This window comes from Aeribacillus sp. FSL K6-8394, assembly GCF_038008865.1.
Lineage (GTDB): Bacteria > Bacillota > Bacilli > Bacillales > Aeribacillaceae > Aeribacillus > Aeribacillus composti.
The window spans coordinates 1-115,343 of sequence record NZ_JBBPAA010000001.1 but is presented as its reverse complement, the minus strand read 5'-3'; the positions used below and the strand labels follow the sequence as shown (position 1 = coordinate 115,343).

Sequence of the window (115,343 nt, the reverse complement as noted above, 5' to 3'; positions counted from 1 at the left end):
CCTTTTTATTTTTTTTACGTTGGTTAGTTCTATTTCAGGGGCGTAATGAACCTCGCCATTTTTCAGCTGTTCGTAAAGAGCTTCCTGATTATGAACAATTTTATACTTGATTGATTTGATTCGAGGCTTCCCTAAAAAATAATGTTCATTTGCGGCCAGCTCTACGAATCCATTCTTTTCCCATTTTACGAACCGAAAAGGCCCAGTGCCCACAGGCTGTGATCTATTAAACTTATGCTCCTTTAATTTTGCAACCTGTACATTTCTCAACAAATGCTTCGGCAATATGCCGTATGATAATGTGACTGGAAGAAAGGAGGCGTCTTTTTCTTTTAAACGGAATTTCACTGTATACTTATCAAGCTTTTCAATGCTTTCAATCATTTCAAAGTCTGAACTTCTTTCGCCATTATAATCAGGGCTTAAAGGAATGCTGTAAGTAAAAACAACATCATCCGCCGTTAATTCTTTTCCGTCATGAAATTTGACCCCGCGCCGAATAGTGACCGTATATTCAAGTCCATTCTCTGATTGCTGAATCTTTTCAGCCAGATGCGGTTTCGGCCGCAGCTGCTCATCAACTGTCACCAGTCCATCAAAAAGCATCCCTTCTAACTGCGAGCTTGATTCATCTAGAGAATACAAAGGATTAAAAAGCTGCGGCGATTCAGTTGAACCGATTATAAATGTTTCCGGAACAATCAGCGGATCGAGCTCTTCCTCCTTTATCTCCTTAACCGTTGGTTGCGGCTTTCTATTATAATCCAGACTTGAGCAGCCATGTAGAAGCAATAAAAACAAGAGAATCGATATATACAGCCATGGTCGTTTTAATCGTGCCAAATCCATTCCCCCATCATTGGAAGTTTCGTTCTATTTTTTATTCATATTCACAGTCTGTCCAAATTATTAATAAATCGAGTAGGAGGGAGCGATTAACTCCCGTCCTCTCACACCACCGTACGTACGGTTCCGTATACGGCGGTTCAATTAAGATAATTGACGCAAGTCTTTATAACTTCCGTGAATAGCTGTTCTCTTTATGCCAGTGGTCACTCCACCCTCCAAGAGATCTCCCACGGGATTCACCGCTTCCTCCCTCAAGTGAGGTACTACGTTTTCTGTGTTCATCATGACTCACTGAATGCCAAGGGCTATTCTCTCTTAATTGTTCGGTCCTTCTTAGTTGTTCTAGACCAACTAATACTATGACCTCTGCTGACTTCTGACGGTTCAGCTACTTATCACTAAGTAGGTTATGAAGAGTACTTCACATATCCGCCAGACCTCCCCGGGTAAGTACATGCACTTTCACACCATCTATCCGCCTCATTTACTCGATATGACCTTCGACAGAAAGAGCTTTGTTTTGTTATGCAAACTCACTCAATCATACCTAGCCTTATATGAGGTTCGTGTTCCTCGGACCGGTGTTTTGCCTCCAGCTTCCTTCAGATTCCGCGTCACCACGGACACCCTTGCTCTTGGCTAACCTCTACTTCTGTCTTCGGGGTTCGGGACTTACACCCTATAGTTCATGTACATGCCGGGCGCACATATAGAAACAAAGGAATCTATTCCTTTGTTTCATAGCTTTCCACGAATTGTTCGGCAGGCAAATAAAAGCTTTCTTTTGTTGAAAACGGTTTTTGTTTATAAAACGTTTGTACGATATCATATCCAATTGCGTATCCAAGCATGGTCGGATAAAAGCCTTTTCCGAACAAAAGCTGATCGAATAACGGATGATCCCATTTTATGTCTTGATTCGGAACAATTAAATTTTTCCACCAGCTGTATAGTTGTCTCTTCGAATATTTTTTCACCCAATTTGTTACATGCTGCTCACCTATCGTTCTGTAAACCGTATGCTCCGCCAAACCTTCCAAAATAATCGCATCAAGAAGCGTATAGTCTTTTTCGTGCTTCGGATTTTTCCTAAGCCTGCAAATATGATGATATTCGTGAATCAATAGCGCAATGAGCTCATCATTTTTTACATCCGGCGATAAAAATAAAAACATTTTATCCTGAAAAGACAACCCCGAACGACCTTTAAAATCTCTCCCAAAAAAACTTTTTCGCTCTTCAACAGGAAAAATAAAAATAGGGACATCTGGACCGTTCCATCTTTTCTTTAACTTCAAAAAAATGTTATTTGCTTTTGTCCAAATATTCGAATCATCAGCCTTAACAAGCCAATGTTCATAGCCAGTTCGAAGCATGCCGTATTGTGACAGGTAGTGATGGATTTCCTCCGCTTGTAAATGGTGAAAATATTTCTCTAGCTTTTCACAAAGCTCGATTGGATTCCGGCTTTCCTTCAACCAGTTTTTTGTGTCAATAACTCCCAAATCTTCGCACCTCCTTTTCTACACTATTCATTAGAAAAGAAAGATGTTTGAATTTTTTTTAAAAAGAAAAACCGCTACTGCCTGTTTAGGCAATAACGGTTTCACATAATCCTTAATTTCCTATATGTTGACATCAGGCTTCTTCAAATTTCTTGAAAACGAGCGTGGCGTTATGTCCTCCGAAACCAAGGGAATTGCTGAGCGCCGCCCGAACTGTTTTTTGTTTAGCCTGATTAACAGCATAATCCAAGTCACAGTCAGGATCAGGTGTTTCATAATTAATTGTCGGAGGAATTATATTTTCTTTCACTGCTAAAATGGTGAAAATGGCTTCAACTCCTCCTGCTGCTCCAAGGAGATGACCTGTCATCGATTTTGTCGAGCTGACGGTTAATTGATAAGCATGGCTGCCAAAAACTTCTTTAATCGCCGATGTTTCAAATTTATCATTATATTCGGTGCTTGTTCCATGGGCATTAATATAATCGATATCTTCCGGTTTTAAGCCTGCATCTTGAATTGCCATTTTCATTGCACGTGCTCCGCCTTCTCCGCCAGGAGCCGGTTGTGTAATGTGATAGGCATCGCCTGTTGATCCATAGCCGACGATTTCTGCATAAATGTTTGCTCCTCGTTTTAAAGCATGTTCCAGCTCTTCAAGAACAAGTATTCCTGCACCTTCTCCCATGACAAAGCCATCGCGGTTTTTGTCAAAAGGACGGCTAGCAGTTTTCGGATCAGGATTTGTCGACAACGCTTTTGCTGCACTGAAACCTGCAAAAGCCATCTTGGTCAGCGGCGCTTCTGTTCCGCCCGTAATCATCACATCGGCATCGCCACGTTGAATTACTTTAAAGGCATCGCCGATTGAATTTGATCCTGTTGCACAGGCAGTGACTGTACATGAATTTGGACCTTTCGCGCCGATCGCTATGGACACCTGTCCGGCTGCCATATCAGGAATCATCATCGGAACAAAGAAAGGACTTACACGTCTCGGACCTTTTTCCAGAAAAGTTTCGAATTGCTGTTCATACGTCTCCATTCCGCCTATGCCTGAACCGATCCAAACGCCTACCCGTTCACGGTTTTCATTATTTATTTTTAAACCTGAATCTTCAAGCGCCATCAACGAGGCGGCTAATGCAAATTGTGTGAAGCGGTCCATTTTCCTCGCTTCTTTCCGATCCATAAAATCTTCAGGTTTAAAATCGTTTATTTCAGCGGAAACTTTGACAGGGAATATGTCTTTATCGACTCTCGTCAATTCTCCAATGCCTGATACACCTTTCAAAGCATTTTCCCAGCTTGTTTTCGCATCCAATCCAATCGGTGTCACAGCACCGATGCCTGTTACAACTACTCTACGTTTTTCCATATCATTACACCTCGCCTTTTTCGGTTTGTATGACGGAAAAAAAGCATTTTTATTTTTGATTGAATGATTTTACTGTCCCCATCTTAATGCAATGGCTCCCCATGTTAAACCTCCGCCGAAGCCGACCATCACAATAAGATCACCATCTTTTATTTTACCAGCTTTTACTTCTTCGTATAAAGAAATTGGTATTGATGCTGCGGAAGTATTCCCGTACTTGTGAATCGTCTTGGACATTTTCTCCTCCGGCAATTCAAGCCGTTGTCTGGCGGCTTCCATAATGCGGATATTTGCTTGATGCGGAATGAGAAAGTCAACATCTTCTTTCGTTAATCCCGCTTTTTCCAGTACATTAATGCTTGATTCTCCCATCTGCCGCACAGCAAATTTAAATACTTCACGCCCGTTCATCACAATATGGCCTTTTTCATATAAATGCTTGCCGCCGCTTCCGTCCGCTCCTAGCTCAAATGAGAGAATCCCTCTGTCATCACTTACCTCGCCTAAAACAACCGCCCCGGCACCATCCCCAAATAAAACACCTGTTGAACGGTCATTCCAATCCGTAATTTTCGAAAGCTTTTCGGCTCCAACGACAAGAATTTTTTTATAAGCTCCTGTTTGTATAAACTGCTCTGCCGTTGCCATCGCATAAATAAAACCTGAACATGCGGCGCTTATGTCCAAAGCAGCAGCCCGTTTTGCACCAAGTCTTTCCTGCAGAACACAGGCAACTGACGGAAAGGATTGATCAGGTGTTGCGGTCGCAACTATTATCATATCGATTTCTTCCGGGGAAATTTTTGCATCTTCAATGGCCTCTAATGCCGCTCTTGCGCCCAAATCCGATGTTTTCATATCATCTGAAGCAATTCTCCGCTCTTCAATGCCGGTTCTTGTTCGAATCCATTCATCAGACGTATCCATGATTTTTTCTAAATCATAGTTAGTCACAACTTTTTCCGGTATATAACGGCCTATCCCGATGATCCCAGCTCTCATCAAGAACATCTCCTTCACAAAAAATTATTATCAAATGTTATGACTTGGTACTAATTTTATATTATTTTTCTACTTATAGCAATATGCTTCATAACAGTTAACTACAGGTTTTCTTGTTTTTGACTGATAGATTGAGTTAATCGTCTATTCCTTACTCAGTTTTGTTTCATAAAATAGGATGAAAAGGAAAAAAGAACGGAAGGTGAAACGGGAATGAGTGATGAAAACGTAAACGAGCGGCAGGAAGATGAAAAAGAGAAAGCAGAAGCACCAGAACCCGATTTTTTTACCCAATTTATGTTCGGCCGGCAGCTTCCGGTTCATTCTGAAAAAACTTCCGAAAAAAACGAGCAAAACGAGCAATCAGACTATCAAAAAATTTTTGAGCAAGTCGATGATATTGTGACAAAATTATCTGAGCTGAAGCCAATCATTAAAGAAATAAAGCCGTTCGTCAATCAAATTAAAAATCTATTTAAAAATTAAGGGGATGAATTCAACCATCCCCCAAAATTTTTATTTTATTTATCTCACCATAGCATTATTCGTTAGGCAATTTCCCTGTTTTCTTATATTCTTCCACATATTTTAAAACTTTATTTTTAAATTCTTTATCTACTAGAGGGCTGAACTTCCCTAAATCAATCACACCATCTTGAAAATCAAAATATAAATTCCCGCTTTCCAGTTCGCCTTTTATAAATTTTTTTGCGACTAATAAATACAACTCATCCACATGCTGTACTGTGCTTGTTAAAACCATTTGTTCGCCCAAATCACTTTGATCTGAAACAAAGCCAATTGAATATATTCCTTTTTCCTTCACTTTTTCGATCACTGGCACGTTGTATCTGTCGCCTGCCGGATAAACAACATCTACATTTTCTGCGACAAGCTTATCGAGCTTCTCAAGCGCCAAGTCAACATGATCAAACCCTTGGACATATTCAATGTGAATGGTTACGTTTGGATTTTCAAATTGCGCCCCTTGATAAAACCCCTCCACTTCAGGCTGCCACTCAAAAGCGGCAATAATTCCGATTTCGTTTGTTTTTGTCATATGTGCTGCCACCATTCCTGCGAAAAAGCCCATGGCATGCGCCTCAAAATTTAAACTTGTGGCATTCGGGCCTTTTGCATCACCATTAAAAAAAACGAAATGAATATCTGGATATTGATCCAGCAAATCTCTAAAAAAACCCTCATATTCGTGACCGTGCCCGATAATTAAATTAACTCCCTTTCCGTGAAATTCTTCGACCGCCTCCCTCACCGCCGCTTCGGAATTCATTCCTTCTTTATAAAAAACATCTACATTCAGCTCAGACTGAATTTTTAACAGCCCTTTATACCCTTTTGTCCCCCAAACTTGATCATTAATCGTTTCAGGAACGAGCAAACCCACCTTTTTCAGTTTTCCTTTTTCTGATGCTTGTCCGCAGCCAACGAGAAATAATAAAATAAAAATGATCACAAACATTTTTTTATACATACCAAGCAACTCCTTTAAACCAGTGAACTGCATCATCATTGAAATGGTGAGGTTTCTCAATAATCGAAATGATTACATATCGATCTCAGCTAAGTTCAAAACGATCTTTTGAATTTACGGTCAATTTGATTGTCACGAAATATAGCTTATGAGGCGTTTCTCTAGGAAGCTTCCTCTTTAACACGATGTATATTTAGTACTAAAATTTTCACGTTTCACTTCATTCCTCTTTTATTTTGCTATACGCCGTCAATGAAGTAAAGAAATTTTATATTTAGGTATAAAGTCTGCGTGTATTGTGCAGGAAAAAATCTTTTAATTCTTGCAAACTCTTTTCAATGTTTTCGACCGTCTTTGGAACAACTAAATGATGTTCGCTTTTCGATATAGGCTTGTAAATGTAATGAAAAATGTCAAAAAAGCTCATCACCTTCTTGATGCGCTCTTTGTCGTCGGAAATCAAGTAAATTGTTTTTTTCGCAAACAAATCTTCGTCAAATTCTGTTAACACCGGAACTATTTCATCAATATGAAGAATGTCGCGAATGACAATTTTTTCATTCGCATTCGTCTTAGAACGGCTGATGCCTGTACATTCCAACAAACTGTTCGAAATCCAATGGCCTAGCGGCTGCCAAGGTCCGAAAACGGTTGGAAGATAAACAAATAAATAAGGGAAAGTCCATTTTTGTCCTATTTGCTGCATCCAGCTGTCAATTTCTTCATCCCTATATTCCAGCGGATTCTCTCCTTCAAGAGAAAATATAAAAATAATCGGAGTCTGCTTGAGGGATGCGATTTCGACCGTTTTTTCCAATCGGTGTTTTTCAGCTTCATCGTCTATCGGTTGATGATCTGTTTGACAATAATAAATCAAATCATATTGCTTTTTGGAAGCATCCTCTATCCAGCTGTCTTCTTCCAATAAATGAAAATGTGCGTTCCGCCCGAGCCACATCATTTCTTCTTCGCATATTTTTTTTTGCAACGGATTTTTAGGAACGATTACCACTCCATCGACTAGTAATCCTTCCTCTACCAGTTTTGAACATATATGAAAGCCTTCAAATTGATGAACCCCAACAATTAAAATATGTTTACACTGCTTTAAGGCAGTTGACATTTTGAAACCTCCTTTATGAAAAAACTATTATTGTATCGTATGCGAAAAAAGAAGAGATTAGTCCAATGCCCTTTTCAAACAAAAAGGGGGCAGCCTGCTCACTTATTGAGCATTTTCGCCCAGTCCTCAATTCCATTTCTATAAGATTCTTTCATGCTCTTTGTAAAAACTTCTTATCATATCATGGATCCGATTTATATTTTCCTGGAAATAAAATGTGAATTGAATTGGAGCTTTCAGCTGCTTTCTCCATTCCTCATATTTTTTTCCATGAATTTTATAGGAATAGCTTCCTCCGTTCATTTTCTGCCAGATGCCTACAGGTATTTTTGATACAAAGTCTTGTATACGGACAAAGGGATAATGGGTGACAGCTTTTTCATCTAATTGGTAAGCTTTTGATAGTTCTTTTATCATTTGTTTGTAAAAAAATTTATTCTTTTTCTCTTCCGCTATTTGGGCTTTTATGTCCAAACAAGGATTGATCATCACCGATGAACGGATGGAATTTGGCATCTCTTCCATCAACTGCAGCGCAACGAGTGCTCCTATACCTTCAGACAGTATATGGATTTTTTTATTTAAAATTTCTTGTTTCATGACAAGATGATAAAGCTGTTTTGCCAACAAAACGGCGTGAGGGCTCCCCCAATGGCGTCCGTAAAGATTGGAATGAAACAATGTATATCCGCAGCTTTTTAACGTATTGATCAGCTGACGCCGCCCGTAATGCTCCAGCCAGTAGCTTGAACCATTTTCAACAAAATGGGTTCGATCGCCAATGATCAAGATGCCGAATCCGTTCGGCTTTTCCGGAAGATGAATGACATTCCACTCGTTTTCAATTTGAAAAAATCTTTCCGAAACACCTTCCATTTGCCCACCACCTTTCCATCGATGACCTTTTATAATGTATGTACGAAATGTCAAAAAGGCTCGCAAAAAAATCGCGAAACAACCGTTTTCATGAAAAATGTTGTATGATAATATAAGTAAAGACAGGAATAAACGAGGTGAAGATAATGAGATATTTCGCAACATTTTTTTGGACGTTTTTGCTTGTCAACATGGCCAGCTATGTTGTTTCTTCCATGACAGGCTCTGCATTCCATTTTTCAACAGCAATTATAATCTCTGTTGTTTTTACCGTACTTCTCTTTATAATTGGGGAGTTAATTCCGGCTGAACCTTCAGAAGAGCATTAAGAATTTGTCGAAATTGGCGAATTGCCAATTTCTTTTTTTTAAAACGAAAATCAGCGATTAGATGCCTGCTGCTATCGGCGAAGCCTCACTTGTTACGTCATAATATAGACAAATTCAAAAAAAAAAGGGGATAGTCTAATAAGTCATTTTTGGTCTTAAGACATCCCCTGTGATTTTTTGTTTTCAATGGAGATTTGTCTTTGGACAGACCCTTACCAGTTAACATATACGTCAGTATAATTAAGATTTCAGCCTAGCAAATTTACATGAAGCTGTTACGTATACGTCAGCACAACTAAGATTGGCGGAAAAACTTATAAATCACTACACTTTTCCAATTATAGTTTTCTAGTCTTTTAGGCAGAATCTGGCTTGCTTAGCTGTGCAATCTCCCCATGAAACTAGCCTGATAGGAATCTCGCCCTGTTTTTAGTCTCCGAATCAGATTCCCCGCCACCAGGACACAGTTTCCTATGTCTACATGGTCCGCACAAAAAAAAGAACCCTCCTCGATTGAGAAGGGTTTTAATATCCATTTATAGCTATTCTAATTTTGCTGCTCCGCTCTTCTCATGAGCATGCAAATCCGTTTTTATAACAATTTCTTCATTTTCTACCCCTAACAGAACTTGGTCACGATCATGAACGGTTCCAGCAATAACCGCTTTCGCAAGTTTTGTCTCTACATGCTTTTGAATAAACCGTTTCAGCGGCCGTGCGCCAAATACAGGATCAAATCCTCTTTTTGCAATGAATTCCTTCGCTTCATCTGTAATCTTTAGTGTAAGTTGTTTATGGGATAGGCGCGCTTGAAGCTCTTTTAAAAGTTTTTCTACTATTCCTTTTACTTCGTTCATTGTTAAAGGCTTGAACAGGATCGTGTCATCAATCCGGTTTAAAAATTCTGGCCGGAAATGCATGGAAAGCTCATCAAGAACTTTCTTTTTCGCTTCGTCTGTTATTTCCCCCTGATCATTTAAACCGGAGAGCAAATGCTGAGAACCGATGTTGGATGTCATAATGATCACTGTATTTTTAAAATCAACTGTTCTTCCTTTCGAATCGGTCACCCTGCCGTCATCAAGCATTTGCAGCAATATGTTAAACACTTCTGGGTGAGCCTTTTCGATTTCGTCCAGTAATATAACCGAATACGGATGTCTCCGAACTTTTTCCGTCAGCTGTCCTCCTTCTTCATATCCGACATAACCCGGAGGTGCGCCGATCAGCCTTGAGACAGAATGTTTTTCCATATACTCCGACATATCAATGCGGACTATTTCGTCCTCGCTGTCAAAAAGCGCTTCTGCCAATGCTTTCGCCAGCTCCGTTTTCCCGACCCCTGTCGGACCTAAAAAGAGGAAGGAGCCGATCGGCCTGTTCGGATCTTTTATGCCTGCCCGCGCACGCAAAACTGCATCCGATACTAATTCAACCGCTTCGTCTTGCCCGATGACCCTTTCTTTTAATATTTGTTCAAGTTTCAGCAGCTTTTCTCTTTCTCCTTGTACAAGCTTTGCTACCGGAATGCCAGTCCATCTTGACACAATACCGGCAATTTCCTCTTCTGTTACTTCCTCGCGAAGCATCTTGTTTTCCTCTTTCTGCTTCATTTCTTCTTCCAACTGCTTGATTTGCTTTTCCAGCGCCGGAATTTTTCCATGGCGCAGCTCAGCCGCTTTGTTTAAATCGTATTCATTTTCAGCATCAGCTAAATCTCTGCGTGCTTTTTCCAGCTCTTCCCTCAAGCTTCTGAGCTGTTGAATTCCTTCCACTTCAAGCTGCCATTTCGCCTTCATTTCATTTGCTTTCTCTTTTAAATTTGCAAGTTCCTTTTGCAACTCTTCCAATCTGATTCGGCTGATGTCATCCGTTTCTTTTTTCAATGCAGCCTCTTCAATTTCAAGCTGCATAATCCTTCTCGTCACTTCATCAAGTTCTGTCGGCATTGAATCTATTTCCGTGCGGATCATCGCGCATGCTTCATCGATTAAATCAATCGCTTTATCAGGCAGGAAGCGTTCTGTAATATAGCGGTGCGAGAGCTCACTCGCAGCTACAATCGCCGAATCATGAATTTTGACTCCATGATGGATTTCAAACCGTTCTTTTAGTCCTCGTAAAATAGAAATCGTGTCTTCCACAGACGGTTCGCTCACAAGCACCTGTTGAAAACGCCGCTCAAGCGCCGGATCTTTTTCAATATACTTGCGATGTTCATCAAGTGTCGTTGCTCCTATGCAGTGCAGCTCACCTCTCGCAAGCATCGGCTTTAACATGTTGCCGGCATCCATCGCTCCTTCTGTTTTGCCGGCCCCGACTATTGTGTGCAATTCATCAATAAATAAAATAATCCGTCCATCGCTCTTTTTAATTTCTTGCAAAACAGCTTTTAATCTTTCTTCAAATTCTCCGCGAAACTTGGCTCCCGCAATGAGCGAGCTCATATCTAAAGCAAATATTGTTTTATCTTTTAATCCCTCCGGTACATCTTTTCGTACAATCCGATGGGCTAATCCTTCCACGATCGCTGTTTTTCCAACCCCTGGTTCACCGATTAACACCGGGTTGTTTTTCGTTTTTCTTGATAAAATTCGGATCACGCGCCGAATTTCTTGATCACGGCCAATGACAGGGTCAATTTTTCCTTCTTTCACCTCTTTAACTAAATCACGGCCGTATTTCTCCAATACTTCATAAGTGCTTTCTGGATTAGGTGATGTCACCCGAGCATTCCCCCTTATTTCCTTTAACACTTTCAATATGGCAGCTTTTGTTAATTGATATTGCTGAAAAAGCTCTCTCACTTCTTTTGAGCTCGATTCGGAAAATGCCAATATAATATGTTCAACTGATAAATAATCATCTTGAAAATCTTTCCTTATTTCGTCCGCTTTTGCAAAAGCTTCTGAAAGAGTACGGGAAATATAAATATTTACCTCACCGTTTCCGTGAACAGATACTTTCGGCTTTTTTTGTAAATACTCGTTGATCGCTGCCTCAATTTGTTGTACAGGACATTTAAGTTTTTCTAAAATTCTTGGAAAAATCCCGTCAGACTGCCGCAGAAAAGCAAGTAAAATATGAAATTCATCCACTTCTTGATGTTCATGTTCTTTTGCGATTTTTTGAGCTTCTACCAGACCTTTTTGCAGCTTCTCCGTGAATTGATTTACATCCATACCGAAACGCCCCTATTTTGACTTTTTTTGACCTTTAATTTTATTATAACTTCTTTATAAATCAAGTAAAGCCATTCGTTTTCAGAATGGCTTAGCGTTGTTCGAAATATTACGGCTTGCGCTTATAGGTCCAAACCCGATTATGGTTGGATGTTTCGGGGAATCGATCTCCTGCTTTGAGTTCAACCTTTTTGGGATCGACCACCATCGATCCGGTCTCGCCGACTTCGATGTAAATTCCGTTGTTAGGTGCTTTTTGACCAGGTCTGAATTGACGATTTTGACCCATGAATCATCCCTCCTTGGACATTATTGTTGGCTATCAGAAGATTTTTCATGTATAGACAGAAACACCTTTGATAATTTTCATTATGTGATGTACTTCGAAACTTTACTCAACGCCCAAAATCGAACTCACTGCATATGGCATCCTTTTGAAAAAATCGTTTAAGCGTGCAAGCACCGAATGCTGGGTCAAAAGCTCTTTTTACTGTTTCTGTGAGAATCATCATTTATAATTATTTCCAAAATCGTCTCACTGTCGTTCTTTTTTGTCTGGATATACATGCAGTAGAGTAAAACCTTTCGCCCCGGTTTCAAATCGAGTAGGAGGGAGCGATTAACTCCCGTCCTCTCACACCACCGTACGTACGGTTCCGTATACGGCGGTTCAATTAAGATAATTGACGCAAGTCTTTATAACTTCCGTGAATAGCTGTTCTCTTTATGCCAGTGGTCACTCCACCCTCCAAGAGATCTCCCACGGGATTCACCGCTTCCTCCCTCAAGTGAGGTACTACGTTTTCTGTGTTCATCATGACTCACTGAATGCCAAGGGCTATTCTCTCTTAATTGTTCGGTCCTTCTTAGTTGTTCTAGACCAACTAATACTATGACCTCTGCTGACTTCTGACGGTTCAGCTACTTATCACTAAGTAGGTTATGAAGCGTACTTCACATATCCGCCAGACCTCCCCGGGTAAGAGTGTAATCTTTCCTTCCATCCATCTGCTTCATTTACTCTGTATCACCTTCGGCAGAAAGGGCTTTGTTTTGTCTTGCAAACTCACCCAGTGATACCTAGCCTCATATGAAGTTCGTGTTCCGAGAGACCTTAAAGTTTGCCGCTCGCTTCCTTCAGATTCCGCGTCACCACGGACACCCTTGCGTTAAGCTAACTGCTACTTCTGCCTTCGCAGCTCGGGACTTTCACCCTATAGATTACACCCATGCCGTGCCGGGCGCACAAGAAAAAAAGCAGGAGATCATCCTGCTTTATCAACGAAAGATCTTGTTAAGCCATAATTTCTTTTAAAATTGCTTTTTGCGCATGAAGGCGGTTTTCGGCCTGCAAAAATACCGCTGATTGGCTTCCGTCCATCACTTCATCTGTCACTTCCAAACCGCGCGCAGCCGGCAGGCAGTGAAGGAAGCTTACATCTCGTTTTGCTTTTGCCAGCAAGGATTGATTTACTTGAAACGGTTTAAATGCTTTCATTCTTGCTTCTGTTTCTTCTTCCTGTCCCATGCTGACCCAAACGTCCGTATAAATAATATCAGCATCCTGAACCGCTTCGTCTGGATTATGAATTAATTCGACTTTTACGCCCGTTTCGCCAGCAATTTCTTTCGCCTGTTTCAAAATGCTTTCATTTGGCTCATAGCCTTCTGGGGCTGCGATCGTAAAATGAGCGCCAACTTTTGCGCAGCCAACCATAAGGGAGTGGGCGACATTGTTACCGTCGCCAACATAAACGACTTTTACGCCTGAAAATTTGCCTTTCAGCTCATAAATTGTCAATAAATCAGCTAACGCTTGGCAAGGATGGTACAAGTCGCACAAACCATTGATGACAGGGACAGTTGCATATTCGGCAAGCTCTTTGACCCGATTATGGTCAGTTGTGCGGAGAAGAATGGCATCCACATATCGCGACAATACTCTCGCTGTATCAGCGATTGTCTCACCGCGCCCGAGCTGAAGCTCTTTTGAAGAAAGAGCAAGCGCATGTCCCCCTAATTGCAGCATTCCTACTTCAAAGGAGACACGAGTTCGAGTGGATGATTTTTCGAAAATCATCGCCAGCGTTTTCCCATGAAGGACGTTTGATAGCGGATTTTGCTTTAATTTCAATGCTTCCTCGAGCAAATATTGAATTTCTTCTGATGTAAAATCAAGCAGCTTTAAAACGTTACGACCTTTAAGTGTGCTCATAAACTCATTTCGACTCCTTTATCTGACAGTTCATGTAAAGAAATAGGCGTGTATTTGCTAACTGTTAGTGCACTTAAAAATGCCTGAAATGATGCTTCTTCCGTCAATACCATAATTCCCCGCTCAAGTGCTTTTTGTCGTCTTACCTTTGCCTGATCGTTTTCTTCCGGATTATAATAAAGCACCGCTTCTTTTTTCTCAAGCCAACTTTCAAAATTATCCGTTACCGGTTTTATATAATCGAGTACATCATCTTTCTTATCTCCATCCACAAAAATACCATCCGAATGAATTGGAAATAAATGATCGAATACCTTCCGCATCGCTTCCTCCACAGATTTGCCGACACACATTCCTTCGCCCGTCGATTTCATTTCCGGACCTAGTTTCATATCGACATCTGAATGGGCGTGCGTTGAAAATACCGGATATTTAATAGCCACATATTCATGGGCTGCTATTTGAGGATGTAAGTCAGTTAACATTTTTCCGGTTAAAATGGTTGTCGCAAGATCTACTAACGGCACTCCGGCAACTTTGCTGACGATCGGTACAGTCCGGCTCGCACGTGGATTCACTTCCAGCACACAAACGTCCTGACCATCAATTAAAAATTGAATGTTCATAATGCCTTTATATTGCAAATGTTGAACCATTCTTTCCGCATAGTCGGTCATTTTTTCTTTTATTTCTTTTGACAACGACACAGCTGGAAAAATCGCATAACTATCGCCAGAATGAACACCAGCGGGCTCGATATGCTCCATAAATCCCGGAATAAACACATTTTTCCCGTCAGCTATTAAATCAACCTCCGCTTCCTGACCAAAAAGGAATTCATCTAAAAGAAGAGGAAAATGATTTTCGTCCGTCTGCTCCACTAACGAAAGCAGCTCTTCTTGATTTTTTACCTTCACCATGCCTTTTCCGCCAATAACATATGAAGGTCTTAACAGGATCGGATACCGCAGCTTTTTCGCTTCCGATATCGCCTCCTCTTTTGTATGTGCCATTGCTCCTTGAATGTGCGGGATATTCGTTTCGTCTAATAGCTGATAAAATCTTTCTCGATCCTCCAATATGTCCAGAAGCTCAGAAGTTGTACCAAGCAGCTTCACGCCTGCTTTTTCAAGCTTCTCTGCTAAGTTGATCGCCGTCTGGCCGCCAAATTGGACGAGCGTTACGTCAATGTTTTCATTTTCAACAACATTTAATATATGTTCGACTGTTAACGGCTCAAAATATAATCGATCCGCTGTTTCATAATCAGTGCTGACCGTCTCAGGATTATTGTTGATCATGATCGCGTCATATCCAAGCTTTTGCAATGTTTGAATGCAGTGAACAGCACTGTAGTCAAACTCAACTCCCTGTCCGATGCGAATCGGGCCGGAACCAATGACAAGCGCCTTCTTCTTTCCGCTTGTGGAGACAGCTTCGTTTTCACCGAAAACGTACGTAGAATAGAAATAATTTGTTCTCGCTTCAAATTCTGCGGCACATGTATCAACCATTTTGAATATGGCTTTAATCCCCCACTTTTTGCGGAGCTTTCGTATTTCTTTTTCTTCTGTCTTTTGCCAATATGAAATCGAACGGTCGGAAAAACCGAAAAATTTCAGTTCTTTTAAAAGGCTTGGAGACAGCTTTTCTTTTTTCGCTTTTCCTTCAAGTTCAATTAGATGGTTGAAAACATGCAAGAAATAATAGTCAATTTTTGTCTGGCTGTGAAGCTCATCTATAGAAACTCCTCTTCTTAACAGCTCCATTAAGATGAAAAAGCGTTCATCATCTGCATGCTGGAGGCGGTTAATAAGAGCTGACGTATCTTCTTTCACAAGCTTAGGCAAATAAATGCCGATATTATTTAATTCCAACGATTCCACAGCTTTTTGCAGAGCGGCTTCCATCGTCCGTTCGATCGCCATCACTTCGCCGGTTGCTTTCATCTTTGTTCCAAGCTTCCGATCTGCTTTTGTAAATTTATCAAACGGCCAGCGCGGAAATTTGACAACTACATAGTCAAGTGCAGGTTCAAAGCTGGCATATGTCGACATCGTTAACGGGTTCTTCAGCTCCGCTAATGAGTAGCCAACAGCTAGCTTTGCAGCCATTCTGGCAATTGGGTAACCGGTCGCTTTCGAAGCAAGTGCGGAAGAGCGACTTACCCTAGGGTTGACCTCAATCACGTAATATTGCTTGCTTTCAGGGTCAAGTGCAAACTGAATGTTGCAACCCCCGACTACCTTTAATGCATCGATAATTTTCAAAGCCGCCTGCCGGAGCATTTGATATTCTTCATCTGTTAATGTTTGAGATGGAGCAACAACGATCGAATCCCCAGTATGAATTCCGACTGGATCAATGTTTTCCATATTGCAGACGGTAATACAAGTACCTTTTGCATCGCGCATCACTTCATATTCGATTTCCTTAAATCCGGCAATGCTTCTTTCCACAAGCACTTGATTGATTGGGCTCATTTTAAGTCCATTTGTGACAATGGAAATAAACTCTTCTCGGTTGTAGGCGATGCCTCCGCCTTTGCCGCCAAGCGTATAAGCCGGACGAATGATAATCGGAAAACCAATTTCATCAGCAAATTGAAGGGCGGACGGAACATCCTCCACAATTTTGCTTTCCGGGATCGGCTCGTTCAAATCAATCATCAGCTTTCGAAATAGCTCCCGGTCCTCCCCTTTTTGAATCGATTCGATCGAGGTTCCGAGCAGTTTCAAGCCGTATTTTTGCAAAATCCCTGCCTGATCAAGCTCCACAGCTAGATTTAAAGCCGTCTGGCCCCCCAATGTTGCCAAAAGGCCGTCTGGACGTTCTTTTGCAATTATTTTTTCAATGCTTTCCACCGTAAGCGGCTCTGAATAGACCGCATCGGCAATTTTCGTATCAGTCATAATCGTTGCAGGATTGTTATTAACAAGTACAACTTCAAATCCTTCTTCTTTTAACGCCAAGCATCCCTGTGTCCCAGAATAGTCAAATTCCGCCGCTTGGCCGATAATGATCGGACCTGAACCGATCACTAGTATTTTGTTTAATGATGTATCTTTAGGCATAGACTTTTTCTCTCCCTGCTGCTACATATGTGTCTAAAAATTCATCAAAAATAAAACTAGCATCTTCCGGTCCTGGATGGGCTTCCGGATGAAATTGAACAGACATGACTTTCAATTTTTCATGCTCAAGCCCTTCAACTGAGCCGTCATTGACATTTGTATATCGCAATTTAAGAGGTGTTTTTTCCAAGCTTTTTTTATCCACCACATAGTTGTGGTTTTGTGATGTAATAAATACGTTTCCTGTTTTTTGATCAATTACCGGATGGTTTGCTCCGCGGTGCCCGAATCTGAGCTTTGTTGTATTCCCGCCAAACGACAGGGCAATCAGCTGATTCCCTAAACAAATCCCGAGCGTCGGATATTGCTTCATCAATTGGTTTAATGTTGAAAAATAATTTTTCATTTGCTTTGGATCGCCCGGTCCGTTCGACAGCACGATGCCATGCGGCTTGATTTCAAACACTTTTTCCATTTGATGAAACGGAACGACTGAAACTTTACAGCCTCTTTTCAGCAAAGAATTCAAAATCGATTTTTTAAATCCAAAATCAATTAGCGCAATGTGTGTCGCACCATTGCCAAACGTTTCGATTTCGCTTGCAGAAACGTCGCGAATCGGAAAATCGGAGAGCTTATCCTGAGAGTCGTATTGTTTGTCTTTTGAAATGACCGCATGCAATGTCCCTTTTGATCGGATTTGTTTGACAACAGCTCTCGTGTCAACATTTGTTAAATAAGGAATATTCCATTTTTGTAAATAGTCTTTTAATGAACGGTTCGCTTTATAATGGGAATAGTGTTCAGTCAGCTGAAAAAGGATGACCCCTTTCACCTGCGGCTTTTTGCTTTCAAAATCTTGATCATTGATGCCGTAATTGCCAATAAGCGGATACGTAAAAACGACGATTTGATCTTTGTAGGAAGGATCTGTCAACACCTCTTGATATCCTGTCATTCCTGTATAAAAAACGAGTTCCCCTTTAACAGGAGACACGATTTCATCCATCTTGCCTTCAAAAACTGTTCCATCTTCTAATACAAGATAACCTTGCATATTGAACACCTCTTTGATGTATATTTATACAACGATTTGCAAGAAAATTCTCCTCTTTTAGGAAGAGAAGATTTTTTCTTTTTTCAAAACAGAAGCAATAATGCCCAGTCCTAAATCAATTTCTTCATTCGAAACAGTGAGCGGAGGAAGAAGCCGTAACACATTGGATCCAGCTGAAAGTGCTAGAAGCCCTTCTTCTCTTAAAGAAGCAAGCACTTTATTGACCTCAATATCCAGCTCAATTCCAAGCAGCAATCCTTTACCCCGCACTTTTTTTACAGTAGGCACATCTCTCAAGTGTTCTGATAGACCTTCGAACAGCCGCTGACCTTTTTCCTGAACGCTTTGCAAAAAGCTTGGCTGAAAAACAGTTTCCAAAGTTGCTTTCGCAGCTGCCATAGCCAAATAATTCCCGCCGAACGTTGAACCGTGTGTTCCCGGTGAAAAACTTTCGATCAATTCTTGTTTTCCGATCATGGCTCCGACAGGAAATCCGCTTCCCAATCCTTTGGCGACAGTGATAATATCCGGAGAAATGCCGTAATGCTGGTAGCCGAATGCTTTTCCGGTGCGTCCGATTCCAGTTTGCACCTCATCGACGATGAATAATGCGCCGATCTCCCTGCACTTTTCTTCTACTGCCTGTAAAAATTCCTTCGTTGCAGGAATAACTCCTCCCTCGCCCTGAACCACTTCCAGCATAAAAGCAGCTATATCCTCATCATGAATGTTTTTCACCACAGCTGCATCATTGTAAGGAAGATATTCGAACGTAGGAATGAGAGGACCGAACCCTTTATGTACTTTTTCTTGAGCAGTAGCCGTCATAGTCGCAAATGTTCTGCCGTGAAAAGACTGGTAAAATGTAATGATTTTATGTTTGCCGGTATGTTTTCTAGCCAGTTTAATGGCGGCTTCATTCGCTTCGGCGCCGCTGTTCGCAAAAAATACGGCATCTCCGCTTGAATGCTCCACCAATTGCTTGGCAACCTCTTCTTGAAGGGGGATATGAAAAAGATTAGAAGTATGCCATACCTTTTGCAGCTGTTCAGTGATGGCATCCGCCACTTGCTTCGGACAATGACCCAGGTTGCATACAGCAATTCCGGAAATAAAATCTAAATATTTTTTTCCGTTTGCATCATATGCATAGCTTCCTTCTGCTTTTTCAATCGCCACATCCCACTTCGCATAGGTTGGAAATAAATAACTCATTTGACCACGACCTCTCGTTTTTTCGTAATTTTCGTCCCGATCATTTTCCCTTCCTTAAAAATACGGTCGTTGCCGCTCACAATCATCACATGCTCAAGCTGATCAGAAAGCGCATCTAAAGCCGCCTGTACTTTCGGAATCATCCCGCCGTAAATAACCTTCTGTTCAATGAGTTTTTCGATCATCGTTTCCGTCGCTTCTTCAATAAGCTTGCCGTCATGTAAAATTCCCGGAACATTCGTCACAAACAGCAGCTGTTCCGCATTTATTTTTTCAGCAATTGCACTAGCAGCCAGATCTGCGTTGATATTTAATTTTTGCCCATCCGCCGTTATGCCGATCGGGGCAATGACTGGAACATAGTCAAGAATTAGCAGCGAACGCAATAGTTCATCATTAATCTGCTCGACTTTGCCGACAAAGCCAAGATTTTCTTCATCTAAAAATGACGAGACAATTAGCTGACCATCAGTGCCTGAAAGACCGATCGCTTTCACACTTTTTTGTGTCAACAGAGCCGTAAGCTGTTTGTTAATTTTTCCTGAAAGAACCATTTCTGCAATTTCAAGCACTTCTTTTGTCGTTTTACGCATGCCGTTGTAAAACTCGCTTTTTACATTTAATTTTGTCAACATATTGTTAATGTCCGGTCCTCCACCGTGGACGATAATGACCCGTTTCGTAGTTAACAGTTCTTTTATGCTGTCTAAAAAGCTTTCTGACAGCTGTTCCAGCATGCTGCCGCCAAGCTTAATGACAACAATCGGTTTATCATGTCCGGTAACTTGCATTGATTTTGACATACTCATATGTTAAATCACATCCCCATGCTTTTCCTTGTACTTCACCATTATTTAACATTACCTTGATTTCTACGATTTCCTGATCCAAATATTGGATCGCTTCTTGTTCCGAAAATGAAACTGGCAATCCGTTTTTAAATAATAAGATATGGCCGAGATACACTTCCATTTGATTCGGATCGAATTCCGCTCCGCTGTAGCCGGCGGCGCACAAGATTCTTCCCCAGTTCGCATCTTTTCCATATATTGCAGTTTTGACGAGGGAGGATCCGACAATCGTCTTGGCCATGATGTTCGCTTCCTGCTTTGATTTAGCCCCATTAACAGAAACTTCAATCAATTTTGTCGCACCTTCACCGTCTCTGGCAATTTGCTTTGCTAAATCTTCGCTTACTTTTCTCAACGCCTCTTTAAAAACAGGCCAATCTGGATGCTCTTCCGTCAGCATTGAGTGTTCAGCTTTTCCGTTTGCTAAAACAAGCACCATATCATTTGTTGATGTATCGCCGTCAACGGTTATTTGATTAAACGTTTCATCGATAACTTCTCGAAAAGCTTGCTGCAGCGATTTTTCATCGATATTCGCATCTGTCGTCAAAAACCCAAGCATTGTCGCCATGTTGGGATGAATCATCCCCGATCCTTTAGCTGCTCCGCCGATGGTCACCTGTTTTCCCTCGATTTCAAATTGATAGCAGGCAGTCTTTTCAAACGTATCTGTTGTCAAAATAGCCTCGGCAAAGCTTTTGGCTCCTGCTGATGAACGTTCATATTCAATATTGTTGATCCCCTCTTGGACTTTTTCCATGTTTAAATATTCGCCAATTACTCCTGTTGAAGCGACAGCCACAAGATGATCTGCAATTCCAAGCTTTTCAGCCGTCCATTTCCGCATTGCGTATGCATCGCTTAAACCTTTTTCGCCTGTACAGGCATTGGCGTTGCCGCTGTTGACAATCACCGCTTGAATTTTGTTTTCCTTTGCAATGCTCTCTTTTGTCACAAAAATTGGGGCAGCTTGCACAACGTTTTGTGTGTAAACAGCTGCAGCTGTTGCTGAAACGTCACTATAAATGATGCCGATGTCTTTTTTATGAGTGTAGCGGATGTGCGCTTCATAGCCACCTGCATAAAAGCCTTTCGGTGTTGTAATTGAACCGTTGTCTATTTTTCTTATTTTGGTTGTCACTAGAAGTCCTCCTTGATGTTATGGATATACTGGCAAAAAGTTTAGTCCTTCATTTTCTTGGAATCCTGACATAATGTTGAAATTTTGCACTGCCTGCCCTGCAGCGCCTTTCATCAAATTGTCAATGACAGATACGACTGTCAACCGACTTGTTCTTTGATCAAATGCAAGACCGATATCGCAATAATTCGAGCCGTACACTTCCTTTGTGCTTGGGAACGTTCCGTTTGTACGCACTCTCACAAATGGTGAATGTTTATAAAATGATTCATATAAATCTACTAATTTTGAAGTATTCCATTCTTCTAATAATTCAATATACATTGTCGCCATAATCCCTCTTGTCATCGGCACTAAGTGGGTGCTGAACGAAATGAAGCCGACTTTCTCGTCCCACTTATGAAGCTCCTGTTCAATTTCCGGTATATGCTGATGCTGATGTACTTTATAAATTTTGAAATTATCTTGTATTTCAACAAAGCTTGTAGCAAGCGAAGCGTTTCGACCTGCACCTGAAACACCCGATTTTGCATCAACAATGATCGAGTTCTCTTTGACGATTTTTTCCCGCACAAGCGGTGCTAGGCCAAGCAAGGTTGCAGTTGGATAGCATCCAGGATTCGCCAAAATTTTAGCGTTCTTAATATCCTCACGATACAGCTCTGTCAAGCCGTATACCGCTTCCTGCAAAAGCATTTCAGGCGCTGGTGCTTTTTTATACCATTTTTCATAATCATCACTATTTTTTAACCTTAAATCGCCTGATAAGTCGATGATTTTCAATTGATCGTCAAGCAATTCCGTCGTCAGTGAAGCCGATATCCCCGACGGCGTCGCAAGAAAAACAACATCATTTTCTTCTTTTATTTGATCCGGCTCTAGCGGTTTTAGTTCATTTTCTTTTATATGGGATAAATGCGGATATTCGTCAATATAGCTCTTTTTTTCTGCTGAAGATGTATATAAATGAATGTTTTCGACATACCGATGATTGGCTAAAATTCGATAAAGTTCCACACCGCCATATCCTGTTGCCCCGATAATTCCTATATTCAACCTCAATCACCTTCAATTCATTCCGTTAAATTAGTTACCATTATAATACTGTATAAAAATAAAATCAATTGTATATTTATAATTTTTCTGTTCAAAAACAAGGATTCTTAATGTAGTAGAGAGCAGGGAATCCCTTGCAAATTATCCGGATATGCCATGCTGAAGAAAAAATGCAAATTATGTTTCGGGATAAAAACTCCATTATGGTGATGAGATAAACAAAAGAAGCGATAAAGACGAAAATAAAAACATAATGACACTTGCAGTCAAATTGATAAAACATTTGCATAAAAAAGACTGGCCTTTTCCGCCAGTCTGCATAAGTTTTTATTGAATACCCAAGGCAATTTTTGCGTATCTGGACATTCGGTCCTTCGTCCAAGGTGGATTCCAAACGATGTTGACATCGACATCTTTGATTTCTGGAATTCCGTCAAGCGCAGCTTTTACTTGTTGAACAATTGTTCCAGCAAGGGGGCATCCCATTGCCGTCAATGTCATAGTTACTTTGAGGACTCCTTCATCGTTCAGTTCCAAATCATATATTAATCCTAAATTGACAATGTCAATGCCGAGTTCTGGGTCAATAACTTGTTCAAGAGCACCCATTATATTTTCCTTCAGCGCTTCATCCATTTCGATCCACTCCTCTTATATTCGTTAATATCATTATATCGAAGTTTATGTCACATTAAAAATTTTCTACCTCAAATGCCGTACAAACCATTCAACCGTTTCTAGCACCCCTTTTCGAGACACCTTATGCCCTGCATCCTTTTCCGCAATAAATGCCAAATGTTCCGGATTGTCAGCATACAACGGCTTTATCTCTTCATAAAATTGATAAGTAGGAGCGAATGGTACAACTTGATCCTTCATCCCGTGCCAAAACAAAAGGGGGCGGTTGCATAACGCTTCTTTATGTACGGATAAATCATACTCATACAACGCATCAAATTGCTGCTGAATTTCTTCTTCAGACAACGGAAAGGTATAGCCTGCTTTTTGATAGGAGTCCACAAGATATTTGAAAAATTTTTGATAATGTGGGCTGCCCATTAAACTGACAGCAGCTTTGATCCACGGATATTGGGTGAGCGCTCCAAGTGTAGCAACACCGCCCATGGAAGTTCCCGCTACCCCTATATTTTTCCCGTCAATCAATTTTTTTTCAAAAAAATAATTTTTTATTTTTTCGAGCTCTTTAACAGAACTGATAACAATATTCCAAAAATTTAAATTTAAGTCAGCCTCTGAAAGATTCTCATCCCTCTCTCCGTGAAATTTCGCATCAGGCAATACTACTCGTAAACCTTTTTCCGCCAAAAGATAGGCAATGTGCAAATTATGCTCTTTTGCGCTCGTAAATCCATGGATAAACACAACAAGCGGCAGCTCATCTTTTATAAAATCTTCTTTGCATACATGCAGTACAGGGATATTGTCCGCCATCGTATGTTCAACAATGACCTTCAATTAGGATGCTCCTTTCATTATTTTTTTGCTAAAATTAGTTTAACATGTGGACAAAAAAGATGGAAAAAAGATACACTAAATAAAAACAAAAAATGAGGAGAGATTATGGCCAAAAAACATTTAATCGCATTGGATTTAGACGGCACATTGCTGAAAGATGACAAAACGATTTCTCCTTTTACAAAAAATGTTTTGCAAAAAGCACAAGAAGAAGGGCATATCATATGCATTTCAACAGGAAGGCCGTTCCGCTCGAGCAAAATGTATTACGAAGAATTAAATTTAAAAACCCCGATTGTCAATTTTAACGGAGCCTTTGTCCATCATCCGCTGGATGAATCCTGGGGATTTCATCATACAACCCTTGATGTATCTGTTGTAAAAGAGATTGTAGAAATCGCCGAACAGCATCAAGTCCATAACATTTTAGCAGAAGTGCTTGATCATGTTTATTTTCATTACCATAATGAACAATGGTTGGATATTTTCAGTATAGGAAATCCGAAAATTGAAATCGGCAACTTAAAAGCTGTTTTAAATCGCAATGTCACAAGCATGTTAATCCATTCAGACGAAGAAAATGTCAAGCGGATTCGCCATTATTTAAATGAAGTTCATGCGGAAGTTGTAGACCACAGAAGCTGGGCTCACCCGTGGCATGTTATTGAAATTATCCGAGCAGGCATTAATAAAGCAGTCGGATTGCAAAAAATCGCCGAATTTTACAATATCCCTCGAGAGCAAATTATCGCTTTTGGCGACGAAGACAATGATTTGGAAATGATCGAATATGCGGGATTAGGCGTTGCAATGGGAAACGGAATTGAGCCGCTCAAAGAGATTGCTGATGAAATTACGCTGACAAATGAAGAAGACGGAGTTGCAAAATTTTTAAAGGAATTGCTGTCCCTTTAATCTTTGCAAAAGTCCAAAAGTTCGATTATCTTTTTACACCTCACAACAATTGACAAGGATTTAGATGTTTAAAAAGGGATACCCTATCATTGACGAACTCATTTCGTCAATGATCAAAAGGGGGATTCAAACTTGGGCAAACGGAATAAATCGAAACGATTCATTGAGCAAGGGAAAGGTGCCGTCAAAAAACATGATGAAAAGTTTCCATACCGTATGACGTTTGCCGAATCAGAAGCAAGAGCCAATAACGAAGCAAGCTTCGAAGGATAATGCCCTTCCGTTCATTTTCGAATCCTTTTAAGGGCAGTTTTTATAATGAACAGATCGAATTTGAACAGACCAATCTTTGTACAGCATCTGCATCGAGAAAAAATCGAGCAGGCATAACACCATCCAGAATGCCGATTGTACGGCACATTTTGAACAAGGAATAAATATGAAATGGACGAAACGAGCTCCTCTTGTTTCGTCCATTTTTTCTTTTTTTGTCCTTCTTTTTTAAATTTTCAGTTTGCACAAATTGTATTGTTTTCTATTTGTGATCAAGATAGACTATATGTAAATGAAAAAAAGTAGGTGTGATTAATGAATATTCACATTATCGCTGATAGTGCTTGTGATCTGCCTGTCTCTTTTTTAAACGATCAAGGCGTTTCTTTCATCCCTCTTCGTGTCCACCTTGGCGAGAAGGACTATGAGGATCAATTGACAATCAAACCAAAAGAAGTTTACGACTATATGAGAGCTGGAAACGTTGCTAAAACATCACAAGCATCACCGGAAACAATCACCAATCAATTTGAAAAGCTGGCGAAAGACAATCAGCCGGCGCTGTATATTGCCTTTTCTTCCGAATTGTCCGGTACATATCAAACTGCCGTTATGGTTCAGCAGCAATTGCTTGAAAAATATCCGAATTGGAAACTGCAAATTATCGATTCGAAATGTGCTTCACTTGGGTATGGACTTGCTGTCCGCTACACCATTCAATTAGCAAAACAAGGACTTGATTTAGAACAAATGGCAAATGCAGTAAAAGAGTATTGCAGTCATATGGAGCACATTTTTACAGTTGATCGCCTGGAATATTTGGCTCGCGGCGGGAGAATCAGCAAAACATCTGCGTTTGTTGGCGGACTGCTTAATATCAAGCCGCTTTTGCATGTCGAAGAAGGAAAGCTGATCCCGCTGGAAAAAATCCGCGGGAAAAAGAAGCTTTACCGGAGAATTCTTGAGCTGATGGAAGAGCGTGGAGACGGATTGAGTGAACAGACAATCGCCATCAGCCATGGTGATGATGAAGAAGCAGCTCTCGAATTAAAACAATTAATTGAAGAAACGTTTCATCCAAAAGAAATTATCATCCATACGATCGGTGCTGTCATTGGTGCACACTCTGGCCCCGGCACCCTTGCTGTATTTTTTCTAAATAAACATATTCAAGAAGCTTCATGGAAATCATAAGTATATAACAGTATGGAAAGGAGCTTCCTGAATGTCCAAAACAAGCGATAATGATAAAAAAGCTGTAGACAACAATGCAAAACGACACGAAAAAAATCTATTGAAGGAAAAAAATCGAGAGCTTGGAAAACGGCAATACTCAAAGAAAACGGATCATTTATAATGCCCGCCTGTCGGGCTTTTTCTTTTTTTGAAATATCTCTAAAGGCGAGTCTTCCACCTATTCTATCCGGACGTTCTGAAAGAAAAAGACGCTTTCTTATCTTACAGTATGCATCTTTTCTCTAGCTTTTGTTTTCATTTTTGTCTAATAAAACATGGGCGGGGCAATAACTTTCAATTTGATTAGACCATTCATTTCATTAAAAAACAGAGAAATCCAGAACGTTTCCATATTCGAAAGCGGAGGTCATTTTTTATATGTAAGAGGAAATGACAAACATGTGGGAATCTATCCTTTATTAATGTAAGATATTGTAAAATAAGTATACAAGAGGTGGCACAATGAAGAAACATGAAATTTCCGTGTATCTTACAAAAGAGATGGAGCCGGAATATGTCATTTCCCTTGTCCATGAAGCGATTAAATTTAACAGCTACATTTTATTCCAAACAAAAAAGCTCCAATTAAATGCGAAAAGCGTTTTAAGCATGCTCGGTTTTTCCGCCTTTTTAGAAGGTCATGTAGTCATCAGCGCTGAAGGAGAAGATTCGCTCGAAGCAGTAAAAAACTTACAAGACTTTCTTTCCCCTAAATGTTCTAAAGCGACATCTTTAGCTTAATTGCATTTAAGCAGATATTAATTTCCTTGCCGTTGCTTTACGTAACGGTTTTTTCATTTAATTTGCGAGGAACCCCTAAAAGAGTTGTTCAACTGAACGACATTCACTATAATGAATGTAAATAACGTTATTGGAGGTAAAAAGTTGGCTAAGGAGAATTCATTTGACATCGTCTCAAAAGTGGATATTGCCGAAGTGAACAATTCCATTCAAATGGCGAAAAAAGAAATTGTAAACAGATATGATTTCAAAGGATCTAAAAGCGATATATCCCTAGAAAAAGATGAGCTTGTGCTAATCTCTGACGATGAATATAAGCTGAATCAACTAAAAGATGTATTAGTAAGCAAAATGATTAAACGCGGTGTCGCAACCAAGAATATTCAGTACGGGAAAATCGAAAAGGCTTCAGGAGGCACTGTCAGACAAAGAGCCAAACTTGTCAACGGAATTGACAAAGAAAACGGGAAAAAGATCAATGCGCTGATCAAAAATACCGGGCTAAAAGTAAAAAGCCAAATTCAAGACGACCAAGTCCGGGTAAGCGGCAAAAGCAAGGACGATTTGCAAAAAGTGATTGCAGCTGTGAAAAGCGCCGACTTGCCAATCGACGTACAATTTATTAATTTTCGCTAGCTTTGCCCTGTTCACAAAATTGAAATTTTATATTGATTATTTCGATAAAATTCGTTAAATTAGGATTAATCCGTTGTTTTAAAATTTCATACGGTAAAGCGTTCTTATCAAGAGAAGCGGAGGGACTGGCCCGATGAACCTTCAGCAACCGGATTACCCAGTAGAAAACATTGGGTACCAAGGTGCTAAATCCAGCGATGCGCAAAGTGCGCTCGAAAGATAAGAAGAAGGGGAAATTGCTCAAAAAGTCTTCTTCTTAGAAGGCTTTTCTTTTTTATATAGGTGTTCGCCTCCTTGCAGGCGCCTATTTCATTTGATTGGAGGACTTTTTATGGGGCTTTTACAAGATTTACAGAATCATATATTAATTGCCGACGGAGCAATGGGGACTCTACTATACTCATTCGGAATAGACAAATGCTTTGATGAGCTAAACGTTTCAAAACCGGAAGAAATAGAACGGATTCATTCAGCCTATTTAGACGCAGGCGCAACTGTTATTCAAACAAATACATACGGCGCCAATCGCATAAAGCTTGCCAGATATGGGCTGGAAGATGATATAAAGATCATCAACCAAAAAGGGGTTGAACTTGCAAAGAGGGCGTTACAAAAAGCGGAAAACAAAGGGTATGTCATCGGAACAATCGGCGGCATCCGTTCGTTTCAAAAAAGCGCCTTCACGCTATCTGACATTGCCGAAAATTTTCGTGAGCAGCTTCATGTCCTTTTATCCGAAAACGTAGATGGCATTATTTTAGAAACCTATTACGACTTGGAAGAACTGAAAACCGTTTTGCAAATAGCTAGAAAAGAAACGGATTTGCCCATTATCACAAATGTTTCTTTGCACGAACAAGGCGTCTTTCAAAATGGAACAAGATTGGCAGACGGTTTGAAAATGCTTGAAGAACTTGGTGCAGATATTGTCGGCCTCAATTGCCGTTTAGGCCCTTATCATATGCTGCAATCTCTGGAAGAAGTGCCGCTGTTTGAACATGCCTTTTTATCCGCTTTTCCAAACGGCAGCCTGCCAAGGTATGAAAACGGAAGATTAGTTTATGAATCAGATGAACACTATTTTTATGAAGCGGCTCTTCAATTCCGAAAACAAGGTGTCCGGCTTCTCGGCGGATGCTGCGGAACCGCGCCGAAACATATTCGGGCAATGGCTGAAGCTGTATCAAACCTCCCTCCTGTCACAGAGAAAGAAGTAAAAGAACGAAATGTTCCAATTCATGTTTTACCTATGAAAGAAAGTCAAGAAACTCCTCTCCCAGATATTGCAAAAAACAGACGCTCAGTGATTGTAGAATTGGACCCGCCGAAAACGCTCGGCTTGGAAAAATTTTTAACAGGAGCAAAAGCGTTGAAAAAAGCGAGGATTGATGCAATTACGCTTGCGGATAATTCCCTTGCTACACCAAGAATCAGCAATGTTGCTTGCGCAAATATTGTGAAAAGCCGTTTCCAGCTTCGCCCGCTCGTTCATTTAACATGTCGTGACAGAAATTTAATCGGCATTCAATCCCATTTAATGGGGCTGCATACGCTTGGCCTGCACGATATTTTAGCGGTCACCGGCGACCCGTCCAAAATCGGTGATTTTCCGGGTGCAACCTCTGTCTATGATTTATCATCGTTTGATTTAATCAGCTTAATTAAGCAATTTAATGAAGGTTTGTCATACTCCGGAAAATCACTTGGTCAAAAAACAAACTTTACTGTAGCCGCCGCCTTCAATCCGAACGTAAGACATCTTGATCGCGCAGTTCAGAGACTTGAGAAAAAAATCAGCTGTGGAGCCGATTATTTTATTACGCAGCCGCTCTACTCGGAGAAGCTGATCGAAGAAGTATATGAAGCAACAAAACATCTGAATGTTCCGATATATCTCGGGATTATGCCGTTAATAAGCAGCCGCAATGCTGAATTTATTCATAACGAAGTGCCAGGCATTAAATTGTCTGATTCGATTCGCGAACAGATGCAAAAAGCAGGCAATGATAAAGAAAAGGGAAAACGAGAAGGACTTGCCATTGCAAAATCGCTTATTGACGCAGCATTTGACCTGTTTAACGGCATTTACTTAATCACTCCGTTTTTGCATTATGAGATGACAGTCGAGCTGACGGAATACATTCATGAAAAAGAAAAGGCAAAACGAGAAAGGAAGATTTCCCATGTATAACATAAAGGAACAGCTGGAGAAAAAAATTTTAATACTAGACGGAGCCATGGGAACAATGATTCAAGCTGCAGAATTATCTGCGAAAGATTTTGGCGGTGAAGAATATGAAGGATGCAACGAATATTTAAACATCACTTCCCCTGAAACGATTGTCCGTATTCATGAAGCGTACCTTGAAGCAGGCGCTGATATTATCGAAACAAATACGTTTGGCGGTACAAGCATCGTCCTCGAGGAATATAACTTGGGGCACCTTGCTTTTGAAATAAATAAAAAAGCAGCTGAGATTGCAAAGCGCGCTGCAGAAAAATATTCAACATCGGATTGGCCTCGTTTTGTGGCAGGATCAATGGGGCCAACGACTAAAACGCTCTCCGTTACAGGCGGCGTCACATTCCAACAATTGGCAGAAGCTTATCAAGTTCAAGCGGAAGGACTGTTAGTGGGGGGCGTTGATGTACTTCTCCTTGAGACAAGCCAAGATATGCTCAATGTAAAAGCAGGTTACTTAGGAATTCAACGAGCTTTTCAAAAGCTCAAGAAAGAAGTGCCGATCATTCTGTCCGGAACGATAGAACCGATGGGAACAACTCTCGCCGGTCAAGATATTGAAGCGTTTTACATTTCAGCTGAACATATGAATCCAATTGCCGTCGGCTTAAACTGTGCGACAGGTCCTGAATTCATGACCGATCACATCCGCACTTTGTCTGAAATCGCCAATACCGCTGTCAGCTGTTATCCGAATGCCGGACTGCCTGATGAAGAAGGTCGCTACCATGAATCACCGGAATCTTTAGCAAAAAAAATCAGAGGGTTTGCAGAAAGAGGCTGGCTTAATATGGTCGGCGGCTGCTGCGGAACAACTCCCGAACATATTCGCGCAATAAGGGAGGCAATGGAAGGCTTAAAACCGCGAAAAATCGTCAAAAAGCAAAATCAACATACGGTATCAGGCATCGAGCCCCTTCGCTATGATGAATCAATGCGCCCGCTGTTTGTCGGTGAACGCACAAACGTCATCGGTTCGCGTAAATTCAAGCGTCTCATTGCTGAAGGAAAATTTGAAGAAGCAGCGGAAATCGCCCGCGCTCAAGTGAAAAACGGCGCCCACGTCATCGATGTCTGTCTCGCAGATCCGGACCGAAACGAGCTTGAAGATATGGAAAACTTCATCCGCGAGGTTGTAAAAAAAGTAAAAGCGCCGCTTGTCATTGACTCAACCGACGCCAATGTCATCAGAAAAGCGCTCGAATACTCACAAGGGAAAGCGATCATCAACTCGATCAATTTAGAGGACGGCTTAGAACGGTTTGAAGAAGTTCTCCCGCTTGTGAAACAATTCGGTGCAGCTGTTGTCGTCGGAACAATCGATGAAGACGGAATGGCTCTGACTGCGGAGCGAAAGCTGGAGATTGCCAAGCGGTCTTATGACATTTTAGTCAATCAACACGGTATAAGTCCAAGCGACATTATTTTTGACCCGCTCGTCTTCCCTGTCGGCACAGGTGATGAGCAATATATCGGATCTGCCCAAGAAACGATCGAAGGGATCCGTTTAATTAAAGAACATCTTCCCGGCTGTTTAACTATTCTCGGGATCAGCAATGTTTCTTTCGGGCTTCCGCCGGTCGGCAGAGAAATATTAAACGCCGTTTTTTTATACCATTGCACACAGGCAGGGCTCGATTATGCGATCGTCAATACGGAAAAATTAGAGCGGTACGCTTCGATCCCTGAGGAAGAGCGGAAGTTGGCAGAAAACTTATTATTTGAAACAAATGATCAGACGCTCGCACAATTTACGAACTTTTACCGCGACAAAAAGAAAGAGGAAAAAAAGCCGAAAACGGAATTAACCTTGGAGGAACGGCTCGCACAATACGTTGTGGAAGGAACAAAGCAAGGATTAATCGAAGACTTGCAGCTGGCACTAGAAAAATATGATGATCCTCTCGATATCATCAACGGGCCGTTAATGAAAGGAATGGAAATTGTCGGCGAACTGTTTAACGACAACCAGCTGATTGTTGCTGAAGTGCTTCAAAGTGCGGAAGTGATGAAAGCATCTGTCGCCTTTTTAGAACCGTATATGGAAAAAAAAGATGACAGCGGCAAAGGAAAAGTCATTTTAGCTACAGTCAAGGGCGACGTCCATGACATCGGCAAAAATTTAGTTGACATTATTCTTTCCAACAACGGCTACCGCGTCGTTGATTTAGGCATTAAAGTTGCGCCGCAGCAGCTGATTGAAGCGGTCAATAATGAAAAGCCTGATATTATCGGCCTTTCCGGACTGCTCGTCAAATCAGCCCAGCAAATGGTGTTAACAGCACAAGACTTAAAAACAGCCAACATTTCGATTCCGATTTTAGTCGGCGGTGCTGCATTATCACGCAAATTTACCGATCAAAAAATATCACCGGAATATGACGGTCCTGTGTTATATGCGAAAGATGCAATGGACGGGCTGTCGCTTGCCAATAAGCTGAGAGAAAACCCGGATGCTTTCCTTGAGAAAAGAGCGGTCGCAGTTGAGGAAAAACAGAATAGACAGAAAAGCGGCAAACCTGTTTTGATCATTGAAAAAAAATCATCTGTGTCCAAACCGACCGTATATCATCCAGCTGACTGCAATCCACACATTATTCAAAACATTGATATTGCCCAAGTCGTCCCGTATGTGAACATGCAAATGCTTTTAGGACACCATCTCGGATTAAAAGGCAATGTCAAACAGATGCTTCTGGAAAAACAGGAAAAAGCGGTAGAACTAAAAAATGAAATAGATGAATTGCTGCGTTTAGGGAAAGAAAATGGCTGGTTCCGTCCATCTGCTATTTATCAATTTTTCCCGGCCTATCGCGAAGGAAACTCCATTCACATTTTAGATCCGGCTGCAAAAGATAAAATCATTGAGACGTTTACATTCCCTCGGCAGGAAAAGCCGCCGTTTTTATGCATTGCCGACTATGTAAGCGAACGGTCAGATGAAACACCGCATGATTATATCGCCCTGTTTGCCGTAACTGCTGGAAAAGACATTCGCAGCATCGCCATGCAGTTTAAAGAAAGCGGTGAATTTTTCCGGAGCCATGCGATTCAAGCATTGGCGCTGGAGCTGGCAGAAGGTCTTGCAGAGCGGACGCACCAGCTGATCCGCGACCGATGGGGCTTCCCGGATCCGCTTGACTTCACCATGCAGGAACGGTTTGCGGCAAAATACCAAGGTCAGCGCTATTCGTTTGGCTATCCGGCTTGTCCAGACTTAGAAGATCAAGCGAAGCTGTTTAAGCTGTTAAAGCCTGAAAAAATCGGCATCCAGCTGACGGAAGGCTTTATGATGGAGCCGGAAGCATCCGTCTCTGCCTTCGTCGTCTCACATCCTGAAGCACGGTATTTCAATGTTCTGTAATTGATCTCACCTCTTTGAGGTGGGATTTTTTATAGACTTTTTTAGGAACTTAACTGAATTTAAAATAGAATAGAAGCTAAGTTATAAAAAGAGCTGACCCTATGTTTTGGAGTCAGCTCCGTTCGCCTTTCTTAATTAGTCATCCTTTTTTGAATGGAGACAAGTACTCCTCCTAAAATTAGAAGGATTGCCCCTAATGCAATGAGATTAAATGAAGAAGTAGCTGTGTTTGGTAATTTATTGATTTGAGATGAGCCTTCTGCACTTGTTTGATTGACGGTGTTGTCCTGATTTGTTCCAAAACTTGGATCTGTCTCGAAAACAGTGAATTTGCTAAAATGGTCTGTTTCAGCTGATACTTTGCCATCTTTATATTTCCCTTTTTGGACAAATTCCCATTGATGTTTATTTTCATTAAAGTAGTAGACATTTAAGTTGTCAACGTTTTTCACTTTATTCGCGTCTACTTTGAAAAGAAGTGTTACCGGGTGATCAAATTGATGAATGATATTTTCGTATTGATCAAAGATTGTAAAATCATATACAGCACTGACTGCATTTTCAATATCTTTCAGGCGATTCAATTCAATGAATGCTCCACCGTTTGGGAGAATGGCTGATGGGATTTGCATTTCAACATCCTCATTCAAAATAAAAAGTTTTTGGCCATTTTTCTTTAACATTGCCACTTGTTTTGCCGTTAATTGGACGACTACTGATTTTTCTTTTCCTAAATCGATCCGGATAGGTTTTTTTGGATTAGCTTTTACAAATTCATTGTCATCGACTGTAGCTTTTCCATCATTCAAATGGACTTTTATGAAATTACTTTTTTGATTTTCATCGGAGCCATCATTTCCATTCTTGCTGCCATTGTTGTCCTCTTGTCCACCATCGTTATGGTTATCCTTGTCATTGCCGTCATTGTAGCCATTGCGACCGTCTTCATTATTGCCATTGTCATCTTGGCCGCCATTGTCGCCGGCATTGTCATATCGATCGTCGTCAATTGGTGATGGTGCAGCGATGATGCGGTTTTCTACCTTTGGCTCAATGGTTCCTCGTTTTCTAATATATTCGATAACTGCTTCATCAAGCGCTTGGTACTCTCCTGTAACTGGATAGTTGGAAAGAACGGTGTATTCGTCGCCTCCGGCAGCAAGGAAGTCATTCGTCGCTAACGTATAAGTTTTCTTCATGTCGATTGGCTTGCCGTTTATTTTTACGGAGTGGATGCGTTCTCCCGCAGGTTTACTAGCATCAATGGCGAATGTTATGCCCGCTACATGCGGAAATGCTCCGCTAACAGCAGGGAATGATTTCACACCGTTTTCCAATGCTTTTTTCAAGTCATCCCCAGTAATTTCTATTGTCTGAATGTAGTTTCCAAATGGCAGCACTGTAATGACATCACCTTTTGTAATAACGCCCTTTTCAATGGAGGCACGGATGCCGCCGCCATTCATTAATGCTGCATCTGCGCCAGTGATTTCCAACATGGCATCTGTAATTAAGTTCCCAAGATTCGTTTCGCCTGCACGGACTTGTTCGCGTTCACCATCTAATTTTACATTTGTATAACCTATTTCTTCCGCTAAAATAGCTTCCTGTGAATTCTCAATTTCGCTGATGACTTTTTCAATCGCCGGGTCTGGTTGAATATTGGCAGCTTCTTCTTTTGTTATACGGGATGCCTCTCTTTTGATTAACTGATTGTTTTCATCAAAGGTCAGTTCCACTACTCCAAGATTTTTTAAATATTCACCAGCGCTCACAATCAATGTGCCGCTATTTTCAATGTCATCAACTGTATGGCTATGTCCATCGACAATTAAATCAATGCCGGGTGCGCCCTGTGCAACTTTTAAGCTTGTGTCTGTACTTGATTCATCTGTTCCTAAGTGCGTCAAGGCAATAATGACATCTGCGTCTTGCTGTTTTAGTTCTTTCACCATTTTATTCGCTGCCGCAACAGGGTCAGTGAATTTCAGTCCTTTTATATTTTTCGGATGTGTTTTGTAATGTGTTTCAGGTGTTGAAAGGCCAAAAATCCCGAATTTCACTCCGTCAATTTCTCGAATTGTATAAGGATCGAGCACTAATTCACCCGTGTCTTCATAAATGACGTTAGCGCTTAAAATGGGGAAATCAGCCATTTTTGCAAGTTCTAACAATCGGTTATATCCGTAATTAAAATCGTGGTTTCCGGCAGCCATGTTATCATAGCCAATGGCATTCATTATTTTTACGATACTGCTTCCTTTTTCCAAAGTGGCAAATGTTGTTCCGTGGAAAGTATCGCCGGCATCCAACAAAATTGTATGCTCATTTTCTCTCTCAAATTGTTTAACTAACGTTGAAAGTTTTGCAAATCCCATGCCATCAAATGCCCCTTCAAAAACACGGGCATGAGAGTCGTTTGTGTGTAATATGTTAATCGTTTTCAATGGCGTTAAATCAATTTGTGCCACGATCGGATCATGGTCGCTTGCACGCCCATCTTCTTCCATAAACGGTGAATTTATATGAACGATATCAATTTCTGCCGATTTTGCTAAACGGTTTGAAACTAAAATATGGTCAAGTGCTTGGGAGTTTCCGCGATAGTTGTACGTCCATCGTTCTTCTTCAGGAAGTTTGTCCATTAAGTTTGTAAGCTCTGAACCTTTTAATGCTTCCAGCGGTTTGGAAAATTCAAAGTCATTCATATCACCGAGAACGATAACATTTGCTTGTTGATTTTTCGCCAAAATTTCTTTGACAAACCCGTTTACTTCCGTCATGAAACGAATTCGTTCCGTTTCACTTTTTAACACGGGCGGCTGAGTTTTTCCAAATAATGGTGAATCACCGCTTTTGGAATTAAAATGTGCTGCAATAACAATGACGTCCTCACCTTGAAACTCAAATTGTGCTGCAAGCGGTTTGCGAGTATCGACAAATTGATCTGGTGCAATACGTCCAGGATTTAAAGTTAACTGTCCATTTTCATAAGCGACAGCTTCTCTAGCTGTTCCCTTTTTCCCTTCCGTTAATTTTACCCGCTCTGGATTGAATAAAAATCCGACACGAATATTTCCTCCAGGTTGTCCACCATCTTGATTATTTTCCGGAGCGATATCTGTAAACTCATAAGTTGGACCGCCGAGTTCTTGAATTTTGCTAATTAGACGCTTATACGTTTCATCAGCGTTGGTCACACCGCTGTCAATCGGACCATCATTGTCCTGCACTTCAACTAACCCGATAATGTCTGGAGTTTTTAAATGATGAACAATCGAATCTGCAATTCTATGAACTTTCTTTTCATCTGTCAGCGCAGAAAAATTTTCAACATTATAGGTTGCAACCGTTAATTTATCTTCTGCTTTTTCAATTGTCGTTGTTTCTTGTTGTGAACGGCCATCTATTAATGGCGGAAGCGGTTCATTTATATCACGGTAAATTTTATATGTGCCGTAATCATAGCTTAAAACACCAGTAATTTTGCCGGAAAATGAATCGCCAACTTTTGCGGCAAAATTACGGCCAGCCTGTACATATAATATTTCTGGATTTTGATCATCTTTTGTTAATTTATAACCGCCAAAATTTGTTTTGACTTGTTCTGTCCCATTCTCCACAACAACAGCGACATCTCCATATTCCTGCGGACCGACAACGGTTGGGTTTTCGAGTTGAACGCGCATTCCTTCCAAGCTTTCATAAAAGTCAATCGCATCTTCTTCAGGATCAAATTGCTTAAATGAATCATTATCAATGATTTTATCCGGAATAATGCGTCCATTCACACCTAAAACAATTGGCTCCGGAAGTTTGTTCCCCTTTGATAATGTTTCAATATTTGTTGCCGCTATTTCTGTAAACGTTAAATCTGTCTCGTGTTTATCGGCATAACCGTTTAAGACAAATTCTTTCACTTCGCCATCTACAGAAATATGATCGCCGATGGACAGACCGTGATTTCTTTTGTAAATGAGAAGTCCTTCAGATGTTTTCGGATTACCATCATCGTTTTCTTCTTGAATATATACATTATGGCCATCAATGTAGGTGACAATTCCATCGACACCTTTGACATTTTTGCCGATATAGGGGGATGTATGACTTTCGCCTTGTATATCATGAATGTCTAATTGGTTTAAATCTTTACCAATTTGATAAGTAAACGTTGCGACATCGCTATTTTGCAATCCTGCTTTTATCGCAATTGCTTTAATGGTGATGTCCTCGGTAATTTCAATTGGTTTCGTGTATTCTAGAGATTTGGTGGAAGGTTCAGATCCGTCTATCGTATAATAAATTTTTGCCTCTTTCGTCGCCGTTGACAGTTCCACTTTTGTCCCTTTAGCTACTAACCCTGGCTTAGGTGCAGCTATGAGAGAAGATACTTTCCTGCTGTTTTCAATGATATCTGCTTCATTTCTCGGAATGAGTTTGTATTCTCCAAAACTATACTCGACGACGCCGATTATTTTTTCATAGTTTTTGTTAACTTCAACAAGGGGGGATTTAATAAAAAATGTACCATCTTTATCACGGGCAACCCGTTCTTCATATTGATTGACCGAATCGATCGTTACGTTATGAAGTTGAACCAATTCACCCTCAACTTCTTCCGTTAATTGCGAAGAGGAAATCGTTTGCGGCTGTGGTGCGCCAATGTTTGGCTTGATAATTTCCACTTGATCTGTTGTTGTATCAAGTTGTGCCATATCATAGTATTGATACGTTTTCCCAGTGGCTTTGATATGATCGCCAATTTGTACTTTATTGTCTAGATTAGCAGCTCTGACAATCATTCCGGCTGTATCATCTTGAATGTACACATTCGTTTTACCGCCGGCGACAAAAACAGCGGTGGCAATTCCTTCAATTGTTACCGTTTTTCCGTTTGTTTGACGAATATCACTGATTTTCTTTACTTCATCCGTTGGTGGTTCTTCTTGTGAACCGTCTAGACGGTGTTTGCCGATATGATTAAAACTATCTTTCGGAAGCTTTTCCCATTCTGCTAGATTAAATGTTGCCGATCCTTTTGTAATAGATGGAAGCCTAACAAGTGTTACATCTGCAGCAATCTCATCACTATTTCCTACTGTATGGAATACATCAACAATTTCGCCGTTTTTCTTTAAAACGAGAGCATCATTTCCATTAAAATTTGCGACTGCATCTTTTACATCAGCTTGTCCAAGTAATGCTTCGCTCGCATTAGGGTTAGCAATGACGAAAACATCGTTATCGTCTAGCGTTCCTTGCAAAGATAGCTGTCTTTCAACATTTGTTTTGCCATTACTGTAAAGTTCAATCACATAGCCGTTTAAATCTACTGATTGGCCTGTTCCATTAAAGATTTCAATCGCCTTGTTGCTTCCTGACCCTTCAACATACTCAGAAATAAACAATGATTCTGCCAAGCGAGTTTCAGCTCTTGCATGAAAGCTTACGTTTGTTAACACTGTTGTAAACGATAACAAAAAGACAGTGAAAACAATAAAAGCTCTTTTCAAACTGCTTAAAGGTTTCATCCTTTTTCCTCCAATTATTTTATTTTTTCCAAATCATGTTCTATTATAGGAAAGATATATTTAGAAATTTTTAATTTTTTGTAAAAAATGATAAAGAATGAATCTAATGTAGTAGATTTGGCAAAACGCAAAAAGGGAAGGAACAGAAAGAGGATCAATAGCGGTAATAGAAAAATCCGTCTTTTAGAGAGTATCGAACATCTATAAAATTTCATACAAATGGGAAAATTAGCCCGCAGAGGACGATGGAGTATAACAGCTGTTATAAAATGCCTATATTTTATTGCAACATAATCTTGAAGATACGCTATCATTTTGCTAATTAGCTTAACTAAGTCAAAAGTCTCCTCTTTTTCATCTTAAAAACGGACCAGTAAACATTTTTTGAAATATAGAACATTACAAATTTTAATTATTTTATCATTCAACCTATTTTTCATTTTTTAAATTTTGCCCAAATCCTTTAGAAATGGGAAAATGAATGGTTATAAAAAAATTTTTTATCGGTTATTATTTCCAGAACATTTCGTTTGTTACTGAAAGAACGTTTATTATTCCCCCGACTCCTCATACTAATTATATACTTTTATTTTTAGGAGGAGTTTCTATGGTTCAACCGCAAAATTTGATACACTCTTTGCCGCCTCAACAGCAAAATGTGCAGCCGGGGATTGAATCGTTTATGAATCCAAGACCAATCTTTGATGATCCTTCTTATCAAGGCAGCGGAAAGCTTGCAGGAAAAACAGCGGTCATTACCGGCGGCGACAGCGGCATCGGGAGGGCGGTTGCGGTGCTGTTTGCCAAAGAAGGTGCCGATGTGGCCATCATTTACTTAAATGAGCATGAAGATGCAAAGGAAACAAAAGGGTATGTTGAACAGCTCGGACGCAAATGTCATTTAATAGCCGGCGATCTCGGCGATGAAGCATTTTGTCAGCAAGCGGTGAAGGGAGCAAAAGATCAATTTGGAAAAGTGGATATTTTAGTAAACAACGCAGCCGAGCAGCATCCGCAGCAAGGAATTGAATTCATTACAGCAGAACAGCTGGAACGAACGTTTCGGACCAATATTTTTTCGTTCTTTTTCATGACAAAGGCTGTTCTTCCCCATATGAAGACAGGCAGCACGATCATAAATACGACATCTGTTACGGCCTATCATGGAAATGAACAGCTCATTGATTATTCGGCAACAAAAGGCGCCATTGTGTCATTTACCCGTTCTCTTGCTTTATCATTGGCCCCTAAAGGCATTCGAGTCAACGGTGTAGCGCCAGGACCCATTTGGACACCGCTCATCCCTTCTACTTTTGATCGTACAAAAGTAGCTTCTTTTGGCTCCAACACAGCGATGAAGCGGCCCGGACAGCCGATGGAAGTTGCGCCTGCTTATGTATATTTAGCAAGTGACGATTCTACTTATATGACAGGACAAATTCTCCACGTAAACGGCGGCACGATCGTTAATGGTTAATCTGCAAAAAGGCCCCAAAATCCAATACTTTGGGGCTTTTCTATTTGTAAATAGCTCTGGCATAACTGCAGCAATATCCACATGGCCAGATCAATATGCTAAACAAAAGTTATCGATACATGTTCGCTCCTCAGATGCTGATAAATGAATTCCACTGGATTGTTAATTTATGGAAAATTCTACAGACTGCATCAATCGCTTTCAAATCCAAAGTAAAGAAGAAAATTTCGTGGCATTCAATATTTTGCTTGACGGTATGTCGTGAAAAATAAGCAAAATTTTTGGCAAGTCCCTCTCTTCAGCGGCTCCTTCAATGAATTAACGGGATCTGTTTCTTGTAAAGAAATGAACCAAGTAATAAAAAGCCGTGCCTGCTACAAGTGAAAGAATTAAGCCTAACCAGGTCGCTTCCGCTACAAATTTACTTCCCTCTATTTTGATGACATATAAGGGAAGGTTCAGAATCTTCGGACTTGATTCAATGTGGGTGATGCCGGATAACCGAATAATAAAAGGAGTTATTAGAACTATTAAAGCGTACAGAAAAACTAAACTGATTCCGCCCATAAGCGCTCTAAAGAAAGTTGTCATAACATCTTCCTCATTTCTTCTATTGATTTTATAATTTTTTTCATCAGGCCATTTGAGGACAAAAAGAGCAAATTACATAACGATGTTAAAAATAACATCTTCACAAAAAAGCTGTCAGTCATATTTATTCACACTATCGACACTGCCATTGGAGCAAATGCACAAATTTATTTCAGAATTGAAATATTTTGTATAAAGATACTTGTGCTAAAACCACTGCTTATCCCGATGAATAATGGAAAAATCTATTTTCTTTGTAAACTCTAAACTTCACTTTTATTTTTTTGAATATTATATATAATTTTCCAATTCATTGGTAATTTTACCAATACTTTTTTCTTTTTGTCAATTTTAATTTCCGATCATTTACAAACTTTATAGAAATTGTTTTTTCATAATAGACCCCCATGCCGCAAAAGCGGCACCAGCAGATGATGAAAATAGTTCGTCCATGTATACTTAATCTTAGGCTGGCCAGCGAGGTCGTCTTACCTTGGTGCCATGAGCCCGTTAATTAGACAGACCCCGACGACCTGGTGCACCACAGACTGTTGCTCCCTGGGGAAGCACGCGGGATAGAATGACGTGTATGGTCGTTGCACCGCCAGCCTGTGTTTATTACATGTTAGGCATGGGGGAACGAACATGGACATTATCCATACTCATGTTTGTGGATTAGACGTTCATAAGAAGAACGTCGTCGCTTGTATTATTACTCCGGATCATCAAGAGATCCGCACGTTTTCTACCATGACTGAAGACTTGCTTATGCTTGTAGACTGGATCAAGGCGCATGGCGTCACTCACGTGGCCATGGAAAGTACAGGTTCCTACTGGAAGCCAATTTATAACCTGTTGGAGATGGAAGACATCAAGATTTTAGTGGTCAATGCCAAACATATCAAAAATGTGCCTGGTCGCAAAACAGATGTAAAGGATGCCGAGTGGATCGCTGGACTCTTACGCCATGGATTGCTACAAGGTAGTTACATCCCTGACCGCCAGCAACGGGAGTTGAGGGAACTCATCCGTTATCGTCGCAGCCTGATTGAAGAGCGGGCTCGCGAAATCAACCGCATCCAGAAGGTACTGGAAGGGGCTAACATCAAACTCTCCTCGGTGGCGACCAATGTGCTGGGCAAATCGGGTCGAGCCATGATCGAGGCTTTAATTAATGGTGAAACTGACCCCGATGTGCTATCCGAACTGGCTCAGCGCCGTCTCAAACGGAAGAAAGAGGAGTTGAAAAAGGCCCTGAAGGGCCTCATCGGCCCTCATCAACGCCTGATGCTTAAAACCCAGCTTGAGCATATTGATCACTTAGATGCCTTGATTGAAGAACTGGATGCTGAAATCAAGGAGCGGATGCGCCCTTTTGAAGATGACCTGGAGCGGTTAGATACGATCCCCGGCGTTGGTCGGCGCACAGCGGAGCATATTTTGGCTGAGATTGGCCCTGACATGACACAGTTTCCTTCGGCAGCTCACTTGTGTTCATGGGCAGGAGTCGCCCCAGGGAATAACGAAAGTGCCGGAAAACGAAAGTCAGGGAAAACCCGCAAGGGAAACCAGAAGCTTCGTAGCACCCTGGTGGAAGCCGCCCGTGCCGCTGCTAGGTCCAAACACACCTATCTATCCAGCCAGTACCACCGTATTGCTGCACGCCGGGGGGCCAATCGTGCAGCGGTTGCGGTCGCTCATAGCATCCTGACTATTGTCTACCATCTCCTCAAAAAGAAGCAGACTTACATCGAACTTGGTCCACATTACTACGAAGAACGCAAGCGCCATCAAGTCGCCAGACAAGCGATTCGGAAGTTGGAAACACTAGGGTTTAAGGTCATGGTAGAGCCGTCAAATCAAACAGCGTAGTTAACCGAAACAGTAACCATCAGGTGCATAAACATGACTTATTCCAGCAAATACCAATCTGCTGGTGTTAACACCCCCTGGATTTTTTGTGCTTTTTTCATGGACTTAAATTTTCGGGATAGAATAGAAGAAGTTTTCAAATGGTCATTTTTTAATGGAAAAAATCATAGGACGGCTGACTATTCAGGCAAGAGACCCAAAGTTTGCCGCCCGCTTCCATCAGAATCCGTATCACCACGGACACCCTTGCGTTAAGCTAAATGCTGCTTCTGTCTTCAGAGCTCGGGACTTTCATCCTAGAGATTACACCCATGTCGGGCGCACCAAGAAACGGGCTGTCCAGAAAGTCAAAATCCATTGAAAACGAAACATCATAAACATTGATATATCAGCGTTACTAAAACATTAAAGGGGCGTCTATAAGCCGGAAAATCGACTTATTAGACAGCCCCGTTTGTCTATTTTATTTGTAAATAGCTTGGCGCTGACGAATCTTCAGCATCATTCCCATTGCTATCAGCAGCATGCCTATCAGCAGCCAGCGATACACGTACGTTGCTGTATCCGGAAGTGATGCCGAAGCTTGATTCTCACTCACCTGTTCAAATTTCGTTCCATCCGTAGTTCCATCCGTACCAGAAGGATTATTTGTGCCGCCTGATCCGCTACCGTTGTTTCCATTATGATTTTCGTTTTCAGGATGATCTTCGTTACCCGAATGATCTTGATCTTTTTCTTGGCCGCCGCTTTCGGAAGGTGTTTTATTGTCTTTGCTGCCACCTTCGGAAGGTGTTTTATCGCCTTGACCACCTTTATCCTTGTTGTCTTTTTCCGGATCATTTCCGCCTTCTCCCGGATCAGCCGGATTTGGAACAATTTCACCTTCTTTCGTTTGGAAAGACCAAATCGATGAGCGCGTTTTACCGCCAAATTGATCTTCCGCTTCCGTGTACCAATAATACACTTGGTTTGGCTCTAAATCATGCCACATGACAGAGGCCACTTCGCCACTCGGAACGTTTTCGACTTTGCCGATCAAGCTGTCGGTATAGACGTTGACAACAAAAGAATCTGTTGCTACTTTTTTCTCTTGCGGTTGTAAATCGGTTTCAATGATAAATTCATCTTTTCCTGGATACTGTTCCGGATCGTAAAAGTTGTAGTCGTCTAAATAAGGCGAATATGTTTTTACATAAATTTGATTCGTATCTGTATTGAAATGCAGCAAACGGATATAGCCCTGGCCGCCCTCTGGACCGCCTTGATAATCCGCAAGTATTTGATAAACTTTTCGATCAGGCGCTCCATCCCCGTCATCGTCAATCTCATCGACTAATGTCTCGCTGTCATGATAATGTCCGCATAATACCGCCATCACATTTTTGTTCGGTTTCACCACTTTTTCAAAAATTTGATTCCCAATCGGGCTGCGGTTTCCGCTGACAAGCAAATATTCATGGAATGCTAAAATTGCTTTCCGATCCGGATACTTTTCAAGAACCGAATTCATCCAGTCCAAATCTTCATCTGTAATGCCCCAGCCCATATACACCATGATGTAATCATTTCCGTTCGCCGAAATTAAATCATAGTGGCCGCGGTTGTTTTGATAAGACCCTCCATAATAGTCACGACCTGCAAACCGATTTTCGCCGAAATATTGATAATAATTGTTGTAGTTTCCGTCTTTATGGCCGACATCGTGATTGCCGGCTAGAACTCCGTATCTGACTCCTGCATCATCAAGCACTTTCATGGCTTGATCAGCTACAGCCCATTGTTTATGATCATCAGCTTCATCGACTAGATCACCCGTATGAAATACATACTCGATATTAAGATTGTCTTTTTGATCTCGAATCCATTCGACTTGTTTTTGATAAATGTGGGGATAGCTTTCCGAATAATATTGCGTGTCGCTCATCCATACAAACGTATAATCATAATCTGCTGTTTGCGCAATTTGGTCTTGAACGATCACGCTCACCTTTTGGTCTTTCACATAGTCTTTCGCAATTACGCTGCCTTTTAATTGAAAGCTTTCTTCACCGGCAATTTGTGTAGCAACTTCCGCCCATTTATTTTCCGCAACGTTCCAGGCATACATCGTCACTTTTCGTCCCGGCAATGAAGAACCGTTCCAAATAAGTTCTATTTCATCATTTTCATCAACTTTTTGATCAACGGTAACGTTGAATCGATGATACGGAAACTGCTCAGTCGATGTTGTGGCAAGCGCCTCGCCATCTGCATTTTCCAACTTCCCGCGTTCATCTTTCGAAAGAACTTTTTCGCCTTCAACTTGAAATCCTGCAGGCGGTTCTGTATCAGAGGCATTTTGCAAAATATCTACATGTTCTTCATCTGATGCTTTATACTGAAAAGCTTGGAAGAAAGATACATCAAGATCGTCCTTTGTCGGATCCATCACTCTCACGGACAATTTAGCATTTAAAGCGTCCTCATCTGTATCGGAAAAATCAGGTAAGAGCGGATGTTCATCCACTGTATAGAAAGTGACTTCGCTTTTTCCTTCATTGCCTGCCTCATCAATAGCTGTAATGACAAGTTGATGTTTGCCGGGTGCGAGCTGTGCTGATGAAGCTGCAAATGGAAGATCGATATATTGATCATCTAATTTGGCCGTGATCGACCTAATTTTACTCCATTTATCTTGGATTTCAGCATCAATCACGAAAGATCCTTTATATTTTTTTCCTTCTTCAATCGTTGGTTTGATGATTGGCTTTGAGTTATCGACAATAACGGTCGATTTCACTTCATTCCCTTTTTGATCTACTGCTTTCACTTCATGCTCGCCGTCTTCTTCATTTACGCTGTTCCACAAGTAGCCGAGGGATGTAAATTTTTCATCCGGAATATCGAACGTAAATTCGACAACCGGGCTTAATCCGGCACTGTCGCCGACGGAAATCTCCTGTTCGGGATCTTGATGCTCGCTGCTGTATAGCGTCGTGCCGTCAGATAAAACTAAGCGCACATTTTTCACATAAAAATCATCTCGATTTTCTTCAGATGTTTCATCAAACGGACTGACCTTTGTGCCTGCCCTGATCGCAATTGATAAATCTTCCCCGATTTTCAGCCTTTCCGGCGAAACCGGAACCGTAATTGTTGTATATTGATTAATGGTGTCATCGAAAATCCGCAAAATGTCATTACCGATCGTCACACCGTTTTGAAAATAAAGATTCGTTTTCCGAACATCAAAGGCAAAATAAACGTCTGATTCAATCGTGCGGAAAGTATTTGTTTGTTTTGTTCCGTCAATGTATAAGGAAAGCTCCTCAGGTGTAAGATCGCCTGTTGCCTTCACAACGGTTTCTTTGGAAACAATTTGCCCGTTTTCTACGTTTAACCGCAAGCCCTGCTTCTTATTTGCACTTTCAATTTGAACCGTAAAATGAGGAGACTCTTGGATATTCGTCCCATCGCCAGCGACAAAATAATACTCTACAACATTTTTCCCAATTAATTCAGGCGAATAAATCGTATATTCATATAATCTCGAATTATAGCTTTCTTCTAAATTCACTTTTTTAAATGGTTCTTGTATTTTTGTCCGGTAGTATAAAGAAACGGTTTTGACTTCGATATTATCTTTTACTTCCGCTTTGATGAAAATATTATCCGTTTCCATAGCTTTTTCAGTATTTGTTAAATTTTCAATAGTTGGCGCCATTGAATCGGCTGGAACAGTTACTTTCACTTTCGGAGTTTGTCCGTCTTTTACCGATCCGGGTGTAGCCGCTTCAACGCCGGCACTAATTTTTTTCATTATATTGCTTCCATCCGCAGGATATTTGTACAAAATCCCTTTGTCCTCTTTAGTATCATCAATATTTACCTGATCATTATAATGAGCAACGGAAATTTCTTTTCCGCTGTTTGTGGCAATTACTAATGATCTCGCACTACTGTTGGCCATCCCGTTATTATAAATTTTCACAATGTTTTTGTTCTCTTCTAACGAAACACCATAATGTTTATTAAAATCTTCAACAGCCAACGATGCATTCCCTTGATTGATGATCCAAAATACAAGCGTCCCACCTGAAGGAATTTGCAGTGATTGATCCTCATTAGGAGGTCCCCAAATAAGATCGGATTCTGCATCTTCCTGCGGATATCGATAACGGATTTTGTAGTCTTTAAAATCAATGGTCTGATTAGTATTATTATAAATTTCAATAAATTCATAACCGTCCAACCCATTTATATTGGCGCTGTCCGGAACTACTTCAGTAATGAGAAGTTTTGGGACTTTTTGATAATCAATATTGGGAGTTTTGAGTTGAACATGGTGTCCCTCTGTTTTGACCGTGTTTGTTCCATCTGATGCCTCTATGTAATATAGGAGTTCGCTTCCCCACATGTCTGCACTGGGAATCGCCGCCCTATATTCATTTTGATTTCCGTTTTCAGTCATTTGAAGGGATTTGTATGCTCCATTTTCCGTCAATTTATAAAATAATGTGACATAACGGACTTTTTTATTATCAGTAACTGTAGCTTTTACAATTAATGGTTCCTCGCTTTCCCATTCTGCTATTGGCTGATGTGTAATGACAGGAGCTTCTTTGTCATCAGGCTCTTCAATGGCGACAGGTGTCTTCGGCACTTGCCCTTCGATGAATGCACCTGGATTAGCTTTTTCACTTAAGCCAATTTTTTTCATTTTCGTCTCTTCCGTAAATTGATAAATGATTCCTTTATCTCTTTCAACATCATCAGCTCCATCATTATATGCTGCTGCAGATACTAATGAACCATCCTTTGAATAAACAGCTAATGCCCGGATGCCGCTGTTAGCCATTCCTTCAAATGGCAAGGCTTGGACTTCGCTTTCTTTCAAATCCGTTCCGTAAAATTGATTAAAATCTTCCAATCTTAAAGATTGATTAGAACTATTTTTCACCCAGAGAATGAAAGTTTTTTGCGGAGCTATTACTTGATTGTCCGAAAATTGAAAAACTTGATCGGCTTTTGCTGTACCCGGATATTGATAATGAAGTTCATAATTTCGCAATTCAATCGGTTTGTTGGTATTGTTGTAAAGCTCAATAAATTCATATCCGTCAGCACTTCCGACATTTGACGTGTCTGGAGCCAGTTCGGTGATTAAGATTTTCGGAACTTTTTGATAATCCGGTTCCGCATCTTGTTGAATAGCTACTGAAAATGTTTCAGAAGAATTTATTGGAAGTCTTGTTGTTTCTGTCTCATTTTTCCCTTCAAACCAATAAGAAAAAGTATAAGACCATAAGTCGCTTTCTGGTACAGTTGCCGTAAAGGTTGTATCATTTATTTTCTCCATTTTCATGCTTTTCACAAGCATACCCGGAGCTGTACGATAAAACAATGTCAACTCTGCAAGGTCTTTTCCTTCCGCATCAATTTTAAGCGGCCGGCCTTTTTGAATGACTGCCGGTGGCTGATGAACGATTTCCAGTGGCAGTGTAACAGCTTGCTGTTCAAGTTGGGGGGTAGATTGTGAATTTGCTTCTGGTTCTTGTTTTGAAGTTTCGGGAACTGTATCAGTATCTTGCTGTTCTGGTTTTTGCTGCTTTTGTTCACTTTCATTAACCGGAGAAGATGGATGATCCCCTCCTTTTGCAGGTTCTTTCACTTCTTCATTTGCTGCATCAGGCTGTCTTTCATCACTTTTGTCCTGTTGAACTTCGTTTTGCTGAGAGTTGTTTTCTTCAACATTTGGCTCGCTGTCATTTTGATGAAGCGGTTGTTCTTGATTTGGTTTATCCGTTGATTTCGTTTGTTCCTCCATCTGCTGCTCGGCGTCTCCTGCAACTGTTGCTGTTGCATACGTATGTATCGGTGTTAACACGGAAACAAGAACAAGCAAAACAGCGGAAGCTCCAGCCAGCATAGAGCGTCTCTTTCTTTTTCTCAAATAAAACTCCTCCCTAAAATTTTCTAACCTCAATTATTGTAATATCGAAATATTTAGTTGATTTTAATTATTTGTAAATTTTTGTCTAATTTTCGTTCAGTTTAAAATAGAAAAATAGGAGAATTTCCATGATATAATTCTAGAAAAGTATATTTGAAAGGAGCATGTTTCGTGGCAAATCCATTCATCGGTTATATCGGTACATATACGAAAGGTGAAAGCAAAGGCATTTACAAATTTACATTGGACACTGAGAAAAAAGAGCTTAGTGAAGCTAAAGTAGCAGCAGAGCTTGACAATCCGACATATGTCGCGATTTCCAAAGACAATCAAAATTTATATTCGGTTGTTAAAGACGGAAATTCAGGGGGGCTTGCTGTTTTTTCCATTGACGAACAAACAGGCGATCTGCAAAGCATCAACCAGCAAGTGACGGAAGGACCTTCTCCGTGCCACGTCAGCGTCAACAAAGCAAACCATTTCGTCGTCACCGCTAATTACCATCGCGGAACGATCGAGGCTTACTTGCTGAATGAAGACAAAAGCGCAAATCCAGCGGCAAGCGTTGCAGAACATACAGGTTCAGGCCCTAATCTTGAAAGGCAAGAAAAACCGCACGCTCACTATTCGGGGTTTACACCAGATGAAAAGTATGTTGTAGCTGTTGATTTAGGAATTGACCAAATTATTACCTACTCTTGTGATCAAGGTGTTTTAAAGAAGGTGAGCAGCCTTTCTGTTAAACCTGGAAGCGGCCCTCGCCATATCGTCTTTCATCCAAACGGAAAATTCGCTTACGTGATGACGGAATTAAGCAATGAAGTGATCGTTCTTTCTTATAATGCAGATGAAGGAAGCTTTCAAGAGCTGCAATACATCCCAGCAATTCCGGAAGATTTCGCAGAAAACAGCCAAGGCAGCGCCATTCACATTTCTTCCGACGGCAAGTTCGTTTATGCTGCTAACCGCGGCCATGACAGCATTGCTGTTTTCAAGGTAGAAAATGATGGGGGCAAGCTTGAATTTGTTGAATGGACAAGCACCGGCGGCCATTGGCCAAGAGACTTTGTCCTCGATCCGACAGAAAGATTTGTGATCGCCACAAACCAAGAATCAAGCAACGCCGTCTTATTTGAACGCGATCCTGAAACCGGCAAATTGACACGCTTGCCATCAGAAATTTCCGTGCCTGATCCGGTTTGCGTGAAATTTCTTCATCAAGGCTAAAAAAATGTCTTTGCAATCTATTTTCACCTTTACGAAAAGAAGGCTCGTCTTGTTTTAAAACAAGACGAGCCTTTCAAATTTTTATAAAAATGGCACCTTCCATCAGACTTTTAATTTAGGAGCCTACTGGTGTTGGTCAACTTCGATCACAGTGCGAATCCCTAGTGAAAGAGTATAAAAACCGTGAAGTGCTGCTCAATCCGTTTGCCTCCAACTTATTAATTCAAATCTTATCGTCGTCCGATACAGAGCGTTTCAAACAATCTAGTTTTCCTCCAACTTATTAATCCAATTCCCGAACTCGAAAGAAAAATCGTCTTCTTTTAAGCTGACCGCTTATGATCCATAGGACAACAAATGTTGCAAACCTTTATGACATCTTCATTCATGATTCCTATAGAAAAGAAACGGAAACAGCTTTCTACAAAGCTTGCAGTATTATAGTGAAGAAGCATAGCCTCCGTGTTTAAAATTAGAATAGCCGAATTGTCGCTCGGTTATTTCCACGCAGAGGCTATTTCCTGCTTAACAGGGGCAAAATCTCAACATGGTTTCGCTAATACTTGGATTATGTAAAAGATGACGAAGACGAAAAAGAGTACAAAATTTCAACAAGATTGCGCCAATATGCACCAATAATTTTGAAAAGCCGCAATCAGCTACACTGACAGATTTGGCAGTGACGAAAACTGTAAAAAGCTACTTAGCTTCCTTTTGCGCAATATTCCCGTTACGGACATTGGCGATGCCTTCTTTGCATACACCGTGCGGAAGCCAGGAGCAATTCGCACATAAGTAATCTAAGTCGTCAGGGACTACTTTTTGGGCCGTGAGCCCCAATAATTCCGATTTTAAGTAAATCCCATTTTCTTCAATACCTAAATGGCGGATTACTTTTTGATCCATGGAAATCACATGCTCATCTGAATTCGGATCCGCTTGGCACGTCGATTCTCCATGGTGCGGACATGCCATGCACGCATCATCAAGTGCAGAGACGACTTGAATGGGAAAGTCTTGCTCTTCATCACGAATTTTTGTAACTACTTCCCACATCTTCTCTACAAACGATGGACTATATCCCATTCCGCGAAATCCGTGCACACATAATAAATGATGCCCCCGTAAGCGAAGCGGCTTCATACATTTCTCCTCCCCTTTTTCTATTACTCCCATCTTATGAGAAAAAGCACCAGCCTACAACATAAACGTGAAAAAACATTGCATCCTTTAAAATTAAAATACAAGCGTCACAACGAAAAAGCGAGCAAAAACTTGTTCCAAATTCACAAGCTATTGATAAGAAGCCCTCTTTTCTAATCTGTTATCTATTGATCAATATTGTTTTACCCACTTTAAATGGAGCCGCTCCTTTTCCAGCGTCTTGATATGAGGAAGGGCTTTTTTGCGTTCAAAAAGGAAGAATTAGGCTTCTTTTCCAACATCTCAATATGAAAAGGAAGATGTGCTAGGCGAACTTTCCGCCCCGAAGCTTTCAGTTAAAAAATTCCTGTTTAAAGCCTATGTGTACATAGAAGCAGCTTAAAAATGGCAAATCAAGACGAGTTTGTCCTTTTTTTGCACCTTTAAGGGATCAGCTTTTTATTTTGCATTTTACGACGGCTGTTTTCCCTTCCCTTTTTTATATGCGGCATATAAGAAAAGGATAAACAAAACTGGGACTCCGATCAAAATGGAAATAAAAGGGATGCTCGCACCTTTTTGTTCGTCCAGTTTAAAAATCTCCGCTGTTTCCCGTTCCAAAGTGATCGTGTATCCGTCCTTTGAACTTTTTATGCTTCCCCCTTTTAAATACCCTCTCAATTCGTGATTATCCGGCAAATATCGAAATCCGATCGTTACGCTTTTTGTTTGCGATGTGTTGTTAATGGCAATAATGGATGTTTCATCACCGCTTTTTAATTGATAAACGAGCATGCCGTCCTTTTCATACAACAAATGATATTGCCCTGTTCGGAGAGAAGGCAGGATTTTGCGAATGTCGGCTAAATTTGTTATGTACTCGACTATTTCGGTGCTCGTGCGAAAATCCATCATCCGATAATTGACTGCTCCATTTCCGCCATCCAATGCAATCTCCGTCCCGTAATAAACAAAAGGAACAGCCGGTAAAGTATATAAATACGTCAAGGCAAGTTTTAATCTTGTCACTGGAAACGCTTCATTCTCAACAGCTTTTCTTGTAAAACGAACGATATCCTCGTCATCTAAAAACGAAACGACAGGCAGATTGGATTGCGTAAACCCGTCCAATCCTGAAAGCGGTTCATCCACATTTGAAAATGATTTTTGCACATTTTTCGCAAAATAGGTATTCATCACGGCATCGATTCCACTGTTTTGATATGTATTCGGATCACCCCCGCCAATATCTGCCACTAAAATGAAATCTTTTTTGACAGACTTAACTTCTTCAGCCATTTTTTTTAAAAATTGAGGTTCAGTTCGATTCGCGTCAATCAACCGATACCCGTCAATATCACTTTGTTTGATCCACCATTTAGCGACATCGATTATAAATGCTTGAACGTCGGGGCGAGAAACATCGAATGTCGTACTTCCTTCAACAAACCATTCTTTTTTAGCTGGATCAGACAGCCAAGGGTGGTTCGGTCCTGTTTCGAAAACAAAATCTATCATGACCTTTAGATCACGTTTATGTGCTTCCTTTGTCAGCTGTTTTAAATCCTGCATTGTTCCAAAATGCTCGTCCACTTTTTTAAAGTCTTTCACCCATTTCCCATGAAAGCCGTTTGCCTCATTTTGAAATATTGGTGATAATGAAACGATTGTAAAGCCCATTCCTTTTATGTAATCCAGCTTTTTGATCACCCCTTGCAAGTCACCCCCAAGAAAATGTTCAAGACCGCCCTTTCTTTCGCCGTCATTGGCCGTCGTTCCATTGTAAAAGCGGTCAACTGCTACGTGATAAATTGACTCATCCTGCAAGTTTACAGCGCTAGCAGTCGCTGAAAAACAAAAAAGCAATGAAACACACAAAATGAAGATCAATCCTTTTTTCACTCGTCAAAATCCTCCTTATGTCAGCAAAATCCATGCTTGTCGCTCAATTCATCTAAGTTCGCCGCTTCAACTCTTCCGCAAAATCGGCAAGCGGTGTTGCATCTGTTTTGGTTTGCTGTCAATCTTCTCATCGAATGTATGTAATGTTTGATGGGATTTATCCCCTTTTCCGATGAGTTTTTCTTTATAAGCCTCGCGAATCACTCGCTGGCTTATCCCCGATTCATTTGAAAGAGCCTTTATTCCTTCCATGCTAACTGAAAAATAAATTTACATGTTTGAAATCATTGCGTTACCTACATCATTTTGCCTGGATTGCGCCACGATCAAACAGTTCGTCAACGTATTCAAAAAGTTAGGTCAGTTAATTTTTCATTCATGATCTTCTTGAACTATTCTCTTACAACATGAACCGTACCAGGCCAAATTCGGATCTTATTGTAAGCTTCTCTCCCTGCTTGATTACTAGACATTAGAAAATTTTTTGAAAACGTTCATCATTTTCATAAAAATCTTTTTTCTACCGATGAATCATTCAGTTTCTACAAAATGTTTATATATCTCTCCCCTCCCGCTCCCCTTGCAGATCATTTTTGAATTTCATTATAAAAAACATTATAACATGCTGAACATGTTTGTCCTTCTTTATTATAAAAGCAAGGGGGTGTCTAATAAGTCGTTTTTACGGCTTATGGACGCCCCCATGAATGTGTTAGAAACGTTGATATATCGGTGTTTATGATTTTTTGTTTTCAATGGCGATTTGACTTTCTAAGACAGCCTCATTTTCCCTAAATTCATCAAATGATATTAATCCGGTACTTTTCAAACCAAATGTGAATTTGCCAAAGATAGGCTAACAGCTGCGGCCCCGTCATCAACTGTCCGTACCATGGGCGTTGAAAAGATGCACCGTCTGTCTCTACTAATTTATTTAATGCATTCCCATCGAAAAGCTCGTGCAATATGGAGTCTTTCATGGCCAATACGTTTTCAAGCTGTTCTTTTACAAGCTTCGTATATTTCGGATGATGTGTTTTCGGATACGGGCTTTTTTTCCTGTAGACAACCTCCTTCGGCAAAAGATCTTCTAAGCTTTTCCGTAATAGGCCTTTTTCCCGATCGCCATATCGTTTCCATTCCCACGGAATATTCCAGACGTATTCGACAAGCCGGTGATCTGCAAACGGAACGCGCACTTCAAGCGATGCCCCCATGCTCATGCGATCCTTTCGGTCAAGCAATGTTGTCATAAACCATATCATATTTAAGTAAAAAAGCTCCCGCCTTTTTCTTTCCGTTTCAGGTTCTCCATCTAAAACAGGTGTTTCTTCAATCGTTTTTTCATATTGCCTTAAAGCATATTCTTTTATATTCAGCTTTTTTTGCCAATCGTTCCGGAGCAGCTTGATCCGCTCATCTAATGAACGAATCCACGGAAATCCTTCTCTTGCCAATTCCTCATGACGATAAAACCACGGATATCCGCCGAAAATTTCGTCCGCACATTCTCCCGACAAGCTCACGACAAAGTCCTTATTAATTTGCCGGCAAAACCAAAGAAGTGAAGAATCGACGTCCGCCATCCCCGGAAGATCACGGACTTCAACTGCTTCCTGCAAATATGAGACAAGCTCTTCCTGTGTCATGATACATTCGTGATGAATGGTTTGAAAAGATTCCTTCATTAAATGAATCCAGTAGGCATCAGCATTCGGCTGAAACTCGCTTTGTTGAAAATACTCAGAATTCCCTTCGTAATCAATTGAATAAGTATGAAGATGCCCCTTTCCTTCCTTTTCAAATGTCCTGGCGGCAATCGCTGTAATGGCGCTCGAATCCAATCCTCCCGATAAAAACGTGCATAGCGGAACATCGCTGACAAGCTGTCTTGTGACGGCATCTATTAGTAATTCACGCACTTTTTCGACCGTTTCTTCAAAAGAATCCTCATGCGGATGGCTTTTAACGTTCCAATACCTCCATATTTTTAAGCCATCTCGATTAAAACTTAGGGCATGGGCGGGTCTAAGCTCTTCGATTCCTTTAAAAACGCCTGAACCTGGAGATCTCGACGGCCCCAGCGCCATAATTTCTTGCAGCCCTTCCTGATCGAGCAAAGCATCGACTTCAGGGTTGGCTAAAAGGGCTTTTATTTCAGAAGCGAACAGAAAATTACCGTTGTTTTCATAAAAAAAGAGCGGTTTAACGCCAAGACGGTCGCGTGCTATAAATAATTTTTCATCTGCTGAATCCCAAACGGCAAAAGCATAAATTCCGTTTAAATGGTGCACACATTCTTCTTTCCACTCCATGTATGAAGCTAAAAGAACTTCCGTATCTGAGTGGCCGCGAAACGTATAGCCTTTTTTCAATAATTCTTTGCGAATATCTTCCGTATTGTATAGCTCGCCGTTATAACAAATCGTGTAGGAATTATCTTCTTTTTGTTTTGTCATCGGCTGTCGACCGCATTCCGGGTCAATGACAACAAGTCTTTTATGCCCGAACAATACGTGCTTCTTTCCCCAAATATTTGTATCATCAGGCCCTCTTTTGCTTAACGTATCAATCATGTCTTCCATTATTTCAGTATTTTGGAAAAGTGATTGTTGAAAATTTACCCAGCCAGCAATTCCACACATATGCTTATCACCCCATTATCTATAACATGAAAGATGTAGCTATTGTATGCAAAAAAAGTTCAATGTTACCTGCCCATTTGTATAAAAAGAAAGCATTTTGTCTAAAACAATCAATAAAAAGTATTGAGGTGCTCATATTGTTTTCGGACGTAAAAAATGAACTTCTCCATAAACAAAAAAGGAGTTTTCGGACCGCAACCGTTGAAATGCTTCAAGCAGAACCGATTTTGATCGATGATGAAGATGATGAACAGATTTCTCTTGATGATTTAAACGATCAGCACATTGAACTTTTGAAAAACGGCCGATGGGTTGATGTTGGACATAATAAGGAAGAATACTTGCGGTCAGGCGGAAAAATTCGAATCAAGAAGACATTCCCCTATGCATTTCATTCTTTTTTAAATGAATTGGATGATGAAAGCTTTATAATGTTTGTACACCATTTAAATGCTTTATCCTTTTCCGTTTATGACATCATTTACTGCCACAATCAATTGTTGTATCACCATGGAAACAAACCGATGAAAGGCGCTTCTGTTTTTATATTTGATAATACGGATTCTCTTTGTGCAGTTCAGCATTTTTTCCATCGGGGAGACAAACAAAAAGACCTGTTTGAATTCACTGTAAGCACAGGGGAACGAAGCTTTGTCAGCTCTATTTCATAACTGCAATTCAAGGAAAAAAGGATTTAGTTAAAAAGTACTTTTAAGACAGTCTGAGTAATGAAAGCTTTGCAATTGATAGGGGGAGTGCAGATGTTTTTGGCATTTGAAAATGGATGAAAAGAGAAACTTGAGATTTAATAATTTATTTCACACATCTTATCGCTTGACATAAAGCCTCTGCGGGCATGCTTCTGGCAAAAGGGACAAGTTGCAGAGTTTTTCCAGGCATACAAGCCTTTCCTACCCGCTGCTCCATGTAAAGTTGAGAGAAATAGTATACGAGCTTCATTGCCAGTAACAGACTAGCATCAAACGAAATACAGTAGAAGGAGTTTATAGTTGGTGTGTCTCTATTACAATTTAAGATTTTCATTTATAATGGTTTTAAATTAATTACGATGCTATCAGATTCAAAAAATAAACATTTATTAATTTCTAATATATCACCTTTTTTAGGAACGATTTTATAATTTTTCTTATCTTCGAAATCGTACGTATTAAGAACTTCCCTATTATGATAAGATTTGAACAAATGGTTTTTCTTTCTCTGTTTTTCCGGCATAACTTAATATATATTCTCCCTCGGGTAACTGTAATCCTATTTTATAAAATCCTGAATGATGAATTTCATATTGTCCTGCTTTACTCATCTTTATTGTTTCAAAGTTTGCAGGAGAAAGTCTCACTTTTCCTTTTCCTTCTACCCCAATATGTTCTCCATTAGTCAACTCAACACCTAATATTTTATCTTTTGCGGATAATTCTTTTTGCATAAATTTAATTTTCCCATTTATTACTTCTATATCATAAATCCCTTGATTCATATCTTCTCCTACAATATATTCTCCGCTTTTTAAAGTCATTTCCTTTGGTTCTACTTCTTTATAGCGATTTATGAAATCAGTAATATAAGGATAAGCGATAATGAACGAACATATCACTACTATAAAAATGAAAATAGTAAATTTAAATTTATTCATAAACTAAGTTCCCCTCATTCATCTTCAAACTAAAATCACATAAGGGTTCAATATCCTCTTTAAGATGGCTAGCAATTATTATAATCGCTCCTCTTTTCTTTTCTTCTAAAAGCAGGTCTTGGATTAATTCTACTCCTTTATCATCAAGCGCATTGGTAGGTTCATCCAAAAGGAGAATATCAGGCTTTTCAAATATCGCCTGTGCAATATTAAGTCTTTGCTTCATTCCTAAAGAATATTTTTTTACTTTTAGCTTAGAAAATGGATCTAGTCCGACTCTTTTTATAGCTTCTTCAATATCATGTTTTGTGGCAACTTTTTTTATTTTTGATAAAATAAAAAGATTTGTGTACGCATCATACTGTGGCAATAACTCCATATTTTCTATAATGATCCCAACGCTTTGGGGGAAGGATATATCTTTATGTAATACTTGATTATTAATTATAACCTCACCTTCAGTAGGAATAACTAATCCAGCTAAAGTACGAAGTAACATGGTTTTACCGGATCCGTTTTTACCAAAGAGTCCGTAAATCTGTCCCGGTTTAAAAGTATAAGAAACATTTTTTAACATATAGGCCATATAATTGGCTCTTCACCACAAAATGTACTTGACAATCAGGTTGTTTTCTGATCAAGGGTACAAAAAATGCGAAATTTCCTGTATGGTAAAGGTGACCAAACCATCAACCATGGAGGAAATTTCGCATGCAATCTCAGTTTATCAAAGATTTGATCACTTTACCAGGCTTTCTTATTCATGGAGAACGAAAAGAGGGAGAACGATGGATTTTTGAACTTTCCCTCCCTCCTCATTGTCCGATCTGCCCGACTTGCTTCGGACGGACAACCAAAATATCATCGAAACGAAAACAATGGATTCATGGCTATACCAATACGGTCGGTTTATTTTGGATTGAACTTCCCATAGAAAGACGGCGTTGCCAAGCCTGTTTTCTGACGTTCACCGTTTCTTATCCGGGACTTCCGTCTCACAGTATCGCGACGGAATCGTTTCAACATTGGGTCGCCCAGTTATGCATCGGAAAAACGATTCAAGAAGTCGCTCGCTTGTTACAACTCGCCTATACGACAGTAGAACGCTGGTTTTATCAATATGCCCCGGCTCTTTTACCAACATCGAATCCTACAGTAGTATGTGTGGATGAATTCGCTTTCCGAAAGGGACATGATTACGGAGTAGCGGTGATGGACACACAGACTCGGAATGTCCTTTCCATTGCTTCTGGAAAAAATGAAGAAGCCATTGTGGAGGCGCTTCAACCCGTCGCCTCCAAAGTGAAGTATGTTGTCAGCGACTTGGCTCCTGCCATGAGAAAAGCCATTGAAAAGGTATGTCCAAAAGCCATCCATGTTCTTGACCACTTCCATGTGATTCAGTTATTCACCGATGCACTGGAACGTTGTCGCAAATACCTTGCCAAAGGCGGAACCAAACATGGAAGCGTTCGCCGCGTGTGCCGATTGTTAAGCCAACGTCCAGAAAAATTAACAGAAGAAGAGAGACAGGAAGTTCGACAATGGTGCCAAGAAAGTGCTTATTTACGTGATGTCTATCAAGCACTTCAACATTTCCGTTACGTATCCAAAAGCCAAACAAGAAAGCAAGCCGAAACTCGTTTGACCCAATGGTTTGACCGGTACCTTTTTAGCGACTGTGCCGCCGTACGCAGTATTGCCAAGGCACTCATCACCCGAAGAGACGCAGTGCTTTCTTGCATCGTTTTTTCTTACTCAAATGGTCCAATGGAAGGAATCAACAACAAAATAAAATTGATCAAAAGGCGAGGATATGGGTATCGAAATATCCAGCGTTTTACTTTGCGTGTCCGTCTAGAGACCTCTATCACATTTTAACGTAAAAATCAAGTACATCTTTTGGTGATGAACCATATAATTCTAATAATTATAGGATTTGGATGTTTTTTTAAGGCTGGTTTTTCTTGTCAAAGACAAGAAAGAAAAATAATAGGGGGGTGTCTAATAAGTCGTTTTTACGGCTTATTGACGCCCCCATTAATGTTTTAGAAACGTTGATATATATCGGTGTTTATGATTTTTTGTTTTCAATGGCGATTTGACTTTCTAAGACATCCCCTGCGAAATACGCTCCTATATTTTTGCATCAACATTATTTTTAAAAAGTAAGAGGCAGTCTAAATCCAAGCAAAATGACGAGAATCAGCACAATCCAAAAGCCGATCCAAATGCCTTTGGACGATTCGTTTCTCTTCTTTTTGCCCAAAACCATTTCCATAAGCCCGATCAAAACGATGGCAAGGAAAATTTTAGCGACATATTCCCCTACATAGTTGGCCATGCTGAACACATTATAGCGGAAAATTAATTCAAGTCCAGTTGCCAACACGATTAAATAAAAGATTCGCACAGCCATATGCAAACCTTTTGAAGGTTTGGCAAACGCAATGAAAAACAAAATCAGCAAAATGACCCATGATGTAATATGCAAATGTGTCATAAATGCCCTCCCCCATCTATACTTGCAAGTCCACATTCATCATATCAAATGATCATCCAAAAACATAGCAATTACTATGATAAATAAAATGATTTCACTAAATTGACAAAAACGCACTAAAACGAAAGATTAAAGGGGCTCACTCTTGCCCGTCCTTTCGCTATTAAATTTCCTTGACTTTATTTCTCAACGTGCCAATTCCTTCTACCGTAATTTCGACAGTGTCGCCAGGCTTTAATAATTTCGGCGGATTGAAGCCTTTTCCGACTCCTGCAGGTGTACCTGTTGCAATGATATCTCCCGGTTCAAGAGTCATGCCTTGAGAAATGATGGAAATGATCCGTTTAATCGGGAAAATCATTTGATTTGTATTGGCTTGCTGCCGAATTTCGCCATTAACTTTCGTCTCGATAGACAGATGCTGTGGATTCGAAACAGCCGATTTATGTACAATATACGGTCCCATCGGGCATGATGTATCCAAGCTTTTTCCTAAAAAATATTGTTTGTGGCGAGCTTGCAAATCTCTTGCTGTGACATCATTGATGATCGTATATCCAAAAACGTAGTCATAGGCTTCTTCTTCGCGAATTTGTTTTCCTTTTTTCCCAATGACAACTGCAAGTTCCCCTTCATAATCAAGTTCGTCGGTTAAATAAAGATGAGGATCAATTTCTCCTTCATGAGCAATAACGGAAGTTGAAGGTTTGGAAAACAGAATCAAATCGGAAGGAATATCACTTTCGCTTCCCATTTCCGCAACATGGTCACGGTAGTTTTTACCGACGCACATAATGTTTTTCTTCGGTCGTGGAATCGGTGCTTGGAGTTTAACAGCTGACAGCGGATAGACATATGTCTCCCTTTCTTTTTCCTTCGCAACCCATTCCTGTAATGCTTCAATATGGCGGACAAATTTTTCACCCATTTCAATGCACGCTTGCAGCGATGCAGGCGATATTTCCGATTCATAAAGCTTCAGTTCCGCTTTTTGAATATCAATAACCGAATCTTCGTTAAAAATTAGTCCGATAAACGTTCTGTCGTGAATATTTGCAGTGACAAGCTTCATGTTCTACCCCCAATTAAGATAAAGTTTTTTCGCATTATTTGCAGTTGTGCGCACAATATCTTCACGCGGCCTCTTTTTAATATTCGCCAATTTGCAGCAAATTTCCTTTAAAAATAACGGGGTTGTGTCAACATTTTTAAACGCACCCCCATACCGCCAAGGGCCGTCCGTCTCAATAAGCAGCTGATCCATCGGAACTTGTTCAGCAAGCTGCTGATCGCGCAGGCGGTAGCAAACTTCCGGAGTCACAGAAATATAATAGTGTTGTTTACAAATTTCCTTCACTACAGATGATGCCGCTTTAAGCCAATGAAAATGCGCTTTTTTCACTTGATGTTTTTGCAAAAGATGTAAAACTTTTTCCGCATCTTCATGAACTGCATGCAAGGCAACTGGCAGTGAATGTTCAACGCTGATTTTCAAAAATTCCTTCAAGACATCTATATAAGTTTGTTCCGAATACTTTGCAAATAATCGCTCTTTTTCATAATACGGCAAACCAATTTCCCCGACAGCTGAAATCGCCCTCTCTGTTCGAATCAGCGATAGAAGCTCTTCAAGCTCCCGTTCTTCAAGAATCTCCTGTTCAGGGTGAAAGCCGGCAGCTGCTATAATAAAATCTTCATGTTTCTGCTTCAATTCAAGCGTTTTATAGGCGGATGTTAAATCGGTTGAAACGGCCACAACATGAGTAATGCCCGCTTCCTGCCACTTTTTGATTTGCTCATCAATAGTTTTTGGATCGTATTGATCCAAATGAATATGAGAATCGATCATTCTTCATGACTCCCATCGGGCGGAATAAAGCCTTGCCTAGAAATGAACAGCTGATCTTTCGCAAACACATGTAAAAATAAGTCTTTCACATATTCGATGTTTTCAGGCGAAAACCATTCTTCTTCTCCAATTTGTGAAAAAAGCTTTGACAAACCGAGCGCCTGCGATCGTTTTCCGCCGCTTCCATCTCCTAAAAAGAAATCATCTAAACAGACTCGTTTCGTCGCATTCCGTAATAGATTCGTAAAATTAGGAGAAAAAGGCAGTACAGGAGAAACTGCCGCCTGTGACGGAATGTTCTCTTCATTTAGTTTTTTAAGCGCATTGATCCTAGCTTGAATCGGCGGCGCCTTTGGAGAAAAAATTTTGCGCACATCATCTCTGTCCGTTTCAATGGTAATGCTGACAAGCACCCGATCCCCCAATTTTTGAAAGATATCAATATCTCTAGTGACAAGCGGGCTTCTCGTCTGGACAAATAAAAAGTCCGGAGGCATTTCTGCTATCACTTCAAGGAGCCTTCTTGTTCGTAATTCCTTCGCTTCCAGCGGCTGGTAAGGGTCTGTTGAGGATGACATGAAAATCGTCACTTTCCCTTTCTTCTTGGCCCGCTTCAATTCGCCTAAAAATTGGTTTGGCTTTTCATCCTTTATTTCAACCCATGTTCCCCACTCTTTTTTCTTAAACAATGCGACTGGAAGCTTTTGTACATAACAATAATGGCAGCCGTATGAACAGCCGACATACGGATTTAAACTGTACGAATACCCTTGCAAATAGCCGTTTGTTTTCGTTAAAAACGAGTTTGGATTTTTACGGGTAATTTCCATTCATTACATCCTTTCCCGCAGCGAAAAGATTATCTCATTCAATGAAAAAAATTTTGAAAAGAAAAACGGCCTCAAGGTTCACAGACAGCCCGCTTGCAAACCGGCCATTACCGCTTCCGTGAAGATAAGGACAACTGTTCTCCACAAAAACAAATGGAGGGATAAACACCTCCATTTGTAAAAGGACAACTATTTGCGCTTGTCAATCGTTATCGCATGGATCTTTCTTTTGAACATTCCGTTTCAGGGTCATTATAACTTATAAAGCATGAAATGACCACTTTCTTGCTTCGTTAATCTGAAAGAACAGCATCTTGCACATTTATTTTCTCGTTTATCAATCCTGCCTCTAAAAAAGTATCTGCAAGCTTCTGTTGGGCATCCCCCACCACTTCAGGTGTGATGTCAAATACTCCATATTCTCTTCTTTCCAAAGTTTGCTTCCATACATCTTTCGAAATGCCAGTTTTCTGTGAAAAGTTTTCGGCAGCCCCTTGTTTGTCTGCTTGAATCTCTTTGTGAACCTTCTCTAGTTCACTGATCACTAAATTTCGAAGTTCACGATTTTCTTGAAGATAATCGCGTCTTCCTACAATAAATCCATATTGACGCGGGAGACCTTTTGCATCGGCAATGATTCTAGCACCTCCACTTTCTTCTGCGTCCGCAAGATATGGATCCCAAATCACCCATGCATCCACATTGCCGCGTTCAAAAGCTCCTCTAGCATCTGAAGGCTGTAAATAGACAGGAGTAATATCATTCAAAGTCAGCCCTACACTCTCTAAAGCAGTAAGGAGCAAATAATGTGCGCTTGATCCTTTACCAAAAGCAACCTTCTTCCCTTTTAAATCTTCTATCTTTTGAATAGGTGAATCTTTTGGAACAACAATCGCCCGATATACTTCCGGTTCATAGGCAAGATAGGCTAATTCAGAATCTGAAACGGCTCCTGCAAGTACAGCAGGTGCTCCGCCTACATATCCTACATCAATTTTTCCTGCATTCAACGCCTCTAATAATGGCGGTCCTGATTGAAATTCATGCCATGTGACTTTAACTCCTTTTTCAGCCAAAATTTTTTCTAAGCTGCCTTTTTCCTTTAAGAAAAGCAAAATAGATGATTTTTGATAGCCAATTCTAAGTTCGTCTGGTAATGTCTCCTCTTCCGCTTTGACATTTGATTTTTCCGCATTGGAGGTCTCATTTGCCTCCTCCTTGCTGCCGCAGCCTGAAATCCAAAGCACTAAAAGGAAAATCAAAAGCTTTTACGAGCAAGTAATGGACGTTTGAGCCTTTGTTGAGCGCAACCTTTTTACCTTTTAAATCCTGAACAGTGCGGATGGGTGAATCTTTTGGAACAAGAATAGCTTCTGAAAGAGGGCTTTCTGGCTCATGACCAATATAAACTAAATCAGTGCCTGCCGCTTGTGCAAAGATCGGCGGCGCTTCGCCAGTATGCCCGATATCAATGCTGCCGACATTTAATCCTTCCAAAAGCTGCGGACCTGCCGGAAATTGAATCCATTCGACAGAATATCCGTGACTTTTTAACGCTTTATCCAGCGTTCCTTGTTTCTTTAAGATGTTTAATGTCCCGTATTTTTGATATCCGATTCTAACTACCTTTTCCTCTTTATCTTTTGTTTCTTGAGATTCACCGACGCTTTTCACATTCTTTTCTTCTCCTGAGCAGCCGGATATAACAGCAAACAAACTAACAATCATGATTAAAAGCAAGGCAAGCAAAGATTTTTAATTTTTTCTCCTCATTTTGCTACCCCCTTTGTCCTTATAAAAACTATTAGTCAAATTTATTTACATTCTTTTTGAAATGCAGGCTTTTCAAGTGATAATGATCTTGGCGACATTATTTATTCATTCTACGGATGGAGAATCTGAAAAAAACTTTATTTTTTCCAAGTCAGCATAAAGAATCTCATCATTTTTCACGTTCAGTTGATTCGCCTGTTCAACACTCAAGTCCACTTCGATCAGATCATTCGTTTTCAATCTTTCCAATTCCAAACGGACAATCGGACCATAAGATTGGATGCGGCGAACCTTTACTTGAATTGATTTTTGATTATCATTATGTCGAGTTATTCGCACTTCATGAGGACGAATATACCCGATCATTTTTTTCGTTTGAATGTTTTCATCAGGTGCAGCAAATAATGCTTCTCCGATATGTAGGCGACCATCGTTCACTTCAGCATGAAAAACATTAACACGCCCTAGAAACTGATACACGAATTTCGTTTTTGGATGTTGATATACTTCATCCGGTGTTCCGACTTGCTCAATTTGTCCATTATTTAAGATTACCACTTGATCAGCAACCTCTAAGGCCTCTTCTTGGTCATGCGTAACAAAAACAGTTGTTACATGTAATTGTTCATGCAACTGCCGCAGCCATCTCCGCAATTCTTGACGCACTTTTGCATCAAGAGCTCCAAACGGCTCATCAAGCAGAAGCACGTTCGGCTCCACTGCTAACGCTCTAGCTAATGCAACTCTCTGCCTCTGTCCGCCTGATAATTGAGCCGGGTAACGGCGATCAAGACCATTTAATTGGACTAAATGAAGCAATTCATTTACTTTTCGTTGGACGTCTTGTTTGGACGGTCTGTCTTTTCGCGGACGCACTTTAAGTCCGAATGCAATATTCTCAAAAACGTTCATATGATGAAATAAAGCGTAATGTTGAAAAACAAAACCGACATTTCTTTCACGGACCGTTTTTGTCGTATAATCATGGTCGCCAAAATAGATGCCTCCGCTATCAGGCATTTCCAATCCGGCAATCATCCGCAGCAACGTAGTTTTCCCTGAACCGGATGGACCTAACAAAGCGGTAATCTTCCCTGACGGTATTGTTAAATTTACTTCTTTTAATGCTTGAAATGAGCCATAATTTTTAGAAATTTGCTTCACATTGATATCCATGATGCACACTCCTTACCCTTTTCCATCAACTACACCCTTCCATTCAAGCACCCCTTTAACAATTAATGTAACGATCGCCAACATAGCTAAAAGGGAAGCGACTGCGAATGCAGCAGTAAATTGGTACTCATTATATAAAATTTCTACATGGAGCGGGATCGTATTTGTCATTCCTCGTATATGCCCTGACACAACAGAAACGGCTCCAAATTCACCCATTGCTCTCGCATTGCACAGGATGACGCCGTATAAAATTCCCCATTTGACGTTTGGAAGCGTCACGAATAAAAATGTTTTCCATCCGCTGGCACCTAAAGATAAAGCGGCTTCTTCCTGTTCACTCCCCTTTGCCTGCATGACCGGTATTAACTCGCGGGCTACAAACGGAAAAGTTACAAATAAAGTAGCCAAAATTATGCCTGGGACAGCAAAGATTATTTTCAATCCGAGCGAATCTAAAACCGGCGCTAACAAACCTTGTGCACCAAACAATAAAACAAAGCTTAAACCAGCGATAACGGGCGATACAGAAAACGGCAAATCAATAAGCGTGATGAGCCAGGTTTTCCCGGGAAACTGAAACTTTGTGATACACCATGCAGCAGCAATACCAAAAATAAAATTTAATGGCACTACTATTGCTGCGGTCAAAAGTGTAAGACGGATCGCTGATTGAGCATCCGGTTCTGTAACCGAAGCAAAATAAACTTCTAAACCGTTTTTCAAAGCTTCTGTAAAAACAGTAATTAGCGGGATAATGAGAAAAAAACCAACAAATAATAGAGCCGTTCCCGTCAATATAAAACGAATCCACGCAGATTCTGTATGAACACCGACAAGAGGCTGTTTCTTCGTTTTAGTACCCATTTGAGGCATAACATCTCCTTAGTGACTTAATGAATAAAATATTTTCGACTCGTTCTCCATTGCAAATAATTTATAAGAAAAAGCAGGAAAAAAGAGATAATCAATACAATAGCGGCAATCGCTGTTGCCCCCTCATAATCGTACTGTTCCAATTTGGTGACGATCAAAAGAGGGGCGATCTCCGTTTTCATTGGCATATTGCCGGAAATGAAAACGACTGATCCGTATTCGCCTAACGCCCGCGCAAATGCGAGCGAAAACCCGGTGAACATCGCAGGAACAAGTGATGGCAAAATCACTTTCCAAAACGTTTGCCAACGGTTTGCACCTAAAACAGCTGCCGCTTCTTCGTACTGCTGATCTAAATCATGCAAAATGGGCTGGATAGACCGCACAACAAACGGCAATCCGATAAACGTTAAAGCAATTACGACACCGAGCGGGGTATAAACAGCCTCAATACCGAAGCGGTCCAAATACTGTCCAATAACGCCTGTCGGGGCATAAACAGCTGTTAAAGAAATTCCCGCTACTGCAGTTGGGAGAGCAAACGGCAAATCGATTAATCCGTCGATAATTCTTTTCCCTGGAAAATCATATTTCACTAACACCCAAGTAAGCAAAAGACCAAAAACTAAATTGATGGCAGCGGCAATAAATGAAGAAACAAAAGATAAACGAAGCGAGGCTGCCACCCTGTCAGTTGTGACGATTTGCCAAAATTGCTCCCAGCTGAGTGTTGAGGCTTTTAAAAAGATAACGGACAAGGGGATCAACACTATTAAACTAAGATAAGTTAGCGTAAAGCCCATCGTGAGTCCCCAACCTGGAATAACCCCTTTTCTGTGCTGTTGTTTTGTTTTGGCCACTTCCAATCCTCCATTCATCGGAACAAATCATTATTTCGGCTGATAAATTTGATCGAAAATACCGCCGTCGTCAAAATGTTTTTTCTGAGCCTCTCTCCAGCCCCCAAACAGTTCGTCAACTGTAAAGAGTTCCAATTGCGAGAATGTATCTTTATATTTTTCAGCGACTTTTGGCAATGTTGGACGATAATAATGCTTCGCTGCCAATTCCTGTCCTTCTTCCGTGTACAAATATTTCAAATACTCTTCAGCTACTTCGCGCGTTCCTTTCTTATCAACCACCTTGTCTACAACAGCAACAGGAGGTTCTGCTAAAATGCTTATAGAAGGTACAACAATCTCAAATTGATCCTTTCCTAATTCATTGATGGCTAGAAAAGCTTCATTTTCCCAAGCAAGAAGAACATCACCGATTTTTCTTTCGACAAATGTTGTTGTAGCACCCCTTGCCCCGGAATCTAATACTGGAACATTTTTATATATTTTCGCAACAAATTCTTTTGCCTTCTCTTCATCGCCGCCATATTTTTTCAATGCGTATCCCCATGCAGCTAAATAATTCCAGCGCGCTCCACCCGATGTTTTTGGATTGGGGGTTATAATCGAAACATCAGATCTGACAAGATCGTCCCAATCTTTAATACCTTTCGGATTTCCTTTGCGTACTAGAAACACAATAGTGGACGTGTAAGGAGAACTGTTTTTATCCAATCTTTGTTGCCAATTTTTTTCGATCAATCCAGTATCTGAAATGGCGTCAATATCATAAGCCAGCGCTAACGTTACAACATCTGCCTCCAAACCATCGATAACAGACCGCGCCTGCTTGCCAGAACCGCCATGTGATTGCTTTATCGTAACCTCTTGACCAGTTTTTTCTTTCCAATAGCTTGCAAAAGCTTTATTAAAGTCTTGGTAAAGCTCACGTGTAGGGTCATAAGAAACGTTTAATAACTCGACTGCCTTTTTATCTCCCTCTGAGCTGGAGCTGGCACTTTCATTTTTTGAACCACAAGCACTTAAAACAAGAGCTACACTTGTAATAACAGATAATAGAAAAAATAGTCCTTTTGACTTGCGTTTATTTGTAATATTCATAAAATTCATCTCCCTTTCCGCTATGTTTCGGTGGCGGTGTTATAAATAAAAAAACTTCCTCGATCCGGGAATATTGAAAAGACATAGGGAGTCTTCGGTGGACCGATCGACGACCTCTTTATGATATTGTTTTATATGTTCACTTAGCCCCTTTGTTATGGCTATCCTTTCGTTCTAAAGGATAACGGAATTTTTCCAATTTTTCGATTTGTGTAATTCTTGAGTCATGTACAATAATTTGCACAGATCCGTATTCCAAATCTTCTAGTGAACGTATAATTCTTTCAATCCACTCCTGATCAATTTTCGTTTTTAACAAAGCTCTCCCCTCCAATTCCCGTTGTAATTCTTTTATTCAATAAATCATCTAAAGTTGTTTGTTCAAGAACGCGGGCAATTGTGTCACGTACAACCGTCCAAAGCGGCTTTAATAAACACTTATCTTCCAATGGACACGGCACATAAGCCGTCGTACTGGCACACCCCATTGGAGATAAAGGACCTTCAATTTGCCGGATAACCTCCCCTATGTTAATGTCAGTCGGCGATAAACGGAGCATATAGCCTCCTTGTATACCCCTTTTACTGTGCACATACCCCAATTTTCTTAATTGGAGCAAGATTTGTTCCAAGTATTTGACCGTAACTAGCGTTTGTTTGGCGATTTCATTGATCGGACAGACTTTTCCCTGTTGCTGACCAAGTACAAGCAAAGCACGTAATGCATATTCACCTCTGCTTGAAACCTTCACCAAATGCCCCCTTCCCCTGAAAGTTTACTAGATTAATCTCGACTAAAACGGTAGGGATTTTCACGACAAAAACTTTTTGATAGTTTAAGAAAATAATATTGAGTTACATTTTAATCGTATTAATCCTATATGTCAAGTAAGAATAATAATTTTTTTGTACTTTTTTCCATTATTTTTCCTTGATAAATGAAAAACAATTTGAAAACAAGAAAAGTCACCATGCTCTTCGGGCAAAAATTTTTTCGGATGCGATTATTTTATGAAATTTTTGTGTAAATGTGCTAAAAGCACCACGAATTTTGCATAGTTATTTTGTGAAATATTGAGGTATACAAAAATGCGACTCTAAACGTTTATCACAGTTTTCAAGACATAACATACACTTAATATAGCTAAACAACTTTTAAGGTAAAGGAATGGAAAACGATGCCTGCAATTGTTGGTGCTATGAAGGTAAATAGCGTCGGGACGGCCAGTGTCGTTCATGTCGGAGACGTCGTAAACATTTCACCATACAGTGAAGTGAAAACATTCGCAGGGGCTGGTTCCTTCAATACAGGCGACGGTCTTTACGTATTTAACCAAAACAGCATTACGAATACGTTTGACAGTGATCTCGTTGATCAGCCGCAAGTGTTAAATGCTTAGAGGGTGGTTATATGAATTTTTATATTCAACAATCGATTCACATACAATTTATACGTATCGGAACGATCGCCAATTCATCCGTATTTCAAATCGGCAGCGCCGGAATCATAAAACCGTTGTCGAATTTATACAACACAGGACAATTTACTGAACCGGCTCCCGCTCCATCCGGCCAGGGAAACGGAGTCATTGTGCCTCTCCGTCCACCAAGCATTTCATAGCGATTCACCTTTCATTTAGAAAAGAATATAAATATGGTAACGAATGCTGATAAAGGTGGGGAGAACATCATGAATTACACTGTGCAATCATTATTGCAATATATCCTAAAATTGGAACAATATCTCCATTCCCAAAGCAAAAGAATCGACCATCTGGAAAAAGGGTTTCTTTACCTTGAAGAACAAATGGAAGAGATCAAAAACAAACCTTATACAAATATTGAAAAAGTTGAGTACAAATTTGACCAATTGAAAATCGAAACGCTCGAAGGAGTCTTGAATATCGGTTTAAATCCTGCCGATCAGGAGGCAATTGAACAATTTTCCGTAAAAAATGAAGAACTAAACGTCGATGATGTTCATCGCGAATTAAAACAGCAAATATTCGAACAATGCGTTGAAAGCATTCATAGTTATTTACAAGAAGAATGTCCGAAAAAGATTGAAGACTTTGCTAAAAACTATGAATATGAATTAGATGAAACATATAAAGCTATCATCATAGAAGACATTAGTAAACAACTTGAAGGAAGGATTACTTATTATCTACAAAGACTCCGTCTCCATGAGCAAACAGATATAAAAGAAAAAATACAATGGATTGAAGAAAAGGTAAAAAAAGATATTGATCAGTCGATCGATCATTTTTTTAAACATTTCCCCAATAAAAAGAAAGGCGACGAATTTTCATGAATTTTACCGTCATCAATAACGGCTTGCATGTGGGCATGGTGAGAATCATAGGGGTTTCAAGTTCATCAGTTTTTTTAATAGGGGATGCGGATAAAATCTTTCTTTCTTCCATTTTTGATACGCCACCTGAATCATTAATCATCGGTCCATTTGTTCCTTTGTCATTAGACTAATGTATTTGTTAAAAAGATTTGCGAACATAAGAGTGGCGTATATACACTCAGTAAACATCTGTTCCGTATTCCAAATCGGTGACGCGAAAAAAATTACCCCCTCAGCTTTCGCAGTCCAAAATCTTGTTTAAATGCTTGATGTAAATGGTTTTGGGAAGTACAAAATTATCATTTGACATTTTTTAAAACATAAAGAAAGACACCTATTCTTTTGGTAAAATATTGGTGACGAAACCAAATCCAAAAGAAAGGTGTCACCACTATGATAACGAATAAAGACTACTTTGCGCAATTACCAAAAGAAATTAAACAAGGATTTTCCGAATTAAATATTGGATATCATTTAAGAAAAGCGAATATTACGAAACTTTCCGGGTATTCTTGTCTTACTGTTTTCAAACTGATTTTTCTTTTAGTCTTCCAATATAAGAACTGGTTTCGTGCTTTTATGAGTAAACGATCTCAGGATCTGCCCGGAAAGGATACAGTCTATCGCTTTTTAAATACACCAACCTATCATTGGAGAAAGTTTCTGCTTTCATTAAGCAGTGAAATGATCCGTCTGCTTCAACCATTAACTTCAAAAGATCGTGTCACAGCTTTTGTGATTGATGATTCTGTCTTTTCAAGAAACCGTAGTAAGTCGGTTGAACTGTTGGCTAAGGTTTTTGATCACTCTACCCATCAGTACTTGAAAGGGTTTCAAATGCTTACCCTTGGCTGGACCGATAGTTTTACTTTTATTCCCGTTGATTTTGCTCTTCTAAGTTCACCGAAAAAGGAAAATCGCCTGCAAGAAATCAATACCAATATTGATAAACGAACATCTGGCTATAAGCGTCGCCAGGAAGCTCTGAAATCAAAACCGGACGTGGCTTCAGCTTTACTTGATCATGCGCTTGAAAAAGGGATTGTAGCTGACTATGTTCTCATGGATTCCTGGTTTACACAAGCGCCTTTAATTGAGAAGATTACGAACAAAGGGTTATTTGTCATTGGCATGGTGAAGCAATTAAAGCAGCGATACGTTTACAATGGTGAACGTTTCACACTGAATCAACTTTACAAATTGGCAAAACCTCACATGGGTAAAAAAGACATTCTCGGATCCGTTTATGCTACTTTAGACAATGGAATTCCAGTAAAAATTCTATTTGTACGAAACCGTAATAAACGGAGCGAATGGCTTGCCATTCTCAGCACAGATACAACATTAGAAAATGAAGAGATCATTCGTATTTACGGCATGCGTTGGGACATTGAAGTCTTCTTCAAATGCAATAAATCCCTTTTAAATTTAGAGAAAGAATTCCAGGGACGTTCCTACGACATGTTAATTAGCCATACAACCATTGTTTTTACACGATATATTCTCATTGCTTGGCAAATGCGAAAAGAGGAGGATCCTAAGACGATTGGCAACCTTTTTTACATCCTTTGCGAAGATGTAAAAGACATAGATTTTATTACTGCCCTTCAATCACTTATTGACCTTTTCCAAACTTTGGCGGAAGCCGAGGTTTCTTTGAACATGGACATCTTTAAAAATCAAATGAATAAATGGTTGGCCACTATACCTAATTATATCAAGCAATGCTTAAATATTTCTGTGTGCGAAAGTTGAGTTACCCCTAAAACGAATGTTCTGGCAGTTCAGCGGGACTATGAAAAATTTAATACAAAGGAAGGGTCGTTTCGCTCCTATCAGCTTTTCCGCGAATCCATTCCTCAGCCTTCCTTTGACGAACAATTTTCCAGCGCATATTCAAACAATTCTCCGAACATATATGTCGATCACGTAAAAATTTTGGGCATCTCATCTTCAAGCATCGTGAACTTTGGATCAGCCGAAGAAATATGCGCGGAAGCACGAATAAAACATATTCGACAATTGTCTAAAAACGTTGATGGCGACGAAAAACAACGGTAATTTCAACAGGACAAAACATATTGATCCCTGAACAATAGATTTTCTCTACGCATGTGATTTATGAGACAACAAGGAAAAGGATGTTCCTCATGCCAGCGATTGTCGGACCGATAAAAATTAATTCCGTTTCAGGAGGAGTTGTGAATTTCGGAGATTCCTTTTATTTATCTCCAAAATCAGCATCAAAATCCATCAGCGGCTCTGGTAGTAGCTGCACAGGCGATTTTCATATTAATAACAACGGTCTCAGCATAACAAACGGAATCGATCCGGACGTAAATGATCAAAACCAGACGGCAAATGCATAGCCGCCTGGTTCGTTAAAAAGACTTAGTGAAAAATAACGATTGGAATTATGTTATGATTCAGAAACACTATTTGCGAGCAGGACATTCAATTTGTTGTCCTGCTCAATAAAAAAAGCGCATTGTTTTGCATTTCAGATCAAAAGACTCTTTTTAGGAATGTGGATGTCCTCATGATGCACAAATAGAGTGAAACTATGAATCGGTTCAAAGAAGCTGAAAACCTGCATTAGTTTTTTCATGGACTGTTATACAGTTAGAAAGCATTCGCACTCACAACATTAACATACAATACAGTTAATTTCGTAAAGTGATTTTCATCCCGTTGTAAAAGAGAAATTTTATATTTTATAAGACTCGCCTTTTCATAGTCTTATTTTTTTGACGGAAAACTTTTACTCAACCTATTTCAAAACGGGGTAAATTGCAGATGGTACCGTTCTCCTGTTTTTAAGCTTATTTGGAAATGCTGAAACGATTTGTGCATGATGCAGCATGCGTCACCATCGAACCTGCTTTTTTCGCTTATGTGGAGAATGCTGAAACAGCACATCTTGTCAAAACGATGAAAAACGGTTAACAAGTACGGATGAGCACAGCAATCAAAACATACTAAGATTAGTAGGGATTGTCTTAGAAAGTCAAAATCCATTGAAAACGAAACATCATAAACATTTGATATATCAACATTTCTAAAAGATTAACGGGGCGTCTATAAGCCGGAAAATCGACTTATTAGACAGCCCCGTCATGTTGAGCGGTTAAGATCCTTTAGAGAATGTAATACTTGCTGTTAACTGGTAACGGCATACTAGGTCAGAAATATCCTTGCTTCATGTAATTAAATCGTTTCGATTCGCACGGTCGTTCCATTTCCGGAAGGTTCAGCTGGCTCAATGATCAGCCGCTTAGGCAATCGTTCCCTTAGCTCCTGCACGTGACTGATTACGCCAACGGATAAATTTTGCGATTGCAGTTTTTCCAAAGCCGATACAACCGTATCGAGAAGCTCTGCATCAAGCGTTCCAAACCCTTCATCAAGGAAAAAAAACTGAAGCGGATATTTTCCGCGAAGCTGAATTTGGGTGGACAACGACAAAGCTAAGGCTAAAGAAGTTAAAAATGTTTCTCCGCCAGATAATGTCGAAACAGGACGTTTTACTCCGCCATTTGCATCGTCGCGCATGATAAAACCTCCTTCTGAATCGACTTCAATCGCATATCTTTGTCTTGTCAATTCCCCAAGCCGCTGTGAAGCATCAAAGCTTATTTGTTGAAGCTGTTCCTCAGCCATGTATTCGACAAAACTATTCCCTTTCAGGACGGCTTGAAGTTTTTCTAACCGATTAAGAAGAAGCTGCAACTCTTCTTTCTCTTTTTCTATTTCCACATATCGTTCATGTTTTTCCTTTAACAGCTGCAAATGCTTTGCCGCCGCACCTCTTTGTTCCATTGCTTCGTTTACTTGCTTTCTAGCTTCTTCTAAGCATTTTTTCGTTTCTTCCCATGTTTCCTGCTTAAGAACAGCTCCGCCTAATTTTTCTTCCAGACGTTCAATTGCAGATGCTACATGCTCCATTTCTTTTTTATATTGATCTAGACTCGTTTGCATAGCCAGTTTTTCTTCTTCCTGCAAAACGGAATTTCTCACTTCATGCACATTTGCAAAAGGAGTCTGCTGTTTTCGGTCGTTCCAATTTTTTTCCGCTTTTTCAAGCTTGCTTATACAGCTTGTCAATTGCTGTTTGGCGGTATGGAGCTGACTTTCAGCTTTTTGATATTCATTTGCCGTTTTTTGGAAAATATCATAAGCTGCTTGTTCATCCCTTTTTAGCTGTTCAAGGGCAAGATCGATCCTCTTAAGTTCTGTTAAAAGGTTTTCCTTTGCAGCTCTTTGCGCTGTGAGCCTTTTCTGTTTATCGGCTATCAGTTCTGCCTGCCTGTCCATTTCTCCTTTTTTGGCAGCTAATTGAGTGGAAAGATTGAGTATTTCTTCCCTTAACCGCTCGATTTCCTGTTCTTTTTCTTGAATAAAGCTGACGCTTTTTTCAATTCGTTCGTGCAGCTGTTCAACGAGCGAGTCTTTTTTACTAATTTCCTTTACATACATCTCGATTTGATCCATATCGAGATCAGCAAACTCTAAATCCCACTTTCTTTTTTCTTCTTCCAGCTGCTCTATTACATTTTGCAATTGTAGCATGATTTCGGATAAGTCTTTTTCCCCAGCATCCAGCAACGGTCCTATTTGTGCTGTAATATGGTTGACTTCACGAATGTCTGCTATTGTTTTTCTTATTGCGTCTTTTATTTCTAAGTAATCTTGGTTCAAAGCTTTCCATTCGATTTTAAATTTGTCATATGCCAAAAGATCATGAGGCTTATCGTCCATCGTAATGATCGGCTCTTCGTTAGCCGACGCTATTTCTTTCACTCCGGCAAGGAATGACTGTTCCGCTTGTAAATCTTCAGACAGCTCCTGCAGCTTTTGCTTCAGCGAGGAATACAGCTGTTCGGTTTGATCACATTCTTTGAAAATTCGTTCTAGCTGCTGCGTTGTTTCTTCTAATTTTTTTAAACGTTCAATCGAAAAATGTCTGTTCGGGGCCGGATGATGTGTGGAGCCGCAGACAGGGCAAGGCTCCCCCTCCGTCAACTGCTCGGAAATCAAAGCTGCCGCCTGATTTGTTCTTTCTTCTTCAAGCTGACTTTTTGCAGCCTGTAAATCGTCCTTTACTTTTTCTTTAAAAAATTCATGTTCCCGCATTTGGCTGCATAAACGATCATAAACTTTTTGTAATTGATTGAAATTACCTGCCAGGCGTTCGTTTAATTCACTCTTTTTGCGGGCGGACTCGTCAGCCTTTTCCCGCCATTCGTTAAGCTGGTCTTCTTTCTTTTGCTTTTTGCTTTTTAATTCATATTCGTCTTTCATAAGCTGCATCATTTTCAGCTTCTGTTGATATGCTTTTTGGATTTTTTCCCGGAATTCTCTTGAAACTGTTTCTTCTTTCGCCTGCTGTTTTAAAGCCTGCTGCTTCTCTAACGCCCTATTTAATAATTCGCTCGTCTTTCTCTCTGTATGCTGTTTTTCATGCAGCCTCGTTTTCAATGCTTCATAGTCTTCTTTCAGCTTTACAAACGATGCTTCATCCTCTTTGATTTCTGCATCCAATGAGATAAGCTGTTTCAATAGTTCACGTTTTGTTAAAAGCTCCGGCTCTTCAACAGCTTTTTTGGCACGAATCGCTTCAAAAGCTTCCTTTTTTTCTTTATAAAGGCTTGCTAGCTTTTTCTCTTCCTGCTGCCAATGCTCTGTTTCTTTTTCAAAACGGTCCTTTTCCGCTAAATGCTCGAGCACTGCTTCCGCATATGGTTTCAGCATCTCCGCTTGCTCCGCTTTTTTCAGCTTTTCTTCGATTTCTTGAAACCGCTCCTTTTCTTGCTCAAGCTCCTGTCGTTTTTTCTCATAAGTCGTTTTTTCCGTCTGCAAATTCCAGATTGTCTGAATCCGCTCAAATTCCTTTGCTGCCTCGTCCAGCTGCTTTTCCCGTTCTTTCAGCACTGTATCACAGCGTATAAACGTTTTTTCAGCCTCTAAAACGGCTTCTTTCGAGGCATCGCCAAGACCTGCTTGTTCCGCTGACAATTCAGCGAATTGCTGTCTTGATTCCAAAAGACGTTTTTTCAGCTTTTTATTTAATTGGTCGCCGAATCGTTCCAAGTTGAACAATCGTTCAAACATTTTCCTTCTTTCCGAGCCTTTTAAAGACAGAAATTCAGCAAACTTCCCTTGCGGAAGGACAACAGCGCGGGTAAAATCTTCTATCGTCAGCCCTAAAAGCTCGTAAATCTTGTCATTTACATCATTTGTTTTATCTGCCAAAACGACCGTTTCTTCTCCTATTTCGAGAAGCCGGCACAGCCTTGTGTTGATCCTGACATTATCCACCCGCTTAAATGTTCGTTCAACCGTGTATCTTTTTTTTGATCGGCCATCTTCAAGCTCAAATGTAAAACTGACATATAATTGATCTTCCGCATGGTTCATTATCCCTTGCGTATTATTGGCCGCTCGCTCTACTTTTCCATAAAGCGCTAACGTAATGGCATCCAATATCGTTGATTTTCCGCTGCCAGTCGGACCAAATATTCCGAAGACACCGCCGTCGCATAGTGTTTCAAAATCGACCGTCTGCATCTTTCGATAGCTATTCAGTCCTGCTAAAGAAAGTTTTATCGGCTTCATGACTGTGCTCCTTCCTCTTTTAAGTCTTCAGAGAGCAATGTCATAAACAGTTCAATGAGCTCTGTCTCCGGCTCGGCGCCGCCAGTTTGTTTTTTGTAAAAACGTTTAAACATTTCATCAATCGGGAGATTTTCTCTTCTTTCTTGTTGGACCTTTTCGGCTTCTTTTTCAAAAATCGGCCGGATGTGAATAAAGCCGTCGTGCCATTTTCTCAACCGATGAATTTCTTCTAATGAAAGGCTGTCGGTCAAAAAAATTTCAAGATCAATCCATGCGTTTTTGTCTCTTCCTTCTTCAAGCCACTGGTGAACTTGAAGAAGACCGCCAGTTGCTTTCCATTTCACAAGCGGTTTTCCGCTCGACAAATAAATTTCGGAAACAACCGCGTTCTCGCCGGGTTTTGCATCGATCACTGTGACAGACTTCGTATAACCTGCCTCAGAAAAACTATAGGCAAGCGGCGATCCGGAATATCTTGCCGGCACATTGGACTTTTTAACATTTTGCGGCCGGTGAAGATGTCCCAATGCGACATATTGCGCTTTTTCCGGGAGGCTTGTGGCTCGAACTGTATACGCTCCGCCGACTTCAATCGGTCTCTCGGAATCTGTCGTGCTGCCTCCGGCTACATAAAGATGACTCATGGCAATATTCACCGTATGAGGTTCAAACTCTCTGCTCATCATTGCAAACAAGCCGCGAATTTTTTCATCGTAATGCTCTCTCAATAAGAGTTCATCATATTCGTTTGAAAGCAGTTCATTCAGCCTTGCTTCCGACGGATAAGCAAGCGCCGCCAGCTTCATTGTTTCATTTGTCCGCGGAACTTCAACCGTTAAAACATCGCCTCTCGGGTAGCCGATCAGCTCGATCGCCTGCTCCTTTGCCAGCGGAGCTGCTGCTTGCAATCGTTCCGGACTGTCATGATTTCCGGAAATGATGATCACACGTCTTTTTCCTCTATCAGAAAGTCTTGAAATACTTTCATAAAACAGCTTTTCTGCTCCTGCCGGAGGATTCACCGTATCAAAAACGTCTCCTGCCATCAAAATGACATCAATTTTCTCCTTTACAACAATTTCATACAGTTCATCAAGAAACTGTGCCTGCTCTTTTAGCCTGCTCCGACCTTCAAGCGTTTTTCCGAGATGCCAATCCGCCGTATGCAAGATTCTCAATTACCTCACCTCTAAAATAGTCTGCAAATCTATAATTTTATGATGAGCCCTGCATCAAAAAAGAATAAATACCGATCATCGACTCGTCTTTTTAAGATTGACTCTACCGCCTTTGCATACAAGTCAATTTGAATTTCATATCGAGAAGCAAGCACCTGTTTTGCCTTTTCAATGGATGGAAAACGATCCTTTACCGCATCCGTTTTGTAATCTAACAGAACGAGCCCATCGTCATCTTCAAAAAGGCAGTCGATCACACCTTGAACGATGACCGTTTCAGTATTGAGCGAACTTCCTTTTTCGTAAATTTCGTTCGCCGGCACTGCCAAATTGAAAGGGATCTCGCGAAAAATTTTTTTTGCTCCTTTTAGGCGTCTACCCAGCGGTGATTCAAAAAATTGCACAATTCCTTCTACATTGACCGCTTCCACCTGCTCCTCCGTTAATATTTCTTTTTTCACGAGATAATGCACGGTTTGTCGAATCGTTTGTTCCGTCAAGTCTTCACCCAATGGCAAATGCTGCATCACTGTGTGCATGGCCGTTCCTTTTTCTGCTGCTGTAAGAGATTTTGCCTGCATAAATTTCGGACGCTTGTACGAGGAATTCCCTTGTATTTTCTTCTTTATAGAAATGTCGCTGTATTCATCTGAAAATTGAAGTCTTCTTTTGATTTCCGTCACCGATTGCTTCGACCGGAGAGAGGCTGCATCTGAAAAAGGATAGCTCCAGGACAACTGATTTTGCACTTGGTTGGCGAAACTACTTGTTGACTGAACAGGAACAAAATTTCTCAAAGCGTCCATTTTTTCATCCATCATAACCGCTGCCTGCTCATTTTGCTCTTTTAATTTTTCTTCAGGAATCACATCAATTTGCAATTTCACCGGATAAGAGAAGATTTCATCCGCTGCTTCTCTTTCTTCTTCTCGTAAAATTGCCGCATCTTTATGACGGATGACAGCAGGACCGATCCAATCTAAATAACATACTGCCTTTAAACGATCGTAATCTGGAAGCAGCCATTCGCGGTGAGTGAATGATTGCTCCCATTCTTTAAACTTTTTTTCTCCGTCTTTCACTGTGCCGATTAAAAACAGCTTTTCCTTTGCTCTTGTCAAAGCCACATACAATACCCTAAGCTCTTCCGAAAGCATTTCCATTCTCAATTTCTTTTTTACAGCTATATAAGGAAGAGTTGGATACACAATCCGCTTTTTTTCATCGATAAACAGCGAGGCAAACCCTAATTCTTTATCGAGCAAATATTTTTTGGTCAAATCTTTCATATTAAATCGTTTAGATAAACCTGCACAGAAAACAATCGGAAATTCAAGCCCCTTGCTTGAATGAATCGTCATAATTCGGACAACATCTTCCTGTTCTCCTAAAGCTCTTGCTGCTCCTAAATCATCGCCCCGTTCCTGCATTCTTTCAATAAACCGCAGGAATCGGAACAATCCCCGAAAGGACGTTTCCTCATATTGCCTTGCTCTGTCATATAATGCCCTTAAATTGGCCTGCCGCTGCTTTCCGCCGGGCATTCCGCCTGCAAAGTCAAAAAAGCGGGTATCACGGTACAATTGCCAAATTAAATTCGAAACGGAGCTTTTTCTCGCCAAGTTCCGCCATTGATTGAGCCGGCTGACAAATTCGCTTACTTTCTGATAAAGCTCGCTATGATGGGCTTTTTCTTGCTGCAAAAATGATTCAAGTGCATCGAAATACGGACCGTTTTTCTTATAAAGACGGATGATGGCAAGTTCATTTCCGCTTAAGCCGACAATCGGCGAACGCAGCACAGAAGCGAGCGGAATATCTTGATAAGGATTGTCGATAATTTTTAAAAGCGAAAGCATAATGGCCACTTCTGTTGCTTCAAAATATCCTGTTGATAAATTCGCATACACCGGAATACCTTGCTGCTTAAACTCTTCCATGATTTGCGGCGCCCAAGGCATCGAACGAAGCAGGATCACAATATCTCTGTATGTGACAGGTCTCGTACGATCAAGCTTTCGGTCGTAAACAGGAAAGCCTTCCTGAATAAGCTCTTTTATTTTTTTCGCCATAAGGCGGGCTTCAAGCTGCACCGTTTCCAATTCTTCTTCATCAAATTCAATCATTATTTCTTCTTTTTCTGCTAATTCCTCCTTCCGGCGGTCTATTAGGAGGAGCTCTGTATTCATTCTACTGTTCTCTGGATAACGTGCGCCAAGCTTCAATTCTGCTGCCTCATCATAAACGACTTCGCCTACAGTCTCTCCCATCAATTGTTTGAAAAGAAAATTTGTGGCCTCCAAAACTTCTTTTCGGCTGCGGAAATTTTTGGCTAAATCGATGCGCAAGCCGGAATTCGCTCCGCTGGAGGTAAACCGTTTATATTTCGCCAAAAACAATAACGGTTCAGCCAGCCGAAAACGATAAATGGATTGTTTTACATCGCCGACCATAAATAAATTTCCTTCCGCTTCATGATCCTTTGACACCAGCTTTAAAATCGCTTCCTGCACCAAGTTGGATATGGATAGGTAAGCCTTTGAAGTTATCTCCAGCTTTTCCCCCCATTCACACCGTACGTGAGAGTTTCCCCTCATACGGCGTTCCATCAATCGGTTGTCATCTAAGCTACTATTTCATCGTTTCCAACCAACTTGCGAAGTTTGTTGATTTTATCTAAACCATCCTTATCTAAATTCAATTTTTGGAGATATGTCTGAATGGTTTGTTCTTCTACTGCGTGAATCAACTTGTGAACATCTTTCCTCACAAAGATTAGATTGTTGTATTCATCGCTCCCGCCTAGTTTTTTCGGGATTTTATGGTGAACCTCCATATCTCCAATTTCTAATGGTACATTTGTTACTCCACATCGCCCATACTGCCCCACGTACAACGAAATTCGATTGTCGTTGTATTCCATACTTTGATTAGGTACAGGGTTGCGTATGAGATGGTACATAACGGTCTGATTATATCCTTTTAATGCATCATGAACTTGCTTTCTTCCTTCTGACGTATAAGGACAAATATTTTGACTAAAATTCGACGGTGGCTTTGTTCTTATATGGTCAATAGGAAATACATTAATTCCATGTATAAAAACCACTTTTCCTGTGTATTTAGGATATAATCTTTTAAAAGTGGTTGAATGGCAACCGATTGACTAGTGGCTATCCCTCCATGATGTTTCCATCACTTCTTCGGTACTGTGCCACCGCTCTCACTGGCATAAAGATGAGTTATAGCTTTCCGCCTTTCCTCATCACCGTTTCATTGGTGGGTAAGACCTCCACGTTGCCAGCTTTCCACGTTCCGATGGTTCTATCTGTACATATGCACTTTTAGGTGAATCCTCTGGCCCTGCTGGCTGGACAGCGCCTGTAACGCTGTAAGGTGTTTCATAAAGACAATTCTTACTCCACCTCACCAGCACCACAAACCGTGGCGATACCATTTCTGGTACCTATACCTCTAGAGCCGTACATTCGGATTTTCGTCAGTTGGTTTTTGTGCACCAACATTCTCACCATGAGTGCTTTATAGACCCCCGGCCTATCCGCTGCACCCTCCACCTCTGGAGAGCTTTCGTCAACCTTACTTGTTACGGCAGCGTTCAGCCGACTTCACCGAGCTTATAACCACAAGATGCTTACCCATCTTGTCGCTATTCGGAGTATTAGGGAGAGTCTTTCGAGGCGTTACCCTCTCATTCGACTCTTCGAACCATCAGTTCTCCTAGCTTCAAAGCTAGTGCCTAACCTTTTCAGTTAGGAACGTGTCGCACTATCTTGGTATTCATCCACTAATACTTCTTGAAATTGTCGTTTAAAAAACAAAGCAGCATCACTCGGAACAACATTTCCTTTCTCATCTTTTTCTGTTAATATTTGCAAACAATAATGCTCAAGATCCGAAAAATCGACAATTCCTTTTTCTTTTTTCATTGCTTCCAGCCGGACAGCAAATTTTTTCACCAAGTCGGCTAAACAAATCATTGTGCGCTTCATTTTTTTCAAATCGAGCAGTTGGTTTTGAATATCCCTAGAGAAAAGCTCATTTTTTAATTTCTCTATTTCCTTTGTCGCTTTCTTTCTCATTTCCGTCACTTCATCAATGAGCTCTTTTCGATATTCTTCTCCCCTGCATGCCTTGGCGCGTGTCGGTTGAAAAGCTCTCATTTGCTCGGCAAGCTCCTGCCACGATGAAGCGTTTATAATGTTTTCCACCTGTTTCATGTCATCGAGTAAATTTTCAGCCCTTGGAGAGGGGCCGCCCGGCAATTTCGTAATGTCGAGAGCTCTCGCTAACAAATCCTTGATTCCGGAAAGCTGTATCGCTATATCCTTCCGTAAATATTGAAAAAACGGCAAGTCCTCGTATGACTCAGCTTGTTCTATGTCATACATTTGCACCATTTCATCAAGCCATTTTTCCGGTAATGGATTAGATCTAGCAAATTCATAAATGGATCTAATAATTTTTTTGATTTCATCATCTGAGCGATCGCCTGTATATTTGTCAACTAATTCGAAAAATAGTTCATTATGCTCCATTCCGTATTCTTCTTCTAACAATTCATCCATGCAATCTTCCATTAACAGTTCCATTTCTGTTTCGTCCGCTATTCGAAAACCGGGATCAATATCAATTTTGTAATAAAATTTGCGAACGACTTGCAGGCAAAAAGAATGCAATGTTGATATTTGCGCTTTGTTTAAAAGGGTTAATTGGCGGCGCAGATGGAGGGAAGAAGGCTGGTTTCGCAAAGCCTTTGCCAGCGCTTCGCCAATTCTGCTGCGCATTTCTGCAGCCGCAGCGTTTGTAAACGTTACGATTAACAGCCGGTCCACATCTACAGGATGCTGATTGTCGGTCAGCTTGCGAATAATCCGCTCAACTAGAACGGCCGTTTTCCCTGATCCGGCAGCGGCCGCCACTAATATATCTTGTCCGTCGGCAACAATCGCTTTCCATTGTTCATCGGTCCATTGGCCTTTTTCTAACTTTTTCAGCTCATTCTTCATCTGAATCCACCTTCTCTCTTACCTTTTGCAGCACTTCTTCCCCTTTTAAGCTTTTCAATATGCGAAAACGGTTCGTTTCAATCGATTCATCAAATTGACAGACCGATTTAAAGGAACAAAAGGTGCAAGGCGTTTTCTCTTTCATTTTATATGGCGCAATGGAAATATTTCCGTCTGTTATTTCCGTACCGATCCGCTTAAATTCGCGCCGGATATACGAGCGTAATGCATGAAATTCATCCTCGCTGGCGATTTGAGAATTTGCATAAAATTCCCCGGTTTTCTTTATGCCGGCTTGAACGATTTTGGAATAGCCGCTTTCCAATTTTTGATCCATTAACCGCACCGTTTCTTCGTCTCCAAGCAGCAAGCCTTTCATTTTAAATTTCTTCAAAATTTCTTCTTCTATTTCATCATCCGTTAATAAATCTGGGGACTGTATGAACGGATCATGAATATGGAAATACAGCACCCCTGCTGGAGTCGCTTCTACGCCAAGCCAAGATTGAGAATTGGAAATGACAACATCCAAGTAAGTGAGCATCTGCAGCGCAATGCCGTAATACACTTCTGTCAAATTTAATGTTTTGTCGCTCGATTTAAAATCGACGATGCGAAGCAAAAGACCTTTCGAACTTTCCGCTTTATCCACTCGGTCTATCCTTCCGACGACCTCCAACGTACATCCGTTTTCAAGCTTAAATCGGAACGGGGGGAGCTTACTTTTTTCATCAAATGATATTTCTAAACCAATTGGGACAAAACCGCTTGCTTTTGCATGTTCGCTTAAAACCTTTGATGCGCGGGCAACAATATTTTGAAGCTTGCGTTTAATATAATAGTGGCGGTTTGTGCTCATTAAAATTTCTTTTTGCAGTTTCGGCGCCAGCTGTTCGACTGCATCATGAGCAAGTCTTTCGCAATTCTCCTTTGTTAATTCGCGCCATTCTACTTTCATGCTTTGAAGCCGGTCTGCCATCAGCTTTAATGCCGCATGGAACAATTGGCCGATATCCGGCGCTTCCAATCTGTAATACTCCCGTTCTTTTAACTTTAAGCCGTGAGAAGCAAAGTGGGCAAAAGGACATGCCCGAAACCGCTCCATCCTTGAAACGCTTCCTTGTATTTTCCGTCCATATAATTTTCTGCTTACCTCTTCGGATAAAGGTCTTTCTGTATTTGAATAAAACAGGCTGGCAATCGCCTTTTTCGCTTTGCTGCTCCATTCTTGATCATATACAAAGTAATTGTAAACATCCCACCACAGCTCATGGAGAGGATACTGCTTTTTCCAATTTTGCAATTTTGAAGTTAAAACAGACAAAGAAACATTCGGACTGACAATAAAAGAAAGCTGTTCTTCCGCCTCCTCACTTTCCGGTTCATTAAGAGAGATCATTTCCTTAGCATCTGGAAATATTTCTTTTAACCGTTTGACAATAATAGACGGCATGAGCGCTTTTCCTTCTTCATCCGCCAAAGAATACGATAAATACAGCTTTTGCTTAGCAGACGTGAGCGCTAAATAAATCAAAAAATTTTCATCCAGCAATTTTCTTCGAGCTGTCGGCGCAAGCTTCACTCCATTATGATATAGAAGCTCTCTTTCATCATCTGTTAAAACTCCGTCTTCCACCGGTTTTGCCGGAAGCACTCCGTCATTTGCTCCTGCAATAAATGCCGTCTTAACGCCATATAAACGTGACCGGTCAAGTGTTGCGACAATCACTTGGTCAATGGCCGGGGGAACGAGAGAAAATTTCATCGATTCCATTCCGGTTTCGACCATTTCCCTAAACAAATGAATGGAAATTTCCTGATCGCCCATAATTTCTACAAATTCATCCAATAGCTCTATCACAGCATTCCAAACTTGATCATGCTCCCTTGCTTCAATCAAGTTCCCTCCATTTTCCGCATCTAGACGAAGAAGCTCCAGCTTATCAGGCACTTTTGTTTGTTCTAAATACATATATAGCGCTTCGGCCATATCCCTGCCGGTTTTGGCGCGTTTCATCTTATTTTCCAATGCTTGCAGAGGCTCCACAATCAGCTTCCGTAATTGATTGATCCGTTTTTCTATTTCCTCTTCTTCATCTGTCTTTTTGTCGTTGTCATAGAATGAATGGTACTTCCTGTACGTCCAGCCGGCTTGATCCGTCCATTTTTTCCCTTGAATACCGTAGGCAAGCACATAATTTTCTAATTGATCCATTTCTTTTCTCATTTCGGCTTTATCGGCATCTAGCGGGTAAAGAAATTCTGTTTTAATCGTTCTGAAAACAGCTTCATACCGCCAGTTTCCGGTTATGACTTCCAAGCTCGAGCGGATAAATTCGATCAGCGGATGATATGTCATTGAGCTTTTTTCATCTATAAAAAAAGGAATCTCGTAATCTTGAAACAATTGCTCCAGCAAATCTCTGTAATCGGACATGTTTCTAATAAGCAGTGCAATCTCCCGAAATCGCACTCCCTCATCCCGAACGAGGCGGATAATTTCTCTAGCAATCCCTTCAATTTCGGCGCGTCTATTCACCGCTTGCATAAATACAATCGCGCTGTCTCCGTGAAAAGGTTCGGGAGTATGGGAAGAGTACATTTTTTCTAGATGAACAAGTGACGGCTCTTCAATAAAACGTTTCCGGTCAGTCATATATGCTACTTCATCAATGGAAATATTATTTCGTTCAGCCATTTTTTTCAGCAAAGAAAAGGTTTCAGCCGTCATGTAAAATAAATGAAGCTCGTCGGCAACGGCCTCTTCAGGCGGTTTATCCAATGTGAGAGCAATTGTTATAGAAGAAGCTGTTTTCATCATCGATTCGATTACTTGCAATTCTTGAGGCGTAAAATTGTGAAAGCCGTCGATATAAATTTCCGCTCCGTCCATATAGCTTGATTCATAAATCTTCTCTGAAAGAAGCTGCAAATAATCCTCTGAATCTATGTATTTATCAGCAAATAATTTTTCCACGGAACGATAGATGCCCGCCAAATCTTTCAATTTATCGGAAAGAATCCGCTCTCTATGATCATGGCTTTCCGCTAATTTTTTTACTTGATCATCCAGCATATCTGGACTGATGATATATCTTTTCATTTCTGTAATCATCTGTTCGATATGCTCAATAAAGCCTTTTTTTTCACTGGCTTTGGAAAACACTTTAAATTCGTGCTTTTTTTCTTCGATGATTTTTCGAAGAAACATGTTCATGCCTGTTTGGGAAATAAAGGTACGGCTGATGCCTCCTTCCTCCTGCAGCACCCTCCACGCCAAACGGTTGAAGCTCAATACTTGTGCTCTAATGATTCCTCCTAATTCCGGAGTTTTCATCAGTTCATATTCCATTTGAAAAGTCATTTGATCTGGAACAAGAAACAAAATAGGTTTTCCATTATACGGATCTTCTTTTAATTTTCCCCTAATTTCGTTTAAGATTGCCGTCGTTTTTCCTGTGCCGGATGAACCGACCAAAAACTTAATACCCATGAAATCTCCCCCCTTCAGAAGGCATCCAAACGGAAAATGGGACAATTTTCTTGTCCCATTCTGATTTCGTGTTTATGAATACATTTATTTTACTGTAAATGGTTTTGAAAATCCATTGATTCGGACAATCCGAATTTCCAACTTATAGGAATCATCGTTTACGGTTTTACCTCTCCGATCACATTTTTTTCACGAACAAAGCCAAAATGCCGGCTGTCCCTGCTGTTTAACCGATTGTCGCCAATGACAAAAATACATTTTTCCGGCACCGTTTCTTTTCCAGTTATTTCTTTTAATGTAAAATTCCCTGTGATCGGATTTCCATATATTTTTTCTTTATTTTTCTTTAAAAATGGTTCCGGTACATATTTCCCATTCACATATAATTTGTCGTTTCGATATTCAATTTTTTCTCCTGGAAGGCCGATGACCCTTTTAACCAAAACTTGCTTTTCGCCGGGCATCTGAAACACGACAATGTCAAACCGTTCAATTTTATTAAACCGATTCGTCAATTTATTTATATAAAAATGATGGCCTTCTTTTAAGGTGGGCTGCATCGATACGCCATCAACAGTGTACGCGGCAAACGCAATATTTTTAATTAAAACGGTTGATAAAAGAGCTGAAGTGACGATTCCCGCAATAACTCGTTTTTTCCTCACGGCTCTTCACCTACTTTTTATCTTTTCGTTTAATTAACGAAACATTTAAACGCTGCTCAATCCTTTTTCCGATAAACCACATGAGCGCCATCACAACAAACACAATGATCAAACGGGCGGGCTCTTCAATCAGCTCCCGTAAATCGTACCCTGATAAGCTAAGCATAAAAATCATCACAAGTTTCCCTGATAAAACAGCGAGCGCAAACTGCCACACATTGATTTTGGAAAGACCGGCTACTACATTTACAAGCGCAGAAGGCGTAAAAGGGAAACAGAGCATTAAAAATAAAGGAGCAAAGCCGTGCCGTTCGACCCAGTTCATCATTCGTCTTACCTTTTCATGTCTGCTTAAAAAATTTAAAAAACGCTTCCGGCCAAACTTTCGCACTAAAAAAAACACGAGCAATGCGCCTGCCGATGAACCGATCCACGAGTACAAAAAGCCGAACCAAAGTCCGAATGAATTAGCGTTCGCAATTACAAACAGAATAAGAGGCAAGAACGGAAAAAAAGCCTCAAGCATCGGAAGCAGAATCCCTGGAAGAGGTCCGAGCGCTCGGTATTCTTTAAAGAATCGTTCAACATCTTCTAATGTAATGGAATCGAAAAATGCAATGACATCCATATCTTAACTCCTTACTTCAACATCTCTTTTTATTTTACACCTTTTGAGCATAAGTTAAAAAATTTTGCCGAAAAAAATTAATTGAAATGATTTATTTTCCTGTTTTATAATAAAAATAGAACATATGTTCCATTTGAAGCGAGGTATTCCCTATGTCGAAAATACCAACCGACATTCGCCATTTGATTGAACAGTCGATCTACTTACCGATGACTGCTACGGTGCTGAACAAAGACATGAATGTCGTAAAAAAAAGTCCATTCAAGCTGAAAGATCCTTATTTGCATCTAATTGAAGAGGCGTTAAAGCTTGTACAAAAAGATTTGGCAGAGGTTCGCAAAGAATTGCGCAGACAAAAGGTGAAAGTTTTAAAAGCCAAACAGGATGAAGCATTCACAACGTACACTTTCTACTATAACGGCTACGAAGAACACCACAGCTACTTCAACCCAAGAATCCGAAATAAAGTAAATGAACTGATTGAACATTATTTGTTTAAAACTGAAAAAAAATCTGGCATTCCAACCTCTTAGACTTTTTATAGGAAATGGCGTAAAACCCCTATGGCTTTAGCCTAGGGGATGTAAGCTCTAATGACCTTGTTCTTGAATATATTTTTGGATAATCTCTTTGCTTACATTTCCAATACTACAAGAAAAATATCCATCACTCCAAAAGGTTCTTTCTTTCCAAAAATGTTGAGAAAGATATTCGTTATGCTTTTGCCATATTCGATAGGTTGTAAGTTGCTTCAATAATCTAACGATTTCAAGAATGCTCCATTTCGGAGAATAACGAATCAAAATATGAATATGGTCTTGGTCTATTTCTTGCTCGATAATTTGCCAACCATAACGATTAGATATAGATTCGATTTCGGTTTTAATATCATCACCAACTTTTAATAATAACTTTTTTCGATACTTACAAACAAATATCAAATGGCACAAAAGTAAATGCTTACTGTGATTTTCAGAAATGTATTCCATTATTTTTCTAAACCTTTACGAATTAATTCGTAAACTGCAACTGAAAAATTTTTAATATTGTTCTTTTTTTTGTACTCTTCGATTCTTGTTACTAAATCGACAGGAAATTTAATTAATTTTGGTATACGTTCCATTTTACAATCCTCCTCGGTATATACTATTGACATATATTTTAATTAAGTATATACTTTTAGTATATATTAAAGGAGGTGAAAAATCAATGATTGTAAATAAAGCATATAAGTTTCGGCTCTATCCGAACAGAGAACAAGAAATATTAATTAATAAAACCTTTGGGTGCTGTCGATTTGTATTTAATCATTTTTTAGCAAAATGGGATAATACTTACAAAGAGGCAGGAAAAGGTTTAACTTATAATTCTTGTTCTGCTCAGTTAACACAATTAAAAAAAGAATTAACTTGGCTAAAAGAAGTGGATAGTATTGCACTTCAATCGTCATTAAAAAATCTTGCTGACGCTTATTCCCGTTTCTTCAAGAAACAAAACGATAAACCACGTTTTAAGTCCAAGAAAAATCCTGTTCAGTCTTACACGACAAAGTATACAAATGACAATATTGCTATTGATGATAATAAAATCAAGCTGCCTAAACTTGGATGGATTCGTTTTGCAAAGAGTCGTGAAGTAGAAGGTCGCATTCTCAATGCAACAATTAGACGTAATCCAAGTGGAAAATATTTTGTATCCATTCTTGTAGAAACAGAAGTTCAGGAATTACCTAAAACTGACTCTGCTGTTGGCATAGATGTCGGCTTGAAAGAATTTGCTATTCTTTCAGATGGAACGATTTACTCTAATCCTAAGTTTTTTCGAAGATTAGAAGAAAAATTAGCAAAAGCACAACGGATTCTATCAAGACGTAAAAAAGGTGGTTCTAATTGGAACAAACAACGAATTAAAGTTGCTCGTATTCATGAAAAAATCACAAACGCTAGAAACGATTACTTGCATAAAATCTCCACCTATATTGTCAAAAACCACGACATTATCGGGATGGAAGATTTGACTGTAAGTAATATGTTAAAAAATAACAATCTTTCTAAAGCAATTAGCGAAGTATCATGGTCACAATTTAGAACGATGTTAGAATACAAAGCGAAATGGTACGGAAAGCAAGTTGTTACCGTATCGAAAAATTTTCCATCCAGCCAGCTTTGTTCGTGCTGTGGCTACAAAAACAAAGACGTTAAAAATCTTGCATTGCGTGAATGGGTGTGTCCTAATTGTCATACCCATCATAACCGAGATATTAACGCAAGTTTAAATCTTCGCAAGGAAGCCTTGCGATTAACCGTAGGAACTACGGGGATAGCCTAATCAATTAGAGTTCGGTAGAACTCTGTACTTAGGAATCCACTACGGCTTTAGCCTAGTGGTAGTTCAACTTAAAAGAAAGACAACGGCCAAACCGTTCGCTACAGAAGATGAGGGAACAGGACTATTTGTTTCGCCCGTTGAATGCCTGTCCCCTTATAACAGAAAAAATGAAATCTCCCCCATTTTCTAACACGGAAAAAAGCACGCAAATTGACAGCTTGCGTGCCGGAAGATAAAGCTTATCCATCTTCTTTTCTGAATTCGCGAACGAGCTGTTCATAAATATATGCATGCTGCTCCTTCGGAAAAAGGATTGTGTTCATGCGGCGCTGCTCCTGCTCAATTCTTGAAGAGATAATCGTTCGAAGATGTGCCGTTTTATAAAATTGATGGGAAAAAGAAGATGGAGATATGTCAGCAACTATTTTCTGACCGTTACGGAATATGACTTCCGTACAATTCGAATCTGTTTTCATAAAGCGGGAAATGTGGGAATGGGAAAACCAGGCGCACTGATGCCTTGCGGGTGAATGAGTAGGAAAAAAATAAAGGGAATTGGCAGGATCAATGACAATCGGAAGCTTTTTTGTTATGCCAAGCAGCCCTTTTGATCCTTCAACTCTTCCTTTAAAGCTTGAACCATAATAACGGCAGCTTTGATCAATAACATAAACAGGTCGAATAGGTACTATGCGCTCTCCGCTAGTTTCCAAAATTTTAGCGTACAAGTGATGTTCTTTTCTAAAAGGCAAAATGGCCATTGTTTCCCCATTTACAATACATTTTTCTGCCTCAAACTGCTTCGTACTCACTAGAATTCTTACCTCCTAATTTTTTCTATATAATAGTTCTTTTTCACTGATTCAAATTTATCATAAAAATTCCAAAATTTCTATATTTTTTTAAAATTTTTTAAATACAAAGCATTAGATCAAGGTAAGATGTTATTGTTAATATAATTTTTCTAAAAATTACAAATTATAAGTTGATTTTTCCTTCCGAAATCCATATAATATAAAAAAGGCATCAGAGGTGATGGGTTATGGAAAACCGGAAATCTTATTCCGAACTGATGAAGACCCGTTCTGTGAAGGAAAATCCAGAAAACTTCATGATGGATGTATACATCCAAATGATTCTGGACGAAGCATGGTTCAATCATCGGAAAAAAATGCTGGAAGACAAAATTAATGATGCTCTGGACCGAAAAGATAGAGAAAAATTTATGGAGCTATCCAAAGAATATGCGAAATGGGTGCGTTAAATGATAAAAAAAAGCCAATCCCAGAGGATTGGCTCAATCTATGTGAAGGTAATGATTATGGCCAGTCAATTAAGTTGTGGTAAATTGTTCAGCTTCCGTAGACCCTTTTAAAGCGGTTGTAGAAGAAGTACCTCCAGTAATCACTTGGGCAACCTCATCAAAATAACCAGTTCCAACCTCCCTCTGATGCCGTGTTGCTGTATAACCATACTGTTCGCTTCTAAATTCGGCTTGCTGAAGTTCAGAGTAGGCAGCCATTCCATGATCTTTATACTTGCGTGCAAGTTCAAACATGCTGTAATTCAATGCATGGAATCCAGCTAAAGTAACGAATTGGAACTTGTAGCCGTAAGAAGCAATTTCCTTTTGGAAACGTGCGATAGTATCGTCATCAAGTTTTTTCTTCCAGTTAAAGGAAGGCGAGCAGTTATATGCCAATAACTTGCCTGGGAATTCTTTATGAATAGCCTCAGCAAACTTCCGTGCTTCTTCCAAATTAGGTTCAGATGTTTCACACCAAATCATGTCTGCGTATGGCGCATATGCCAAACCTCTAGCAATCGCTTGATCAAGACCAGCGCGAGTGCGGAAAAATCCTTCCTGTGTCCGTTCCCCAGTAATAAACTCTTTATCCCTGTCATCGATGTCGCTTGTGATCAAATCAGCCGCATTGGCGTCAGTGCGAGCAATGATAACAGTCGGAACATTCATCACATCAGCAGCCAGTCTTGCAGCAATCAAATTGCGAATAGCTGTTTGTGTCGGGAGCAAAACTTTTCCGCCTAAATGGCCGCATTTTTTCTCAGAAGACAATTGATCCTCGAAGTGAACAGCAGCTGCTCCTGCTTCAATCATCGCCTTCATCAATTCAAAAACGTTCAACTGACCGCCAAATCCAGCTTCAGCATCCGCAACAATTGGAACGAACCAATCGATTGAATGATCCCCTTCCATATGATGGATCTGATCTGCACGCTGCAAAGCTTGATTAATCCGCTTTACGACATGCGGCACGCTGTTAGCAGGATACAAGCTTTGATCCGGATACATTTGCCCCGCAAGATTAGCATCTGCTGCCACTTGCCAGCCGCTTAAGTAAATTGCTTTTAATCCGGCTTTTACTTGTTGGACAGCTTGATTTCCTGTCAAAGCTCCGAGGGCATTTACGTATTCCTCAGTTTTCATTAAATTCCAAAATTTTTCTGCTCCTCTTCTGGCAAGAGTATATTCGATTTCAATGGAACCTCTAAGCTTCAACACATCTTCAGCCGAATAAGGGCGTGTAATCCCTTTCCAGCGTTCATCTTTCTCCCAGCTTTCTTGCAATTGTCTCGCTTTTTCTTGTAATGTCATCTTTTCTCTCCCCTTTATTTGAAATATTTTTTAATTTAATCTTTCATAGCCTGGAAGTGTCAGAAAATCTACGAATTCATCATTTCTCACAAGCTCATCAAACAATTTCGCCGCTTCATCAAAACGCCCTTTTTGATAGGCTTCTTCACCAAACTCTTGTTTTATTTTTTCCAGCTCTTCCTGCTTGATTTTTTCATAAAGCTCTATTGTAACTTTCCGTCCGTCCTCCAACACCCCCTTTGGATGACGAATCCATTGCCATACCTGTGCCCTTGAAATTTCTGCCGTTGCAGCATCCTCCATCAAATTGTGGATAGGAGCAGCTCCTCTTCCAGAAAGCCATGATGCAAGATAACGAATGCCGACATCAATGTTCGTTCTTAATCCTTGCTCTGTAATTGTTCCTTCCGGGACTTCAAGAAGCTGTTCTGCTGAAATCTCAACATCTAGCTGTTTATCAATCTGGTTAGGTTGTTTCATATATTGGTCAAAAATTTCTTTGGCAACCGGTACAAGCGCAGGATGTGCCACCCATGTGCCATCGTGTCCATCTTTCGCTTCCCGCTCTTTATCAGCGCGCACTTTTTGGAACGCCTCTTCATTTTTCACCGGATCATCTTTAACCGGAATTTGCGCTGCCATTCCTCCAATGGCATGAACGTTCCGGCGATGGCACGTTTTAATCGCGAGCAGAGAATACGCCCTCATAAACGGAACCGTCATCGTTACTTGCGCCCGATCAGGTAAAATGACGTTTTGATCGTTTCGGAATTTTTTCAGATAGCTAAAAATGTAATCCCATCTGCCGCAATTCAATCCAGCTGAATGCTCTTTCAGCTCGTATAATATTTCGTCCATTTCAAACGCGGCCAATATCGTTTCAATCAGAACGGTTGCTTTAATCGTCCCACGCTTTACCCCCAATTCATCTTGCGCGAAACAGAAAACATCGTTCCACCATCTGGCTTCTAAGTGGCTTTCCAGCTTCGGTAAATAAAAGTAAGGTCCGCTTCCTCTTTTGATCAGTTCTTTTGCATTGTGGAAGAAATAAAGGCCAAAATCAAACAGACTGCCTGAAATCCGTTTTCCGTCCAATAGGACATGTTTTTCTTCTAGATGGAGTCCTCTCGGCCGCACGATCAGCGTTGCCGTTTCTTCATTCAGCTTATATACCTTTCCGTTTTCATTCACATATTCAATCGTTTTGTTGACCGCATCCCTTAAGTGAATTTGTCCTTCCACAATATTTTCCCAAGTCGGTGATGTGGCATCTTCAAAGTCCGCCATAAAAACTTTTGCGCCTGAATTTAAGGCATTGATAATCATTTTCCGGTCGACAGGTCCAGTAATTTCAACTCTGCGATCCTGCAAATCTTTTGGAACAGGCGGTATCGTCCAGTCCCCTTTTCGAATATGTTCCGTCTCCTTTAAAAACGACGGCTTCTCCCCTTCATTAATTCGCCTTTCCCGTTCTTTCCTCAGTTCAAGCAGCTCGATTCTTCTTGAACCAAATGTTTGTTCAAGCTTTTCGACGAACTGAAGGGCTTCGTTCGTTAAAATCTCCTTGTAAGAAGGAAGAAGAGTTCCCTTCACTTCCAGCCTGGATGCTGCACTAGCTTTCACGTTTCCTCACCTACCTTGTTATAAAACAGTTTTTAAATTACATTTTTAATATATAACAGATTGATACAGATTGGAAGACTTTTTTGAAAATTCGTTGTTTTCGTTTTCTTATCACATTCAATAAGTATTTATTAACTTCACCTTTTTCGCTCGTACATCCGATACAAACCTCTATATCAATCAGCACTTTTTGAAGACTTACATAATTTTATGTTACTTTTTATAACATGATTTCGTTTTTCAAATTAAAATAATTGTAAAATTTAATAGATTTTACAAAAAAATAGTTGATTTTCAGTGAAAATAACCAATGACAGAATAGCTACCACAAATTATTATGTTATAAAAACGAACATAAAGTGTCACAAACAGAGGAGGAGGGATAAAAAATGGAAGCTGAAAAAGGTGTAAAAAATGCAGCTTTTATTAATCAAGAACCACAATTGGAGAAAAAGAAATTAAGAATGCCTCATATTTATGTCATATTGTTTGTTTTAATAATTCTTGCTACAGCCGCTACTTATTTTGTACCTGCTGGCGTTTATGAACGTATTCCAGGACCTGAAGGAAGAACAACGATTGATCCAAACTCATTTGATTTTGTTGAAGCAGCACCTGTAAGTCCTGTTGAATTTATGATGGCAGTCCCAAAAGGTTTAGTTGCAGCAAGTGATGTCGTTTTTTTCACTTTGATCATCGGCGGTATATTTGCCGTTATTCGAAAAACAGGACTTATAGAAATAGGAGTAGAGAAACTAGCAAGAACATTTGCTTCCAATGGTATTGTGTTAATTCCAGTTTTAATGACTGTATTCGCAATTATATGCAGTTTAATTGGAACGCAAGAACTGAGTTTAGTTTATATACCTGTAATTCTCCCCCTATTTATTGCTTTAGGATTTGATTCAATGGTGGCGGCGGCGGTTGCTTTAGTTGCAACTACTGCTGGTTTTATGACAGGCTTTCTTAACCCTATTAATACTGGTTTAGGTCAAAAAATTGCAGGACTTCCAATATACTCAGGTATAGAATTTCGCATAGCGGCTTTCGTTGTCTTTGTTTTAGCAGGAATGATTTACATTATGCAATATGCTAAAAAAGTTAAAAAGAATCCTGAAGCAAGCTTAGTATATAAAGATGATCAAGCTAAAAGGAATATGTACTTCAATCAATCTGTGTCCAAAAGGAATGAAATGAATAAAAAACAAAAAGCTGCTTCTTTTGCCTTGTTATCCTTTTTTGTCTTATTAGTGTACGGTGTTTTAACTCAAGGCTGGTTTATGTTAGAAATGGCTGGACTGTTCATTATAATGGGTGTGGTTGTAGGCCTGATCGCTGGATTAACATTAAACGATATTTGCGAAGCATTTAATGACGGTTTTCGTGAAGTTTTAGTTGGGGCAATCATTGTTGGTATTGCCAGAGCAGTATCAGTAGTTATGGAAGACGGACAAATAATGGACACCATTGTCCATACACTAGGAACGATAGTAGGCGAAATACCAGGAACATTTAGTGTCATTGGGATGTTTATTGTCCAAATGCTATTTAGCTTTTTAATTCCGTCAGGCAGCGGACAAGCATTAGTTACTATGCCGATTTTAGCTCCGCTTTCTGATTTAATCGGAGTTACGAGACAAACAGCTGTTTTGGCCTACCAATTTGGAGACGGGCTAGGCAACATATTATTTCCAACTTCAGGATATTTTATGGCTGCACTAGCACTAGCTGGAGTTTCATGGCAAAAATGGGTTCGCTTTTATGTACCATTATTTTTAATTTGGTTTGGATTATCTGCTATTTTCCTGATCACCGCTCATTTCATTCAGTGGAACGGTTGAATCATGATTTAAAATGAGTCAAAAATTAATAAATCATCATATAAAAAACACGCGGCAAACAAAATGTTTTCCGCGTGTTTTTTTGAAATTTTATCGCATTTTTACTTAAAAAACGGCTCCCCTGGCTTTCGACTATCTTCCAATACAAGAATCCCTTTTTCTTTTGGTGCATTGGGCAGGTTTAATTCTTTTGCCGAACAGATCATGCCGCTCGAGGAAATGCCTCTTAGTTCAGCTTCTTTTATCACCATTCCGCTTGGCATAACCGCTCCTACCTTTGCAACAACAACTTTTTGTCCAGCCGCAACATTCGGTGCCCCGCAAACAATTTGAAGCACTTCATCCCCCACATCGACTTTGCATACACTTAATTTGTCAGCGTTCGGATGCTTTTCTTTTTCCAATACATGGCCAACGACAAATTTCGGTGATAAATCCGCCTCCAGCTTATCTGAAAAACCGTTTTGCGCAATTGTTTGATTGATCTTTTCCACCATTTCTGCCGTTACATCTAATTGGCCGTTTCCGTCAAGCGAAAAATAAGAAGTTGCCTGAAAAATGTTGAAGCCTGCTGTTTCATTAGTTTCAGCATCAAATATTTTTACAACATCTCCTTTTCTTTCAAACCGCTTCTGTTCATACGGTATATCTTTTAAAGAGATGATGAGTACATCGCCGATTCCTTCTTTATTGTAAAATACATTCATTGCTTGTCATCGTCTCCTTTCGTCAGTTTTCTGCGGTTTTTTGCCAAAATAAAGATCGGTTCGAGCTTTTTGTTTTCATAAATAAAGGATAAAGCCGTAATCGGCACCCTCCCATTTGTAAAAAAGCTCATCGTCAGCTGTGCCAGCACGTCATAACCCGTTTCATTTCGAATGTCGCCTATGATCAGCACGTCTTGATGAGGGACGCTGACAGTCATATCCCCTTGAACTTTTGATTCATATTCTTTTAAAATTGACTCATTTAAAATCCTGCTGGCATCGTAGCCGTCATTTGAATTAAAAAAATAAAAAACATTGCCTGCGACCTTATCTTCTTTTACTTTTGTCGGCAATGAACGCAAATTAAAGGCAGCCATTTCCTTCAATTGCTGGCGCGTCCAATTCTCCTTCTTCATCATCTGTTCATCAATTAGGCGATACGAATTTCCGAGATCAAGGGCATAATAAATGCGGGTCTCAGCAGTATGATCCTCAAAAATAAGAGGAACGCCATTCGACTCAACCGGAAAGGAAGTTGAGCGAATGACAGGATAAATCTGTTTTTCCTTGCCGCTTAATGCACCTTCATTTTTCATAGCTGAGAGAGACTCGGTTATGTAATAAACGAATTCATCAATCGCTTTTTCTTTTTTTTCGTTCCATTTTGAAATAATACCTGGCAAGGAGAGTGTCAGCCCTTTTTTCAATTCTGGATCTTCGATTCTTAACGTATCCTTTTTTCGATTAAATGAAAAGTGAAATGAGTAATCATTTAACTTCTCTTTTAACAATTCGACCATTTGTTCAGAATTCATAAGGCTGATCATCTCCTTTTTATTTTCTTTATATTAAAGATTTAAGCCATCTAAAAATTGCTGAACTTCCTCTTTTGTTTTCCGATCTTTGCTGACGAAGCGTCCGATCTCTTTTCCCTCGTTAAATGCGATAAAGCTTGGGATGCCAAAAACATTTAATTCTGCGCATAAATCGATATATTCATCCCGATCGACATAATAAAATGCGAACTGCGGATTCTCCTTTTCCAATTCAGGAAGATGCGGCTTAATAAACCCGCAATCTGGACACCAATCAGCCGAAAATACAAATAAAGCATTTTTTCCTTTCGTAAGCTCCCAAAAATGATCAACAGATTGAATGTTTTCCATCTCTAAAAGTCTCCTTTTATCTTTTTTCATTGGCATCGTAACAAATCTCAGCAAAAAAAGCTACTAACTCGCATGCCTGAGCCGATCAAAGTTAATTTTTTTTGGAAAATTGATATTGTCCTATTAACAGCTTCACGATATGTGCAAACATTTCTTTCCGGTCGATAAAGCCGTTTGTAAAGATTCCGATTGCTCCTTCTCGATGTCTCACATTTCTTTTTTTCGCATATGCATCCATTACATCTCCAAGCTCCAAGCCTTTTTTCAACGGTTCAAGAAATTCATTCGGGAGCGGGATTCTCGCCCCTCCAGCAATATATTCATTTCCATCTTTATCAATTAATGCACCCCAATTGCATAAAAACAATCCGCGAGATGTAACATCCACACCTCCCTCAAGACCAACCGAAAGATCCGGTTTAACTTTTTCAAAGACATTTTTTGCCCGATTTAATGCCCCCTGTAATGTTTCCTCATTGGAAAATGGCTGCGTTGAAACCCCGGATGGAACATCAACTGAGATGAATTCTATGTTCTTCTCCTCCAAAAGAGAAAAGGTCTCCTTCACCGCATTGATTTTCGCCAGGTTTTTCGATCCGATTGCGACATTCATTTTTGCCCTCCGGAATGTTTTATGTTAAACGTTTTGCTTAATCTTTTCAACAGTGGATCGATCGCAAGCTTTTATGAGCTTCACAAGCAATTCTTTTGCTGCTAAATAATCATCGACATGGATCATCGAAGCATGAGTATGAATATATCGGGCGCATATTCCGATTACCGCTGAAGGCACACCGCTGCCAGAAATATGTACTCGGCCTGCATCTGTTCCGCCTTGGGATGTAAAATATTGATATGGAATATTGTTTGTTTCAGCTGTGTCAAGAATAAATTCCCGCATTCCCCTATGAGTGACCATTGTCCGATCATAAATTCTCAGCAGAACTCCTTTTCCAAGCTGACCAAATTCGTTTTTGTCCCCGCTCATGTCGTTGGCAGGACTCGCATCCAATGCAAAAAAGATGTCCGGCTTAATCAAATTGGCGGCCGTTTGCGCTCCCCTTAACCCTACTTCTTCCTGGACAGTCGCTCCAGAATACAAAACGTTTGGCAATGTTTCATCTTTCACTTCTTTCAACAGCTCAATGGCCAGCCCGCATCCATACCTGTTGTCCCAAGCTTTTGCCAAAATTTTTTTCGAATTAGCCATCGGCGTAAACGGGCAGACCGGAACAATTTGCTGTCCTGGCTTGATTCCTATGGCTTCCGCATCTGAGCGATTATCAGCGCCGATATCAATCAGCATATTTTTAATCTCCATCGGCTTTTTCCGAACTTCCTCATTGAGCAAATGCGGAGGGATGGATACGATCACGCCGATCACCGGACCGCGTTCAGTTATAATTTGCACGCGCTGCGCCAGCAAAACCTGACTCCACCATCCTCCCAGCGGTTGAAAGCGGATCATTCCATTTTCTGTAATAGATGTGACCATAAAGCCTACCTCGTCCATATGGCCTGCAACCATTATAGTTGGTCCATCCTCACTGCCTTTTTTCACTCCAAAAATGCTGCCGAGTTTGTCTTGAACGATCTCATCTGCATATTTTTCTAGCTCTTTGCGCATAAATGAGCGAACAGCGTGTTCATTGCCTGATGCACCCGGCAGCTCTGTTAATGTTTTAAATAAATCCAACGTTTCGTTGTTCATGTTTATATCCCCTTCTTTAGCTTAATTTAGACCATCACGTACACAAAATATGTATAAACTTATTTTAGCGAATGATGAATGTATATTCCACAAATGTAACAAAACTGCGTTATACTAATAGTAAATTGTTTAAGGAGGGAAGATTGTGAAATGGAAAAATTTCCTGATCGGCTTCGCAGCAGGGATTGCCGTCGGATATGTATTAAAAAACGAATATAAAAAGCCGTTTCTTTCGCCGGAAAAAGCACTTGAATCGGTGAAAAAAGCTTTTAAACAAAAAGGCCCGATCAACGGATCCTGGATTTACACCATCCCGCAAGATTATGAAAAAAATGATATATCTTATAAAGTGTATGAGGCAGGAATCAGCCGTTTTTATAAAGGGAAAACTGAACAGTTTGAAGTTATTGTCGATGCATCGAGCGGAACCATTTTACATGTAAATCAGCTTTCCTCTTAACAAGAAACAGAGAAAACAAATTTCTTTGTCTCTTTGGGGAGTGAAAAAAATGGGGATTGTTAAAAAAGGTGTGACGATTTTACATTTTGATGAAACATACCATTATCAAAGAAAATTACAATCGTATTCTCACGAATGCATTGATTTCACTGATTTAGAAGGAACCCGGCTGTTTTGTGACGGACAATCGTTAAAAGTAATAAAAAGAAAGCTGTTGAACCGCAAGCAAAAAGGAATTACGTTCATCGGCAGCGGCGATTATCACTATGTTACATATCTCCTGTTGAATGAAATAAAACTTCCGTTTACCCTTCTTCTATTTGACCATCATACAGACTTAGACGATTCTGCAATCGGGAGGAACATGCCAATTTCTTGCGGCTCATGGTTATCTTTTGCGCTAAAAGACAATCCTTTTTTAACAAAAGCCATTATCATCGGTCCAAAATGGACAGAAAAACAAGAAATAGAAAAAGTCAAGGTCATCCCGTATACACCTGAAAATCATCCGTATATTTTACAACAAATTCAACAAATACAAAATGATTTTGTTTATATTAGCATCGACAAGGATGTTTTAAAAAAAGGGGAGGCGGTGACAAACTGGGATCAAGGTACAATGAGTGCTGCAACATTGCTTTTTTATTTGCGGACAATATTAAATGAAAAAAAAGTGATCGGCCTCGATGTTTGCGGCGAGGCGCCGCGTAAAAGACTGGCTTTCTCCTTTCTCGAAGATCGAATGATGAATAAAAATGAAACGATAAATCTGAACATTTTAAAAATGTGCTTACGGAATCCTCACGTGTACGAAACAAATCAATTCGCCTAAAGTTTTTGCTTAAGCAAAAGACTGAAGAGTGCAGAAGATTCATCCCTCGAAGATTCCATTTTTTATCAAAAAAACATCCCGCACACTATCGTGCAGGGATGTTTGTCTTTACCGAATTTTCACTTTCGCAATTTCACTTCCGCCCTATAAATCTTTTGTCCTTTTTTGGAAAATTTCTCTTCGTATTCCGTCATTACATTGTCTGTAAAATCACTTTGGTGAAGATCTAAACTTACCCATTTCAATAAAAATCCGTATTCGGAAAAACTGACAAGCGAATATTCAAACAGCCTTTGGTTATCCGTTTTAAAATGAATTTCACCTTCATCAGCTAAAATGCTCTCAAAAATGGAAAGAAAGGAATGATGTGTCAAGCGCCGCTTTGCATGGCGTTTTTTTGGCCAAGGATCTGAAAAATTTAAATAGATTCGCTCAACCTCGCCTTTCGCAAAAATTTCAGCTAACTGGCTCGCATTTACGTTCATAAGCTTTACATTCGGAAGTTCCTCTTCTTTTAATTTTTTTAAAGCCGAGACGAGGACGCTTTCCTGAAGCTCAATGCCGATATAATTAATATGCGGATTTTGCTTCCCCATACCGACAATAAACTGTCCTTTGCCGGTGCCGACTTCTATATGAACGGGATGCTCATTCCCGAACAAATCGTTCCATTTCCCTTTCCATTCAAAAGGCTGCTGTATAACAAATTGGGGATGATTTCTTAAAAAATCTCCGGCCCAAGGCTTATTTCTTAAACGCATATTCCACCTCTGTTTATTTTTTTACTATGTCAAAAGAGCCGTATACTGAACGGCTCTTTATTGTATAGAAATCGAAATGATGTATATTCTAATCAATAAAGAAATGGGGTGAGAATGAATGCAATTGAATTATCGTGATCAACTGATGCTTCTGAAAGATATTTTATCTGAACATGAAAGTGAATGCTGCGGATCAGTAGCGGAATATGAGCAATTAGAGCGCCTCATTCGGTCATTAATGGCCAATGCTGAAGTTAATGATCAGTTAAAGCAATCGCTTGAAACAATATATACTTATTGCCAAAACGGGAAAAATTCCAGCGATATAACCGATTTTATCGCCTCACATCAAGGGCAGTTGACTCAATGGCTTGAGGATATCAATGCCCTTTCCTAAGCAAAGCATTTAAAAATTCCAGCTGCTCCGCCATTTCTTTTTCATAGTTTTTCTTTCTCAAAAAAGAGATGGACAAAATGACTTGAGCTAACATATACCAATGCATGCGAACTTTTAAATCGTCCGTTAAATCAGCTCCGTATTTTTTCAGCCATTCATCCCATTCACTTTCATGAATGTAAGTATATAACAGCATTCCTAAATCAATCGCCGGATCGGCAATCATTGCTCCATCCCAATCGATTAAATACAATTGGTTGTCCTCAGATAAAAGCCAGTTGTTATGATGAATATCACAATGGCAAACAACAGCTTCTTTATGCTGCACCTCTGTCACATTTTGTTCCAAATAACATAGTGCTTGTCGAATAACCGGAAGCTCCAAAAGCTCCAAATCCGCTGCTTTTTTTACATTTTCGAGCAGCGTTTCAGGCGAGAGCGGCTCTTTTCCTAAACGTTTTAACATATCAAGTAGTTCATACGACCGATGGATTTTCTTTAGGAGCTCCGCAACGTGCTCGTTTTTCATATCTTTCGGTTTTAAACCGCGCCCGTTTAGCCAATGCTGCGCCGTAATCACATCACCGTTTTCCATTCTTTTCGTCCAAACGAGCTTAGGAACAATTCCTTCCGCTGACAAAACAGCTAAAAACGGCGAAGAATTGCGTTTTAAGAACAGTTTTTTTCCATTTTTTTCAGCATAAAAGGCTTCTCCTGTCGCTCCTCCTGCCGGAGATATTTCCCAATCGCTACCTAATACGTCTTCCAACCAATTCACCTTCAATTTCAAGCCCACATTTCGTTAGTAGATTCACCCTGCGCAATAAAAAAGACAGCTATTGAATTGAATAAGATGTTTCCAATAGCTATCCATTATAAATTTTATCTTCTAACAGTCTTTTTCGTCAAGAAAAAGTAAAAACATACCCTCATACTTCCATAAAGAACAACATGTAATCGAACATTTTCAAAAAATTCATTCATTAAATCGTTTTACCGCATTTGTTGCACATGATGCTAAAAGAGCCTTTACAGCTTTTAGTTGCATATTTTTAAAAGGAGAAGGCTGGCGCCGCATATTTTGAAACCAGTCGTCGTAGCTTCTCACATCAATTATTTCAATATCTGCCGGCAGCTCTGAAGCATGTATATATCCCGTTCTGTTTAATAATATTTTTCGAATTGGAAAGTCAACCTCCGCATTTGATAAAATCTGTTTTACTATATTTGCTGTCCGCTCCAATCCGATAATGGGAGATAATATTTTTTTCTCGCCTTGATCGTCCCGTTTCAGCCAAAATTTCTGTTTTGTACCGATTAATACGTTGTTTTCTTTATATTCTAATGCGGTAAGGCATACGATATCTGTTGGCCGAATGATGATAATTTCTCCTTGGACAGAGGCTTTTTTAATAAGAAAAATCGGATAATACATGACAAAATAAGTGTCAGGAAACCGCTGCAAAAAATATTTGAGCAGCGAATCCTTTTCAAAAGCTTCATCCATCGGGGAAATTTCCCGAATGGTAGAGCTTGCCCATACAAGCTGGGAGTTGAAAATCCGATCTAAAAACAATTGTTTTTCACTATCTAAGGTTGAATGAGCAAATTGGATACTCTCAAACCTTTTTTTAATTTCTTCCCACTGTTGTTTTTTCAAGCGGATAAATTGATTGGCATAACGATTTAGATCTATTTCATACCTTGATATATAATCCTCCATTTTAATCAACTGAGCCAAGATCGCGTCATCTCCTCTTTATCTCTACAAAAATAGCTGAACAACGTACGGGCAGATAATAGAAGCAAATATAGCGCTTAACGTCATCGAAATCGAACCGATTGCTCCTTCCAGACTGCCGTATTCTGCTGCCTTCGCTGTACCAATTCCGTGGGAAGCTGTACCATATCCGATCCCAATAGCAATTGGATGATGTATGCGAAGTAATTTCAATAAATAAGGTCCAAACATCGCACCAAATATTCCTGCTATCATGACATAAACTGCAGCAAGGGTAGGATTACCTCCAATTATGTCTGTGATATCCATAGCTATCGGCGAAGTGACCGATTTGGGCGCAAGCGAAAGAATCAGTTCCTTATCTATTCCGAATAAAACAGCCATCATAATTCCTGAACACAGCCCGATAATCGTACCGACGACAACGCTCAAAACAATTGATACAGCGTACTTTTTCAATGTTGATCGATGCTTGTACAGCGGGAATGCCAGCGCGACTACGGCAGGGCCTAGAAGCTCATCAATCCATTTTCCTCCATACATGTACGTATGATACGAAATATGAAATGTAATCAATAAACTAATGATGACAAATGTTGAAGTGGCAATCGGAACTAATAATGGAATATGGATTTTATTGTACAATTTAACCATTAGCCAATAAATCAGCACTGTAGCAAGTATCATTAAGATGGAGACTATTATTTTCATAAGCTTTGATCACTCCCATTCTGCAAAGCAGCCTGCTTTTTTTTGGCAGCGGTCATCTGGCTGACGAAAGATGAAATGGACATCACCAGCACCGTGCTAATAATGACAATGAATACTGTCCAGATACCTTTTGATTGGAACAGCGAAAAATATTCCATCACCCCAACTGTCGCAGGAATAAATAAAAGGGCAAGATGCTTGACTAAAAAAGAGCATCCGTCTTTCACTAAATTTTGAAAAGGCTCGTAATGCAAAAGAGCGAAAAGAATCAACATGCCTATAATGCTTCCTGGAATCATTAAATGAAACAATTTTTGAAGGAACGTGCCAATAACATAAATGACATACAACAAACCTATTTGCCATATCAAATTAAATATTTTCAATTTTTTTACCCCTTACTCCTCTCATTATCCTCCAAGAGGAATTTGTTTGATCGCTTCATATTTAGGCGTTTGGTCAATATTCGTTTGGAATAAAGTAACAGAACCCACATGAATATGTTCGTTTAACAAATATGGATCGCTTTTCTCCTCCAAGGAAAATGAAAGCTGCCCTTCCCATTTTCTAGCAACAGTAATATGAGGTCTAAACGGACGTTCATCTAAAGAGAAATCGAAAGCTTTGCACGTATTATAAACCTCATTTCGCAACTGGTATAATAACTCGTTTTCTTTCACGCCTACCCATAAAATTCGCGGATGTTCTCGTTTCCCAAAAATTTCTGCCTCTGAAAGTTCAAGTGAAAAAGACGGAATTTTCCGGCAGGGCTCTAGCAAGCTTTCAGACAGCAAAGCAAGCCTCTTTGCATCAACATTCCCTAAAAACACTAATGTTACATGATAGTCAAAAGGATGGACGTAACGCGAAAAGTGCCACCGATCTTGATTCGCCGATATCCATTTTGTAATACTTTTTGCCGTTTCAATCGGAACATCCAATGCAAGAAAATAATGTTTTTGCATTTTTTTCTATCCTCACTTTCGAACATATTGTAGCAAAAACTGCGCATTCTTTGTATATCCGAGTTTTTCTGTCCGTATAAATTATGATATGATATGGATGGACTATATCAAAAGGAAGTGTTTTGGATGCGCGTAGTTCATAATATCGCTGATTTAATAGGAGAAACTCCATTAGTCAAATTAAACAGAATTAGCCCGAAAAACGGCGCAGATATTTATGTAAAGCTTGAGTATTTTAATCCTACCCGCAGCGTTAAGGACAGAGCTGCTTATAATATGATCGTAGAAGCTGAAAAACAAGGTTTGTTAAAACCGGGAGCTACAATTATTGAACCGACAAGCGGCAACACTGGCATTGGGCTCGCCATGAATGCGGCCGCCAAAGGATATCGGGCAATTATTGTCATGCCGGACACCATGACAGAAGAACGGATCAATTTGCTGAAAGCATACGGAGCTGAAGTTGTATTAACGCCTGGGGACGAGAAAATGCCCGGTGCGATTAAAAAGGCGCAAGAACTGGCAAAGGAAATACCGAACAGCTTCATACCGATGCAGTTTGAAAACCCTGCCAACCCAGATGCCCACCGGAAAACAACAGCTTTAGAAATTGTCGAAGCAATGAAAGAAATAGGAAAACCGCTTTCCGCTTTTGTTGCAACGTCTGGAACAGGAGGAACAATCACCGGCACGGGAGAAACGTTAAAAAAATATTTTCCTGAGATGACCATTCACGTTGTCGAGCCTGCTGGGTCACCTGTTTTATCCGGGGGCAGTCCTGGCAAGCATAAACTTGTCGGAACAAGTCCTGGCTTTATCCCTAAAACATTAAACACGAACATTTATGATGAAATACACAAAGTGAAGGACGATGAAGCGTACGAAATCACCCGCAGACTCGCCAAGGAAGAAGCTATATTAGTGGGACCTTCATCAGGTGCTGCATGTTTTGCCGCAATTCAAGTTGCAAAAAGATTATCTCCTGATGATGTTGTCGTGTGCATGACGGCTGATACAGGCGAACGCTATTTATCAAGCGATTTGTTCTTATTTGAATAACCGTTTATAATTGCCTTTTTGCTGCTTCTGTGAGATAATTGAATCCAATATGTAAAGTTTTCTAGGGACTGGTCCGAGAGAAAACGCACAAATTGCTGTGTACACGGAAGGATAAAAGCCTGGGAGAATGACCTTATGGTTTCTCGCAGGCTTTTTTGATTGATATTGAAAGGGGGAATTTGTTTATGAACTGGTTTTTAATCGTTGTTTCGGCGATTTTTGAAGTGGCGTGGGTCATCGGCTTAAAGCACTCAAACAATGTTTTGGAATGGATGCTAACCGTGATCTCTATTTGCATAAGTTTTTTGCTGCTTCTTTATTTAACTAAAAAATTGCCGACAGGAACGGTATATACAATATTTGTCGGACTCGGCACTTTAGGAACCATTTTATGTGAGATTATTTTATTCGACGCCCATTTCAGCCCGATGAAAATGGTATTTATTTTGTCGCTAATTTGCGGAATCATCGGGCTGAAATATCAAACAAGCAAATTGGAAGCAAAAGAAGGTGACAAATCTTGAGCTGGATATTTTTAATTATTGCAGGATGCTGCGAAGTCATCGGCGTAACAGGATTAACAAAAATGAACTCGTCGCCAAGCTTCTCATCCTTCTTTATGCTAATTGGCGGATTTATTTTAAGCTTATATTTTTTATCGCTTTCGATGAATGAAATTCCGATGAGCATTGCCTATGCAGTCTGGACAGGTATCGGCACTGTCGGCAGCACGCTCGTCGGCATGTATGTATTCGATGAACCGAAAGACAAATGGAGAATAACATTTATCGCCTTAATTATCGTTTCTGTTATTGGGCTGAAGCTAGTAGACTAAAGGACACTTATTTGGCTAATTCATAAATCGCTTGAGCGTAGATGGCTGTCGCTTTTAACAGGTCTTCAACATAAATGTATTCGTCTTTTTGATGAGCGATATCTTCCCTTCCCGGAAACAACGGACCAAAGGCGATTCCTGCCTTGAGAGATCTGGCATAAGTGCCGCCGCCGATGGAGATGAGCTCCGCTTTTTGCCCTGTTTGCTCTTCATACACTTTTTTCAATGTTTGAATAAGCGGATGATTTTGTTCTACGTAATGGGGAGCTGAATCGGAAAAGTGAATAAGCTGGCAACCAGCTATTTTTTCTAGTTTTTCTTTAATCTCGCTCCCTTTTTTTGTGACAGGATAGCGGATATTAATGCTAACGGTTTTCTCTTTCCCCTTTTCGTAATGAATAATTCCGACATTCACCGTTAACTCACCGCTTACTTCATCTTGTGTTAAGATATCCAGCTTTTTCCCTCTTGTATCTTGATAAAAATAACGATTAATCCAATCAACAAAGCCTTTTCCTTCGCCATCCAGCGGCAATGCTGACAAAAAATTCGCCAAATAAATCCCGGCATTTTTTCCGTTATCAGGTTCCATCGCATGAGCGGATATCCCTTCAAGCTCGGCGACTGCACCTTCTTCATTTTGATACATTCGACCTTTTAATTGTGATGCTGATAAAAATTGCTTAAAGCTTTTTTCAACCTCTGAGAAATTTTGGACATTTCCAAGCACAGCTTTCGCAAAATCAGGAACCATGTTAAACCGTCTGCCGGAAGAAAAGCTTTTTAACACATATTTTCCTGCTGCATGTTTATTCACGCTGTTCACCGTAAACACTGCATCGATTATCCCTTTTTCTGCATAAATAATTGGAAAATCAGCATCTGGCGCAAATCCGATGTCAGGCATTTCTTCATGCTTAAAGTAATGATCGACACAGCGCCAGTCACTTTCTTCATCAGTGCCAATGATCATTCTCACCCGCCTAGATAACGGAAGACCTAATTCTTTTACAATTTTCATGGCGTAGTATACTGCCATCGTCGGCCCTTTATCATCCAACGCACCGCGGGCATATATTTTCCCATCATGGATCGTTGCGCCGTAAGGATCAAATGACCAGCCGTCCCCTTCTGGCACGACATCAACATGGCAGAGGACGCCAACGATTTCCTTTCCTTTTCCCATTTCAATATGACCGGCATATCCGTCTAAATTTTTGACTTGAAACCCGTCTTTTTCCCCTTTTTGCAAAAGATGTTCTAACGCTTGCTTAATTCCTTTGCCAAACGGTGCTCCAATTTGTTTTGTTTTTTCATCGAGCACACTTTTGATTTGAAGAAATTTTTGTGTTTCTAAAATAATTTCTTCTTTTCTTTTTAACACTTCATCCATCCAGTTCATGATACGTTCGATCCTTTCTTTCTCTTATTATTTAAGTGTAACATAAAGATTCTCTTTTTTTTTCAGCAAAAAAAATGTGGTTGTCTTCTTGCAAAAAAGTCAAAAAACGAATATTATATATATGTTTTTATAAAATGTTCGTATTTAATTGGAGGTATCATATGTTTAAACTAAAAGAACACGGAACAAATGTTAAAACTGAAATTATTGCCGGTTTAACCACCTTTTTAACAATGGTATATATCGTTGTTGTCAACCCAATTATCTTATCGGAAGCAGGCGTTCCGTTTGATCAAGTGTTTACAGCGACAGTTGTTGCCACGATCATCGGTACTTTATGGATGGCGCTTTCGGCAAATTATCCGATAGCGATCGCTCCAGGTATGGGAATGAACGCATATTTTGCCTATACAGTTGTTGGGGCGGAAAAAGTTAATTATGAAATTGCCTTTTCAGCAGTATTTCTTGCAGGCATCCTGTTTATTATTCTTTCGCTAACTCCGTTTCGTAAACAAATAATCGAGGCCATTCCAAACAATTTAAAAAATGGAATTACCGCCGGCATCGGCTTATTTATTGCGTTTATCGGATTAAGAATGACCGGGCTGATCACCGATCATCCGCAAAATTTAGTGACTCTTGGGGATCTGCATTCTCCTTCCGTCGTTCTCGCTCTTGTCGGCCTTGCTATAACTCTTATCTTAATGAGCTTGAATGTTCATGGTGCACTTTTTATCGGAATGATTTGTACCGGCATCATCGCATTTTTTACCGGACAATTATCGTTTGACCAAGGAATTGTTTCAATTCCAAAACTGCCGGAAGGCATTATAATCGCCAACCCGATTGATGCAATTGGGGATGTGATTCAACATGGTTTATTTGCAGTCGTCTTTTCCTTTTTATTAGTGACCATTTTTGACACAACTGGAACAATGATCGGCGTTGCCAAACAAGCAGGTTTAATGAAAGGGGATGAAATGCCGAACGCACGCAAAGCCCTTCTGGCTGACTCAATAGCAGCAACAGCAGGGGCTATGCTCGGAACAACTCCGACGAGTGCTTACATTGAGTCTTCTTCAGGAGTAGCTGCTGGCGGTAGAACTGGATTGACAACTTTAACCGTTGCCGTATTGTTTGGTGTTGCTGCATTTTTCAGTCCGATCGTTGCAGCTGTGTCCGGCATTTCAGCGATTACAGCACCTGCGTTAATTATAGTTGGAAGCTTAATGATGGGCTCAATTGCCGAAATTAATTGGAAAGAAATAGATGAAGCATTTCCAGCCTTTTTAGTCATTTTAAGCATGCCGCTTACATCAAGTATTGCAACTGGAATTGCGCTCGGATTTATCTCTTATCCTCTCATGAAAGTCATGAAAGGAAAATGGAAAGAGGTTCATCCATTTTTGTACATTTTCGCCGTACTATTTTTCATCCAGCTCTTTTTCCTGGGAGGTCATTAATTAAGAGGCTTTCCCAAAAGGAAAATCTATAATAATAAAAAATGGATATCGGGCTTTTGAAATTGGAGATGCCTCTCTAAGCTGATATGAACCCCTTAAGGTAGAGCAATCTGTTTTGCCTTAAGGGGAGTTTTTCTATGTATAAACATTCGAAAATCTTTGCGTAACACCGTTTCGTCGTTCACCAAATGAGCTTTTCTATGTATCAAGATTCGAAGGAGTTCTGAATGCGAAAACAGTTGAGAAAATGCTTTTGTTTGCAGTAATAGCTTATTGGACTGCAATGAACCATTTTCTATTAGAAAAGCAAAAATATCTTGAAAATTGCCAACTATTTAAAAAACCTTTAACACTAGGCAACAGGTAAAAAAACGAATGGAAGACAAAGTAAAAAATGCCGATAAAGTTAAAACAATAAACAACACTAAGAAATATTTATTATTTTTTCGGAACTTTTCAATAGATTTTGCGTCTCTCTTAAAAAAGAGGGAGTGGTAAAATGAAAAAAATACTAATGTATCATCATTGGAGTGATTTTCTTGGAAATAATTTTTAATATTTCTTTAGGCATTGCCCTTGTATTTTACATCGTTTTTTCATTGCTTATCGATTTTGGCGGCAAGGATTTGCCTTTCATCTATTTAGGCATCGTTTTATTGTTTGCATCTGAATTGCTTAACAAAGGTATTTAAGAAAAAGATAATTTGTAGATTTTTGAAAACTCCAACGGTGGGTTTTTTTGCATTCATCAAGCTTTCTAATCACCAATGGAACCTTTTTTACCGGTTGAAGGAATCATCACTTCACTATTTGTCTATTCGACTGGGGTCAGTTCAAGCTGTTAAATCGGCCTATGAGAGGTAAGTATTGTAAATATTATGTGAATTTTATGAACACACTGGAAAGTTTACATGTAAATTGTGTATAATGGAATTGTACCACTTTAGGAGTATGACATCTAATGCATGGACATTGAAGAGTATGTAGGTTTGTGATTTCGATGCATTAAATGATAGGGAGTGGTTTTTTGAAACCTTCAACAAACCGTATGCTAACCCGAATCAAATCCGTCTACATGTTCATTCATGAAAGGGGTACAGTAACAACTCAAGAGCTTGTCGATGAATTTGGTATTACCCCCAGAACGATTCAGAGGGATTTAAACGTGTTAGCATATAACGATTTAGTGCACAGTCCTGCAAGAGGAAAATGGGCAACGACTAACAAGAAGGTCAAGATGTCATCCTAGCTACTAAAAAAAGAAAATTTGGTTATTCGTTCACATACATATATGGGGCTGATCCAAAAGTTACATAACTTTTGGTCTCAGCCCCTTTTTGTCTGCTGTTGCAAGCAATTTCCACCTTTTTCGGCGCCAGTTTGTCCGCCTTTTTAAAAAACGGAAGTTCAATTTGAACGTTTTTCAAACTACAAAGGAAAATCGGCTGAATCGCCCGGCTGCCCTTGAATCGATCGCAGTTGTTCTAATTCTTCTTTTGTCAGTTCTCGATATTCCCCTGTTTGCAATGTTTGATCTAGTTCAAGCGTTCCCATTTGGATTCGTTTTAAATATTTCACTTTTTTTCCGACAGCAGAAAACATCCGCTTAATTTGATGGTATTTCCCCTCCGTTATGGTGACAAAAACTTCAGAAATGTCGTCTGCCTTAATAATTTCAAGCAAGGCAGGCTTTGTAACATAACCGTCATCAAGTTTTACACCTGCTTTGAACCGCTCGACATCTTCCTCTGCCACTAGACCAATAACTTCCGCAAAATATTTTTTAGGAACATTTTTCTTGGGCGATGTTAATTGATGGGCAAGCTGTCCGTCCGATGTTAACAGCAATAGCCCTTCGGTATCTTTGTCAAGCCTGCCGACAGGAAAGGGATTATAGCGAAGATCTTCCGGATCAAGCAAATCGACCACAGTCTTTTGGACGTTGTCTTCTGTAGCAGATAAAAAACCAGCTGGCTTGTTCATCATGAAATAAACATGTTCTTTGTACAACACCTGTTCACCGTTAATGATGATTTCTTGTTTATTCGGGTCGACATTTGTTTTCGGATCCGTCACCACTTCTCCATTAACATGAACGGCCCGTTCCTTTAGCAGCTTTTTTACTTCTTTTCTGCTGCCGTAGCCAGCATGTGCTAATAGTTTATCAATACGCATATTATCTACCCCCTTTCCTTCCTCTTACTTAAAAATCTAGTTCCAAAAATAACTTTTAGGAATCCTGATTGCTTAGCCAGCCAAAAATACGAACCTGCTCCTAATAATGCAGCAATTCCAACCATGATGGCGGCATTTGTTTTACTTGCATGGTAATCAAAAAAGACAGTGAAGAGAGAGGAAAACGCTACAACGACAATTGACATACAGATGACCAAAATTCCCGTAAATATTGTTCTTTTCCAAAATCTTTTATACGAGTAGCCTGTATGAAGGCGAATCATCATTAATCCGTATATGAGCGAGCCAAGAAACCCGATCGCAGTTGCCATAATCGAACCGTATGCACCAAACTGCGTGATAAGCCAGCTGTTTAAACAAATTTTTAGCAGAAGACCGAATGCAAGGCTGATGACAGCCAATTTTTGTTTATTAATCCCCTGCAAAATGGCGGCTGAAACAGTGAAATAAGAAAAAAGCAAAGCGATCGGTGCATAGGCAGCTAAAATGCTCGCACCTGTTTCATTGTCATTATAAAAAAACATGTAGATTGGTTCGGAAAGAATAATGATCCCAATGGATGCAGGGAGAACGAGAAACATTAATGTTTGAAACGCTTGGTCAATTTGTCTTCTAACAAACGGAAAGTTTTGATTCGTGAACGCATTTGTAATGGCCGGCACGAGCGTTAAGCCAAAAGCGGTTGCTAAAGAAACAGGAATCATGACAATTTTATTCACTAAAAAATTGACCATGGCATATAATTCTTGCGCTCTTTCGCCTTCTCCCGCCTGAATCATAGCTTTATTAAACGTAAAAGAATCGACAAATTGATATAAAGGAATAGCTAGTCCGACAAATACAAACGGACCGGCATACCTGAACACCTCGAGAAACATTTGCTTCGTGGAAATGCCGGAAGGTTCAATTTTGTTCTCCTGCATCGCCAATAAGGAATTTTTTCTTTTCATCCAATACAAAAAAAGGACGAACAGCCCGCCGATGGCGCCAACAAAGGCGGCAAATGTCGCATAACCCACCGCTGTAATGATATCGCCATGTAATACTTTTAAAATGATATAGCTGGAAACAAGCAAAAAAATGATGCGCACTAGCTGTTCTATTACTTGGGAAACGGACGTCGGGCCCATCGACTGATGCCCTTGAAAAAAACCTCGTATTAAACTCATGATCGGAACAACTATAAGCGCAAGGCTGACCATTCGTATAACATATGTGACATCCTCAACTGTCACACCTTGCAGCTCCTGTTGGCCAAGCTGGTGTTCCGCAAAGAAAGGCGCAGTCACAAATAAAATAAAACAAGTGAAAATTCCTCCAAGAAGCATAAACAGCATCCCAGATCGAAACATTCTGCGGCTTGTCTCGTAATCACCAATGGAATTATATTTTGCGACAAATTTTGAAATGGCCATAGGAAATCCCATTGTCGCAATGCTTAAAAAAATCGTATACGGAACATATCCATATTGATACAAAGCACTTCCCGTTTCTCCAACCAACGCGAAAAACGGAATGACATAAATCATTCCTAAAATCCTTGAAATATATGTACCTAATGTTAAAATAAACGTCCCTCTTAATAATTTATCCGACATCTTTTGCTCACCATTGTTTCTAACAAAAATTTTCAACTATAACATTTTACCACATTCACTAGGAACTAAGATATAGTCATCACTCATTGAATTCAAAAATTCATCTTTTTACACTAGCGTCGCATTAAAATTATACAATTCGATTAATATTACAGAATATTCTGTTAGTAAACTTCTCCATAAAAAAATCCTTTATAATGGTTTGGTGGTAGTAACCTATCCAAATCCAATATAAAGGAGCATAGCATGAATAAGTTTACACGAAAAACATCTTTTGAACAATGGTTTTCACCGATTAATTCTTCATTATTTACAGAATTAGTGGAAAGCCATCAATTAAATCGCTATACCAAGAAGCTTTATATGGCTTCTTTTGTGAAACTCCTTTTATATGCAGGGCTTCATGAAACAGAGAGTTTGCGTGCATTAAGCGATGCGGTCTTCTCCGAAGAATTACAGCGAGCAACAGGATTACAATCGATTAGCTTTTCACAGTTAGGAAGACGAATCAATGTGATTCCAACCGTTTTCTTTCAAACGATTTTTCTCGATTTAGTGGAACAAATTCATCAGAAAACTCATTTTCAAACGCGAAGAAAAATGACAATGCCACTCAAAATCATTGTTTCGAGTACGTTACCTCTGAATTTGACCAACCATAAGTGGGCCGAGTTTCGAAAAACAAAGTCAGGTGTCAAGTTACACTTGCGCCTGGTTTTCATGGAAAAAGGGTACTCATATCCGGACAAAGCAGTTTTGACGAACGCCATTGAACACGATCGAGGTCAACTAGAGGTATTTATT

At 40.0% G+C, this 115,343-nt stretch carries 99 protein-coding genes, 1 pseudogene and 1 riboswitch (1 of these 101 running past the window's edge); of the genes and pseudogenes, 36 read left to right on the top strand and 64 right to left on the bottom strand.

From position 1 onward, the window contains the following. The 4 genes from NSR00_RS00495 to NSR00_RS00480 form a co-directional block, all read right to left on the bottom strand. Positions 1 to 843, bottom strand: the 5' portion of a protein-coding gene (locus NSR00_RS00495) for a peptide-binding protein (RefSeq protein ID WP_340786161.1). It extends 804 nt beyond the left edge of the window; 843 of the gene's 1,647 nt are visible here — the first part of the coding sequence; the start codon lies at positions 841 to 843; its stop codon lies off the left edge, out of view. A 731-nt stretch (positions 844 to 1,574) separates the two neighbouring features. Continuing rightward, the gene (locus NSR00_RS00490; RefSeq protein ID WP_063387006.1) at positions 1,575 to 2,354 is read right to left on the bottom strand and encodes a DUF2268 domain-containing protein; all 780 of its coding nucleotides are present in this window, start codon (positions 2,352 to 2,354) and stop codon (positions 1,575 to 1,577) included. A gap of 133 nt (positions 2,355 to 2,487) precedes the next feature. Then, complete coding sequence (fabF, locus tag NSR00_RS00485; protein ID WP_063387007.1) at positions 2,488 to 3,732, bottom strand: beta-ketoacyl-ACP synthase II; 1,245 nt, start codon at positions 3,730 to 3,732, stop codon at positions 2,488 to 2,490. Between the two features lie 69 nt (positions 3,733 to 3,801). Continuing rightward, positions 3,802 to 4,734, bottom strand: coding sequence for a beta-ketoacyl-ACP synthase III (locus NSR00_RS00480; protein ID WP_063387008.1), 933 nt, complete (start codon positions 4,732 to 4,734; stop codon positions 3,802 to 3,804). A 213-nt stretch (positions 4,735 to 4,947) separates the two neighbouring features. Between NSR00_RS00480 and NSR00_RS00475 the strand changes: the two genes are divergently transcribed. Beyond that, complete coding sequence (locus NSR00_RS00475; RefSeq protein WP_340786158.1) at positions 4,948 to 5,220, top strand: hypothetical protein; 273 nt, start codon at positions 4,948 to 4,950, stop codon at positions 5,218 to 5,220. Positions 5,221 to 5,275: 55 nt separating this feature from the next. On the opposite strand, the gene NSR00_RS00470 is transcribed toward NSR00_RS00475, so the two are convergent. From NSR00_RS00470 to NSR00_RS00460, 3 genes are all read right to left on the bottom strand, one after another. Further along, positions 5,276 to 6,226: a BMP family ABC transporter substrate-binding protein gene (locus NSR00_RS00470; protein WP_066248363.1), complete on the bottom strand. Its 951-nt coding sequence runs from the start codon at positions 6,224 to 6,226 to the stop codon at positions 5,276 to 5,278. A gap of 274 nt (positions 6,227 to 6,500) precedes the next feature. After that, entirely contained in the window at positions 6,501 to 7,349 is an 849-nt protein-coding gene (locus NSR00_RS00465) for a hypothetical protein (protein ID WP_340786156.1), read from the bottom strand. A 138-nt stretch (positions 7,350 to 7,487) separates the two neighbouring features. After that, on the bottom strand, positions 7,488 to 8,225 hold the full coding sequence (locus tag NSR00_RS00460; RefSeq protein ID WP_063387012.1) for a hypothetical protein: 738 nt from the start codon (positions 8,223 to 8,225) through the stop codon (positions 7,488 to 7,490). A 146-nt stretch (positions 8,226 to 8,371) separates the two neighbouring features. Between NSR00_RS00460 and NSR00_RS00455 the strand changes: the two genes are divergently transcribed. Then, positions 8,372 to 8,554 carry a YjzD family protein gene (locus tag NSR00_RS00455; protein ID WP_063387013.1) on the top strand — a complete coding sequence of 61 codons (183 nt, stop codon included), beginning with the start codon at positions 8,372 to 8,374 and terminating at the stop codon, positions 8,552 to 8,554. A gap of 542 nt (positions 8,555 to 9,096) precedes the next feature. Here the strand turns inward: NSR00_RS00455 and clpB are convergent. The 11 genes from clpB to NSR00_RS00400 all read right to left on the bottom strand — a co-directional run bounded on the left by clpB (position 9,097) and on the right by NSR00_RS00400 (position 23,797). Further along, positions 9,097 to 11,736, bottom strand: a complete 2,640-nt coding sequence (gene clpB / locus NSR00_RS00450) for an ATP-dependent chaperone ClpB (RefSeq protein ID WP_340786151.1) — start codon at positions 11,734 to 11,736, stop codon at positions 9,097 to 9,099. 109 nt (positions 11,737 to 11,845) lie between these two features. After that, positions 11,846 to 12,025: a YjzC family protein gene (locus tag NSR00_RS00445; protein WP_063387015.1), complete on the bottom strand. Its 180-nt coding sequence runs from the start codon at positions 12,023 to 12,025 to the stop codon at positions 11,846 to 11,848. A gap of 1,005 nt (positions 12,026 to 13,030) precedes the next feature. Continuing rightward, positions 13,031 to 13,951, bottom strand: a complete 921-nt coding sequence (gene argF, locus NSR00_RS00440; protein ID WP_340786149.1) for an ornithine carbamoyltransferase — start codon at positions 13,949 to 13,951, stop codon at positions 13,031 to 13,033. Continuing rightward, positions 13,948 to 17,025, bottom strand: coding sequence for a carbamoyl phosphate synthase large subunit (locus NSR00_RS00435; RefSeq protein WP_340786146.1), 3,078 nt, complete (start codon positions 17,023 to 17,025; stop codon positions 13,948 to 13,950). The genes argF and NSR00_RS00435 overlap by 4 nt, the downstream gene beginning before the upstream one ends. Further along, a complete protein-coding gene (locus tag NSR00_RS00430) occupies positions 17,018 to 18,082 on the bottom strand; it encodes a carbamoyl phosphate synthase small subunit (protein ID WP_340786143.1) in 1,065 nt (354 codons plus the stop codon). Before NSR00_RS00430 ends, NSR00_RS00435 begins: the two co-directional genes overlap by 8 nt. Before the next feature lie 57 nt (positions 18,083 to 18,139). Continuing rightward, complete coding sequence (locus tag NSR00_RS00425) at positions 18,140 to 19,297, bottom strand: acetylornithine transaminase (protein ID WP_340786140.1); 1,158 nt, start codon at positions 19,295 to 19,297, stop codon at positions 18,140 to 18,142. Further along, positions 19,294 to 20,106: an acetylglutamate kinase gene (argB, locus tag NSR00_RS00420; protein ID WP_242009260.1), complete on the bottom strand. Its 813-nt coding sequence runs from the start codon at positions 20,104 to 20,106 to the stop codon at positions 19,294 to 19,296. Before argB ends, NSR00_RS00425 begins: the two co-directional genes overlap by 4 nt. Continuing rightward, positions 20,069 to 21,289, bottom strand: coding sequence for a bifunctional ornithine acetyltransferase/N-acetylglutamate synthase (argJ, locus tag NSR00_RS00415; RefSeq protein ID WP_340786136.1), 1,221 nt, complete (start codon positions 21,287 to 21,289; stop codon positions 20,069 to 20,071). Before argJ ends, argB begins: the two co-directional genes overlap by 38 nt. Before the next feature lie 18 nt (positions 21,290 to 21,307). Continuing rightward, the gene (argC, locus tag NSR00_RS00410; RefSeq protein WP_340786132.1) at positions 21,308 to 22,345 is read right to left on the bottom strand and encodes an N-acetyl-gamma-glutamyl-phosphate reductase; all 1,038 of its coding nucleotides are present in this window, start codon (positions 22,343 to 22,345) and stop codon (positions 21,308 to 21,310) included. Positions 22,346 to 22,672: 327 nt separating this feature from the next. Next, positions 22,673 to 22,981 (bottom strand): metal-sulfur cluster assembly factor, encoded by a 309-nt coding sequence (locus NSR00_RS00405; protein ID WP_063387022.1) that lies wholly within the window; start codon positions 22,979 to 22,981, stop codon positions 22,673 to 22,675. Positions 22,982 to 23,047: 66 nt separating this feature from the next. Further along, entirely contained in the window at positions 23,048 to 23,797 is a 750-nt protein-coding gene (locus NSR00_RS00400) for an alpha/beta fold hydrolase (RefSeq protein ID WP_340789091.1), read from the bottom strand. A gap of 129 nt (positions 23,798 to 23,926) precedes the next feature. On the opposite strand from NSR00_RS00400, the gene NSR00_RS00395 reads away from it, so the two are divergent. The 8 genes from NSR00_RS00395 (at position 23,927) to metH (ending at position 33,228) form a co-directional block, all read left to right on the top strand. Next, positions 23,927 to 24,736 (top strand): Cof-type HAD-IIB family hydrolase, encoded by an 810-nt coding sequence (locus NSR00_RS00395; RefSeq protein ID WP_094245335.1) that lies wholly within the window; start codon positions 23,927 to 23,929, stop codon positions 24,734 to 24,736. Positions 24,737 to 24,868: 132 nt separating this feature from the next. Beyond that, positions 24,869 to 25,009, top strand: coding sequence for a competence protein (locus NSR00_RS00390; RefSeq protein WP_094245334.1), 141 nt, complete (start codon positions 24,869 to 24,871; stop codon positions 25,007 to 25,009). Between the two features lie 315 nt (positions 25,010 to 25,324). Beyond that, entirely contained in the window at positions 25,325 to 26,203 is an 879-nt protein-coding gene (locus tag NSR00_RS00385) for a DegV family protein (protein WP_063387026.1), read from the top strand. Positions 26,204 to 26,234: 31 nt separating this feature from the next. Then, positions 26,235 to 26,366: a DUF3941 domain-containing protein gene (locus NSR00_RS00380; RefSeq protein ID WP_082829462.1), complete on the top strand. Its 132-nt coding sequence runs from the start codon at positions 26,235 to 26,237 to the stop codon at positions 26,364 to 26,366. Between the two features lie 341 nt (positions 26,367 to 26,707). Continuing rightward, the gene (locus tag NSR00_RS00375) at positions 26,708 to 26,986 is read left to right on the top strand and encodes an HPr family phosphocarrier protein (RefSeq protein WP_063387027.1); all 279 of its coding nucleotides are present in this window, start codon (positions 26,708 to 26,710) and stop codon (positions 26,984 to 26,986) included. Positions 26,987 to 27,130: 144 nt separating this feature from the next. Further along, complete coding sequence (locus NSR00_RS00370; RefSeq protein ID WP_063387028.1) at positions 27,131 to 27,622, top strand: YajQ family cyclic di-GMP-binding protein; 492 nt, start codon at positions 27,131 to 27,133, stop codon at positions 27,620 to 27,622. 101 nt (positions 27,623 to 27,723) lie between these two features. Next, a riboswitch (SAM riboswitch) is annotated at positions 27,724 to 27,848 on the top strand. A gap of 105 nt (positions 27,849 to 27,953) precedes the next feature. Next, positions 27,954 to 29,813: a bifunctional homocysteine S-methyltransferase/methylenetetrahydrofolate reductase gene (locus tag NSR00_RS00365; RefSeq protein WP_340786123.1), complete on the top strand. Its 1,860-nt coding sequence runs from the start codon at positions 27,954 to 27,956 to the stop codon at positions 29,811 to 29,813. Continuing rightward, positions 29,806 to 33,228, top strand: a complete 3,423-nt coding sequence (gene metH, locus NSR00_RS00360; RefSeq protein WP_340786120.1) for a methionine synthase — start codon at positions 29,806 to 29,808, stop codon at positions 33,226 to 33,228. The genes NSR00_RS00365 and metH overlap by 8 nt, the downstream gene beginning before the upstream one ends. 131 nt (positions 33,229 to 33,359) lie before the next feature. Here metH and NSR00_RS00355 read toward each other — a convergent pair whose 3' ends face one another. Then, positions 33,360 to 38,759: a 5'-nucleotidase C-terminal domain-containing protein gene (locus NSR00_RS00355; protein ID WP_340786117.1), complete on the bottom strand. Its 5,400-nt coding sequence runs from the start codon at positions 38,757 to 38,759 to the stop codon at positions 33,360 to 33,362. A 607-nt stretch (positions 38,760 to 39,366) separates the two neighbouring features. Between NSR00_RS00355 and NSR00_RS00350 the strand changes: the two genes are divergently transcribed. Both NSR00_RS00350 and NSR00_RS00345 read left to right on the top strand, forming a co-directional pair. Next, the gene (locus tag NSR00_RS00350; RefSeq protein WP_340786114.1) at positions 39,367 to 40,236 is read left to right on the top strand and encodes an SDR family oxidoreductase; all 870 of its coding nucleotides are present in this window, start codon (positions 39,367 to 39,369) and stop codon (positions 40,234 to 40,236) included. 1,236 nt (positions 40,237 to 41,472) lie between these two features. Continuing rightward, entirely contained in the window at positions 41,473 to 42,699 is a 1,227-nt protein-coding gene (locus NSR00_RS00345; protein WP_044897903.1) for an IS110 family transposase, read from the top strand. A 463-nt stretch (positions 42,700 to 43,162) separates the two neighbouring features. On the opposite strand, the gene NSR00_RS00340 is transcribed toward NSR00_RS00345, so the two are convergent. Continuing rightward, positions 43,163 to 48,631 carry a lamin tail domain-containing protein gene (locus NSR00_RS00340; protein ID WP_340786107.1) on the bottom strand — a complete coding sequence of 1,823 codons (5,469 nt, stop codon included), beginning with the start codon at positions 48,629 to 48,631 and terminating at the stop codon, positions 43,163 to 43,165. 171 nt (positions 48,632 to 48,802) lie between these two features. On the opposite strand from NSR00_RS00340, the gene NSR00_RS00335 reads away from it, so the two are divergent. Beyond that, on the top strand, positions 48,803 to 49,858 hold the full coding sequence (locus NSR00_RS00335) for a lactonase family protein (RefSeq protein ID WP_066251560.1): 1,056 nt from the start codon (positions 48,803 to 48,805) through the stop codon (positions 49,856 to 49,858). A gap of 699 nt (positions 49,859 to 50,557) precedes the next feature. Here the strand turns inward: NSR00_RS00335 and NSR00_RS00330 are convergent. From NSR00_RS00330 to asnB, 3 genes are all read right to left on the bottom strand, one after another. Continuing rightward, positions 50,558 to 51,001: a DUF1284 domain-containing protein gene (locus NSR00_RS00330; RefSeq protein WP_340786103.1), complete on the bottom strand. Its 444-nt coding sequence runs from the start codon at positions 50,999 to 51,001 to the stop codon at positions 50,558 to 50,560. A 471-nt stretch (positions 51,002 to 51,472) separates the two neighbouring features. Next, positions 51,473 to 52,903 (bottom strand): alpha-amylase family glycosyl hydrolase, encoded by a 1,431-nt coding sequence (locus NSR00_RS00325; RefSeq protein ID WP_340786101.1) that lies wholly within the window; start codon positions 52,901 to 52,903, stop codon positions 51,473 to 51,475. 800 nt (positions 52,904 to 53,703) lie between these two features. Then, complete coding sequence (asnB, locus tag NSR00_RS00320; RefSeq protein WP_340786100.1) at positions 53,704 to 55,548, bottom strand: asparagine synthase (glutamine-hydrolyzing); 1,845 nt, start codon at positions 55,546 to 55,548, stop codon at positions 53,704 to 53,706. Positions 55,549 to 55,685: 137 nt separating this feature from the next. Here asnB and NSR00_RS00315 point away from each other — a divergent pair, with 137 nt between their 5' ends. Next, positions 55,686 to 56,219 (top strand): DUF2777 family protein, encoded by a 534-nt coding sequence (locus NSR00_RS00315; protein ID WP_340786098.1) that lies wholly within the window; start codon positions 55,686 to 55,688, stop codon positions 56,217 to 56,219. 512 nt (positions 56,220 to 56,731) lie between these two features. On the opposite strand, the gene NSR00_RS00310 is transcribed toward NSR00_RS00315, so the two are convergent. Further along, on the bottom strand, positions 56,732 to 57,199 hold the full coding sequence (locus NSR00_RS00310) for a hypothetical protein (RefSeq protein WP_340786096.1): 468 nt from the start codon (positions 57,197 to 57,199) through the stop codon (positions 56,732 to 56,734). Further along, positions 57,192 to 57,776 carry an ABC transporter ATP-binding protein gene (locus NSR00_RS00305; RefSeq protein WP_340789087.1) on the bottom strand — a complete coding sequence of 195 codons (585 nt, stop codon included), beginning with the start codon at positions 57,774 to 57,776 and terminating at the stop codon, positions 57,192 to 57,194. The genes NSR00_RS00310 and NSR00_RS00305 overlap by 8 nt, the downstream gene beginning before the upstream one ends. Before the next feature lie 134 nt (positions 57,777 to 57,910). On the opposite strand from NSR00_RS00305, the gene NSR00_RS00300 reads away from it, so the two are divergent. Further along, positions 57,911 to 59,080, top strand: a complete 1,170-nt coding sequence (locus NSR00_RS00300) for an ISL3 family transposase (protein ID WP_021292746.1) — start codon at positions 57,911 to 57,913, stop codon at positions 59,078 to 59,080. 280 nt (positions 59,081 to 59,360) lie between these two features. On the opposite strand, the gene NSR00_RS00295 is transcribed toward NSR00_RS00300, so the two are convergent. From NSR00_RS00295 to NSR00_RS00240, 12 genes and pseudogenes are all read right to left on the bottom strand, one after another. After that, positions 59,361 to 59,702 carry a YisL family protein gene (locus NSR00_RS00295; protein WP_063386645.1) on the bottom strand — a complete coding sequence of 114 codons (342 nt, stop codon included), beginning with the start codon at positions 59,700 to 59,702 and terminating at the stop codon, positions 59,361 to 59,363. 163 nt (positions 59,703 to 59,865) lie between these two features. Beyond that, positions 59,866 to 60,774: a fumarylacetoacetate hydrolase family protein gene (locus NSR00_RS00290; protein ID WP_063386644.1), complete on the bottom strand. Its 909-nt coding sequence runs from the start codon at positions 60,772 to 60,774 to the stop codon at positions 59,866 to 59,868. A 3-nt stretch (positions 60,775 to 60,777) separates the two neighbouring features. Then, positions 60,778 to 61,551, bottom strand: coding sequence for a TatD family hydrolase (locus tag NSR00_RS00285; RefSeq protein WP_063386643.1), 774 nt, complete (start codon positions 61,549 to 61,551; stop codon positions 60,778 to 60,780). Then, entirely contained in the window at positions 61,548 to 62,381 is an 834-nt protein-coding gene (locus NSR00_RS00280) for an SPL family radical SAM protein (RefSeq protein ID WP_340786091.1), read from the bottom strand. The genes NSR00_RS00285 and NSR00_RS00280 overlap by 4 nt, the downstream gene beginning before the upstream one ends. A gap of 293 nt (positions 62,382 to 62,674) precedes the next feature. Further along, entirely contained in the window at positions 62,675 to 63,628 is a 954-nt protein-coding gene (locus tag NSR00_RS00275; protein WP_340786089.1) for an aliphatic sulfonate ABC transporter substrate-binding protein, read from the bottom strand. A gap of 10 nt (positions 63,629 to 63,638) precedes the next feature. Then, positions 63,639 to 64,109, bottom strand: a pseudogene (locus NSR00_RS00270) (ABC transporter substrate-binding protein); the annotation flags it as partial. A 150-nt stretch (positions 64,110 to 64,259) separates the two neighbouring features. Continuing rightward, positions 64,260 to 65,330, bottom strand: coding sequence for a sulfate/molybdate ABC transporter ATP-binding protein (locus NSR00_RS00265; RefSeq protein ID WP_327863516.1), 1,071 nt, complete (start codon positions 65,328 to 65,330; stop codon positions 64,260 to 64,262). A gap of 12 nt (positions 65,331 to 65,342) precedes the next feature. Continuing rightward, positions 65,343 to 66,197, bottom strand: a complete 855-nt coding sequence (cysW, locus tag NSR00_RS00260; RefSeq protein WP_094246455.1) for a sulfate ABC transporter permease subunit CysW — start codon at positions 66,195 to 66,197, stop codon at positions 65,343 to 65,345. 26 nt (positions 66,198 to 66,223) lie between these two features. Then, on the bottom strand, positions 66,224 to 67,066 hold the full coding sequence (gene cysT, locus NSR00_RS00255; RefSeq protein ID WP_261308785.1) for a sulfate ABC transporter permease subunit CysT: 843 nt from the start codon (positions 67,064 to 67,066) through the stop codon (positions 66,224 to 66,226). A gap of 30 nt (positions 67,067 to 67,096) precedes the next feature. Continuing rightward, on the bottom strand, positions 67,097 to 68,164 hold the full coding sequence (locus NSR00_RS00250; protein WP_340786082.1) for a sulfate ABC transporter substrate-binding protein: 1,068 nt from the start codon (positions 68,162 to 68,164) through the stop codon (positions 67,097 to 67,099). Between the two features lie 139 nt (positions 68,165 to 68,303). Continuing rightward, positions 68,304 to 68,483: a YezD family protein gene (locus tag NSR00_RS00245; protein ID WP_094245314.1), complete on the bottom strand. Its 180-nt coding sequence runs from the start codon at positions 68,481 to 68,483 to the stop codon at positions 68,304 to 68,306. Next, positions 68,464 to 68,916, bottom strand: a complete 453-nt coding sequence (locus tag NSR00_RS00240) for an RrF2 family transcriptional regulator (RefSeq protein WP_063386634.1) — start codon at positions 68,914 to 68,916, stop codon at positions 68,464 to 68,466. Before NSR00_RS00240 ends, NSR00_RS00245 begins: the two co-directional genes overlap by 20 nt. A gap of 426 nt (positions 68,917 to 69,342) precedes the next feature. Here NSR00_RS00240 and NSR00_RS00235 point away from each other — a divergent pair, with 426 nt between their 5' ends. From NSR00_RS00235 to NSR00_RS00210, 7 genes are all read left to right on the top strand, one after another. Further along, on the top strand, positions 69,343 to 69,564 hold the full coding sequence (locus NSR00_RS00235; protein WP_063386633.1) for a spore germination protein: 222 nt from the start codon (positions 69,343 to 69,345) through the stop codon (positions 69,562 to 69,564). Between the two features lie 11 nt (positions 69,565 to 69,575). Beyond that, positions 69,576 to 69,785 carry a spore germination protein GerPB gene (locus NSR00_RS00230; protein WP_063386632.1) on the top strand — a complete coding sequence of 70 codons (210 nt, stop codon included), beginning with the start codon at positions 69,576 to 69,578 and terminating at the stop codon, positions 69,783 to 69,785. Positions 69,786 to 69,854: 69 nt separating this feature from the next. Beyond that, positions 69,855 to 70,478, top strand: a complete 624-nt coding sequence (locus NSR00_RS00225; RefSeq protein ID WP_340786077.1) for a spore germination protein GerPC — start codon at positions 69,855 to 69,857, stop codon at positions 70,476 to 70,478. Next, positions 70,475 to 70,651, top strand: a complete 177-nt coding sequence (locus tag NSR00_RS00220; RefSeq protein WP_340786074.1) for a spore gernimation protein GerPD — start codon at positions 70,475 to 70,477, stop codon at positions 70,649 to 70,651. Before NSR00_RS00225 ends, NSR00_RS00220 begins: the two co-directional genes overlap by 4 nt. Positions 70,652 to 70,913: 262 nt before the next feature. After that, positions 70,914 to 72,275, top strand: a complete 1,362-nt coding sequence (locus tag NSR00_RS00215) for an IS4 family transposase (protein ID WP_094245175.1) — start codon at positions 70,914 to 70,916, stop codon at positions 72,273 to 72,275. A gap of 21 nt (positions 72,276 to 72,296) precedes the next feature. Continuing rightward, positions 72,297 to 72,581, top strand: coding sequence for a spore germination protein GerPE (locus NSR00_RS17960; protein WP_445659569.1), 285 nt, complete (start codon positions 72,297 to 72,299; stop codon positions 72,579 to 72,581). 89 nt (positions 72,582 to 72,670) lie between these two features. Further along, positions 72,671 to 72,889, top strand: a complete 219-nt coding sequence (locus NSR00_RS00210) for a spore germination protein (protein ID WP_063386628.1) — start codon at positions 72,671 to 72,673, stop codon at positions 72,887 to 72,889. Between the two features lie 838 nt (positions 72,890 to 73,727). On the opposite strand, the gene NSR00_RS00205 is transcribed toward NSR00_RS00210, so the two are convergent. The 8 genes from NSR00_RS00205 to NSR00_RS00170 all read right to left on the bottom strand — a co-directional run bounded on the left by NSR00_RS00205 (position 73,728) and on the right by NSR00_RS00170 (position 88,126). After that, complete coding sequence (locus NSR00_RS00205) at positions 73,728 to 77,135, bottom strand: SMC family ATPase (protein ID WP_340786071.1); 3,408 nt, start codon at positions 77,133 to 77,135, stop codon at positions 73,728 to 73,730. Beyond that, positions 77,132 to 78,313 (bottom strand): exonuclease SbcCD subunit D, encoded by a 1,182-nt coding sequence (locus NSR00_RS00200; protein ID WP_340786069.1) that lies wholly within the window; start codon positions 78,311 to 78,313, stop codon positions 77,132 to 77,134. Before NSR00_RS00200 ends, NSR00_RS00205 begins: the two co-directional genes overlap by 4 nt. 29 nt (positions 78,314 to 78,342) lie before the next feature. Beyond that, positions 78,343 to 80,922: a helicase-exonuclease AddAB subunit AddA gene (addA, locus tag NSR00_RS00195; RefSeq protein WP_445659547.1), complete on the bottom strand. Its 2,580-nt coding sequence runs from the start codon at positions 80,920 to 80,922 to the stop codon at positions 78,343 to 78,345. 14 nt (positions 80,923 to 80,936) lie between these two features. Then, positions 80,937 to 81,275 (bottom strand): HNH endonuclease, encoded by a 339-nt coding sequence (locus NSR00_RS00190; RefSeq protein ID WP_340786066.1) that lies wholly within the window; start codon positions 81,273 to 81,275, stop codon positions 80,937 to 80,939. An 808-nt stretch (positions 81,276 to 82,083) separates the two neighbouring features. Next, positions 82,084 to 83,340, bottom strand: coding sequence for a UvrD-helicase domain-containing protein (locus NSR00_RS00185; RefSeq protein WP_340786063.1), 1,257 nt, complete (start codon positions 83,338 to 83,340; stop codon positions 82,084 to 82,086). After that, complete coding sequence (gene addB / locus NSR00_RS00180) at positions 83,330 to 86,833, bottom strand: helicase-exonuclease AddAB subunit AddB (RefSeq protein ID WP_340786060.1); 3,504 nt, start codon at positions 86,831 to 86,833, stop codon at positions 83,330 to 83,332. The genes NSR00_RS00185 and addB overlap by 11 nt, the downstream gene beginning before the upstream one ends. Positions 86,834 to 86,991: 158 nt before the next feature. Then, on the bottom strand, positions 86,992 to 87,498 hold the full coding sequence (gene lepB / locus NSR00_RS00175; protein WP_340786057.1) for a signal peptidase I: 507 nt from the start codon (positions 87,496 to 87,498) through the stop codon (positions 86,992 to 86,994). A 10-nt stretch (positions 87,499 to 87,508) separates the two neighbouring features. Continuing rightward, positions 87,509 to 88,126 (bottom strand): TVP38/TMEM64 family protein, encoded by a 618-nt coding sequence (locus tag NSR00_RS00170; RefSeq protein ID WP_340786055.1) that lies wholly within the window; start codon positions 88,124 to 88,126, stop codon positions 87,509 to 87,511. Between the two features lie 152 nt (positions 88,127 to 88,278). Here NSR00_RS00170 and NSR00_RS00165 point away from each other — a divergent pair, with 152 nt between their 5' ends. Then, positions 88,279 to 88,659 (top strand): hypothetical protein, encoded by a 381-nt coding sequence (locus NSR00_RS00165; protein WP_063386621.1) that lies wholly within the window; start codon positions 88,279 to 88,281, stop codon positions 88,657 to 88,659. A 57-nt stretch (positions 88,660 to 88,716) separates the two neighbouring features. Here the strand turns inward: NSR00_RS00165 and tnpA are convergent, their stop codons facing one another. Both tnpA and NSR00_RS00155 read right to left on the bottom strand, forming a co-directional pair. After that, positions 88,717 to 89,115, bottom strand: a complete 399-nt coding sequence (gene tnpA / locus NSR00_RS00160) for an IS200/IS605 family transposase (protein ID WP_339193942.1) — start codon at positions 89,113 to 89,115, stop codon at positions 88,717 to 88,719. Continuing rightward, on the bottom strand, positions 89,115 to 89,249 hold the full coding sequence (locus NSR00_RS00155; protein ID WP_264467635.1) for a hypothetical protein: 135 nt from the start codon (positions 89,247 to 89,249) through the stop codon (positions 89,115 to 89,117). Before NSR00_RS00155 ends, tnpA begins: the two co-directional genes overlap by 1 nt. A gap of 86 nt (positions 89,250 to 89,335) precedes the next feature. Between NSR00_RS00155 and tnpB the strand changes: the two genes are divergently transcribed. After that, complete coding sequence (gene tnpB / locus NSR00_RS00150) at positions 89,336 to 90,454, top strand: IS200/IS605 family element RNA-guided endonuclease TnpB (protein ID WP_340786052.1); 1,119 nt, start codon at positions 89,336 to 89,338, stop codon at positions 90,452 to 90,454. A 239-nt stretch (positions 90,455 to 90,693) separates the two neighbouring features. On the opposite strand, the gene NSR00_RS00145 is transcribed toward tnpB, so the two are convergent. Then, positions 90,694 to 91,266: a competence protein ComK gene (locus tag NSR00_RS00145; protein WP_082829581.1), complete on the bottom strand. Its 573-nt coding sequence runs from the start codon at positions 91,264 to 91,266 to the stop codon at positions 90,694 to 90,696. Positions 91,267 to 91,496: 230 nt separating this feature from the next. Here NSR00_RS00145 and NSR00_RS00140 point away from each other — a divergent pair, with 230 nt between their 5' ends. Next, positions 91,497 to 91,718, top strand: coding sequence for an IDEAL domain-containing protein (locus NSR00_RS00140; protein WP_063386620.1), 222 nt, complete (start codon positions 91,497 to 91,499; stop codon positions 91,716 to 91,718). A 69-nt stretch (positions 91,719 to 91,787) separates the two neighbouring features. Here NSR00_RS00140 and aceA read toward each other — a convergent pair whose 3' ends face one another. Next, positions 91,788 to 93,071 (bottom strand): isocitrate lyase, encoded by a 1,284-nt coding sequence (gene aceA, locus NSR00_RS00135; RefSeq protein ID WP_063386619.1) that lies wholly within the window; start codon positions 93,069 to 93,071, stop codon positions 91,788 to 91,790. Between the two features lie 30 nt (positions 93,072 to 93,101). Next, the gene (gene aceB / locus NSR00_RS00130) at positions 93,102 to 94,664 is read right to left on the bottom strand and encodes a malate synthase A (RefSeq protein WP_445659568.1); all 1,563 of its coding nucleotides are present in this window, start codon (positions 94,662 to 94,664) and stop codon (positions 93,102 to 93,104) included. 419 nt (positions 94,665 to 95,083) lie between these two features. Here aceB and NSR00_RS00125 point away from each other — a divergent pair, with 419 nt between their 5' ends. After that, positions 95,084 to 96,535, top strand: a complete 1,452-nt coding sequence (locus NSR00_RS00125) for a YfcC family protein (RefSeq protein WP_340786046.1) — start codon at positions 95,084 to 95,086, stop codon at positions 96,533 to 96,535. 101 nt (positions 96,536 to 96,636) lie between these two features. Here NSR00_RS00125 and ytpR read toward each other — a convergent pair whose 3' ends face one another. The 5 genes from ytpR to NSR00_RS00100 form a co-directional block, all read right to left on the bottom strand. Continuing rightward, positions 96,637 to 97,242, bottom strand: coding sequence for a YtpR family tRNA-binding protein (gene ytpR, locus NSR00_RS00120; protein WP_063386617.1), 606 nt, complete (start codon positions 97,240 to 97,242; stop codon positions 96,637 to 96,639). Continuing rightward, on the bottom strand, positions 97,239 to 98,057 hold the full coding sequence (locus NSR00_RS00115) for a DUF1444 domain-containing protein (protein WP_063386616.1): 819 nt from the start codon (positions 98,055 to 98,057) through the stop codon (positions 97,239 to 97,241). Before NSR00_RS00115 ends, ytpR begins: the two co-directional genes overlap by 4 nt. A 33-nt stretch (positions 98,058 to 98,090) precedes the next feature. Further along, a complete protein-coding gene (locus tag NSR00_RS00110) occupies positions 98,091 to 98,408 on the bottom strand; it encodes a thioredoxin family protein (RefSeq protein ID WP_063386615.1) in 318 nt (105 codons plus the stop codon). 91 nt (positions 98,409 to 98,499) lie between these two features. Continuing rightward, positions 98,500 to 99,021, bottom strand: coding sequence for a DUF84 family protein (locus tag NSR00_RS00105; RefSeq protein ID WP_340786043.1), 522 nt, complete (start codon positions 99,019 to 99,021; stop codon positions 98,500 to 98,502). Between the two features lie 24 nt (positions 99,022 to 99,045). Beyond that, positions 99,046 to 100,119 (bottom strand): M42 family metallopeptidase, encoded by a 1,074-nt coding sequence (locus NSR00_RS00100; RefSeq protein ID WP_340786041.1) that lies wholly within the window; start codon positions 100,117 to 100,119, stop codon positions 99,046 to 99,048. A 145-nt stretch (positions 100,120 to 100,264) separates the two neighbouring features. On the opposite strand from NSR00_RS00100, the gene NSR00_RS00095 reads away from it, so the two are divergent. Further along, on the top strand, positions 100,265 to 100,579 hold the full coding sequence (locus NSR00_RS00095; protein WP_063386612.1) for a PepSY domain-containing protein: 315 nt from the start codon (positions 100,265 to 100,267) through the stop codon (positions 100,577 to 100,579). Positions 100,580 to 100,628: 49 nt separating this feature from the next. Continuing rightward, positions 100,629 to 101,411 carry an arginase family protein gene (locus tag NSR00_RS00090; protein ID WP_340786038.1) on the top strand — a complete coding sequence of 261 codons (783 nt, stop codon included), beginning with the start codon at positions 100,629 to 100,631 and terminating at the stop codon, positions 101,409 to 101,411. Between the two features lie 119 nt (positions 101,412 to 101,530). Here NSR00_RS00090 and trmB read toward each other — a convergent pair whose 3' ends face one another. Further along, complete coding sequence (gene trmB, locus NSR00_RS00085) at positions 101,531 to 102,172, bottom strand: tRNA (guanosine(46)-N7)-methyltransferase TrmB (RefSeq protein ID WP_063386610.1); 642 nt, start codon at positions 102,170 to 102,172, stop codon at positions 101,531 to 101,533. A 118-nt stretch (positions 102,173 to 102,290) separates the two neighbouring features. On the opposite strand from trmB, the gene NSR00_RS00080 reads away from it, so the two are divergent. Beyond that, entirely contained in the window at positions 102,291 to 102,569 is a 279-nt protein-coding gene (locus NSR00_RS00080) for a YtzH-like family protein (RefSeq protein ID WP_063386609.1), read from the top strand. On the opposite strand, the gene NSR00_RS00075 is transcribed toward NSR00_RS00080, so the two are convergent. The 5 genes from NSR00_RS00075 to thpR all read right to left on the bottom strand — a co-directional run bounded on the left by NSR00_RS00075 (position 102,553) and on the right by thpR (position 105,986). Next, positions 102,553 to 103,347 carry a phosphotransferase family protein gene (locus NSR00_RS00075; protein WP_340789084.1) on the bottom strand — a complete coding sequence of 265 codons (795 nt, stop codon included), beginning with the start codon at positions 103,345 to 103,347 and terminating at the stop codon, positions 102,553 to 102,555. The two genes, NSR00_RS00080 and NSR00_RS00075, sit on opposite strands and share 17 nt — an antisense overlap. Positions 103,348 to 103,545: 198 nt before the next feature. Then, positions 103,546 to 104,310: an NERD domain-containing protein gene (locus tag NSR00_RS00070; protein WP_340786033.1), complete on the bottom strand. Its 765-nt coding sequence runs from the start codon at positions 104,308 to 104,310 to the stop codon at positions 103,546 to 103,548. A gap of 24 nt (positions 104,311 to 104,334) precedes the next feature. Further along, positions 104,335 to 105,021, bottom strand: coding sequence for an LrgB family protein (locus NSR00_RS00065; RefSeq protein ID WP_340786031.1), 687 nt, complete (start codon positions 105,019 to 105,021; stop codon positions 104,335 to 104,337). After that, positions 105,018 to 105,407: a CidA/LrgA family protein gene (locus NSR00_RS00060; RefSeq protein WP_340786028.1), complete on the bottom strand. Its 390-nt coding sequence runs from the start codon at positions 105,405 to 105,407 to the stop codon at positions 105,018 to 105,020. Before NSR00_RS00060 ends, NSR00_RS00065 begins: the two co-directional genes overlap by 4 nt. Positions 105,408 to 105,431: 24 nt before the next feature. After that, entirely contained in the window at positions 105,432 to 105,986 is a 555-nt protein-coding gene (gene thpR, locus NSR00_RS00055) for an RNA 2',3'-cyclic phosphodiesterase (protein ID WP_340786025.1), read from the bottom strand. A gap of 126 nt (positions 105,987 to 106,112) precedes the next feature. Between thpR and cysK the strand changes: the two genes are divergently transcribed. The 3 genes from cysK to NSR00_RS00040 all read left to right on the top strand — a co-directional run bounded on the left by cysK (position 106,113) and on the right by NSR00_RS00040 (position 107,880). Continuing rightward, complete coding sequence (cysK, locus tag NSR00_RS00050; protein WP_340786022.1) at positions 106,113 to 107,045, top strand: cysteine synthase A; 933 nt, start codon at positions 106,113 to 106,115, stop codon at positions 107,043 to 107,045. Between the two features lie 185 nt (positions 107,046 to 107,230). Then, positions 107,231 to 107,569, top strand: a complete 339-nt coding sequence (locus tag NSR00_RS00045; RefSeq protein ID WP_066250651.1) for a DMT family transporter — start codon at positions 107,231 to 107,233, stop codon at positions 107,567 to 107,569. Next, a complete protein-coding gene (locus NSR00_RS00040) occupies positions 107,566 to 107,880 on the top strand; it encodes a DMT family transporter (RefSeq protein WP_340786018.1) in 315 nt (104 codons plus the stop codon). Before NSR00_RS00045 ends, NSR00_RS00040 begins: the two co-directional genes overlap by 4 nt. 7 nt (positions 107,881 to 107,887) lie before the next feature. Here the strand turns inward: NSR00_RS00040 and pepV are convergent, their stop codons facing one another. Next, positions 107,888 to 109,282 (bottom strand): dipeptidase PepV, encoded by a 1,395-nt coding sequence (gene pepV / locus NSR00_RS00035; RefSeq protein ID WP_340786014.1) that lies wholly within the window; start codon positions 109,280 to 109,282, stop codon positions 107,888 to 107,890. Between the two features lie 161 nt (positions 109,283 to 109,443). Between pepV and NSR00_RS00030 the strand changes: the two genes are divergently transcribed. The 3 genes from NSR00_RS00030 to NSR00_RS00020 all read left to right on the top strand — a co-directional run bounded on the left by NSR00_RS00030 (position 109,444) and on the right by NSR00_RS00020 (position 111,994). Further along, positions 109,444 to 110,745, top strand: a complete 1,302-nt coding sequence (locus tag NSR00_RS00030) for an NCS2 family permease (RefSeq protein WP_340786011.1) — start codon at positions 109,444 to 109,446, stop codon at positions 110,743 to 110,745. 539 nt (positions 110,746 to 111,284) lie between these two features. Next, positions 111,285 to 111,437: a hypothetical protein gene (locus NSR00_RS00025; protein WP_340786009.1), complete on the top strand. Its 153-nt coding sequence runs from the start codon at positions 111,285 to 111,287 to the stop codon at positions 111,435 to 111,437. Between the two features lie 335 nt (positions 111,438 to 111,772). Further along, positions 111,773 to 111,994 (top strand): DeoR family transcriptional regulator, encoded by a 222-nt coding sequence (locus NSR00_RS00020; protein ID WP_063386591.1) that lies wholly within the window; start codon positions 111,773 to 111,775, stop codon positions 111,992 to 111,994. 179 nt (positions 111,995 to 112,173) lie between these two features. Here the strand turns inward: NSR00_RS00020 and NSR00_RS00015 are convergent, their stop codons facing one another. Then, complete coding sequence (locus NSR00_RS00015; protein WP_339194583.1) at positions 112,174 to 112,920, bottom strand: pseudouridine synthase; 747 nt, start codon at positions 112,918 to 112,920, stop codon at positions 112,174 to 112,176. 5 nt (positions 112,921 to 112,925) lie between these two features. After that, positions 112,926 to 114,539 (bottom strand): putative polysaccharide biosynthesis protein, encoded by a 1,614-nt coding sequence (locus NSR00_RS00010; RefSeq protein ID WP_340786004.1) that lies wholly within the window; start codon positions 114,537 to 114,539, stop codon positions 112,926 to 112,928. 246 nt (positions 114,540 to 114,785) lie between these two features. On the opposite strand from NSR00_RS00010, the gene NSR00_RS00005 reads away from it, so the two are divergent. Continuing rightward, a partial coding sequence (locus NSR00_RS00005; RefSeq protein ID WP_340786001.1) for a DUF4372 domain-containing protein occupies positions 114,786 to 115,343 on the top strand: 558 nt, incomplete at its 3' end.

Coding starts and splice junctions, on each gene's coding strand:
- tnpA (WP_339193942.1), bottom strand. CDS start 89,115: ATGGAATACATTTCTGAAAATCACAGTAAGCATTTACTTTTGTGCCAT.
- NSR00_RS00480 (WP_063387008.1), bottom strand. CDS start 4,734: ATGAGAGCTGGGATCATCGGGATAGGCCGTTATATACCGGAAAAAGTT.
- NSR00_RS00350 (WP_340786114.1), top strand. CDS start 39,367: ATGGTTCAACCGCAAAATTTGATACACTCTTTGCCGCCTCAACAGCAA.
- argF (WP_340786149.1), bottom strand. CDS start 13,951: ATGAGCACACTTAAAGGTCGTAACGTTTTAAAGCTGCTTGATTTTACA.
- NSR00_RS00330 (WP_340786103.1), bottom strand. CDS start 51,001: ATGAAGCCGCTTCGCTTACGGGGGCATCATTTATTATGTGTGCACGGA.
- NSR00_RS00385 (WP_063387026.1), top strand. CDS start 25,325: ATGAATATTCACATTATCGCTGATAGTGCTTGTGATCTGCCTGTCTCT.
- NSR00_RS00475 (WP_340786158.1), top strand. CDS start 4,948: ATGAGTGATGAAAACGTAAACGAGCGGCAGGAAGATGAAAAAGAGAAA.
- aceA (WP_063386619.1), bottom strand. CDS start 93,071: ATGACATTACAAGAAAAAGCGAGACAATTGCAAGAAAGCTGGGAGAAA.
- NSR00_RS00030 (WP_340786011.1), top strand. CDS start 109,444: ATGTTTAAACTAAAAGAACACGGAACAAATGTTAAAACTGAAATTATT.
- NSR00_RS00215 (WP_094245175.1), top strand. CDS start 70,914: ATGATAACGAATAAAGACTACTTTGCGCAATTACCAAAAGAAATTAAA.
- NSR00_RS00045 (WP_066250651.1), top strand. CDS start 107,231: ATGAACTGGTTTTTAATCGTTGTTTCGGCGATTTTTGAAGTGGCGTGG.
- addB (WP_340786060.1), bottom strand. CDS start 86,833: ATGGGTATTAAGTTTTTGGTCGGTTCATCCGGCACAGGAAAAACGACG.
- NSR00_RS00235 (WP_063386633.1), top strand. CDS start 69,343: ATGCCTGCAATTGTTGGTGCTATGAAGGTAAATAGCGTCGGGACGGCC.
- asnB (WP_340786100.1), bottom strand. CDS start 55,548: ATGTGTGGAATTGCTGGCTGGGTAAATTTTCAACAATCACTTTTCCAA.
- clpB (WP_340786151.1), bottom strand. CDS start 11,736: ATGGATGTAAATCAATTCACGGAGAAGCTGCAAAAAGGTCTGGTAGAA.
- NSR00_RS00305 (WP_340789087.1), bottom strand. CDS start 57,776: ATGTTAAAAAATGTTTCTTATACTTTTAAACCGGGACAGATTTACGGA.
- NSR00_RS00295 (WP_063386645.1), bottom strand. CDS start 59,702: ATGACACATTTGCATATTACATCATGGGTCATTTTGCTGATTTTGTTT.
- NSR00_RS00285 (WP_063386643.1), bottom strand. CDS start 61,551: ATGATCGATTCTCATATTCATTTGGATCAATACGATCCAAAAACTATT.
- NSR00_RS00380 (WP_082829462.1), top strand. CDS start 26,235: ATGTCCAAAACAAGCGATAATGATAAAAAAGCTGTAGACAACAATGCA.
- NSR00_RS00185 (WP_340786063.1), bottom strand. CDS start 83,340: ATGAAGAATGAGCTGAAAAAGTTAGAAAAAGGCCAATGGACCGATGAA.
- pepV (WP_340786014.1), bottom strand. CDS start 109,282: ATGAACTGGATGGATGAAGTGTTAAAAAGAAAAGAAGAAATTATTTTA.
- thpR (WP_340786025.1), bottom strand. CDS start 105,986: ATGCAAAAACATTATTTTCTTGCATTGGATGTTCCGATTGAAACGGCA.
- NSR00_RS00165 (WP_063386621.1), top strand. CDS start 88,279: ATGTCGAAAATACCAACCGACATTCGCCATTTGATTGAACAGTCGATC.
- metH (WP_340786120.1), top strand. CDS start 29,806: ATGTATAACATAAAGGAACAGCTGGAGAAAAAAATTTTAATACTAGAC.
- cysW (WP_094246455.1), bottom strand. CDS start 66,197: ATGGGTACTAAAACGAAGAAACAGCCTCTTGTCGGTGTTCATACAGAA.
- NSR00_RS00140 (WP_063386620.1), top strand. CDS start 91,497: ATGGAAAACCGGAAATCTTATTCCGAACTGATGAAGACCCGTTCTGTG.
- NSR00_RS00090 (WP_340786038.1), top strand. CDS start 100,629: ATGGGGATTGTTAAAAAAGGTGTGACGATTTTACATTTTGATGAAACA.
- NSR00_RS00430 (WP_340786143.1), bottom strand. CDS start 18,082: ATGCAAGGTTATCTTGTATTAGAAGATGGAACAGTTTTTGAAGGCAAG.
- NSR00_RS00405 (WP_063387022.1), bottom strand. CDS start 22,981: ATGGATGAAGCGCTGAAGGAAAATATAATGGGTGCTCTTGAACAAGTT.
- ytpR (WP_063386617.1), bottom strand. CDS start 97,242: ATGAATGTATTTTACAATAAAGAAGGAATCGGCGATGTACTCATCATC.
- NSR00_RS00105 (WP_340786043.1), bottom strand. CDS start 99,021: ATGAATGTCGCAATCGGATCGAAAAACCTGGCGAAAATCAATGCGGTG.
- NSR00_RS00100 (WP_340786041.1), bottom strand. CDS start 100,119: ATGAACAACGAAACGTTGGATTTATTTAAAACATTAACAGAGCTGCCG.
- NSR00_RS00345 (WP_044897903.1), top strand. CDS start 41,473: ATGGACATTATCCATACTCATGTTTGTGGATTAGACGTTCATAAGAAG.
- NSR00_RS00375 (WP_063387027.1), top strand. CDS start 26,708: ATGAAGAAACATGAAATTTCCGTGTATCTTACAAAAGAGATGGAGCCG.
- NSR00_RS00125 (WP_340786046.1), top strand. CDS start 95,084: ATGGAAGCTGAAAAAGGTGTAAAAAATGCAGCTTTTATTAATCAAGAA.
- NSR00_RS00290 (WP_063386644.1), bottom strand. CDS start 60,774: ATGAAGCTTGTCACTGCAAATATTCACGACAGAACGTTTATCGGACTA.
- NSR00_RS00435 (WP_340786146.1), bottom strand. CDS start 17,025: ATGCCTAAAGATACATCATTAAACAAAATACTAGTGATCGGTTCAGGT.
- NSR00_RS00080 (WP_063386609.1), top strand. CDS start 102,291: ATGCAATTGAATTATCGTGATCAACTGATGCTTCTGAAAGATATTTTA.
- NSR00_RS00115 (WP_063386616.1), bottom strand. CDS start 98,057: ATGAATTCTGAACAAATGGTCGAATTGTTAAAAGAGAAGTTAAATGAT.
- NSR00_RS00455 (WP_063387013.1), top strand. CDS start 8,372: ATGAGATATTTCGCAACATTTTTTTGGACGTTTTTGCTTGTCAACATG.
- NSR00_RS00470 (WP_066248363.1), bottom strand. CDS start 6,226: ATGTATAAAAAAATGTTTGTGATCATTTTTATTTTATTATTTCTCGTT.
- NSR00_RS00400 (WP_340789091.1), bottom strand. CDS start 23,797: ATGGCGGACAATATCCCTGTACTGCATGTATGCAAAGAAGATTTTATA.
- tnpB (WP_340786052.1), top strand. CDS start 89,336: ATGATTGTAAATAAAGCATATAAGTTTCGGCTCTATCCGAACAGAGAA.
- NSR00_RS00465 (WP_340786156.1), bottom strand. CDS start 7,349: ATGTCAACTGCCTTAAAGCAGTGTAAACATATTTTAATTGTTGGGGTT.
- NSR00_RS00110 (WP_063386615.1), bottom strand. CDS start 98,408: ATGGAAAACATTCAATCTGTTGATCATTTTTGGGAGCTTACGAAAGGA.
- NSR00_RS00170 (WP_340786055.1), bottom strand. CDS start 88,126: ATGGATGTCATTGCATTTTTCGATTCCATTACATTAGAAGATGTTGAA.
- argB (WP_242009260.1), bottom strand. CDS start 20,106: ATGAGTATGTCAAAATCAATGCAAGTTACCGGACATGATAAACCGATT.
- NSR00_RS00445 (WP_063387015.1), bottom strand. CDS start 12,025: ATGGGTCAAAATCGTCAATTCAGACCTGGTCAAAAAGCACCTAACAAC.
- NSR00_RS00280 (WP_340786091.1), bottom strand. CDS start 62,381: ATGGAAATTACCCGTAAAAATCCAAACTCGTTTTTAACGAAAACAAAC.
- NSR00_RS00365 (WP_340786123.1), top strand. CDS start 27,954: ATGGGGCTTTTACAAGATTTACAGAATCATATATTAATTGCCGACGGA.
- NSR00_RS00205 (WP_340786071.1), bottom strand. CDS start 77,135: ATGAAGCCGATAAAACTTTCTTTAGCAGGACTGAATAGCTATCGAAAG.
- NSR00_RS00225 (WP_340786077.1), top strand. CDS start 69,855: ATGAATTACACTGTGCAATCATTATTGCAATATATCCTAAAATTGGAA.
- NSR00_RS00210 (WP_063386628.1), top strand. CDS start 72,671: ATGCCAGCGATTGTCGGACCGATAAAAATTAATTCCGTTTCAGGAGGA.
- cysK (WP_340786022.1), top strand. CDS start 106,113: ATGCGCGTAGTTCATAATATCGCTGATTTAATAGGAGAAACTCCATTA.
- NSR00_RS00425 (WP_340786140.1), bottom strand. CDS start 19,297: ATGAGTTATTTATTTCCAACCTATGCGAAGTGGGATGTGGCGATTGAA.
- NSR00_RS00220 (WP_340786074.1), top strand. CDS start 70,475: ATGAATTTTACCGTCATCAATAACGGCTTGCATGTGGGCATGGTGAGA.
- NSR00_RS00230 (WP_063386632.1), top strand. CDS start 69,576: ATGAATTTTTATATTCAACAATCGATTCACATACAATTTATACGTATC.
- NSR00_RS00310 (WP_340786096.1), bottom strand. CDS start 57,199: ATGAATAAATTTAAATTTACTATTTTCATTTTTATAGTAGTGATATGT.
- NSR00_RS00355 (WP_340786117.1), bottom strand. CDS start 38,759: ATGAAACCTTTAAGCAGTTTGAAAAGAGCTTTTATTGTTTTCACTGTC.
- NSR00_RS00265 (WP_327863516.1), bottom strand. CDS start 65,330: ATGGATATCAATGTGAAGCAAATTTCTAAAAATTATGGCTCATTTCAA.
- NSR00_RS00460 (WP_063387012.1), bottom strand. CDS start 8,225: ATGGAAGGTGTTTCGGAAAGATTTTTTCAAATTGAAAACGAGTGGAAT.
- NSR00_RS00250 (WP_340786082.1), bottom strand. CDS start 68,164: ATGAATATTACAAATAAACGCAAGTCAAAAGGACTATTTTTTCTATTA.
- trmB (WP_063386610.1), bottom strand. CDS start 102,172: ATGCGTTTAAGAAATAAGCCTTGGGCCGGAGATTTTTTAAGAAATCAT.
- NSR00_RS00015 (WP_339194583.1), bottom strand. CDS start 112,920: ATGCGTATTGATAAACTATTAGCACATGCTGGCTACGGCAGCAGAAAA.
- NSR00_RS00065 (WP_340786031.1), bottom strand. CDS start 105,021: ATGAAAATAATAGTCTCCATCTTAATGATACTTGCTACAGTGCTGATT.
- NSR00_RS00155 (WP_264467635.1), bottom strand. CDS start 89,249: ATGGAACGTATACCAAAATTAATTAAATTTCCTGTCGATTTAGTAACA.
- addA (WP_445659547.1), bottom strand. CDS start 80,922: ATGGAACGCCGTATGAGGGGAAACTCTCACGTACGGTGTGAATGGGGG.
- NSR00_RS00190 (WP_340786066.1), bottom strand. CDS start 81,275: ATGTACCATCTCATACGCAACCCTGTACCTAATCAAAGTATGGAATAC.
- NSR00_RS00300 (WP_021292746.1), top strand. CDS start 57,911: ATGCAATCTCAGTTTATCAAAGATTTGATCACTTTACCAGGCTTTCTT.
- fabF (WP_063387007.1), bottom strand. CDS start 3,732: ATGGAAAAACGTAGAGTAGTTGTAACAGGCATCGGTGCTGTGACACCG.
- NSR00_RS00010 (WP_340786004.1), bottom strand. CDS start 114,539: ATGTCGGATAAATTATTAAGAGGGACGTTTATTTTAACATTAGGTACA.
- NSR00_RS00395 (WP_094245335.1), top strand. CDS start 23,927: ATGGCCAAAAAACATTTAATCGCATTGGATTTAGACGGCACATTGCTG.